This window comes from Cellulophaga sp. BC115SP, from assembly GCF_009905545.1.
In the GTDB taxonomy this organism is placed as follows: Bacteria; Bacteroidota; Bacteroidia; order Cytophagales; family Spirosomataceae; genus Flectobacillus; species Flectobacillus rivi.
Genome location: NZ_JAAALB010000009.1, coordinates 57,672 through 173,014 on the forward strand (window position 1 = coordinate 57,672; position 115,343 = coordinate 173,014).

Annotated in this window: 74 protein-coding genes (1 of these 74 only partly in view); 26 read left to right on the forward strand and 48 right to left on the reverse strand. The window is 38.4% G+C overall.

The window, feature by feature from the left end; all coding sequences use genetic code 11:
* Positions 1 to 289 precede the first annotated feature (289 nt).
* The 3 genes from GVN22_RS09320 to GVN22_RS09330 all read right to left on the reverse strand — a co-directional run bounded on the left by GVN22_RS09320 (position 290) and on the right by GVN22_RS09330 (position 5,535).
* Positions 290 to 1,336, reverse strand: coding sequence for a family 43 glycosylhydrolase (locus tag GVN22_RS09320; RefSeq protein ID WP_370520405.1), 1,047 nt, complete (start codon positions 1,334 to 1,336; stop codon positions 290 to 292).
* A 95-nt stretch (positions 1,337 to 1,431) separates the two neighbouring features.
* On the reverse strand, positions 1,432 to 2,568 hold the full coding sequence (locus GVN22_RS09325) for a cellulase family glycosylhydrolase (RefSeq protein ID WP_166550758.1): 1,137 nt from the start codon (positions 2,566 to 2,568) through the stop codon (positions 1,432 to 1,434).
* A 648-nt stretch (positions 2,569 to 3,216) separates the two neighbouring features.
* Positions 3,217 to 5,535 (reverse strand): DUF5703 domain-containing protein, encoded by a 2,319-nt coding sequence (locus GVN22_RS09330; RefSeq protein WP_240915597.1) that lies wholly within the window; start codon positions 5,533 to 5,535, stop codon positions 3,217 to 3,219.
* Between the two features lie 291 nt (positions 5,536 to 5,826).
* Between GVN22_RS09330 and GVN22_RS09335 the strand changes: the two genes are divergently transcribed.
* From GVN22_RS09335 to GVN22_RS09365, 7 genes are all read left to right on the forward strand, one after another.
* Positions 5,827 to 7,857: a glycoside hydrolase family 127 protein gene (locus GVN22_RS09335; protein WP_166550759.1), complete on the forward strand. Its 2,031-nt coding sequence runs from the start codon at positions 5,827 to 5,829 to the stop codon at positions 7,855 to 7,857.
* Positions 7,858 to 7,958: 101 nt separating this feature from the next.
* Positions 7,959 to 9,203, forward strand: a complete 1,245-nt coding sequence (locus GVN22_RS09340) for a ribulose-bisphosphate carboxylase large subunit family protein (protein WP_166550760.1) — start codon at positions 7,959 to 7,961, stop codon at positions 9,201 to 9,203.
* Positions 9,204 to 9,311: 108 nt separating this feature from the next.
* The gene (locus tag GVN22_RS09345) at positions 9,312 to 11,156 is read left to right on the forward strand and encodes a six-hairpin glycosidase (RefSeq protein ID WP_205690835.1); all 1,845 of its coding nucleotides are present in this window, start codon (positions 9,312 to 9,314) and stop codon (positions 11,154 to 11,156) included.
* Positions 11,157 to 11,177: 21 nt separating this feature from the next.
* On the forward strand, positions 11,178 to 12,089 hold the full coding sequence (locus GVN22_RS09350; protein ID WP_166550761.1) for a glycoside hydrolase family 43 protein: 912 nt from the start codon (positions 11,178 to 11,180) through the stop codon (positions 12,087 to 12,089).
* A gap of 127 nt (positions 12,090 to 12,216) precedes the next feature.
* Complete coding sequence (locus tag GVN22_RS09355) at positions 12,217 to 12,879, forward strand: aspartate/glutamate racemase family protein (RefSeq protein WP_166550762.1); 663 nt, start codon at positions 12,217 to 12,219, stop codon at positions 12,877 to 12,879.
* Between the two features lie 9 nt (positions 12,880 to 12,888).
* Entirely contained in the window at positions 12,889 to 14,151 is a 1,263-nt protein-coding gene (locus tag GVN22_RS09360; RefSeq protein ID WP_166550763.1) for a bile acid:sodium symporter family protein, read from the forward strand.
* A 100-nt stretch (positions 14,152 to 14,251) separates the two neighbouring features.
* Positions 14,252 to 15,283 carry a glycosylase gene (locus tag GVN22_RS09365; RefSeq protein ID WP_240915598.1) on the forward strand — a complete coding sequence of 344 codons (1,032 nt, stop codon included), beginning with the start codon at positions 14,252 to 14,254 and terminating at the stop codon, positions 15,281 to 15,283.
* A gap of 200 nt (positions 15,284 to 15,483) precedes the next feature.
* Here GVN22_RS09365 and GVN22_RS09370 read toward each other — a convergent pair whose 3' ends face one another.
* The gene (locus GVN22_RS09370; RefSeq protein WP_166550765.1) at positions 15,484 to 16,035 is read right to left on the reverse strand and encodes a pyridoxamine 5'-phosphate oxidase family protein; all 552 of its coding nucleotides are present in this window, start codon (positions 16,033 to 16,035) and stop codon (positions 15,484 to 15,486) included.
* 275 nt (positions 16,036 to 16,310) lie between these two features.
* Here GVN22_RS09370 and GVN22_RS09375 point away from each other — a divergent pair, with 275 nt between their 5' ends.
* Positions 16,311 to 17,228: a bestrophin family protein gene (locus GVN22_RS09375; RefSeq protein ID WP_166550766.1), complete on the forward strand. Its 918-nt coding sequence runs from the start codon at positions 16,311 to 16,313 to the stop codon at positions 17,226 to 17,228.
* A 294-nt stretch (positions 17,229 to 17,522) separates the two neighbouring features.
* Here the strand turns inward: GVN22_RS09375 and GVN22_RS09380 are convergent, their stop codons facing one another.
* The 3 genes from GVN22_RS09380 to GVN22_RS09390 all read right to left on the reverse strand — a co-directional run bounded on the left by GVN22_RS09380 (position 17,523) and on the right by GVN22_RS09390 (position 23,461).
* The gene (locus tag GVN22_RS09380; RefSeq protein WP_166550767.1) at positions 17,523 to 19,352 is read right to left on the reverse strand and encodes a RagB/SusD family nutrient uptake outer membrane protein; all 1,830 of its coding nucleotides are present in this window, start codon (positions 19,350 to 19,352) and stop codon (positions 17,523 to 17,525) included.
* A gap of 45 nt (positions 19,353 to 19,397) precedes the next feature.
* Positions 19,398 to 22,670, reverse strand: coding sequence for a TonB-dependent receptor (locus GVN22_RS09385; protein ID WP_166550768.1), 3,273 nt, complete (start codon positions 22,668 to 22,670; stop codon positions 19,398 to 19,400).
* Positions 22,671 to 22,753: 83 nt separating this feature from the next.
* Positions 22,754 to 23,461: a DUF3826 domain-containing protein gene (locus tag GVN22_RS09390; protein ID WP_166550769.1), complete on the reverse strand. Its 708-nt coding sequence runs from the start codon at positions 23,459 to 23,461 to the stop codon at positions 22,754 to 22,756.
* A 577-nt stretch (positions 23,462 to 24,038) separates the two neighbouring features.
* On the opposite strand from GVN22_RS09390, the gene GVN22_RS09395 reads away from it, so the two are divergent.
* A complete protein-coding gene (locus GVN22_RS09395; protein WP_166550770.1) occupies positions 24,039 to 24,908 on the forward strand; it encodes an AraC family transcriptional regulator in 870 nt (289 codons plus the stop codon).
* A 234-nt stretch (positions 24,909 to 25,142) separates the two neighbouring features.
* Here the strand turns inward: GVN22_RS09395 and GVN22_RS09400 are convergent, their stop codons facing one another.
* The 16 genes from GVN22_RS09400 to GVN22_RS09475 all read right to left on the reverse strand — a co-directional run bounded on the left by GVN22_RS09400 (position 25,143) and on the right by GVN22_RS09475 (position 52,053).
* Entirely contained in the window at positions 25,143 to 26,075 is a 933-nt protein-coding gene (locus tag GVN22_RS09400; RefSeq protein ID WP_166550771.1) for a dihydrodipicolinate synthase family protein, read from the reverse strand.
* A gap of 33 nt (positions 26,076 to 26,108) precedes the next feature.
* On the reverse strand, positions 26,109 to 27,671 hold the full coding sequence (locus GVN22_RS09405) for a sodium:solute symporter (protein WP_166550772.1): 1,563 nt from the start codon (positions 27,669 to 27,671) through the stop codon (positions 26,109 to 26,111).
* A 166-nt stretch (positions 27,672 to 27,837) separates the two neighbouring features.
* Entirely contained in the window at positions 27,838 to 31,293 is a 3,456-nt protein-coding gene (locus tag GVN22_RS09410) for a malectin domain-containing carbohydrate-binding protein (protein WP_205690836.1), read from the reverse strand.
* A 575-nt stretch (positions 31,294 to 31,868) separates the two neighbouring features.
* Positions 31,869 to 34,649, reverse strand: coding sequence for a glycoside hydrolase N-terminal domain-containing protein (locus tag GVN22_RS09415; RefSeq protein WP_166550774.1), 2,781 nt, complete (start codon positions 34,647 to 34,649; stop codon positions 31,869 to 31,871).
* A 31-nt stretch (positions 34,650 to 34,680) separates the two neighbouring features.
* Entirely contained in the window at positions 34,681 to 36,231 is a 1,551-nt protein-coding gene (locus GVN22_RS09420; RefSeq protein ID WP_166550775.1) for a sodium:solute symporter, read from the reverse strand.
* 19 nt (positions 36,232 to 36,250) lie between these two features.
* Entirely contained in the window at positions 36,251 to 37,417 is a 1,167-nt protein-coding gene (locus tag GVN22_RS09425) for a four-carbon acid sugar kinase family protein (protein WP_166550776.1), read from the reverse strand.
* Positions 37,418 to 37,649: 232 nt separating this feature from the next.
* Complete coding sequence (pdxA, locus tag GVN22_RS09430; RefSeq protein ID WP_166550777.1) at positions 37,650 to 38,678, reverse strand: 4-hydroxythreonine-4-phosphate dehydrogenase PdxA; 1,029 nt, start codon at positions 38,676 to 38,678, stop codon at positions 37,650 to 37,652.
* Between the two features lie 304 nt (positions 38,679 to 38,982).
* Positions 38,983 to 39,903 (reverse strand): dihydrodipicolinate synthase family protein, encoded by a 921-nt coding sequence (locus tag GVN22_RS09435; RefSeq protein ID WP_166550778.1) that lies wholly within the window; start codon positions 39,901 to 39,903, stop codon positions 38,983 to 38,985.
* 202 nt (positions 39,904 to 40,105) lie between these two features.
* On the reverse strand, positions 40,106 to 41,260 hold the full coding sequence (locus GVN22_RS09440) for an iron-containing alcohol dehydrogenase (RefSeq protein ID WP_166550779.1): 1,155 nt from the start codon (positions 41,258 to 41,260) through the stop codon (positions 40,106 to 40,108).
* 23 nt (positions 41,261 to 41,283) lie between these two features.
* Positions 41,284 to 42,411, reverse strand: a complete 1,128-nt coding sequence (locus tag GVN22_RS09445) for an exo-alpha-sialidase (protein WP_166550780.1) — start codon at positions 42,409 to 42,411, stop codon at positions 41,284 to 41,286.
* Positions 42,412 to 42,575: 164 nt separating this feature from the next.
* Complete coding sequence (locus GVN22_RS09450; protein WP_166550781.1) at positions 42,576 to 45,314, reverse strand: alpha-L-rhamnosidase; 2,739 nt, start codon at positions 45,312 to 45,314, stop codon at positions 42,576 to 42,578.
* A gap of 103 nt (positions 45,315 to 45,417) precedes the next feature.
* The gene (locus GVN22_RS09455) at positions 45,418 to 46,479 is read right to left on the reverse strand and encodes a Gfo/Idh/MocA family protein (RefSeq protein WP_166550782.1); all 1,062 of its coding nucleotides are present in this window, start codon (positions 46,477 to 46,479) and stop codon (positions 45,418 to 45,420) included.
* Between the two features lie 45 nt (positions 46,480 to 46,524).
* Positions 46,525 to 49,050, reverse strand: a complete 2,526-nt coding sequence (locus GVN22_RS09460) for a right-handed parallel beta-helix repeat-containing protein (RefSeq protein WP_166550783.1) — start codon at positions 49,048 to 49,050, stop codon at positions 46,525 to 46,527.
* 292 nt (positions 49,051 to 49,342) lie between these two features.
* Entirely contained in the window at positions 49,343 to 50,824 is a 1,482-nt protein-coding gene (locus GVN22_RS09465; protein ID WP_166550784.1) for a serine hydrolase, read from the reverse strand.
* Between the two features lie 258 nt (positions 50,825 to 51,082).
* Complete coding sequence (locus tag GVN22_RS09470; RefSeq protein WP_166550785.1) at positions 51,083 to 51,553, reverse strand: RES family NAD+ phosphorylase; 471 nt, start codon at positions 51,551 to 51,553, stop codon at positions 51,083 to 51,085.
* Complete coding sequence (locus tag GVN22_RS09475) at positions 51,553 to 52,053, reverse strand: antitoxin Xre/MbcA/ParS toxin-binding domain-containing protein (protein ID WP_166550786.1); 501 nt, start codon at positions 52,051 to 52,053, stop codon at positions 51,553 to 51,555. The genes GVN22_RS09470 and GVN22_RS09475 overlap by 1 nt, the downstream gene beginning before the upstream one ends.
* A 307-nt stretch (positions 52,054 to 52,360) precedes the next feature.
* On the opposite strand from GVN22_RS09475, the gene GVN22_RS09480 reads away from it, so the two are divergent.
* Positions 52,361 to 53,257, forward strand: coding sequence for a M48 family metallopeptidase (locus tag GVN22_RS09480; protein WP_166550787.1), 897 nt, complete (start codon positions 52,361 to 52,363; stop codon positions 53,255 to 53,257).
* Between the two features lie 174 nt (positions 53,258 to 53,431).
* Here the strand turns inward: GVN22_RS09480 and GVN22_RS09485 are convergent, their stop codons facing one another.
* From GVN22_RS09485 to GVN22_RS09550, 14 genes are all read right to left on the reverse strand, one after another.
* Positions 53,432 to 54,982, reverse strand: a complete 1,551-nt coding sequence (locus GVN22_RS09485; protein ID WP_166550788.1) for a glycoside hydrolase family 28 protein — start codon at positions 54,980 to 54,982, stop codon at positions 53,432 to 53,434.
* A gap of 176 nt (positions 54,983 to 55,158) precedes the next feature.
* On the reverse strand, positions 55,159 to 57,927 hold the full coding sequence (locus tag GVN22_RS09490) for a family 78 glycoside hydrolase catalytic domain (protein WP_166550789.1): 2,769 nt from the start codon (positions 57,925 to 57,927) through the stop codon (positions 55,159 to 55,161).
* A 106-nt stretch (positions 57,928 to 58,033) separates the two neighbouring features.
* Positions 58,034 to 60,220 carry an alpha-rhamnosidase gene (locus GVN22_RS09495; protein WP_166550790.1) on the reverse strand — a complete coding sequence of 729 codons (2,187 nt, stop codon included), beginning with the start codon at positions 60,218 to 60,220 and terminating at the stop codon, positions 58,034 to 58,036.
* 49 nt (positions 60,221 to 60,269) lie between these two features.
* The gene (locus GVN22_RS09500; RefSeq protein ID WP_166550791.1) at positions 60,270 to 61,850 is read right to left on the reverse strand and encodes a sodium/solute symporter; all 1,581 of its coding nucleotides are present in this window, start codon (positions 61,848 to 61,850) and stop codon (positions 60,270 to 60,272) included.
* A gap of 164 nt (positions 61,851 to 62,014) precedes the next feature.
* On the reverse strand, positions 62,015 to 63,565 hold the full coding sequence (locus GVN22_RS09505) for a trehalase family glycosidase (protein WP_166550792.1): 1,551 nt from the start codon (positions 63,563 to 63,565) through the stop codon (positions 62,015 to 62,017).
* Positions 63,566 to 63,782: 217 nt separating this feature from the next.
* Entirely contained in the window at positions 63,783 to 66,518 is a 2,736-nt protein-coding gene (locus GVN22_RS09510; protein WP_166550793.1) for a hypothetical protein, read from the reverse strand.
* Positions 66,519 to 66,912: 394 nt separating this feature from the next.
* Entirely contained in the window at positions 66,913 to 67,758 is an 846-nt protein-coding gene (locus GVN22_RS09515; protein ID WP_166550794.1) for a sugar phosphate isomerase/epimerase, read from the reverse strand.
* 78 nt (positions 67,759 to 67,836) lie between these two features.
* Positions 67,837 to 69,216 (reverse strand): CocE/NonD family hydrolase, encoded by a 1,380-nt coding sequence (locus GVN22_RS09520; RefSeq protein WP_166550795.1) that lies wholly within the window; start codon positions 69,214 to 69,216, stop codon positions 67,837 to 67,839.
* Positions 69,217 to 69,291: 75 nt separating this feature from the next.
* Positions 69,292 to 72,066, reverse strand: coding sequence for a glycoside hydrolase family 2 TIM barrel-domain containing protein (locus GVN22_RS09525; RefSeq protein ID WP_166550796.1), 2,775 nt, complete (start codon positions 72,064 to 72,066; stop codon positions 69,292 to 69,294).
* A 99-nt stretch (positions 72,067 to 72,165) separates the two neighbouring features.
* The gene (locus tag GVN22_RS09530) at positions 72,166 to 73,590 is read right to left on the reverse strand and encodes a sialate O-acetylesterase (RefSeq protein WP_166550797.1); all 1,425 of its coding nucleotides are present in this window, start codon (positions 73,588 to 73,590) and stop codon (positions 72,166 to 72,168) included.
* Between the two features lie 177 nt (positions 73,591 to 73,767).
* A complete protein-coding gene (locus tag GVN22_RS09535; RefSeq protein ID WP_166550798.1) occupies positions 73,768 to 75,099 on the reverse strand; it encodes a four-carbon acid sugar kinase family protein in 1,332 nt (443 codons plus the stop codon).
* A gap of 2 nt (positions 75,100 to 75,101) precedes the next feature.
* Entirely contained in the window at positions 75,102 to 76,487 is a 1,386-nt protein-coding gene (locus GVN22_RS09540; RefSeq protein ID WP_166550799.1) for a glycoside hydrolase family 140 protein, read from the reverse strand.
* A 74-nt stretch (positions 76,488 to 76,561) separates the two neighbouring features.
* Entirely contained in the window at positions 76,562 to 79,690 is a 3,129-nt protein-coding gene (locus GVN22_RS09545; protein ID WP_166550800.1) for a DUF6298 domain-containing protein, read from the reverse strand.
* A gap of 128 nt (positions 79,691 to 79,818) precedes the next feature.
* Positions 79,819 to 81,456, reverse strand: coding sequence for a polysaccharide lyase (locus GVN22_RS09550; RefSeq protein ID WP_166550801.1), 1,638 nt, complete (start codon positions 81,454 to 81,456; stop codon positions 79,819 to 79,821).
* Between the two features lie 682 nt (positions 81,457 to 82,138).
* Between GVN22_RS09550 and galB the strand changes: the two genes are divergently transcribed.
* Positions 82,139 to 84,550 (forward strand): beta-galactosidase GalB, encoded by a 2,412-nt coding sequence (galB, locus tag GVN22_RS09555; protein ID WP_166550802.1) that lies wholly within the window; start codon positions 82,139 to 82,141, stop codon positions 84,548 to 84,550.
* A 95-nt stretch (positions 84,551 to 84,645) separates the two neighbouring features.
* Positions 84,646 to 88,023, forward strand: a complete 3,378-nt coding sequence (locus tag GVN22_RS09560; RefSeq protein ID WP_205690837.1) for a glycosyl hydrolase — start codon at positions 84,646 to 84,648, stop codon at positions 88,021 to 88,023.
* A gap of 90 nt (positions 88,024 to 88,113) precedes the next feature.
* On the opposite strand, the gene GVN22_RS09565 is transcribed toward GVN22_RS09560, so the two are convergent.
* The 8 genes from GVN22_RS09565 to GVN22_RS09600 all read right to left on the reverse strand — a co-directional run bounded on the left by GVN22_RS09565 (position 88,114) and on the right by GVN22_RS09600 (position 96,880).
* Positions 88,114 to 88,746 (reverse strand): alpha/beta hydrolase, encoded by a 633-nt coding sequence (locus GVN22_RS09565; RefSeq protein WP_166550803.1) that lies wholly within the window; start codon positions 88,744 to 88,746, stop codon positions 88,114 to 88,116.
* An 80-nt stretch (positions 88,747 to 88,826) separates the two neighbouring features.
* On the reverse strand, positions 88,827 to 89,762 hold the full coding sequence (locus tag GVN22_RS09570; protein WP_166550804.1) for a ring-cleaving dioxygenase: 936 nt from the start codon (positions 89,760 to 89,762) through the stop codon (positions 88,827 to 88,829).
* A gap of 284 nt (positions 89,763 to 90,046) precedes the next feature.
* Entirely contained in the window at positions 90,047 to 90,631 is a 585-nt protein-coding gene (locus GVN22_RS09575; RefSeq protein WP_166550805.1) for a Crp/Fnr family transcriptional regulator, read from the reverse strand.
* Positions 90,632 to 90,773: 142 nt separating this feature from the next.
* A complete protein-coding gene (locus tag GVN22_RS09580; RefSeq protein ID WP_166550806.1) occupies positions 90,774 to 91,694 on the reverse strand; it encodes an alpha/beta hydrolase in 921 nt (306 codons plus the stop codon).
* A 20-nt stretch (positions 91,695 to 91,714) separates the two neighbouring features.
* Entirely contained in the window at positions 91,715 to 92,692 is a 978-nt protein-coding gene (locus tag GVN22_RS09585; RefSeq protein ID WP_166550807.1) for an alpha/beta hydrolase, read from the reverse strand.
* A gap of 27 nt (positions 92,693 to 92,719) precedes the next feature.
* Positions 92,720 to 93,913 carry a glycoside hydrolase family 105 protein gene (locus GVN22_RS09590; protein WP_166550808.1) on the reverse strand — a complete coding sequence of 398 codons (1,194 nt, stop codon included), beginning with the start codon at positions 93,911 to 93,913 and terminating at the stop codon, positions 92,720 to 92,722.
* Positions 93,914 to 93,988: 75 nt separating this feature from the next.
* Positions 93,989 to 95,626: a glycoside hydrolase 43 family protein gene (locus tag GVN22_RS09595; RefSeq protein ID WP_166550809.1), complete on the reverse strand. Its 1,638-nt coding sequence runs from the start codon at positions 95,624 to 95,626 to the stop codon at positions 93,989 to 93,991.
* Positions 95,627 to 95,869: 243 nt separating this feature from the next.
* Complete coding sequence (locus GVN22_RS09600; RefSeq protein WP_166550810.1) at positions 95,870 to 96,880, reverse strand: pectinesterase family protein; 1,011 nt, start codon at positions 96,878 to 96,880, stop codon at positions 95,870 to 95,872.
* 441 nt (positions 96,881 to 97,321) lie between these two features.
* Here GVN22_RS09600 and GVN22_RS09605 point away from each other — a divergent pair, with 441 nt between their 5' ends.
* From GVN22_RS09605 to GVN22_RS09665, 13 genes are all read left to right on the forward strand, one after another.
* Positions 97,322 to 97,909, forward strand: coding sequence for an RNA polymerase sigma factor (locus GVN22_RS09605; protein WP_166550811.1), 588 nt, complete (start codon positions 97,322 to 97,324; stop codon positions 97,907 to 97,909).
* A 198-nt stretch (positions 97,910 to 98,107) separates the two neighbouring features.
* Complete coding sequence (locus tag GVN22_RS28405) at positions 98,108 to 99,220, forward strand: FecR family protein (protein WP_166550812.1); 1,113 nt, start codon at positions 98,108 to 98,110, stop codon at positions 99,218 to 99,220.
* Between the two features lie 195 nt (positions 99,221 to 99,415).
* Positions 99,416 to 102,706 (forward strand): TonB-dependent receptor, encoded by a 3,291-nt coding sequence (locus GVN22_RS09615; protein ID WP_166550813.1) that lies wholly within the window; start codon positions 99,416 to 99,418, stop codon positions 102,704 to 102,706.
* Positions 102,707 to 102,741: 35 nt separating this feature from the next.
* Entirely contained in the window at positions 102,742 to 104,418 is a 1,677-nt protein-coding gene (locus tag GVN22_RS09620; RefSeq protein ID WP_166550814.1) for a RagB/SusD family nutrient uptake outer membrane protein, read from the forward strand.
* Between the two features lie 433 nt (positions 104,419 to 104,851).
* Complete coding sequence (locus tag GVN22_RS09625) at positions 104,852 to 107,323, forward strand: glycoside hydrolase N-terminal domain-containing protein (protein WP_166550815.1); 2,472 nt, start codon at positions 104,852 to 104,854, stop codon at positions 107,321 to 107,323.
* A 156-nt stretch (positions 107,324 to 107,479) separates the two neighbouring features.
* Positions 107,480 to 107,929: a YHS domain-containing (seleno)protein gene (locus GVN22_RS09630; protein WP_166550816.1), complete on the forward strand. Its 450-nt coding sequence runs from the start codon at positions 107,480 to 107,482 to the stop codon at positions 107,927 to 107,929.
* A 5-nt stretch (positions 107,930 to 107,934) separates the two neighbouring features.
* Positions 107,935 to 108,327 carry a DoxX family membrane protein gene (locus GVN22_RS09635; RefSeq protein WP_166550817.1) on the forward strand — a complete coding sequence of 131 codons (393 nt, stop codon included), beginning with the start codon at positions 107,935 to 107,937 and terminating at the stop codon, positions 108,325 to 108,327.
* A gap of 42 nt (positions 108,328 to 108,369) precedes the next feature.
* A complete protein-coding gene (locus GVN22_RS09640; protein WP_166550818.1) occupies positions 108,370 to 109,068 on the forward strand; it encodes a Crp/Fnr family transcriptional regulator in 699 nt (232 codons plus the stop codon).
* Positions 109,069 to 109,104: 36 nt separating this feature from the next.
* Positions 109,105 to 109,560, forward strand: a complete 456-nt coding sequence (locus GVN22_RS09645; RefSeq protein WP_166550819.1) for a DM13 domain-containing protein — start codon at positions 109,105 to 109,107, stop codon at positions 109,558 to 109,560.
* Between the two features lie 8 nt (positions 109,561 to 109,568).
* Complete coding sequence (locus GVN22_RS09650; RefSeq protein ID WP_166550820.1) at positions 109,569 to 110,285, forward strand: hypothetical protein; 717 nt, start codon at positions 109,569 to 109,571, stop codon at positions 110,283 to 110,285.
* Between the two features lie 34 nt (positions 110,286 to 110,319).
* Positions 110,320 to 110,829 carry a YceI family protein gene (locus GVN22_RS09655; RefSeq protein ID WP_166550821.1) on the forward strand — a complete coding sequence of 170 codons (510 nt, stop codon included), beginning with the start codon at positions 110,320 to 110,322 and terminating at the stop codon, positions 110,827 to 110,829.
* Positions 110,826 to 111,332, forward strand: a complete 507-nt coding sequence (locus tag GVN22_RS09660; protein WP_166550822.1) for a DinB family protein — start codon at positions 110,826 to 110,828, stop codon at positions 111,330 to 111,332. Before GVN22_RS09655 ends, GVN22_RS09660 begins: the two co-directional genes overlap by 4 nt.
* Positions 111,333 to 111,530: 198 nt before the next feature.
* A complete protein-coding gene (locus tag GVN22_RS09665) occupies positions 111,531 to 112,256 on the forward strand; it encodes an NRDE family protein (RefSeq protein WP_166550823.1) in 726 nt (241 codons plus the stop codon).
* Positions 112,257 to 112,295: 39 nt separating this feature from the next.
* On the opposite strand, the gene GVN22_RS09670 is transcribed toward GVN22_RS09665, so the two are convergent.
* Positions 112,296 to 112,655 carry a DoxX family protein gene (locus GVN22_RS09670; protein WP_205690838.1) on the reverse strand — a complete coding sequence of 120 codons (360 nt, stop codon included), beginning with the start codon at positions 112,653 to 112,655 and terminating at the stop codon, positions 112,296 to 112,298.
* Between the two features lie 106 nt (positions 112,656 to 112,761).
* On the opposite strand from GVN22_RS09670, the gene GVN22_RS09675 reads away from it, so the two are divergent.
* Entirely contained in the window at positions 112,762 to 113,109 is a 348-nt protein-coding gene (locus GVN22_RS09675) for a helix-turn-helix domain-containing protein (RefSeq protein WP_166550825.1), read from the forward strand.
* Between the two features lie 374 nt (positions 113,110 to 113,483).
* Here the strand turns inward: GVN22_RS09675 and GVN22_RS09680 are convergent, their stop codons facing one another.
* Together GVN22_RS09680 and GVN22_RS09685 are read right to left on the reverse strand one after the other, a co-directional pair.
* Positions 113,484 to 115,010 carry a RagB/SusD family nutrient uptake outer membrane protein gene (locus tag GVN22_RS09680; protein WP_205690839.1) on the reverse strand — a complete coding sequence of 509 codons (1,527 nt, stop codon included), beginning with the start codon at positions 115,008 to 115,010 and terminating at the stop codon, positions 113,484 to 113,486.
* Positions 115,011 to 115,043: 33 nt separating this feature from the next.
* A protein-coding gene (locus tag GVN22_RS09685) for a TonB-dependent receptor (protein ID WP_166550826.1) crosses the window boundary here: on the reverse strand, positions 115,044 to 115,343 show its 3' portion. 3,021 nt of this gene lie beyond the right edge of the window; 300 of the gene's 3,321 nt are visible here — the last part of the coding sequence; the start codon falls outside the window, past its right edge — the gene reads right to left on this strand; the stop codon is at positions 115,044 to 115,046.

The window sequence follows — 115,343 nt, forward strand, 5'->3', positions numbered from 1 at the left end:
ATAGTTATCTAGTATTTGTTTCAGTACCAGTAAATATATTGGATGCAAAATGTTAATCACCAAGGTTTTATAAAACTTGATTTGTACTTTTCTAAATTTTACACTTCTTACCCATCGAGCAGATGGTAATGCTAAGAAAACAGATTAGTAGATAACTTTAAAATAACCCCGAGGGCATGACACCCCCGAGGCGTTCTCATAGAAAATTGGAATAATTTACGATTTGGGTAACCGCAATTGTGCATAAGTCAATTGCACAATTTCAGTGATACTCAAAGTCGCCAAATGCTTACTTTGCAGGTAAGGGCATCTGTGTTTGTGTACTTACTGGTTTTCCAAAGTTGGGAGTACCATCGGAGTTCCAAGTAAACTTTTGAGCTCTTGGCGAACGATGGTTTCCACAACCTTGATTGGGTTCTGGGTTAGCGTGATAAAGTATCCAGTCTTCTTTGCCATTGGCAGATTTGAAGAAAGAGTTATGTCCTGGAGCATATACCTTGTTTTCTGCTGATTGTTTGAAAACAGGTTGAGCCGATTTTTTCCATGAGTTAGGATTCAATAAATCAGCATTTGCATCTGCAGTAAGCATACCCAAGGCATAAAAGTCTGTCCAACAGCCACTTGCTGAATAAATGATAAATGCTTTTTTCCCGTGAGATAAGTATTGAGGTCCTTCGTTTACGTTGACATGAGGTGGATTGGTTGCATCATTCAAATCTCCGTGCTTTTCCCAATCGTAATCAGATCCTGATATTTTAACTCGCTCACCATCGATGGTCCATGGGTTTTTCATTTTAGCTATGTAGATGTTTTGTTGCACATTTACATCAGCTTCCCAACCTGACCATATCATATAGAGCTGATTATTATGGGTAAAAACATCACCATCAATTGCCCATTTGTCATTTTTGTCAGCCACTTTCCCTTTGAAAATCCACTCACCTTCCATAGGGTCAGCAGAGGCATTTTCTAATACATACATTCTATGGTTATCATTTTTGCCATCATCCGCAGCAAAATACATATACCATTTTCCTTGGATAAAATGAATTTCTGGCGCCCAGATTTCTTTAGAATACATCGTTCCAACTGGTGGTGTCCAGATAGTTTTCTTGGGTGCTGTTGCTAGTTCTGCTATGTTTTTCGTTTTCCACAAAACCAAACGGTTGCCCGTCGTATGGGTGTAATAGTAATACCCATCTTTATAAAAACTGTAAGGATCAGCTCCGGAGGGTAACAAGGGGTTCGTGAATGTTTCTTGACTTTGCGCCGAAACATCCATTTGCCCACAAGAGCAAAGTCCCAAAGCAAGGATTATAGTTAATAATTTTTTCACCTTATATTGTTTAGTGTTTGATTATCAGTTATTTAAAATAGGTTTATTAAGGTTTGTTCCGAGCATTTATATGCTCGGAACGAATTATTCAAGGTCTATCTTTTCTGTGTCATAGACTTAATAAAGTCTACTTCATCTTGTTTGTATGGAGTTCCATCTTCTCTGAAAATGTCATGAAACCAAACTGGAGGCTCAGCATTGTATTGTTTAGTCCAACTATCCCAAGGATAAATCGTTTGAGATTTTCCTGAAACAAAGCCCCAGTTGAACATGGCAACTTTGTATTTTTTTGCTATCGGCAATGAACCTTGGAAGGTACTACCATTTGGGCGAGCCATGTATTCGGTACATAACATTGGCTTTCCATAACGACTCAATTCTTTTATTCTATTTTCAAAAATCGTGGGATTATCGTAATTGTGAAACGAAATCACATCTGATTCTTCCAATTGTACTTTTTCTATTGGCTTCAATTTAGCATCTTGTGACCAATCTCCTGCCCAAACACCAGAAGTGAGTGGTTGGGTAGGCTTGGCAGCACGCGCCCAAGTAAAAACTTTAGGGAGCAATTTCGTGATAATATCTACCTTATTTTTAATTTCTAATCTTTCATACGAAGGACCAGTCATATTATCTGGTTCGTTCCAAACATCCCAACCCAAAATTCTTTTATCCTTTGCATAATGACTTACGACAGCTCTAACGTATTTCTCTAAACGTACATACTGACTTTCGTCTTGCAAGGCTTTTTGTCCTGGACTTTGTACCCAACCAGAGTTGTGCACATAAGGCTTTGGTTCATGTTGTTTACCCGTTTGCGGAAATGGATCCCAGCATGAATCAAAAATCACAATCAAAGGACGAATTTTATGCTTCTGGGCGATATTCAAAAATGTATCAATGCGTTTGTAAAATCCTAGCGAATCTGTTTCATAAGCCAAATCATGTAAAAATACACGCATCGTATTCATACCTAGCGACTGAGCATATCCTAACTCCTTATCAATATTCTCTGTATCAAAAGTATCCGCTTGCCACATTTCAAGTTGGTTGATAGCCGATTTTGGAAGGTAGTTTGCACCGACGAGCCAACTTTGTTTTTTATACCATTCATTTGCCTGCTCTTTTGTCCATACCTTGCGCACTTGGGCAGTTGAGTTGTTGGATATAGCACACATCATTAAAGCTGCCAATGAAATGCCTTTGTACCAACCTCCTTTGAACTTCATCATGTTTTCTTTTAATACGTTTAAGTTAATTAATTCGGGAATAATATCGCTAATAGCTTTCGATTCAATTTTTATTGAACTTATTTGATATTTTATTGAAACAAAGTAAGTGGATTCTCTTTGATGTTTCTATTCAAATATTAATCAAAACGTATCAAATTTGCGCTTTTTATTCAAATCATCAATTCAATGAACAATTTAGAAGGGCTATTTTGAGTCATTTTTAGGCAAAACTGTTCTATAGTGTTATAAAATTGTTCATTTCTATGAGACAAATGAGTATTTTGTCTTAGGTCGTTTCGAACGGCTTCATTGGTGTAAATTTGATAAATTCTGACTTCGAAATAGGATTAAAAGGGTTTATTGCATTGCTATTTTTTCTAATAAAATAGGCGTTTTTTAAAATTTAGTGATTTGCGATTGAGTGGATGAGTGATTATTGTCAATATTGTATTCTTGCTGTAGAGACGCAATGATTTGCGTCTTAAGCCATGTCATTAATCATAAAAAGTGGTCGATATTTGTTTTTCGACCGCTTTTCTAGTTCGAGACTTTGTCTCGGACTAGAATTTGCTACAGTTTGTAAACTGTATAAAAAAATAAGTCCAAGACTTAGTCTTGGACTAGAAAGTTCACTAAATATCAAGATATCTATTTCAAATCCCAAGCTTCTACAATGTCTGCTCTTCGGGATTCGGGTATGACGATGAGCTTTTCGAGCTTACCATTTTTCCATTCTACTTCTACGCTCGTCTGGTAGGGTGCTTGAAGTTTGAAATGCACATCCCATTCTTTGGGCCATGCTGGGAGTAGATATATCTTTTGATCTGTGGTTTGTAATAACATTTCTTGTAGTCCAATCATTCCTGAGCCTCCCCAGTTATGATCGGGTGTCCAGTCGTAGCCCGGTCCCCAAAAAGTAGGGAATCGACGGGGAGCATTTTGTAGTTTAAGCGATAGCAACTTTTGGGCTTCTTCTCTTAGCCCAAGGCGTGCCGCAAAAATGACATCTTGTTTCCAACCAATATGGCTTCTAAACTTGATTACATCTGTATCATATAAATAGGTATTGCGTGCAGTGTCCAAGCCCGACTTTCCGACCCCATAGCGATTCCAAGGAAAAACGGGGTAAAGTTGTGGACTTTCTACATTATTGATACGCTCCCAAGTTTTGGCAGGAGCGATGGTTATATGATTTTCAAATTGTCTGAAACTCATTGGAGGAATTTTCAGGAGCATTTCCTCCCAAGTTTTTTTATTTTCAGACGCTAGAGAAGGAGAGGTGAGGAGCTGCTCCAACACCGTTTTTAATCCTGCAATGGTTGAGCTAGGATTATAAGCCATTTTGTAAGTTTCTGCACCAGAACCTGGGTAAATGATTAATTGCTTGTTGCCGTCCAAAGCTTTACTACCTCGTTTTTGGGCTAAATATTGATAATGTTCATTAAAGAACCTTAGGCAACTTTCTATTAATGGAATATATTCTGAAATGTTTTTTCCCGTGAACCGTTCCATTTCTAAAATCATGGAACAAAACTCCAAAGCCGTATCCCATTCGTATTCGAGCCAAGCATTGTATTCCATGCCTTTGTCATAGCCAGCGGGGCGTTTCCAGCCATATTCTGCGGGATTGGGCAAACCAAAATTTTCAATTTGTTCTGTAAAACTAGCTCCCTGATGTCCCCAATAATGTTTAGTTCGTAGTTCTGCATTGAGAAGAATTCTTTTATAAAAATCAAATTGAGGTTTCATCGCTTCAAAGTCACCAGTTTTTAATAATCCCCAATAGACTAAACGCTGATTTTGAGCAGTATGCGTACCACCACCCCAGTTTCTAAAATCTGGAGTGAATTTCATGGTTGTATCTGTATAATAGGGGTCAACTGTGAACAAACCTCCATTGAATTTTGTAGGATATTGTCCAAAATTATTACAAGCTAATTGGTATCTAAAAACCTGATAGTTGCGAGAGAGCTCCCAGCTTTTATTATTTTTTGGGTCAGGAGTAATATGAATAAAGCTTTTGTTCCAAAACTCTTTCCACCAATTTTGTGTAGCCTTTTGAGCCACTAGCATATTCTTTTCTCCCTCTGTTTGTGTATGTAATAAGTGTTTTTCCCAATCCGTAACACTATTTGTCGTTTCGGTATTCAAACTGATCATGAATTGTTGCTGGCGAGATGATTTTATGGTTTTGATTTTCCAAGCTTTAAAATCTGTATCACGATATTTGCCTTGCTCAGTACCGTCTTGTTGCCAGTTATTTCCTGAAATGATACCACCAAAAACTAGATTTTTGATAGGATTGTAAAACTGCTTTTTCAGACTATCTAACCCTTGTTGTTTCATAGCTACGTCAAAAGCTGAGATTTCATCACCATTATCATGATAAAATAGGATTCCTTTAGGGGCAAAGTGGATGCTATCTTTACGAGTAACGACCTGATGGGGTGGTGCCCATTTATAGGAATTTGCATTATTTTCTTTGCCTTTACTCATCAAACGGTCTTGATAGCGCCAGTTTTCATATTGTGCTTTTGCCGAAATGGATTGATTACTATTGACTTCTACATAAATATTGGGATGAAAAACATCAACCCAAATTTTTACCTGTGTTTTGATTTTGCCATTACTTCCTTCTATGATGACATCACCCGAAGATAATCGAAGTATTTGTGTAAAAGTGCTAGGGTTTTCAAAGACGTTTGGAGATACGGTTAAACGCATTCTTCCGAGTTTTAGGACTGCATTATTGTGATCAAATGTACCACTACGAGCGATATAGAAGAAAATATCTCCTTTTTCGACCCATACATTCAAGCCAATATCTCTGCCACCACAAGGCATAGACTCTCCTGCATGCTGACTTGGACTATTCCAAACTACATTGTATTGGTCGATATTGGAAGGGGTATTTTGTGCAAAAAGATGGCATAGACCTATACTCCACATGCAAACTAAAAATAGCATTCTTTTGATCATCTTCATTTCTATCAGATTGTTATAGAGGAAAAACCTTTTATTCTAAATTAATAGGATATTATCATAGCCTTTGAAAAAATCACCTCATTTTTGCACATTTTTTCTTACAACTATGCCAAGATACAATATTGGCTCTTAGTAAGAAAATATTGACTAAATGAAAGGCAATATGGTATAAAACTTTGAGAAAATGGTACAAAAAAACACTTTGACAGCCTAGTACCTTTGTTGACCGATGATAAGATTTTATATATTCCAAAAATATACGTCTTCTAAACTATGTTGAATATCCTACAAAAAGGCTTACTAATTGGATGTTTGGGTTTAATTTCTCAAACGCTTTTTTCACAGACCAAAGGGCTGACTAATACCCAAAATAGTAAGTATGCCAAACTTCAAAGTGTTGACATTGGGTCGGTGTCTTGGACCAAGGGTTTTTGGGCAGATAGATTTGAGGTTTGCAAAAATACGATGGTCCCTACACTCTGGAGTCGCTATAACGATACCATAAGTTGTCATGCCTTTCACAATTTTGAGGTAGCGGCAGGTCTGGCTAAAGGGCGTTTCAGAGGACCTTCTTTTCATGATGGAGATTTTTACAAAACTTTAGAAGCGGTGGCAGCGATGTATGCCTCTACCAAAGATCCTCAGTTGGAAGGATGGCTCGACCATGCGATTGAGGTAATTGGTAAGGCGCAAAAGCCGGATGGATATATCTACACCAAATCGATTATCGAACAAAAAGCTAGTGGAAAAACGCAAATGTTTGATGATAAGCTAAGTTTTGAGGCTTATAATTTTGGACACTTGATGACGGCTGCTTGTATTCATTATCGTGTCACCGGAAAAACAAGCTTATTGAATATTGCCAAAAAAGCGACAGATTTTTTGATTGGTTTTTACAATACTGCTTCTCCTGAACAGGCTCGCAATGCGATTTGTCCATCTCACTATATGGGTATCATCGAGATGTATCGAACTACGAAGGAGCTTCGTTATTTGGCATTAGCCGAAAAACTGATTACGATTCGTGGTGAATCAGAAGGTACTGACGATAATTCTGACCGTGTTCCTTTTCGTAAAATGACGAAAGTAATTGGTCATGCGGTGCGTGCCAACTATTTGTTCGCAGGGGTGGCAGATGTGTATGCCGAAACGGGGGATGCTACTTTACTAGCGCCTCTCAATGCCCTTTGGGACGATGTAATTAATCATAAAATGTATGTGACAGGTGCTTGTGGAGCCTTGTATGATGGTGTTTCTCCTGATGGAACAGCCTATAAACCTGATACTGTACAAAAAGTGCATCAAGCTTACGGGCGTTCTTATCAGCTACCAAATCATACCGCTCACAACGAAACTTGTGCCAATATTGGAAATTTACTCTGGAATTGGCGTATGCTTCAACTTACAGGCGAGGCTAAATATGCCGATATCATGGAACTGGCTTTGTACAATAGTATTCTGTCTGGGGTTAATTTGGAAGGAAATAAGTTCTTCTATACCAATCCCTTGAGTGCCTCCAAAGATTTTCCTTACTTGATGCGCTGGCATGGCGGTCGTTCGCCCTATATCAGTAAATCAAACTGTTGCCCGCCCAATGTGGTGCGTACTGTAGCTGAGGTCAACAATTATGTGTATAGTTTGGCAAAAGATGGTTTGTATATCAACCTATATGGTGGAAGTACGCTTAGAACCTCCTTGGAAAATGGACAAAAATTGTGGATTGAACAACAAACCAATTACCCTTGGGAAGGCAGTATTACTTTAGATTTGAAAGAAATTCCAAGTCAGAATTATACGATTTATTTACGTATTCCAAGCTGGACAACTGGTGCTGAAATTTTTGTTAATGGTAAAAAACTAAATCAAACTATTACGATTGGCGAATATGTTGGAATTAAACAAAATTGGAAAAAAGGCGATAACCTAACATTGCGTTTAGCTATGCCTACCCAGTTGCTAGAGTCCAATCCACTTGTTGAAGAGACTCGAAATCAGGTAGCTGTAAAGCGTGGCCCAATTGTATATTGTTTAGAATCAGCAGATTTGCCTTCAAGCCAAAAACTGTCTTCTATCCTAATTCCAACCACAACTCAGTGGATTCCTAAAAAACAAAAAATTGTAAATACCGAAGTTACAGCATTAGAAGGCTCCGTGAAATTGGTTATAGATAATCAATGGAAAAATTCGTTGTACCGTCCTGTTTCAACCAATACCCAAACAACCAAAGTTTCGTTGATACCATACTTCGCCTGGGCCAACCGTGGCGATACCGAAATGAGTGTGTGGTTGCCAGTGAGTAGATAGAAATAGCTTTAAGCTGTCAGCCGTAGGCTGTAGGCGATAAAAACAAAATATTTTGCTTAGCGCTTATTGCCTAAAGCATACAGCATTACGAAGTATTATCCATGGAAAGAATTTTTGCAACATATTATATCGAAACGCCATTTGCTCCTGAAAAAGCAGCAATGGTATTAGCAGGTGAACAATCTTCTGGAACCTTTGTCGCAGTACCTGGCGAGACAGAAGAGTTGAAAGCTCGTTTTGCAGCGAGAGTAGAAAAGGTAACTTTTCTTGAAACCGTAAATACCCCAGCGATCCCAGGTGCTGAAAGTCCGACAGGGCAATATCATCGTGCGCTGGTTGAGGTGTCTTGGTCAATCGAGAATTTTGGATATAACTTACCTGTCATGATTTCTACTTTGCAAGGAAACTTGTATGAAATTAGACAGTTTACAGGCTTGAAATTGCTATCTCTTGAAGTGCCAGACTCTTTTGCAGATCATTTTGAAGGACCAGCTTTTGGCATAGAAGGGTGTCGTAAATTAACCCAAGTCTATGACCGTCCTTTGATTGGTACGATTATCAAACCAAGTGTAGGATTAAGTCCAGAGGATACCGCCGCAACCGTAAAAGTACTGGTAGAAGCAGGTATTGATTTTGTAAAGGATGATGAATTGATGGGCTCAACAGCCAATTCTCCATTCGAGAAAAGAGTCGATGCCATCATGGATGTAATTAATCGCCATGCTGATAAAACAGGCAAGAAAGTCATGTATGCTTTTAATATCAGCGGTGATATAGACGATATGCTCCGTCGATATGAAAAAATCGTAACATCGGGTGGTACTTGCGCTATGGTGAGTATCAATAGTGTGGGTATTTCTGGTACCAAAAAAATCTGTGACCAACGTGCTTTAGCTATCCATGCACACCGCAATGGTTGGGGAATGATGACACGTCATCCTTTGTTAGGCATAGAATTTACAGCCTATCAAAAATTATGGCGTTTGGCTGGGGTTGACCAATTGCACGTAAATGGTATTCAAAATAAATTTTGGGAATCAGATGATTCGGTCGTGACTTCAATAGAACAGTGTTTAAAACCGATGTTGGGTGGTTATAAGGTATTGCCAGTCGTATCGTCGGGACAATGGGGCGGACAAGCACCTGAAACATATCGTTGTACTCAAACCCTCGATTTGCTGTATATGGCAGGTGGCGGTATTATGGCACATCCTATGGGCGCGAGTGCTGGCGTAACGGCCTTGCAACAAGCTTGGAAAGCGGCAGTTGATGGTTTGTCTGTAGAGGATGCCGCTAAAATATATCCAGAGTTTGCAAAATCTGTTGAGAAATTTGGTAAATCGTAGAGACGTTGCATGCAACGTCTCCATATAGATGTCTAATGGCATCTTTTTAGATTTAAAACATTTGCGTTAGTCGTTGCATGCAACGTCTCTACCAAAAATATTTTGTTTATGTACAAAAAGAATTTCATACATTTTTTGGGAATAGCTTTATTGAGCCTATTTTCTCAAAAAACTATTTGCCAAGATACCGTAAGATATGTTGGCAAAACTTTAGTGAATGTCGATTATCATCACGGGCAGCTGCCTTTGGCAGTTGGTGTTCATAATTACCAAACGTTTAGAGCCAACCGTGAACACCCCGAATGGGCAGGCGGGAGTTCATGGACCTATAACCATGCCCCAATGTTGGCGTATTGGAATAATACCTTTTTCTTGGAGTTTTTGAGCGACCCTGTGGGCGAGCATATTCCTCCTGGACAAACGTTTTTACAAACTTCTTCTAATGGAAAGGACTGGACAAACCCTGTAGTTTTGTTTCCTCCCCATAAAATTCCTGATGGCTGGACGAAGGAGGGATATAAAGGTGTAGCCAAAGATTTATATGCCGTGATGCATCAACGTATGGGTTTTTATGTATCTAAGAAAAACCGTTTATTGGCTTTGGCGTACTACGGAATCGCCCTTGATGCCAAAGATGACCCGAACGACGGAAAAGGAATAGGTCGTGTGGTGCGCGAAATATATAAAGATGGAAGCTTTGGTCCGATTCATTTTATCCGCCCTAATCGCACTTGGGATTTGAAACAATCACCTTATACGATGTTTACGCAAAGTAAAGATAAAGGCTTTATCGAGGCTTGTAACGAATTATTGGCAACTCCATTGATGATGCAACAATGGGTAGAAGAAGCAGATAGAGATGACGAATTAATTCCTTTGAAGAAAGAAGTAAAAGCTTTTAGTTTTTATCATTTACCAAACAAAAATGTGGTTGGTCTGTGGAAACATGCTTTAACTTCCATCAGTAAAGACGAAGGTAAAACTTGGGAATATAGTCCTTTGCGTGCACCAGGGTTTGTTAATAGTAATGCGAAAATTTGGGGTCAAAAATTGCCTAATGGACAATATGCTACTGTTTATAATCCATCAGAATTTCGTTGGCCTTTGGGTATTTCTGTTTCGGATAATGGCTTGGATTACAAGAATTTATTGTTAGTGACGGGAGAAATTTCAACTATGCGCTATGGTGGGAATTATAAATCTTATGGTCCGCAATATGTACGAGGCATTATTGAAGGTAACGGAACACCGCCTGATGGAAATATGTGGTTAACCTACAGCATGAACAAAGAAGATATTTGGGTGAGTAAAGTGCCTGTTCCTGTGGCTAGTGAAGTCTACGGAAGTATCAATGAGACATTTGATAAAATGCCAGAAGGCAAAGAGCTAGAGTTATGGAATATTTATAGTCCTCTTTGGGCAAAAGTAGGTATTGAAAAAGCCCCTGATGGTACCAAAGCTCTGACTTTACATGATAAAGATCCTTTCGACTTTGCCAAAGCGGAACGTGTTATTCCTGAAGCAACTAAGACTACGATTACTTTCACAGTTATTCCTGCTCAAAACAATAAAGGGCTATTACATATTGAATTTCAAGATGAAAAAGGAACGCCTGCCGCTCGTTTGATTTTTGATTCAGATAGTACGCTAAAAGCAAAAGTAGGGTATCGTAACTCAGGTGTTCAGGCGTATGAGACTGGAAAGTCGTATGAAATTCGTGTTGAATTGGATAGATATAAACGTATGTATGACATTTATATCAACGGTCAGAAAAAGGGAACTCGCCTACAATTTGCACCTGTGGCATCTTTCCGTCGTGTGGTTTTCCGTACGGGAGAGGTACGCCGTTTTCCTAACGCTGATACGCCAACCGACCAAGATTTTGACGTGCCTAAAGCAGGAGAGCAGGCACCTGAAGCGATTTTTTATATCAAGAACTTTATTGTTAAATAATAAAGGATAGCCTTTTAGCTCATGAAACGAATTGGAATATTTTTAATGTTAATTGCTTTATTATCAAGTTCTTGTAAAAAAGAAGCCTATATTTTTACTTCTTTTCATGAACCTGCTAATGAAGGTTTGCGAATGCTTTATAGCGAGGATGCTTATCATTGGAAAGACCTCAACAAGGTTTTACTGGCTCCCACAATTGGCAAGCAAAAAGTCATGCGTGACCCGTCTATTGCGCAAGGACCTGATGGCACTTTTCACTTGGTTTGGACCAGTAGCTGGAAAGGCGATTTGGGCTTTGGATACGCATCATCCAAAGATTTGATTCATTGGTCTGAACAGCAATTTATTCCAGTCATGGCAAATGAGCCAAGTACAGTCAACGTTTGGGCACCTGAGATTTTGTATGATAAAGCAACCAAACAATTTGTTATTATTTGGGCTTCCTGCATTCCCAAACGTTTTGAGAAAGGGATAGAAGATGAGGAAAACAACCATCGAATGTATGTGACTACCACAAAGGATTTCAAGACATTCTCGCCAAGTAGATTATTCCTAGATCCTAAATTTAGTGTTATTGATGCAGTAATCGTACCTCGTAAAAAAGACGATTATGTATTGGTATTAAAAGACAATACTCGTCCAAATCGTAACATTAAAGTAGCTTTCGGAAAAAGTGCTACGGGCGAATTCAGTAATGTTTCGGAACCATTTACCAAGAAGTTTACGGAAGGACCTTCGGTAGTCAGAGTAGGAGAGGAGTACCTCATTTACTTTGATTCGTACCAGAGCAAAACCTATGAAGCTATGCGTACCAAAGACTTTAAAACATTTGAGGATGTTTCGAAAATTGTATCTGTTCCGCAAGGGCATAAACATGGGACCATTCTGAAGGTGTCAAAAAAAGTCTTAAAAAACCTTTTGTCGCAACCCTAGTGAAATATATATAAGTAAATGATTTACAGAATTATACGGATTGGTAAATGCAAATCCTGATAGCGCTTGATGAATATCATTTCTTAAACTTATAGATTTTTAACTCACAAAATAACCTTATTACTCAATGAAAAAATTAGCCCTAGTTCATACATCGGCGACTTTAATTCCTGTATTTCAGGAGCTATGTCAAGCTTTTTTGCCTGGCGTACAAGTGTTCAATATTGTAGATGACTTTTTAGTAAAAAATATCATTGCTTCAGGTTCGCTTACTCCTACGATTGCCAAACAAGTCGTGGGCTACGTGGAGTCTGCACAAATGGGCGGTGCTGATCAAGTATTAGTAACTTGTTCTTCGATTGGTCCAGCAGTAGAATTGTCGGAGCATTTAGTGGATATCCCTGTATTGAGAGTTGATCAGCCAATGGCTGATAAGGCTGTCGCTATGGGCACTCGTATAGGTGTGATTGCGACTTTGTCTTCAACGCTTGAACCGACAGCGGATTTGATTTCTCGTCGAGCTGAAGTAGCGAGTAAGAAAATTCAATTAGAGGCTGTTTTGTGCGAAGGTGCATTTGATGCCCTAATGCGTGGCGATGCCGCGACACATGACCAAAAAGTGACGGAGGTACTCAAACAACTAGCTTCTAAGGTAGATGTGATTGTTTTGGCGCAGGCATCAATGGCTCGCGTAGTCGCTAATTTGAACCCAAGCGAAAAGAAAGTACCTATTCTTTCAAGTCCTCAAATTGCGATTGAATATTTGGCTTCTCAACAAGCTTTATCCTAACTCACCACTATGAAAGTTGTCTTCAAAACCTGTTTAATTCTTTCTTTCCTACTGTTAATAACGGGAATAGTCCTTTGGTTTTCAGGAAGCCATGATGCACTTCGTCCTTTGGCGATAGTTACAATTGTGTGTTTTGCTTTGGGAATCAAAGAGGTAGAAGCCCTCAAAAACTACCAATATACTGCTTGGATTATGACAGCAGTATTATTAGGAATGCTTTATCCAGAGTCTTTCAAATCTTGGGGTGGAGTAAATTTACGAGACAAAACTCTCATATTGATTATCATCCAATTTGTGATGTTTGGCATGGGAACGCATATCAAGGTAAAAGATTTTGCAGGAATTGGTTCAACAGGAAAAGGAGTATTAGTAGGTTTATTTTGCCATTTTTCAGTAATGCCTTTGATGGGTTTTTTGTTGACAAGAATTTTTCATTTTGACCCAGAAATTGCCGCTGGCATCATTTTGATTGGCTCGTGCTCTTCTGGTTTAGCGTCGAATGTAATGGTTTATTTGGCAAAAGGAAACCTAGTTTTATCAGTTGTAGTAACGGCTATGGCAACATTGGCAGCGCCATTTTTGACGCCATTACTCATGAAGTTGCTAGCAGGAACACTCATACAGGTGGCTTTTGTAGGTATGATGATGGAAATTATCAAGATAGTTTTGATTCCAATCGGTGCGGCGTTGTTGTATGACTACTTGAAAAATGCGAATACTTTTGTAGTAAACAAGTCACGTATTATTGCACTCGTTTTACTTTTTATCATGATTGGTATTTTTTTGTTGATAAAAAATGGAGCTGTAGAAGGTGCCTTGAAAGAATCATTAGAAATAGTTGGTTTTGTTTTCGGTGCCTATGTTATGGGAGTTTTATATCATGGTGCAACATCATTCGAGCCACGTCTGGATACGTGGATGCCCTATATTTCAATGATGGGAATCATTTATTTTACTACTGTTACTACTGCTGCTGGTCGAGATAACTTGTTGAAAGTAGGTGGTTTACTTTTTGTTGTTTCGGTGATTCACAATGCTAGTGGATATTTTTTTGGGTATTGGTTGGCTCGCCTTTTTGGTATGAGCAAAACCGATGCTCGCACGATTGCTTTTGAAGTTGGCTTACAAAATGGAGGCATGGCTTCTGGACTTGCAGGTACAATGGGTAAGCTCGGAACCGTTGGCTTACCAGCAGCGGTATTTAGTCCTTGGATGAATATTTCGGGTTCTATTCTTGCTAATTTTTGGCGAAAAAGAGCGGTCGATCAATAACATTTTAATGTATAATAGTATGAAAAAGAGTTTGTTAGTCTTACTGTTTTTTTTCGTTTGCTATGCTTCATTTGGGCAAAAAACGATTTCTTCTCAAGAAATGAAAGCCATTTATGAAGAAGTAAAAACACCGTATAAATATGGTTTGGTGCTTGTTCCCGAAGATACAGAACATAAAATGGACTGTCCGACCGTATTTCGAAAGGGAAAAAAATGGTATATGTCCTACTTGATTTATAATGGTCGAGGCTATGAGACTTGGTTGGCAGAAAGTAAAGATTTGTTGAATTGGATTTCTAAAGGAAGATTGATGTCTTTTTCGGATACCACTAAAACAAAGATTTGGGATGCGAATCAAAAAGCGGGTTATATGGTGCTTCAGGATATGACTTGGGGAGGAAGCTATGCACTAAAGCCATATAAAGGAAAATACTGGATGTCCTATTTTGGCGGAAATGCTGCTGGATATGAAGCTGGCGATTTGTCGATTAGTATGGCATACACAAGCGATGACCCAAGTAAGGCACATGAATGGCAAAGGTTAGAAAAACCTGTTTTGACCGCAACAGATAAGGATACTCGTTGGTGGGAAAATCGAAAATTATTCAAAAGCACAGTTATTCAAGATCCACAAAAGCACTTAGGACATGAGTTTGTGATGTACTACAATGCTAATGGTGACTCGGCGGTCAATAACAAAAAGACGCGTTGGTATGAACGCATTGGTATGGCAGTTTCTGATGATATGGTTTCATGGAAGCGGATACAAGAAGAGCCCTTAGTATATCATTCTCAAGGAATTACAGGCGACCCACAAATTCAAAAGATAGGAGATAACTACGTAATGTTCTATTTTGGGGCATTTTGGAAAGATAGAAAAGGTGCTTTCAATCGCTTTGCTGTGTCCAAAGATTTATTGCATTGGACGGATTGGGATGGTGAAAGCCTTGTTCAATCGTCTGAAGCGTATGATGAATTATACGCACATAAATCTTATGTTTTAAAGTATAAAGGTGTGGTGTATCACTTTTATTGTGGAGTGAACAAAGGCGACCAAAGAGGTATTGCTGTTGCGACGTCTAAAGATTTTGGAAAAAGTAAAGTAAAATTCGTTGAGCTTAAAAAGCCATAAATTAGTTTCTTAAGGTTGAATATGTAAGGCATACAAGGATTCTTGTATGCCTTTTTGTTTTCACATTTTGTATTTAACATAAGATAATTTATACAACTTAAGTTAGTGGTCAAGGTTATTGCAATTATACCCGCTTTAAGCGCTAGGCTTTATGCTGTAGGCAAGTATTTCTCATAAAATAATAAGCGTAATTACTATGACTATTTTAAACCTAAACTAGTGGGCAAACCATCTAGACTCACTAAATTATTTTCTTTAACATATTCTTGTAGTCCTTCCTGACCTAATTTATCTGCCCATTTGAAATGAGTATCACGTTCTCCTACATAGTCATACAAAGGTACACCCCAACCGCAAGACGTTTGGACTAAACTGATATCTGCCACAATGAGTTGACGCGTGCTCGGGTGAATGGTAAAATGTGGTGCATATTTATCCCAAAGTTCAGTTTCAGGTAATACAGTTATAGCTTTTCCGTACAGCCTTAATATGCTTGGAGGACCTTTAAAAGAACAAAACATCAACGTGATTCTTCCGTTTTCCAGAATGTGTGCAGATGTCTCATTACCACTACTAATTAAGTCCATGTATCCTACCTTTGTATCAGAGAGAAATCGGAAACAGTCAAGTCCTTTAGGCGATAAGTTGACATGACCCTCAGAATTTAGCGGGGCTGTGCTGACAAAAAACATGTGCTGTTTGTCGACGAATTTTTTGTGAGCAGATGTGATGGTATTTGAAAAAGTACCCATAGTTGTTTAGGATTTAAATATGTAAAGTGTTAAGCTTTGGTGAATTGGTGTAGGTTTTATTTTTCAGAAAAAGTTGGTAATAGCTTCTTACTCATCATATCATCTGATGAATTTGAAAACAATATTACTATTTTATTTCTACCACGATTTGAATTTTCTTTAACAGATGCTCCAAAACTATTGGTATATTCCTTTGAGATTGCTTCTCTTTTTGAATTATTCTATCTTTGGCGCGATTTACACACGAATTTTGAAGATTTCTAAAAATTAAAGTTATGATTCAACGGAAGAAAAAGTCTTGGTTCTATATGCTGTTTATATGGCATGGTTCAGTTTTACCGCAGCTGGTTCCTCGCTTGAGCTTATTGCTGGTTTTCTCTATGATCATCGTTTATTTTAATGGTACCCTATATCATTATAAAGTCCCTTTAAACCCTGCCCCCTTTACTTTATTTGGATTGGCTATTGCCTTGTTTTTGGGTTTTAGAAACAACGCTAGTTATGATAGATTTTGGGAGGGTCGAAAGCTCTGGGGTGCGCTAGTTATTGATTCTCGTTCACTCTTGAGACAAGCGTTGAGTTTAACAACTTACGATAATAAAAGTCCACAAATTAAAGAGTTTGCTAATCTTTTGATAGCATTTTCGTATGCCTTAAAACATCAACTTCGCCATACTAACTCGGATACTGATTTGCAAAAAAGGCTATTTTCGGAGGCTTTTGAAAGAAGTAAAACTATTGGTTTTAAACCAACTTTTCTGCAATATGAATTAGCGAATTGGGTCAAAAAAGCCAAATTAGAAGGCAAAATAGATTCGATAGGACAAATGGCAATAGATGCAAATTTGAATCAGTTATCGGCCATAGTTGGTGGTTGTGAAAGAATTCATTCCACTCCAATACCTTATACTTATGGTGTGCTTTTGCATAGAACCGTCTATTTGTATTGTTTCTTTTTGCCATTTGGGTTAGTGGATAGTTTAGGTTGGCTTACTCCTATTATCACGGTTTTTATTGCTTACACTTTCGTAGCTTTTGAAACCATTGCAGATGAGTTAGAAGAACCATTTGGGACAGAACCAAATGATTTACCACTCAATGCGATGTGTCTTACCATTGAAACAACATTGTCTGAAATGATTGGAGAGCCTGTTCCTTTGCCACCCCAATTGGATGGATATATTTTGGACTAGGAAGATAGTTAATTCCATAAGAATTGTACACAGATTGAGCTTTATCAATAAAATAGCACTGATATAGTTGCAACTCTTGCAGTTGCCATGCTGAGTTGGGTAACCGCAAGGGTTGACGCTACGTTACACTTCAAAAACTGTGAATAAGAACACTTTTTACAAAATAGAATCTTTCGTCCAGTCCTAATTTACGCTAAAAAAAAGCTGTCCTCAAATGAGAACAGCTTTTACTAATTTCAGACGATTATGCTAAAGTAATAATTTATATTATTGGTGATCAAATCACTGATAATTTTATTCTAATGGGTTAAAGGTACCGTTTGTCCAATCATTAGTTTGCTTCAAAAGAGGATTATTGTTCAATGCTTGTGTTGGTAAAGCAAAGAAGTAATACTTTGGAAGGTAATTAATAGCTGGACGGCTCATGAGTCCATTTGGTGTTAATGCAATGGTAAAGTAATTGGTGTAAACATCTTCTAATTTCATTCCATCACGAGTAGTTGCAAAGTCAGCAGGTACACCCGTTGTTTTCAATGAAATAACGGCTTTTGTACCTCTTTTCCCATTTAGAGTAGATTCAAGTAATCTCAAACGTCTAAGATCCCAGAAACGTTTTCCTTCAAAAGCAAACTCCACTTGTCTTTCATCAAGAATAGCCTTTGCCATTTCTGTAGTTGACATGTTTGCTTTTAATCCATATAAATTATCAGAACCAGCCTCTATACCTGCACGTTTACGAACATTGATAACTTGTGTATATGCTTCATCCAATTTTCCAACAGCTGCCGCCGCTTCAGCGTAATTGAGCATTACTTCTGCAAAACGAATTTCAATCCAGTCTGTTCCTGAGAAAATCGTATTAGAAGGGTCAAGTGTTGAACCCGCAACATCGGATGTTTGGAGTGCTTTACGACAATAAAAGCCTGTATTACTTACATTGACACCACCATTTTCTACACTTTTACCTGCAGCTAGATACGTCCAAAGTCTATTATTAGGAATATTACTCATTGGCCAAGTACAACCGTTATAAGCAATAGTTTTTTCGAAGCGAGGGTCACGATCTTTAAAGAATAATAAATCGCTATAGGTATATTTTGATTCACCTGGTTTCTTACCATCTTTCATAGGATAAGCTTTCACCAAATCCCATGAAGGAATATTAGAGCCACCGCCAGAAACAGTAGAATATCTAGGTCGGTTGGCTGCTTCCCAGCCGCTATTACGTTTTTGCTGGTCGCCTACCGAAGTGTTATATCCTGTCACAAAAACGGCCTCTGTGTTACCTACTTCAGTAAACCAGATTTTTCCATAATCTGTGATAAGTTTTGCGCCACTTGCTGTCAAAATATCATAAGCTGCTTTATTGGCATCATAGGCTGCTTGCCATTTGCTAGCCTGATTAGTAGGGTTAAACTGTGGTGAGGCAGCGTATAATAGGATTTTTCCTTTCAAAGCGGCGGCGGCACCTTTAGTAATCCTTCCCCAGTTTGCAGCAGGAGTAATCCAAGTAGAAGGTAGATATTTGACTGCTGAATCAAGATCTGCTGACATTTGCTTGAAACACTCAGTTGTAGTATTTCTTGGAACAAATGCCGCATTGATGGCTTCTGTACCTACAGCATTTTGTGGAGTAGTAATCATTGGAACGCCACCATATAACTTTACAAGTTCAAAGTATCTCCACGCTCTAAAGAATATAGCTTGGGCAATAAGGCGACTTTTCGCTCCTTTGTCCATTAAGTTATCCTTTTCTAAATCAGCGATAAAAGTATTTATCGTTCTGATTTTTCCGTAATTGTTGGTTGCGTTGAGAGCCGTTCCAAAATCAGTTACGTCATTTTCTACTACGGCACCTTCTAGGAATTTATTTTGTCCTGTACCTTGATTATAAGATTCTTCAGTATAAACACTTCCGCCAATACCCGAAACAGCGGTTGGACCTCCCCAATCAGGTAAGTTTTGATTATAAATGTAATTTAGGGCAATATTCGCTAAAACTGAGTCTCCTGCAATAAGCTCGGGGGATGCAGCATTCAAATCGGTTTTATCTAAAACACTTTCACAGCTTGCTAATGAGAGCATAGCGCCCAACGCCGACCATAGGATATATTTCTTTTTCATTTTCTTCAAATTTAAGATTACTTTCTCGTTCTTTATTTCCGCTGATTATAAGTTCAAATTAAGACCAAGAGAGAATGTGCTGAGTGTTGGATAAACATCAAATGTACTTCCCCAGTATTTATAACTATACGGATTGTAAAGGTTTAGTGGGTTAGTGGCAGTTAAGTACACTCTTGCACTATTGATGTTTAGTTTTTGAGCTAATGTTTGAGGAAGTTCATACGACACATTGAGCGTTCTTACTGCTAGAGTAAATGAACTAACAAACCAGAAGTCTGAGTCTAAACCATTTTGTGCTCTGAATGCTGGGGCAGGATATTTTGCGTTAGGGTTGTCTACAGTCCAGTGATCAACAAGGTTGATTGGAAGATTTGTGATTGCAGCTAATTGCGCAGAAGTTCCCCAGCTTCTAGCGCCAGACTCCATAATATCTTGTCCACCAAAAGAACCACCAAGATTGAAAGAGAATGATAGTTTTTTGTAAGTAGTGGCAAAATTTAAACCGAAACCAAAGTGATTATCTTTCTTATTGGTCAAGTATTGCAAATCGTTGTCATCAATTTTGCCATCAGCCTCAGCATAAGAGTAATTTCCGTTTGCATCTGGTGTTGCAGATTTCGCTCCTCGTACATCTTGATAATACACCATACCAACCTGAGGTTTTTGACCGTAAATGGTGTAGGCTGGATTTTTTTCCAAAAGAGCATCCAAGTCAGCTTGAGTACGCAAGATTCCCATTGATTTTAGACCTAAGAAGCCCATATCTGTAGAACGTCCGTTTGGATCACGATAAGTGCCTTTCAAGCCTTGGTCATAGTCAACTTTAATTTGCTTGTTGTCACTCCATGAGAAGAAACCACGTACTTTGTAAGACCAGTCCTTATTAATATGGTCTGTCCATCCTAATGAGATTTCAGTACCAAATGCCGCTACAGTTCCGAAATTTTGTGAAGGAAGAGCTGCTCCTACAGTAAGTGGAACAGATGATGTCAATGTTGTTAACATGTTATAACGATAGTCATAAAAACCATCGAGTGTCAAACTCATGCGATTCTTTAAGAAGGAAGCATCGATACCACCATTTAACTTAGTAGCATCATCCCACTGTAAGTCACGATTAGGCATGGCATTTTTTAATCTGAAAATACCTGCTCTGTCTAAGTTGCCTCCAAATACTGGACCGTTACCTGTTTGAATTAGGTTGTAACTTTGTAACCAGTTGTAAGCTCTTGTATTATCCATACCAGTTAGACCTACCGAAGCACGGAACTTTAATTGATCTACCCAGTGTACGTTGTCCTTAAAGAATGGTTCTTCTGAAATAACCCAACCTAATGAAAGTGAAGGAAAGGTTCCCCAACGATTTTCAGGAGCAAAGTTGGTAGATGCATCACGACGTACTGATACTTCAGCAAGGTACTTATTGGCATAGTTGTAATTTATACGACCTACAAAAGAAAGACGTCCTGACTCTGATTCAGATTCACTAATAGTACCAACACCAGCACCCGAGGCTGTTCCTCCTAAAGCATATCCAGCGTTATCTAGTGCGTTATCTACGAGGTTGTCTAAGTATGAGGTGATACCATCAGAGTAAGCCTCGCCTTGTTCAAATAGTCCCAATACTGAAATGGAGTGCTTTCCGAATGTCTTGTCATAAGTTAAATAGCCATTCAATTGATAGGAATCTCCGTAACTTGGTGCGTAGTAAATACGGTTACTGTTTGATACCGTTGCAATACTTCTCACATCTCCTCCAACAATATGTTTGTTAGCTCCAAGCATCGTAAAGGTATATAGCTTGTAACGTGTACCAAATTCTTTACCAAAAGAATTCTCCATATTTCTGTTGTAGGTAACTCTTGCTTTTAAACCTTTTAAGAATGGTGCGTCGTATTCGAGTGAGGCATTGATATTGAGCCCATTGTCGCGCGACATCAAGTAGTTGTTTGATTTTTGTGCTTCAAAAAAATGGAAGTTTTCGTTTGTATTGGCACCACTACTTAATAAACTTACTGGTAATCCATTGTAATAAGCTGGAGTGAATGGAGCTGCATACAGAAGAGACTGGAAATCTTTTTCATTACTCGTTCCACCTTGTTTCAATAAGTAACGGTCTTTTGTAGAAACATCGCCCGATAGACCTAAACTAGCTTTTACATTTTTCGAGACTTTTACGTCAGCACTGGCACGGAATGACCAACGATCAAAATTGATTTTATCGAAATTTCCGTTTTGTTGATTGTATGCAACACTAGCAAAATAGGTAGCTTTTTCGGTACCCCCACTAACGTTTAATGCATGTCTTGTGGTATACGAGGCTTTCCATGCTTGTTCCAACCATGACTGACTATTGGTTTTAAAATAGTCTAACTCATCTTGGCTATATAACAATGAAGTATTTGTAGTTCCTGCGTTATAATCATTACGATAAGTTGCCAATTGGTATCCATCCATCATTTTGGGTAATTTTGCATCAGAAATACCTATAGAAGTACTATAGGAAAATCTAGGAGCTCCTGTTTTACCTCTTTTTGTAGTAACTACAATAACGCCATTGGCACCACGAGCACCATAAATTGCAGCGGCTGCATCTTTCAGAATAGAAATATTTTCTACTTCAGATTGATCCATCGTATTAAAATCGTCAAATGAACGAATTACGTTATCTATCACGACTAATGGCGACAATGTCCCACCGTCTTTTGAAAACATAGATGGATTACGAATAGTAATGGTTGCAGGATCCCCTGGACGAGCAAAGCCTCCTGATACACCAACACCTGGTTGTTGAGCTACTAAAGCAGCTGACAAGCTACCTACAGGAAGATCCTCGATAGCCTTCATGTCGATTTGAGCAACAGCACCAGTCAAGTGAATTTTCTTCTGCTGACCATATCCCACCACTACTACTTCATCCAAAGAAGAAGTTTCGCTAACTAAAATGACATTAACGATTTTACGATCTGCAACTGAAACTTCCTGTGTTTTATATCCAATCGAGCTAATAATTAGCGTTTCTTTGCCAGTTGGGGCATTAAGTGTAAATGTACCATCAGCTTTAGTGGTTGTACCTGTTTTGCTGTTTTTGATACGAATTGTTACACCTGCCAATGGTGCGCCTTCACTGTCCTTTACAGAACCTGTCACTGTGTGGTCTGCATTACTAGTCTTAACGGCAGAACCCAATGCAGGATTTGAAGCTTGAGCTACCTCCAAAAAAGGAGCTCCCGCAATGAATTGGGCTGCTAATAGCAAAGTACAGGTAAGTTTAGTGCCTTTACGTTTGCCAAATTGTGGTTGTAAATGAAATGTCATATTTTTCCTTACATTAAATTGAGTACTAATAGTGTTTGTACGTTTTCGACTTGCGTTCGAGTTACTTTGAGTTTTCCTAATTATTATTGTCCAGAGGTTTTACTTGCTTCCTTTTTAGCTGATTCGGCAGCTTTGATTTTCTTCTCCCACTCTTGCCCTGCCTTTTTCATATCTACTCCTTGAGCCGAAAGATAATTATTGATTTTGCCTTTGTATTTTCCGAACCAAGCGTGTTTTTTTTCTGATGATTCGGCATCCATTGCATGCTCTCTTGCTTCTGTTAAATAATCCAAAATTTGTTTCTTTTGGTCTTTAGTCAAATCAGGAAGCATTTCTTGATACGCTCTGTAAGTATTGGGTAATACATTGTAAGTCATACCGTCTTTTACTGCTTCTACCTGAGTGTCTGATAATTCCTTTGAAAGAGATTTAAGATACTTTTCATGCAAGGTGTTTTGATCAGCGTCTGTTTTTTGCTCTACTTTTTGAATTTCTGCTGTTAGCTGTTCCTTACTTAAAGAAGTATTGCCTTTGAGCGCTAAGATGCTATTCTTTTTTTGCTCATGGATGTCGTTGAGATTCCGATATTGATTGGCAATTAAGTCTCTTACCTTGAGTGCTTTCTTTTCTTTTTTCACATCAAGCTTCTGTACAATCTTATCAGCTCTTTCTGTAATTGCTTTGGTATATGCGGCTTCTTTTGCAGAAGCATCTTGAATGTTTTGCGCATTTCCAAACAATACAAATCCTAATAGCAAAGAGGTAATCGAGAGAAATCTGAATTGGAACATTATAAGGTACGTTTATCTGTTATGTTGGTATTGAAATTTTTTTTTAACACTTTTCGATAGTCTGTATAATTATGATTTATTAGCAGTGCTTTTTGATAAAATATTGCTATTTTCTAATTTTTTTAGGCTATCTATTGTAGTCTTTTATCATAATATCATGGAATTGCTCTCTACTTGTTCAAAACCTGATTTCTGAGAACTATGATAAGTGTTATTTTGACACATTGATTTACTGGTACTTGTAATTTTTTAGTGGTTAAGTAATTGATTATTAATTTATTATAAGTTTTAATCAAGACAAGTAATGACAACTTTATACTTTTTTTATATTACGTTAGTTATATAATTTGGTAATATTCTTTTATACAAGTAAAATTGTGTTGTTTCTACGATTCAAATTTCACTATATAAAGTCCTATTTTTATGCATTTTTTTACCAACTTAGTGTAGAATATTGTCATATAATAAATTGGAATCATCATATTTGAATATATTGTACAAAATTTTTGATAGTAGAACGTTTTTTAGAGAAAGTAGAAATAAAAGAATAGTCCTATTTTTTTGATAATATTGAGTTATGAAACCACTTTTCCAGAAAGTTCCTGTTAAGCTAGAAAGCTCCTTTAGTGTCAGACACGACGTTCGACCTAACTTTGGAGGCATCTGGCATTATCACCCTGAGCTAGAGTTGCACTATATTATCAGAGGCGAAGGGGTTCGTTTTATTGGTGATAATATCAGCAACTTTTCGCACGGAGAGATTGTGTTGGTGGGCGAAAACTTACCTCATACTTGGCGTTGTAAAGAGGAGTATTTTTATCCTGATAATGACCTCGACGTAGAGGCTGTGGTTATACAATTTTTGCCTGATTGTCTTGGAAAATATTTGCTTGGATTACCTGAGGCATATTTGCTCCCAAAATTGTATGATAAGGCCAAAAGTGGCATGGTCATCATTGGCGAAACCCGAGAACGCCTGACTGAGCTGATGGTAAAAATTGCGCAGGCCAAAAACTTAGAGCGTATATCTTTGCTTATTTCTATTCTGCATCTTTTGGCAGAAAGTGATGAGTTCGAAACCATTGCGGGTGGACAAGCTTTTTACCAGTCGAACGAGTCGGATACACTGCGATTGAATAAGGTGTGTAATTATACTTTGATGAATTATAAAAAGGATATCACTCTTGAAGAAATTGCTGCAATTAGTAACCTGAGCGTCACATCGTTTTGTAGATACTTTAAGCTCATGACTAAGAAGACCTACTATGATTTCTTGATTGAAATCCGTATTTCACACGCCTGTAGGGCTCTGGTAGAAGATAAACTACCCACAGAGGTGATTTGCTTTGACTGTGGATTCAATAATGTATCGAATTTCTATAGACATTTCAAAAAGGTAATGGGTATTACCCCGCTGGAGTATAAGCGGAAATATCATAAGAAATAGCAGTTATCTATCGAACTATTTCAGATTTAGGATTTCTGATTTCGGAAATAAAACAAAATACCTTTGTTTTTCATAAAATATAGAAGATTGTACATCCGAAATCCAACATCCGATATCCAAAATCGGCAGTTTTAGAATCCTTCGTACAGCACTAACTCACAATTATTCAATCCTTATAGCCCAAAAAAATCCCCCGCTAGTAAAACTATTGCGGGGGATTCCATCCCAAATTAATTAACAAACTATCTCCTGTAAAGGTATAGTATCTTGTAAGTCCTTGTATGCCAGATACAAAGTCTCAATATCGTTTGCGACTGAGGGGCTGATTTTCCCTACGTTACGTCGTGTGAATGTCGAAATTTGAAAATTTCTTTTTTGTAAAAATAGTTTAGAAACAGTTGGATAAACCTGATGCATAACATCCATTTGTTTCACTAAAAAGTCTTGTACTTTTTGTATTTCGGCCGAAAGCTCCTCTTTATTATAATTGTCACATAACCAGACGATTAATTCAGGGAAATAATTGCCTTGAATACAAGACAAACCTGCACTTCCTGCTTTTAGAGAATCCACGGCATGAACCATGTATGCATCATAAAGTCCAAAATTTTGCCCCTCTGTGGCTTTAATTTTAGCCTTGATTTGCTCAATATCTAAGCAGGTATCTTTATGGTAAATGACTCTTCCTGTGCGACTTAATCTCGACAAAATGTCTGCTGAAACCAATCGCTTGTAGGGTACTGGACATTCGTAAAGCCCTAGAGGAATGTTTTCAGTTAAGTCTAATAAAGCCATCATTCTGTCTTCAAAAACCTCGTCAGTCTCATGACTTTCGGCAATGGCGTTTGCCAAGGTAATCACTCCATCAGCGCCAGTATCATATACTCTTTTGACAAAATCAGCTTGCTCTTGTAAGCTATTGCCAAAACTTCCTGTGGCTACTACAGGTAATCCTGAAGCACTTTTTATGGTTTGTTTGATTACTTGAAGGCGTTCATTTTCAGTAAGTTCAAACATTTCACTAGACAAACAATTGGCAAATAGACCACTTGCTCCAGCTTCTACATAAAACTCTGTCAGTCGACCAAGACCTTCGAAATCTATCTCGCCATTTTCATGGAATGGCGTTAACATTACTGGAATAAATCCTTTTTTGGTAGTAATCATAACTGTAGAGGAATTGAAAAGCTAATGTATTGATTATGAGTCATTTTTAGCCATTAATTTAGTGACAATCACTCCTGAAATGAATAGGGTAACTGTACCAAGTACAATACTCATATTTTTATGTAAATGACTTTTTAATCCATCATATTCCGCTGGTAAGAGGTCAGAGAATGTAACCCAACAAATAACCACTAATCCTATTAGTGTAGCAATAATGGCTGCCTGATTAGTTGCTTTTTTACTAAATAATCCGAGTAAAAATAAACCTAACATACCTGCGGCAAATAGACCCGATAGTTGCCACCATATATCTAAAATGCTTTTGACGCCAATCATGGCCATACCCGAGGCCAGTCCTAAAAAGCCAAAAATAACCGTTGACGTATGTAATATACGTAAGCTACTTTTGTCGCTTATGTCTTTGACAAAATATCGTTGGTAAATGTCTATTGAAAACACCGTGGCTGAGGCATTCATACCAGAGCTAATGGTACTCATAGCAGCAGACAACAATGCCGAGATAATGAGTCCCATCAATCCAACAGGGATTTTGTGAACCATAAAATGTGGCATTACCTTATCGCCATAATCTTCTACTTTGAGTTGAGCCGCTTGAGCTATTAACTCAGAAGCACTCAGATTGGGAAATTTAGCTTTGACAACTTCCAATTTGAGTTGATTCAATAATTCAGGATGAACCTCATAATAGGCATATAAACTTGAACCAATAATGAAAAAAAGCAAGGATGCTGGAATATACATCCAAACGCACATCCAGAGGGATTTTCGAGCTTCGCTTTCCGAGGTGGTAGTATGATAACGCTGAATGTAGTTTTGGTCCATCCCAAAATTGTTCAGATTTATTAAAAAACCATAAAACAAAACCACCCAGAAAGTTGAACTAGTAAAATCCCAATTCAAAGAACCCAAGCTAAATTTATTTTCTGTTGTGCCGATTTCGATTACTTGTTGTGTCCCCTCGGGCATATCCTTTATGATTAAGTATAGAATCAATAAGGCGCCAAAAGTTTTGATAAATGCCTGCGCTACTTCTGTCCAAATCACAGCCTCGATACCTCCTAACACTGTATATACAATGATGCAAATACCCATCACCCACATAATTGTTTCCATCGAATAGCCTGTAAGTGCTTGTAAACTAAGGGCTATTCCGAAAAAGATAGAACCCATTCGGGCTAGTTGTGTTAGCAAAAAGCACACTACAGCGTACGTTCTTGCCCATGCTCCAAACCTTTTTTCGAGATTGGTATAGGCCGATATTTCACCTGTTCCTCGATAAAATGGTATAAAATATTTGGATGCTACCCAAGCTGCTAAGGGCATAGACAAACTGAATACAAATGCATTCCAATTGCCTGCATAAGCTTTGCCCGGTACGCCTAAAAAGGTATTACTACTCAAAAAAGTGGCATAAATAGAAGCTCCTATTGCCCAGCCAGGGATACTCCCCGATGCCTTAGTAAATTGTTCTGCGTTTTGGTTCTTTTTCGAAAAATGGTATCCTACTGCTATCATTCCCAATAAATAGATGATAATCAGAGAGATATCCACAAGCGGTAAGCTTTGGTGGTTCATAGTGTATTGAGATTATTTTCATAAAGTTAAAAGGTCTCACTATGTCACTAACGCTCCGCCCTACTTTTTCTCTTTCTCCCCTTGGAGGCTGATACAAAATTATAGTACTTTATCTAGTAAAATTTATAGTATTTTTATATTAAATTATACGATATTAGCATATATCTTACTGGATATCCAAGGCATCCAAATGAAGTTCTGTTGCGTCATCCAATTCTAGAACAATATGATATTTTCCTGCATTAATCATTGTGCCTGTTGTGGTGCTTACATAATTCCATTTGCCTGTTTTGGTTGGAACTAGAGCAACCCTTTCATTACTTTTGATCATGGTGCCATCAATCAGACTAATGCTTAGTTTTCCATAAATCGTTTCAGTTGTAGGATTATGGTATTTGATAGTTAATGAATAAGTATCAGCAACGCCAGTAGAAATAGTCCATTGAATCGAATTTTGACCTTTTTTGACAATACTCATGCGTTCTTTGCCCAAGAAAGCTATTTTTTTGATCCCCTCTCCTATTGCTTTGGCTTCGGTAGCCTTGTAGGTTGTAGTAGTTTTTAGGTCAAATGGTGGTTGTAAAGTACTTGCTGGCAAGGCAAAAATGAGTGGTTCAGCATCAATAGTGTTAAAATTTAACTCTACTTCTGTTTTGGCTTGAACTCTTTTCTTAAAAACTCGATATACTTTTTGGGTGCTTTGGATATAACTTTGGGTATTTTCAAATGCCTCTAAAGTCTTTGGTAATGCCTTTGTAGAATCTATTCCGACATAAATATCGCCTATCTCATTCAGAGCAAGTTTGTACAATTTTTCACTTTTTTCAGAAAATAGGTATTCTGCCCCGTATAAAACTGGTGGTAAGCCCATATAACTTTCTTGTGAATCTTTAAAAAGTGGTTTGCCAGTATCTAGCCAAGTTTTGATAGTTTTTGCTGACGAAATCAAAGTATTTGAACTTGTAGAAAAGGTACTTTTCTTCTCAGTACTAGCAATTGCAATAGCCGAAATAATGGCTTGTCCTGAGGCGATTTGTGGGAAAGAAATGTTTAGCTTTCCTCCTTTTACTTGAAATGGAATTGTTTTTTTCAACACTGCATCATGCCCTACTTCTTTCCAAATATCTAAATTTTTGAGAACAGTTTTACCGTTAAAAGCCACGTCGAACAAACGCCAACCTGAATAGTCATAACCACCACCTGTACCATGCCACGGCTCGATAAAATATAATTCTACTTCATAATGACCGTCTGGTAGGGTAAATTGATAGGAAAGTTTATCTCGCCCATATCTAAAACTCTGGAATAATTCATCGTCTGTGGTATTTGTTATTGGGTCAAATGTTCTCCTTTGACTTGCATAAGCTTTAGGAATACCCTCAAAATCATTCGCCCAAGAAATGTATCCCCATTGGTTTTGAGGTGTTTTTGCTTGGTCTGCTAGCCATGAGGATTTGTTTCTGTCTGTATAGGAATCGCCCCCACAATTGACACGGTAGAGATAGTGTTTTTGTGGGTTATGGGTAATAATGCTTTTTGTTAGACTCTTTTGAGCAGACCAAGCAGGAGCTATTGGTAAATGATGCAATTGCACTACATCTTCTGCCACTTTTTTCCCATTTACGTAGCCTTTTGCAATTAGCACATTGTATTGAAGCGCAACATTGTTCCAAGTAAACACGCTCTCTTTACCTCTTTTTTGTTTTCCTAACGAAATATTTAGGTCGTTAAACAATTCGACTTCGTCACAATTGGAATACACTTTTATCCCTGATTTTATGCCTGTTTGAGTCCAACGATCAGGCCAAGTGTGAGAGACAATATAGACCATCGGTTGGGTTTTAGCTGGAGCGTAAGTGGCTCTGAATAGATAGAATATATCGGCTGGCTCTTCCCATGGGGTTAATAAGCCTTTATAATTGACAGGTCCGATTCTGTCTAATTCGCGCAATGCTTCGCCACTTTGAACACGCCCTGGGTTATCGTGAGAGGTCAACAACCAGAAGAAATGGCCTACGGAATTTTGTTTGGCAGCTTCGGCCAAGCGAAGTTTTAGCTGCATTAATTCTCCAATGGCTTCTTCGCTAAATGTTCCTGATACGGGTTTTTCTTGGTGTAAGTCTACCGTTCTCCATGCGCCATATTCTCCAACAAGAACCTGTCTTTCAAGATCTTCTGCATATTTGGCTGGATCTCCACCATAAGTTCCTGTCCAGTTTTGAGGCACATCCCAATCGGTGCCTTTGCCTCCATTACAGGTTGTCACCAATCGTTGGGAAGAAGCTGTTGGGTCAAGTTCACGAATAATTTGGGTACATTCTTTGGCAAAATCTTCGGGAAGGGTACTTTCATTTTCGAGTCCCCAAAGAATAATGGAAGGACTGTTTCTGCGTTCTCTAACCCAATCTTCTAATAGAGCCTTAAAATTTTGTCGAAACGCTGGCGAATCATACCAAATATGAGCTGCCATTTGTGGCCACCATAATATCCCATCTTTATCCCAATAGTCTTGATAACGCAAATTATGAGGTTGATGTGCATCTCTAAAAGCATTGAATCCAGCGGCTTTTACTATGCCAACTCTAGTCTTAACTTGCTCTGCACTAAAGGCATGGCTATTGCCCAAAAGATGCTCGTATTCTGCTATACCATTGATAAAGAATGGTTTACCGTTTACTAATAATTGCTTTTGTCCATTCGGCTTTTTTAACCATGTGATAACTCGGATACCATAAGAGGTCTGTTGGATATCTAATAGTTTTCCATTTTCATAAATTTTCGTCACCATTTGATATAAATGGGGCTGCTCAGGTGACCAAAGTTGAGGATTGGTAATACTTGGCAAAGAAATGGGAATGGTCTCTGTTGTTTTGGCTGAAAGAGAATGAATATTATTGCTGCTGACAATCAGTTGATTATCTTGGTTTCGTAATTCATGAACAATTTTAATGGAAGATTTTTTAGTACTTAGATTTTGTATTTCTACCGAGCCATAGAGTTGCGCTTTTTGTGTTGTGATTGTCGTGTCATTCCAAATATGAATGCCGAAGGGAGCTATTCGAATAGGTTCTGTAATCAATAAATGTACAGGACGAAAAATCCCCATCGGTTGTGAGCCTTCTGAAAAACCTCGTTCGGTACTGCATCCACCACAAACCCAAGGTAAATCTTGAATTTCGGCAGGATGATCGGCGCGTACTGCCAGAATATTTTCTTGATTATTGAGTAAAATATAATTCGTGGCATCGAGTTGGAAGGTAGTACGCCCACCAGCATGTGTGCCTAGTAATTTTCCATTGAGCCAAACAGTTGCATAGGAGCCAACACCTTCAAAATAAAGAAAATAGCGCTTATTTTTATGAGAAGAATTGACGGTGAAACTTTTCCGATACCATGCGTATCCATGTTTATTGCCATGTGTCAAACGGCGATAACCGTCGTATTGATCCCAGTTATGAGGTACTTGTACGGATTTCCAAGATTGAGTTGAAAACGTATTTTTCTCAAATCCATCATACGCACGAATGTTGGATTCATGAATGGTGGTTAGCCAGTTGTCATTGAGGGAAATATCTTGTCTTTGTGCTTTTGCAGAAAATAAGAATCCTAGAAAGAATATCAAGATTGTACAATACCTTCTTCTGGTGAACATAGGTAAATATCGGTAAAATGAATTTTATCAGAATTATTGTACAAAAATAGGTAGGTAAAAGCGACGTTTTCGGTAAGATTTTTTCAAAGTATTGTACAAAATTAACACGAGATACTTTTATGAAAATATATCGTGTTGACAGTAAGTTTCAGAAGTAAGTAATCAAGCAAAATAAGATTTAAGTTATGTGTTTAGGCACAAGGCAACAGGCACAGAGTGTTAAATGTATTTAAAAACCACAGACATACATTTTTCCAAAGCCCATTTACTAGTTCAAGACTTAGTCTTGGACTCATTTTTTTAACAGTTTAAAACTGTTTTAAAAAAATCAGTGAAAAAGTCGATACTTCTGTATCACACTTTCTCATTTTGTCCAGTAATCAGACTATTAACTAATAACGTTTCCCTAAGTAGCAGGAAAGATTAAATCAATAGTATCTCAAAAGTAAAAAATTGAGTGTAACCTTTTGATTATGATTATATTACAATGACAGATATACTGTTAACTAATAACATCTCTTTACTTACTTATTGACTAGAAAAGTTTAAAATTCGATGAGGTAAGGCTTATTAGACTGAAGCTTGAGGGTATGTACAACCTGATTAATTCTTATTTTGCAGGTGGTAGACTCCTTACTTGTAATGCTCAATTCTTTGATTTTACCATTCTTCCAAGCATAACTCAAGATATACCCTCCCCTAGCTTGTATGCCTTTTACTTTCCCTTCTGACCAGTCTTTTGGTAAGGCAGGCAATAACTCAATAATATCTGTTTGGCTTTGGATAAGCATTTCGGCAATACCCGCTGCACCACCAAAATTGCCATCTATTTGGAACGGTGGATGGGCGTCAAATAGGTTTAAGTATGAACCTCCTGCACTTGTGGCCGGTCTGAGTAACATTTTGACTAATTGTAAAGCGTGCTCGCCCTCATGAAATCTTGCCCAGAAATTAATTTTCCAAGCCAAACTCCAACCTGTACCTTCGTCACCACGATAAATAAGTGATTGTCGAGCGGCTTTCATCATCGTCGAATCGATGTCCCAACCAATATCATGTCCTGGGTGTACGCCCCAAAGGTGCGAAACATGACGGTGATTATTTTGTGGGTCATCCAAATCTTGTAACCATTCCTGCAATTGCCCATGCTTACCGATTTGATTGGGCGCTATTTGTTTGTATTGTTGGCTCAGTGTATCAGCAAAGGCATTGTCTAGCCCTAAAATTTGCGAGGCTTTAATCGTATTCTTATATAACTCTCTGATAATCTGATGATCCATGCTTGGTCCAGCTACCAATCCACCTTGTTCTGGTGAATTAGAAGGCGTACTGATAAGCCAACCTGTTTTAGGATCTTTTACCAAAAAATCCACAAAAAATTCTGAAGCCGATTTCATGATAGGATAAGCCGTTTTTCTTAAAAACTCTTTATCCTGCGTGTACTGATAATGTTCCCACAAATGCTGACTCAACCATCCTGCACCACTCACCCAAATACCGTGGTTTGAGGCATTGATTGGGGCTGTTCCTCGCCATAAATCTGTATTGTGATGAACCACCCAACCACGAGCATTATAATAATTTTTTGCGGTAGTTTGACCAGCTTTATACAAATCTGTAATCATTTGTATAAGAGGCTGTTGAGTAGGAATAAGATTCAAAACACCCGTAGGCCAATAGTTCATTTCGGCATTGATATTGGTAGTGTACTTACTTCCCCAAGGTGGAGCCAACAAATCATTCCAAATACCTTGTAAATTAGAAGGTTGTGTTCCTGTACGAGAAGCCGAAATCAATAAATAGCGTCCGTATTGTACATATAATGCTGCGAAAGATGGGTCATTGTCTTTGCCAAAATTCGCCAAACGAACATCCGTAGGTAAATGACTTTTGGCATCCTGACCTAACTCGATGGCAAAACGTTTGTAATATTTTTGATACTCAGCTTGATGTGCCTTTCGAATTTGCTCGTAAGATATTCCTTTTAGTTTGCTAAAAACTTCCTCGCAACGTTTTTGAGGGTTTCCTGAAATATTTTGATAATTGATAAAATTGGTGGCAGCGGTCAAATAAAAAACGACTTCATCTGCTCCTTTAATGACGATTTTACCTGCTTGCTCCTCTACTGAGCCATTTTTTTGCTGGATTTGTAAATAGGCTTTTCCAAATAAGGCGCCATTTCGAACTTTTACAGATAACTCCCACGTATTGTTACCGAGAGGTTTAAAGCTATAGTTTTTGTGTGGACTTGTTAAAAAACTCTCTAAGTTGATTTGATGAGCTTTGTTGGCAGAAAGTCTCACTGCTAGCACCTGATGAGGTTGACTAACTAGATACTCCCTTTTAAAAACGACATTGTCAACAGAATATTCAGTTTGTGATTCGGCAGTTGCTAAATTAAGAGAGCGACGATAATTTTGATATTCTTTTCCATGCAGAAGATTGATATACAAATCACCAAATGGTTGGTAATCTGCTTGATATTTGCCTACTGTTGGCGCTTCATCGCTTTGGATAAAGTATTTCCATTGACCATTCAACGAGATTTTTTTAGCCTCTTGACCCACAGGATATATACCAATATGGCGAGAAGTATCTTTGTAGCCTGCTATACCTCCTTTATCGGAAAAGTTCAATACTTGAATCGCTATCAAGTTTTTTCCTACGTGTAAAGTATTGGCAGGAATCTGATATTTACGCCCTTCTGTATGCTGTGAACTACCAATCAACTTTCCGTTGATATAGGTATAATCATAATCTCGGATGCGATTCAAATCCAATACGAGCGTTTGATTTTCCCAACCTGCTGGAATATCAATCGTTGTTCTAAACCAAACACCTCCGTCGAGCCCCTCATATCCGACCGCTTCCCAACCTTCATAGGATGGCACAGTCATTGTTTTCCATGAAGAGTCATCAAAGTTTATTTGTGAAGGATTTCCAGATATTCCTTTCAAAGCCAACATATCTGCAATCCAAGTTTCTCGCTTGCCTTCATTGCTTTTGAGCCCCATGAACTGCTTTTCTGCTAAAGCCTCTGCTTCTTTTTGTTTTCCTTCTTGTAATAACTGCCGAATTTGCCCCAAATATTGATAGGCATCTTTTCGATTATACTCACGAGGTTCTCCGGTCCAAAGCGTTTCTTCATTGAATTGAATACGCTCTTGGGAAGGATTTGCAAAAACCATTGCTCCAATACGCCCATTACCCAATGGCAAAGCATCTGTCCATTTCTGAGCAGGTTTATCGTACCATAATTGATAATTTTGAGCACTAAGAATATGGGCAAAAAATACACCCAAAAGCAAGAAAGATAGCTTTTTCATAAGCTTTAAGTTCAGAGAATTGATTATGGTATTATTTTTTCTTTCTATCCTCAAACCAACCTTTTAGCAATAAATTTCTATCACAGTTAGGTGCTGGAAAAAATAGACTTGCCACATATCCTACTACAATCACAATCAGGTGACTATAAACGCCCAACATGAGTTTATGGTGTGGGAAATTGTACGCTCCCAAATCTAATAGTAATGATTTCTGGTCACCTAATCCAATTTGAGTAGACGTCAAAAAAGCATAGGCAGTAAAGAGAATACAGACAAAAATACCAATATTTACTCCTTGTGTATTGGCACGACTACTGAGTAAACCTAACAAGAAAATACCAACTATTCCTCCTGAAAATATTGCATAAAGTGTAAACACAATTCCAAGCACGCCTTCGCTACCAGTGCTCAGATATAGAGCGCCAATAAGAAGGGTAATGACTCCTGAAAGAACAACAATCCATTTACTGGCTTTCAGGTAACTTTCATCGCTTTGGTTGGGACGCAATACTTTATAATAATCTTCCACGCCTACCGCAGCCAATGAATTTAGATCAGCACTTAGGCTACAAATCGCCGCTGATATTAGGGCAGAAAGAATAAAGCCTACCACGCCTGTTGGTAATTGAGTCATCATGAAGTAAGGAAAAACGGCATCGGCTTGTACCTTTTCAGGAAGTGGATTTTGTTGGTAAAATACGAAAAGTAGCGTTCCGATAAACATAAACATCATCCAAACAGGTACGGTTAAGAAAATACCCATAAGTGAGGCTCTGATAGCTTGACGGTCTGTTTTGGCGGTTAGATATCGCTGAACAACAGTTTGGTCTGTTCCATATTTTTGAATAGCATAAAAACTTCCATTGATTACCATCACGATAAAAGTCAATTTGCTTAAATCTAGTTCATAAGGTCCAAAGCCTGTATGACCTTTGCTAGAGGCAATCTGCCAAGCTTCTGAAAAACCGCCTTTGATAGAGTATAATAGAACAACTAAACAAGTGATACCACTGGCTAACAGCATAAAACCTTGGAATACATCGAGCCAAATTACGGCCTCGATACCACCTTTGAGATTGACCAAAATGATAATTCCGCCAATCACTAGCATGATTAGTAAAGGAGATTGTCCCGTAAGATTACCCAATGCAATTGCCATCAGGAACAATACCGTTCCCATGCCCGAAAATTGACGAAGGATAAATGAAGAGGAGCTATAGTAACGTGCAAAACGTCCGAAGCGTTTCTCGAAATATTCGTAAGTACTGAGTCCAATGACTTTTCTGAAAATAGGCACGATAAACCATATTGTTCCTAATAAAACAATGGGAACCATCAAGCCTTGTACCAATAAAATCCAGTTGGAAGAATAACCTTCGCCTGGGTATCCCAAAAAAGTTACACTACTGATAAGTGTAGCCAGCAAGGACATACCAATGGCCCAAGAAGGTACTTTACCTTTCGCAAGAAAATAGTTTTGAGTTGTTTTTTGTTTGTTGGCGAAAATAAAACCGAAGTATAACGTCAATCCTAAAAAAAACAAAATAATGCCATAATCAATGGCATGTAATGTATGGTTCATTGGTTGGTGGTAATGTTTTCTACAGTTGAGCATACGTCACAGCTGGTGGCCATGCGTAACTTCCTGGTTTGAGTGTTAAATAGGTACTCGGACGTTCGAGGCTTTGCATACGAATTACTCCTTGAGCAAATTCTTCGGTAGGAAGAAAGTTCTGTAATGGAATCTCTGCCAAAATTGCGGCTGACGTCGCACCTCCTTCGATGAGTATTTCTGCTAAATGTACTTGATTCAATACTTTTTTGACAACTTTCGCCATTAATTTAGCTAATCCAGCAGGAGATATTTTGGTCGTATCCAACTGTTTTTGAATAGCCATAACAACTACCTGATGTTGACTAAAGCATTGAATGATATTGCTTGTCCAACGATTTAGCGATTGGTTAAATTCTTCTGAGTCAACAGGTTGTGTGGTTAGCTCTTTAGGTAAATAGCAAACACCACCTTGTTGATTGGCATGGTTTTGTATTTTTTCAACACTATCACTAAAAGTCGTTCCACTCACATAGAGACATTTCTGGGCAGTATTGTTCTTTGAAAAGACCTTCGAAATAGATTTATACCCTAAATTCGATAGAATTGAGGCGAAAAACTCAGCTCCGCCGACCAACAGGTCAATTTGTGCTGAGTGTGTTGCCCATTTCAATAAATCTTCTTTTTGACTAACCTCAGCAATAATTGTACCTTGTAATGGCAATACAGGTTGGGCTAATATTTGTACCTTATCCCTTGGCTTGGCACGAAGCATATTCATTACATCGCTATCCTGAATCGGAAACTCTGGGTCATGAGCAAACGCTGTTTCATGCGCTAATTTATCACCTATATAATATTTTCCGTCCTGTATTCTCCGTCCCATGGATGGATTGGTAGGGATAATTAAGCAATTTTTTTGACCAAGAGAATGTTGAATCGCCTTAATTTCAGCCAAAACATGACCACGAAGCACTGAATCTATTTTTTTATAAATCAAACTAGGCTTATATTGTTGAGTAGTTTGAATCAAATATTCAATCTTAGTAATTGCTTGATTTTCAGTTAGCGAACGAGTATCTGCTGAAATGACTAACAAATCCTCTGTTGCTTCTTGAATAATTTCTGTACAAACTCTTACTTTGAGCCCATATCTCAATCCAATCCCAGCTATTTCGGCTGCTCCAGTGAGGTCGTCAGCAATGACAAGAATCATAATTAGAAAATTAGAACTGTACGAAGGATTTCTTACTGTTTCAGATTTAGGATTTCTGATTTCGGAAGTAAAGTAAAATACCTTTATTTTTTACAAAAATTAGAAGCTTATACTTCCTAAACCCAACATCCGATATAGATAGTTCTTACAATCTTTTGTACAATACTCTTAGAAAATGAATAAAAGTGGTAAAGGGACAGAGGAAAAACTTTGTGCCTTTGTCCCTTATGTTTTACTTATTCTTACTCAATTGAATAGCACTTTCGATAGCCAAAGTCATAGCGTCAGGACTAGCAATGCCTTTTCCTGCAATTTCAAAAGCTGTTCCGTGGTCAACAGATGTACGGATAATTGGTAAACCCAAGGTAATATTTACCCCTTTTACACTATCCATTTGACCTTTTTCGGCATTCCATCTAAACCCAGTAAGTTTGAAAGGGATATGTCCTTGATCGTGATACATCGCTACTACACCACCGTAATACCCTGTTGCTGCTTTGGCAAATAAGGTATCTGGAGGAACGGGACCTTCTACTTCATAGCCCAAACGCAAAGCTTCCTCGACTGCTGGAGCAATATCCTCTGCTTCTTCGGTACCAAACAAACCAGAATCGCCTGCATGAGGATTTAGACCTGCAATACCGATACGCATATTGGTTTCGCCCAAGCGTTTCATGCCTGTATGTAGCAATTCTGTTACTTGTAGAATGCGTTCTTTTTTCACCAAATCACAAGCTTGACGCAATGATACGTGCGTGGATACGTGTATTACTTTTAGTTTATCTTCAACTAAAAGCATGGCATATTTTTTTGTATTGGTGTAATGCGCATAAATTTCGGTATGTCCCGCAAAATGATGACCAGCTTCGTTGATAGACTTTTTGTTGATAGGGCCAGTAACAGTCGCGTCGATTTCATTGGCTAAGGCTAGTTCAATAACGGTTTTTACAGCTTGGAATGAGGCATCTCCGCACATGGCTGATATTTCGCCAAAACGTAAAGTATCCATATCCACATTGTCCAAGTCATAGACATCAATTTGTCCAAACTGAAACTGCGCATCTTTTACTGATTTAATAGGATTAATCGTGGCTTCGAGACCTAATAAATGAATGATATGGCTAAAAACTTTGGCACTACCCACCAATAGTGGGCGACAAGTTTGATAAATATTTTGATCTAATAAGGCTTTTATGGCGATTTCGGGTCCAATACTGGCTGGATCCCCCATGGTGATTCCGATAATTGGTAATGCTGACATAAGTACTAATGCAGAATTTTTAATGTTGAATTGTGAATGAGTGAATGATGAATTAAAGGTTTTATAATCAATTATTTATATGATAGTTTAATCAAATTCTATTTTTCAAAATAACATGAGTTAATGAGTAAATATGTTTGATTATTCATAAATAAGTGATTAATTATCAATTCATTAAACCTTTAATTTTGCCTGTAACAGGCTCAAAGCCTTATGAAGTAAGCTAAAAGTTGAAAAGTGTTTTACATAAAATAATGTAAACTTTTTTGCCTAAAGCCTACGGCTTACAGCCTAAAGCATGTATCTATTCTGACAATGCTAAACTCTCTAGCGTTTGTGCATAAGCCTCTTGCAATTGCAATAAATCTTCCTGCGACGAACCTTGTAATGGAGGCATCACAATTGGCTGACAAAGCTGATGCGTTGACATTAGGACTTTTAAAGCCCAAAGAGATTCGCCGAGTGTACGACCTTTTTGATACAAACCACCATACAAATCCGAGAGCTCTTGCATTCGTAAAGCTTTGTTGGTATCGTTTTGAAGCACAGCCTCTTGCATTTCGTGATAAATGCTAGGAATGAAATTTCCAGTACTTGGAATAATACCGTCACTTCCTAGGAGCATAGCTTCTGCCGATTTGGCTGCCCATCCCATAAAATGACTGAAGTCTGGTCTATCTCTCCACAAATGAAGAGATTCATGAAGGCGTTCTATATTTCTTTCTGAGTCTTTTAAGCCAATAATATTGCTATGATAGCTCAATTCATCGATAATTTTTAGAGGAACAGAGCTATGCGTAGTGGCAGGAATATTATAAATAATCAATGGCAAAGGAATAGCATCGGCCAATTGCTCAAAATAGCGTTTCATCTGACTTTCGGTCAGCGCGTAGTAAGAGGGTAACGTAGCTGCCACTACATCTACTCCTGCTTGTTCGCTAATTTTAGTAAGCTCTATCGATTCTTCGAGGCAATTAGAGGCAATACCAGCATACAATGTTGTACCTTTTTGCTTATTTTTTCCAGCTTGTCTCACATAATCTGCCTTTAGTTCAAAAGGTAAAGATGCAGACTCGCCAGTAGTTCCAAGAATAAAAGGTAAAACATGGTTGCGATAAAAATTATCGAACATGCTTTCGACTGCACCGTGGTCCAACTGAAAATTTTCAGTTAGAGGCGTTACCGCTGGTACCACTATTCCGCTATATTTTTTTTGAATACTCATGGGGTAGTTTATATCGTGTTCATCGAGAACAGTTGATTTAAGGATTTATGATTGGGAGCTTTTCAAGCTATTGCAGATTTCAGAAATAGAGTAAAATACCTTTATTTTTTACAAAAAAAAGTAGATTACACTTCCGAAATCCAACATCCGATATCCGAAATGGATAGGTATTATCTTCCTTCGTACAGTCCTAATTAGGAGTTTAAAAGGCGGCTTCAAAAATTTGAATAGCGTCAGTCTCTTCTATTGGTCTTGGATTATTCTTTAATAACCGTTGAATTTTTAAGGCATCTTTCGCCATTTGTGGAATTTCTTCACGTGCCACACCAACCTCACGTAAGGTAGCAGGAATCCCACAAGCCTTGATAAGTTCTCGCACTTTGGCTACGCCTGATTTCGCCATTTCGAGGGTGTCGCTAATAGGTTCACATCCAAGAGCTTCTGCCACTTTAGCATATCTTTCGGGAGCTGCCACAAGGTTATATTCCATTACAAAGGGTAGCAAAAGGGCATTTGACAAACCATGTGGTAAGTGATATAAACTTCCCAATGGATAGGACAGCGCATGTACTCCAGCCGTGTTGACAGGACCTAAACAAAAACCTCCTAGCAAACTTCCCATGGCAACCTGTACACGTGCGTGTTCGTTATTGCCATTTTGTACAGCTTCGACAATATGCGCTCCAATCAACTTCATTCCTTCGTAAGCATACATATCGATAAATAAATTGGCAAATTTGTTGGTATAGGCTTCCAAACAATGCGTAAGAGCATCAAGCCCTGTGGCTGCTGTGATACCCGCTGGTACACTTACAGTTAACAAAGGGTCGGCATATACCGCATCAGGAACTAGATAAGGGCTAATAATGCCTTTTTTCTGGTTATCAAGATTATCTACCAAAATTGCATTGGGAGAAACCTCACTTCCAGTTCCTGCGGTCGCTGGCGCACAAATCAACTTTTTGGCTCTTTGTTTTAACAATCCAATACCAACATATTCTCTTAATTCTTGGGGATTGTCAAGCTGAGCAGCTACCAATTTGGCAATATCTAGCACACTTCCACCGCCAATACCAAGTACTACGTCGGGATTGAATAGCTCTACTTTTTTCATTAATGTAAAAAAGTCTTCGAAAGTAGGTTCTTGAATAATGCTAGTATCAATCTGTACTTCGATTTGTCGAGCTTTTATATCTGCTAAAAGCGGTTCTAAGGCTTTTAGAATAGGTTCTATTGTTACTAATAAAACTTTTTGAGCATTATATCCGCTTAATTCTTCGGCGATTTGGTTGATCACACCGCTACCAAATACCAATTTATTCGGAAAATAAATACTTACATGTTGAAGCGTATTCATATTAATTAAGGTATTTCTGAGGATTAGTCTTTTGTAATTTCGCCTCCTTGCGGAGCGGTATAACCTTTTACAATGGGCCACTTGCCCTCAGTAATTTTTATGATTTTAAGTTTTTTGGGGTTTATAACTGCATGTTTAATTTTTTGTCTACGCCATGTGTAAATCACATGCAACAATCCATCTTTGGTTTGAATAATAGATGGATAGGAATATTGACTAATAGGAGAATCTTCGATAATCAAGGCGGCTGACCAATTGATTCCATCTTTTGAAACCGATAAATTCAGGGGTGTTCTTGGTCCTTTTGCCAAATCTCCAGGAGGTAATACGTGATTATAAATCAAATAATGCTTTCCATTTGAGGCTGTTACAGCATCTGTGCCTGAGTTGTTATTGGGCAAATTACTTTTTGCTAAAGGAGTCCAAGTTTCTCCATTGTCATACGACCAAGAGGTCAAAATGGCTCTATTTCTGCTTCGCGCCAAAATTTGTAATGTACCTTTTCCATGATCTAAAATGCTTGGTTGGATTCCTTGTGTATCCTTATCTCCTTGGATAGGTCCGACTTGTCTCCACGTTTTTCCACCATCTTTGGTCACCTCAAAATGCAAACGCCATCCCAGTGAGCCTTCGGTACTGCTTGGGCAAAATAGATTTCCATTAGATAGCAAAACAGGTTTGTTTTTCACAGGTCCGATATATCCTTCTGGTAAAGCTCTTGCCTCTGACCAAGTTTTTCCGCCATCAGCAGAGGTTTTTAGCCAGCCTTTCCATTTAGCAGGACTAGGTCCTATTTTGTAGAAAAGTAAAAGCTCGCCATTGGGAATTTGGTACAAAACAGGATTCCAGCAAGCATAGCGCAGAGTGTCGTTGACGATGCCATTGGCAACGTTTTGTGGCGCTTGCCATTTGCCATTCTCTTGGCGACTCACCCAGATACACACATCTGGATTGCGTTCTTTGGTACCTCCAAACCACGCTGAAACTAACCCTGTGGGTGTTTCAGCAATTGTAGAGGCATGACTTTCGGGAAAAGGTGGATTTTCTACCACAAATTCATCCAACAGAAGCCCTTTTTTCCAAGCTTGAGCTTCCGATGTCAGGGGCAATGCCAGTGTGCATGAGATAAATCCTATGAGTAATTTTTTCATAAATGCTTTTTTGCTAAGGTACAGTTAAGTATGAGTGCTGAATTGTGAGTGATGAGTTTTGAGTGTAATTTTTGATTACTAATATTTTATCTCATTAATTTATTCAACTTAATTTTGCACAAAGTGAAAAATGGAATCTCTACTTTTGTTCTCTATTCCTATATTTAAAATGCGAATGAGTAAGAACCTGAACCAATTTCTAGTATCGTATATTCTCTGCTCAATCCCATAATTTTGATTTCTTTATACTGAGAAATATTTTTGTCTCCTTCTGTAATGTTTTGATAATCAGAAGTTGGTAGATAAATAATGGCTTTACTATTGGCTGGTACGCTCACTTGCCAAGTAGTAGTGTTGCCCTCTTTTTTCCAATGGGATTCAATGGTTCCTCGAATAGACTGATAACTAGCTTGTACTTGATTCAATCCTTTTGGAAAATCTGATTTTAATTCAATGTATTTGTATGCGGTTTCTCTAGAGTTAATTCCTGCCAAATGTTGGTAATACCAAATCAACAAATCGCCAAGCAACATCACATGGTTGGCTGAGTTCATTTCGGGGTTGGCGGTATTGCCATTCCATAATTCCCAAATTGTAGTGGCGCCATTTTCGACCATATAACCCCAACTCGGATAATCTTTTTGTGTCGCAATCGTATAAGCTAAATCCCCTTGACCAATGCTACTTAAGCCTCTCATGAGCCATTGGGTACCAATTACGCCTGTGCTGATATGACTTTTATTTTTCTGAATAATTGTTTGTGTCAATTGCTCAGCTACTTTATTGCGTTCTTCCGTTGGGATGATGCCATAGACCAAGGGCAATAGATTGGCAGTTACGGTGCCATTGCCATAATTTGAAGATTTTAGAAAAGCTTGGTTAAAAGCATTTTTATAGTCGCTTTCCTTTTTTGAAAAAACTTCCAAATCTTTGGTATTATCGGTGATTTGAGCAAATTTTTGCATTAACTGCAACACTCGAATGTAAGTTGCTGTAGCTAGCAATTTACCATCAGTCAATCGGCTCTCATCCTTCGCATGAATCAGCTCTTTTGACTCAGGTGGCACACACCAATCTCCGTATTTATCTTTGGTAATTAATCCATTTTCGGTGTACTTTTCGGCCATGTACATGACCCATTTTTTCATAGAAGGATAATGCTTTTTGATGGGTTCAGCGTCCCCGAACTGCTGGTAAAGCATATCTGCAATCGTGATATAGGTACTAGGCCAAGTAACATTGTCGCCATAGTATCTCCAAAAACTTGGGGCTACGTCTGGGATGCTTCCATCTGCTTTTTGGCTTTGCTCAATATCATCTAACCATTTTGTATAAAGTGTTTGATTATCAAATAAATAACTTTCTCCATAAGCTCCTGTAGTGCGGTCGCCTAACCATGGCTGACGCTCGTTTCGCTGTGGGCAATCTACAGGCATACCTTTATAATTGCTACGAATTCCCCAGTAAGCGTTGGTAAATATTTGATTGAGTGTAGTATTTGAGCTCTGGAATTTGCCCGCATCACTCATCTCATCATATACTACTCTTCCTTCAAATTGCTCAAGCTTTGGCTCGGTAGGAAAACCTGTGATTTCTACATATCTAAAACCATGATAGACAAAACGGGGCTCCCATGTTTCTACGCCTTCTCCTTTGAGCGTGTAGATATCGGTTACTTTGGCATCACGCAGATTTCGTACATACAGACTCCCATCGGGTTGTAGACTTTCGGCAAAGCGAAGGGTAACTTTTTGACCTTTTTTCCCCTGAACACTTAGTCGTAACCAGCCTGCCATGTTTTGACCCATATCCAAAATATAGGTTTGAGCATTGAGTTTTTTAAGAGCAATTGGTTTGATAGTCTGCATAACCTTCATGTTTGCAGTCATTTGCGATTCATAATCTCCACCTGGTTCTTGTACCAATTGAGCCTTCAGCCAAGAAGTGTCTGCGTAACCCGATTGACTCCAATTTCCTAATTCTTTGGTCGCATCGTATTCTTCTCCGTCGTATTCATTGTTGCAACGTATGGGTCCATCGGCTGTCACCTTCCAAGTGTCGTCGCTGACAACGGTCTCGTGGCTTCCATCTTCGTAAACCAATTCGAGATTGAAAAGCATTTTAGGATAACCAAATGTTTTGATTTTATAAGGTTTATAATCTTGGCGCATCGTGTAATAACGACCATTCCCCAGAATTGACCCTACAGCATTGGCTCCTTGTTGCAATAGAGCTGTTACATCGAAAGTATTGTATTTGACGCCTTTGTTATAATCAGTAGGAACAGGTGCTAATACCTGATTCCCAACTTTTTGACCATTGAGATATAACTCATACAGACCCAAACCGATGATATAAGCTGTGGCACTTTTGAGTTTTTTCTTTACGGTAAAATCTTTTCTAAAATAGCGAGCAGATAAGCGTGAAAACTGACCTTCGTTATCCCATGGGAACGAACGATCTGAACCAATCCAGCGTCCTTTCCAATCTACATAATTGAGCAAACCAATACTAAAAGAAGCTGTTTCAGACCAATCCGACTCACCTTTATTTGTCCATATTTTTACCTTCCAAAAACACTTGCTACGACTTTTAAGCACTTTTCCTACATAGCGTACCTGAATGGTCTCGTCTGAATTTATTTTTCCAGAATCCCATAAATCACCTTGGTTTTGTGCCAATAATTCCTTGCTAGAAGCCACCAAAATTTGATAAGCCGTTTGATTTACAGCTCTTAGTTTACTGCTGACTTGCCAGCTCAAACGTGGTTGTACTACGTCGATGCCTTCAGGATTTTGTAAAAATTCACAACGAGCTTTTTCTACAGAAATAGCTTTTTCGTCTTTTCTAAAACTAGAAAAAAGCAATCCCAACAAAGCCAGTAGTAAGCAATAGTGTTTCATGGTTTTACTATTTTGTCAAACGGAGGTAATAATGCATAATTGCGAATCATGAATGTAAGTTTCTGATAATTAAAAACTTATATTCATGATTCTATACTAAGATTTACATGTCAAATTCTGCTAAAAGATCAGCAACTTTTACAGGCTGACCAGTCGACAAAGAACGATCCATTGCTTGTAATAAAGCTACAGTTCCAATTCCTTCTCTTACATCTGGATAAGCAGTTTGTCCGCTTTCTAGACAATCAACAAAGTATTCAAGATAATTTTGATATTCGCCAGCGTGGTGACTTTTACCTTCAAATCTGAAGTAATGTTTTAGTTTATGTTCCCAAGTCTGTACGATTTCTTCGCCTGTATTGGTTGTCACAGCGTATCTCAAATCCATGTAATCAGCTTGACTACAACCCTCTGTTCCTCGCAGAATACAACTCATTTCGCTATCGCGTACTACTGGTTGCACAGGACCTGTATAACAGCCACTTACACGAGCAATACGTCCGTCGGTTGCTTTGAAGATAAAGTGCATAGTGTCAGGATTTTTGAGCCCTCCTTTTAAACCATTGGCACTCAACATTCCATAACCCATCACCTCTTCGATGTTAGGCAAATACCAACGAATAAAGTCTACTGGGTGACTCAATCCGCCATATAACCATTTGAATGCTGATTCCAATGACCAGCCTTTTTCCAAAAACCAACGGTGGTCGGCATGATAATAGCCCTCGATTGTAATAAGATCGCCAATCAGCCCATTTTCGTAATCCGCTCTTTGTTTTTTCATAGGTTCGAAAAAACGAGAGCTTTGACCAACAAATACCTTTTTCCCTGTTTTCTCAGACAACTCGATGAGCTCTTTGGCATCAGCCAAATTGTCGATAAATGGTTTTGTACATACTACATGCTTGCCGTGTAAGAGTGCTTGCTTTACATGCGTTGCATGCCATTTGTCAGGGGTATAAATGGCGATAATATCGATACTTGCGTCGTCGAGTAGTTCTTGGAAATTGGTTGTATAAGCATGAAAATCAAATTCTTTGGCGCGCTGCTGACATAGCTCTAAACGCAAATCACAGATTTTTACTAATTCTAATTTTGAGCTGGCTAATGCAGCAGACATGGTGCTTCGTCCTTCTCCTAGTCCTAAAATGCCGATTCTTAACATGACCTTGACTTTCTATTTTATAACTTTATTCGTTAACAGTATATCTTAAAATTCGAATGATTTGAAAAACTCCCAGGTATCACCTTTCGGAGCATCCTCCAAACCTTCTTGATAATCTTTCATGGCTTTATTCCAGTCGTTTACTCGAGGATTGTTGAGTGTGGTGCGTGGATTCAGTTTTTCGAAATCCGCCTCTGCTGGGATGCTAATCACAAGCATGAGCTGTCGCCCATTTCTAAACAATAAGAGTTGTTGAAAATCTGCATTGCAAAAGCCTTTTGATACTTCTGGCCATTTTTCAAATTGAGTAGCGTGAGCGTCTAAATACGCTTTTTGTTTGTTGGAATCAGCAACCAAATTGGCAGTTAACAAAATATGTTTCCAAGCGCCTTCCTTTTTCTTTTCGCCACATTTTTCACGATTAAATTCATAGAATAAATCATGATAAGTTTTAATTTTTACATCAGGAAAAGCATTTTTGAGGCGATCTTGCAGTAAATACACATCCTGTACCTTGTCGAAAATAACTGTGTGATTTTGCCACTGATAGACCGATGAAGTACTGATTGTACTTTTCCCTAAAATGACTTTTAATTTTTCTTTGTCAAGCGTTTTTCCTTGGGCTGTGACCAACTCGACTATTACTGGTTTTTCAATATTGATGGCGTAACGAGCGTCATACGGATTGGCGAAGCGTAAAAGAGATTGGTATTGTGGCGCTAAACCAGCTTTTTGATAAATACTATCTGCTACGCTAGGACCGTTGTTTTCCCACGTATTAGCAGGTCCATTCGCATTTTGTAGATATTTGGTCGAAGCTGTCCAGTTATCACGAATGGTCATAAATGAAGATCCTTCGTCGGTATAGAGGTAAAACCAGTGACTAGGAATGTGCGCATACGGCGCACGGTAAATGCTATCAATGACATTTTCAATGATTTGCGTATTGGGTTGTGCCGAAAGCGTATAGATACCTGCGACATCATACATATTTTTGCCGTAAAGGCGAATTTTATTAGCCTTTACAAGATTGTTTTTCAAAACAGTTATATGACGTGTCCAGCCCCAACCTACGCTGATACCAGAGTAATGTACGTTTGAAATATCATTGTGCGTAATTTGAATATCATGTGCAAAGCCCACGCCTATTCCCACACTTCCCCAGTCTTCGTTGGTAGCATCGGAAATAAGGTTATTTGAAATTTGGATATGGTGACTGACATCACGAAGGTCTGTTGGGTTGTAAGGTAAATGTATTTCGGTAGCTTCATCAGAAAAATTACCAACCAAAATACCGTTTCCTCCAATGTCTTTGAAAACATTTCCAGTCACCGAACTTTGATGGACACCTTTGTACAAATCCAAGCCAGTAGAGGCTGTATGAGTAAATTGACAGTTTTGAATATGAATATTTTGACTATGGTTGATACTAACCGCAGCTGTTGGACGAATAATCCAAGCCTGATTTTCGAGCGTTTGCTTTTCTGGCGTACCTGCAATTTTCAGTTTGTAGGCGTCCGTCATAGGCATACCCGTTTGGTGCGCCACGTGCCCATGGGTAGCTGGTCGCCAATAAGCAGTATGCTCAAAGTTAATGTTTTGAATATGAAAATGTTGTACAGGTTTTTCGAGAGTTCCTTCTATGCGAACTAAGGTTTCCAAATGAGAAGCAATTACTTCTGTTTGAAGCATGTTCTCGTTTGAGAAAGGGAAATAGTAAATCTTCTGCGCAACAGGATCACAATAATATTCGCCTGCTTCGTCCAAAAACTGTAGAGCATTACACAAATAAAAGGCAGAATTACCCGTCTCTTTTGAAATCCAAGGCGCTGGCCAAGGGTGTTCAGATTGAATACGACTTTCGGGTTGGTAGAAAGTAAGTTTGGCGCTATCTCCTTGCACTTCTATCCTTTTTACCCTCAATTGTGCAACTTCCCACCATTGATGGATAAAAAACTCAAGTCCTTTGGCTTGTTCCAAATGCGCTTCTTTGGGAGCAGGAATCCAACAAGTTTGTTCTTTTTTGTTCCAAGAAAGAATACGTTGCATCTCAATGCCAGCAGTATTCTTGGCACGAGTTGCCTTTTTTCCGTTGACCCACAGCTGACGAACTCCCAATGAAATACCTTCGGGCAAATCGGCAACCCAAATTTTGCCTTTAGCTTTTTGAAGTAAAAACGGGAGGTTTTCTTTTAATAATTTCCAGTTAACAATGGCTTTGCCACCACTAATAAAAACTTGTGCATGAGGGGCTGCTTCGAGGATGGTGGGGTTATTTAATATACCTGAATCTTCGGGTCTAATATGGATAGGTTCTTCTAAAAAATATCTACCCGAGCTAAGATAAATATGTACAGATTTTGAAGGGTCTGTTTGTTGTAATCTTCTCAGCTCACGTACCTTTCTCACTGCCATAGAAGGGCTAGCAAGAGGTTGTTCTTTGGTACCAGTGTTACTGTCCGAACCTGTGGGAGATACCCATACTTCGGATATTTGTCCAAAACAATTTGAACAAAGTACAATAAAAGTACAACAAAAGACCAAAAATATCTTACCAGTGCTATTTTTCATTGGCAATTAGTACGCTGAGGTAATTGAAAAAATGAGAATGATTGAATCACAAAGATAGCCTACAGTGTAGGGTCTTATTTGTATCATTTTCTCAATGTATTATACAATTTTGCCGTAGATATAGATGGTTTTAATTACTTATTTGAAATGTTTGGTCAACTTTGTACAAAAGGCTTGGAAGGTAGTTTTGGGAGTTTTTCTTATTGCGATTCTAGGTGTATTTATCCTAAAAATGAAGGGCAACTTGTAAAATTGTAGAGACCCATTGAATAGAGTCTCTACATGACAAAAATTATTTGGTTTCGATATCAAATATTTTTCTACCTTTTTCTCCTAAATAGTGGAAAAGGATTTTCTCATAAACTTTGTATCCGTCATCGACATTGGTAAAAATGACTAAGCCTTGTTGGGTTTTAGGCAGAATAAACATGATAGTTTGACAACCTTTATCGGCTCCTCCATGCGAAATGGCATATTCTCCGTTGTCTAATTCATAGATTTCCAAACCTAAGCCAAAATGTTTTCCTTTTTTGGTCACAACTTGATTTTTAATCATATCCTCAAAAACAGCCTTGCTTAAGCCCTCTCCTTTCATGATACTCACCATAAATTTACTATAGTCTTCAATCGTTGTAAGTAAATTATCGGCAGCACTAGCAGTGGTATATTTTTCTACAGGATATGCTTCGCCCTCTTTGTTGTAGCCGATAGCATATCTTGAAATATCTATATTGTTGGTCCAAACCAGTTGAGTTTGGGTCATTTGCAAAGGAGTAAAAACGAGTTCTTGCGCTAGTTGCTCCAAGCTTTTATGAAATTTGTGTTCCAAGGCTTTTCTCAAATACTCAAACCCTTCACCCGAATAGTGATATTTAGTACCTGGGGTAAAATCAAAATGAAGTTTATTATCTGGATTAATAAAACGCCAGTTTTTGAATCCGCTTTGATGGCTCAGTAGATGTCTTGTGGTCAAAATTTTGCTATTGGGGTCTTTCGCAACGTCAGGGTCTGTCCAATATTTATAAATGGGTTCGTCCAAATTCCATTTTCCTTGACTTACTAGTTTGAGCGTAACCATTGCAGTGACAGGTTTAGTCAAAGAAGCTACATTGAAAATAGTATTGTATGGCGCAGAAATTCCTTTTTTTAGCTCTCCATACACCTTAATATCCTGAATTTTTCCACCGTTTATCACGCCTATTCCGAGCGTGGGAACTTTGTTTTCTTGTAACCATTTTTCTATATCAGGAATATTGTCAAAAGTAGAGGCAGATTGAAATGGAATATCTTTTTGCTGATGGTCAAAGCTGAGTCCACGAGCTAATTTCCATGCGCCATTTTCGAGTAGCCAAACATGAGTAAACTTAGCGGTACTGGCAAATCGTTCTGCTTTACCAGCTATTTTTTCATAAAACTTATGCACGCCATGTTGAATAGCGCCATACAGAACCTTGTTTTTGTACAATGGGTAAACCTCTGTACTTTCTTCCACCAATGCACGACGAGATTGATAGGTATCTGGAGTTTTACATAATCCATTTTTGATATTTTGTAAAAACTGAGGTTTATACGAAATGCTATCGACGTCATGGAAAAACTCAAATTTGTCACTTAACAAACGCTCAAATTGTGAAATATCGCAGGTATTAAAGCCTACATTAAACAATAGACTGTCTTGTTTCATAATGCTTTTAAATAGCTCAGAACTTTTAGATACTTGTGCAATTGAAGCATTACTTACAAGAATGAATAGGTAAAAAAGGTATTTTTTCATTTCTAAAGAGGGATTAATAAATGATTGAGGCAGGCAAATTGCCTGATTTTTGACCAGCAATAACACAAATAATGATGACTGGTGAGATGAGTGGATAATGGTAGGCTGTGGGGGCATGAGGGACTTTCAGCTATTTCAGATTTTGGATTTTTGATTTCGGAATAAGGAAACATACCTTAATTTTTCATAAAATATGCTTCGAAAGAAGTAGGTCACACATCCGAAATCCAAAATCCGCAATAGTACATTCCTAAGTCACTATTCTCCCCTAAGTCGTTTATCAAAAGTGAGCTTCTGGGTTGAGACAACTTTTATCTTAGCAGCTTCTGGATGATTGGGATTGATAAGGTAATTATACTCTGGTGGCACTATACTGCTTGGTACTTTGAGTACGGCTGCGCTATTACTTCTGACAAAATCGTCGCCTATGTACTGGGTTTCTAACAATGGAGGTTTTGCGTCCCATTGTTCAGGCAAATCTTCATTGGCTAATTCTAAAATAGTTATGTCGTCAGGAATTTCTATTTCTACATAATACCGATCATTGGGTAAATCTTCACTCAAATCGAGGTGAACGGCCACTTCGAGCATTGCCAATGCACGAGTGGCAGCAGTATAAACCAAATAGGTATTTTGACTATTCCAACGAAAACCTTTACTAAGCGCTGCTCCAATCCCCTGTAGCGTGGTGGACAGATACTTTTCTCGTTCGATTCTATAAACTTTCATTAAGCTAAATTCCCGTATTCAAGTCGGTTGAGGCAATTCATTACTTCTTGAATACCTGTGGTAGAGTCTAGTAAACTTTCGGGGGTAACACCGCCAAGCGCAATATTGCTTTTTTTGAGCCAACGCTGAAATTTGTCTTCTTCCTGATTAAATACCTCAATACCATAATCAAGCAGTTCGATAGATAGCAAGACAATCTCGCTATCGCGACCTGTTAGGAGCGCTTGTTCTCTTTTCTTCTTATTATAAGTGGTTTGGGGCATATCTATCAACTGTAAAATATCTTTCACAGACGTATTAATGCGCTGACTCAATACTTCGATTGACTCATAAGGAATTCCTTCACGAAGAATGTTTAAGCGTTCCATGCTTGAGCTCCAAGTGTAGGTATGCGTGGGGGTTACCAATGTTGACCCAAGGGTGACTTTTTTCTGTTCACGAGCACGTTTGATGCTGAGTTTTGGGTCAAAACGTCCTGTTTTTATGCTTGACTTTTCCATAGTTATAACATATTTGTTACTAATGTACAACAATTATGCTATAATGAAAAGTTTCTTTATGCCTAAAAATAAGAGAATTATCTTTATCCAGTAGAGACGTAGCACCGCTACGTCTACTAAGTAAGTTTATACCTTGACAATCATTTGTAGACGTAACATGTTACGTTTCTACGGGAAGGATTGGAATCCAGCACCAGCAAATAAATCAGCACCAGCGAGAAATAAAATTTATTGGAGATTAAATAGAAGAGTTTTCAGAAATAATTTATACATTTCTTCACAAAATGATTTTTAACACTTATTTAAAATGAAAACACTACTATCTGCCCTAGAGCTCACACTTGGTTTGGCCCTCATTCAGTTGTTTGTCACCCTGTTGCCCTATCTTTTCCTGCGCAAGAAGCAATTAAACATTATTCGAAAATTACTATTTTTTACTTTTCGAGATTATTTATTTGCAACAATTTATCTATTTGTATTCACCTATTTAGCAAAACTATTTGAGTGGTTTGAGGGAGATTGGACTATTCAAAATGCTCCTCTATTTATCATTGCTGTACTTATCATGAATGGATACTTTTTTCTTGTACATCCATTCGTTCTTAAATACGATAAGCGTAGGCTAACATTTAGTCCCGAATATTCAGCAACGTTATCTGAGAATCTCCAGAAAAAAGTCTCGGTATATATCACCAATAATGATACTATCAATGCCTTTGCTACAGGCTTCTTGCCACAAAATAGAGTGATAGTCATGGGACGAGGTTTGATGGAAAAGCTAACACAAGAAGAACGAGAAGCAATCTTGTATCATGAGGTGGGGCATCATAAACACTACGATTTGATCAAGTTTTATTTTGTGGTGGTTTTGCAATTTATCCTTTTTGTGTGTTTCAGACAACCTTTCTTCGATTTGGTGCATCAATTTTATCCTTCATTCAATGATGGAAATCTTGTCTTTTGGTACGGAGGTTTAATAGGCTTGGTTTATGCAATTATATTCTCCAAAATAAGTCATTATGCAGAATATCAAGCTGATCAATATGGAGCAGAACATACTTCAAATCAGGCGATGGGAAATGCTCTTCTAAAACTCTCTGAATTGACAGAACATATTGTAGATGAAGGAAGTATGACGCATCCCAGCATCGAAAAACGATTGGCTAATATTCAGTTTCAAGTCCTGCCAGCACCAGCGTCGTAGAGACGTAGCACAGCTACGTCTAGTAATCAGATTTCTATTTTGACAATCATCAGGAGACGTAACATGTTACGTCTCTACAGCAAGGATTGGAATCCATAGAAAAAATAGGTGCTGGATAGGAATCCAGCACTAGCAAATGAGACGTTACATGTAACGTCTCTACAATGTGAATTTTTACTGATTAAATCCTACGGGAACTTCTGGGCTTGTTTGGATGGGTATTTTAACATTTTTGAAATTGTTATCTCCCATCAAATAATTAGCTGACTTTTCTCCTGAGACCTTTAAATATATATCAGACGGCACTAATGGGATATTTCCTTGGATGGAAACTTGTTGTAAGTTGCTGAAATCCAAGATAGGAACTCCCACATGAGGCTTATTCGTCAATACTTGTTTGATGCTGATTTGCTGACTATTTTCGGCTTTAATGACCGCTCCTCTTTCAGTATTGACACGCACATTGTCGAACTGGATATTTTTGGAGTTTTTAATGACAAAACCTGATTGAGTATCAAAATTTAGGTCTTGAAAACTGATGTCTTCAATAGGTAGTTCTTCAAGTCCATTTAGATAACCAGCTTGATTTCCTTGTGCGGTAATATTGCTAAAATGAATATTGCGGAAAATAGGTGTACGTTCAGAAATGGACTCAACCGTCGTTTTAGCATATTGCATATCAAGCACAATAGCTTGTTCTTTGATATTTTTCATCACGATATTGTCCACACGAATATCCTCGACCACGCCCCCACGACCGCGTGCCGTTTTGATACGAATACCTCTGTCGGTACCATCGAAAATACAGTTAGAAATCACAATTTTTTTCACACCACCCGACATTTCACTACCAATTACAACACCTCCATGTCCCGACAGCATCGTGCAGTTAGTAATGGTATAATTTTCGGCAGGGATATCTCTTTTTCGTCCCGAACGGTCTTTTCCAGATTTGATGGTAATGCAGTCATCCCCAACACTAATATGACAATTGGAAATATGTACATTGCTACAAGATTCGGGGTTTATACCGTCTGTATTGGGAGAATGTGGGTTTTCGATGGTCACACCATGAATGGTTACATTGTCACAAAACTCAGGGTTGACTGTCCAGAAAGGAGAATTTCGTATCGTGATACCTTCAATTTGGATATTTTTGCAAAACATGGGTTGAATGAAAGGAGGACGTAAAAAACCTTTTTCTATCCAACCCGGAAGGTCTGGCGCCAATACATCTTTGTTAAGTCTTTTAAACTCCTCTTGCCATTTAGAAGTGGGAATGTTTTTGACATGTACTTCTGAGTAAGCCCACCATTTTTTGCCATGACCATCTATCAACCCTCTACCCTTGATGGCAATATTTTCGGCTTTGTAAGCGTAAAAGAGTGGTGAAAAATTAATGACATCTGTCCCTTCCCATCGAGAAGGAACCATAGGAAGGTACGCGTCAAAATCATCGGTAAAATGCAATTCAGCACCAGCATCGATGAAGATGGTAATATTACTTTTGAGTTCGATAGGACCAGTTTTATATTTTCCAGCAGGAAAATAGATAGTTCCTCCCCCTTGCTTGACCGCAGTGGCAATTGCTTTTTTGATGCCTTCTGTAGCAAGTTTAGAACTATCATTTTTGACCCCAAATTTCAATACATTCAAATATACCTGCGCTTGTGCGCTGATACCTAGCGCCAATAAGAGAAGGGTAAGACTGATATTTTTTCTCATGTTTTTCAAAAATAAGTTATTTGTTAATAGTATATCTGTTATAAGATTGCACTCATTATCAGATGGATACTATCAAAAAAAGCTACAGAAATATTGTTAAAAGAACCTTTTCTATTATTCGTAGATATAATATTTGTTAAAACTCCAATGCCTTGCATCTCTACGGATAAAAAGGACTAATACAATTCGAAAAGGTAATTTCCTGAGCCTACTGGAATCAGATATTTATTGCCCTGCTTTTCGGCTGGAATGATTTTACCATTTTGCTTAATAGTTTTTCCTAAATTCTGATCTATTAGAATCTTGGCATTTGTATTGACAGGAACGCTTACGTTTAGGGTAAAGCGTTTGCTTGTTTTTTTCCAAAGGGTACTTATTTTTCCGTAAGGAGATTCATAATTTCCCTCGGCTTGTGTAAGGTTTCCTACCACTTCTGGTGCGATGATGATTTCCTTAAAAGCTACATCTCTTTCACTTTGACGGATTCCTGCTAAACCGCTATACAACCACTCCATTAAATGTCCAAGCATAAAATGGTTATGAGAATTACCACCAGCTTGCCAAGATTCGGTAAGGGCAGTAGCACCTTTTTTGAGCTGATAGCCATAACCTGGCACATCCGAGCGATTATTCATCGCAAAAATGATGTCAGAGCGTCCTTCTGATTCTAATACTCTTAGAACATATCGATAGCCAATATCCCCTGCTGTTAGGGCATAGTTACGATTTTGAATATCATCAATCAAATGTTGTAAAACAGCTTTACGATTTTCTGGCTCAACCAAATTCATGAACAGTGCCATGGCATTTGCGGTTTGACTACCCGAAGCATACTGTTTGGTGTCAGGGTTAAAGAAAGTCTGATTAAATGCTTTTTTGACTTCTTCAGCTATATCAGCATATTCCTGCGCATCGTCGCCATGCCCTAAGATTTTGGCAATTTTCTCAGCGATTTGTAAATCATAATAGTAAATCGCTGTACCTGTTACGCCCATAGGGGTAAGTTGTGATACGCCAGGAGGTTTGGGTCCTAAATCATACCAATCTCCCAAACCTTGTGAAAGAATATGGTTTTGAGCTTTGCTGGCAAGGTATTTCAAATAGCGCTGCATCATGGGATAGGCCTCGTCTAGTACGCGGGTATCGCCATACCAGAGGTACATATAGTAGGGAACAATAATGCTGCTACTGCCCCACTCTGGCGAGTCTCGGAACATGTCGCCACCCCATTCAAATTTGACATATTCAGGCGCAATCTCAGGAACCAAACCGTTTGGAAGTTGCGAGAGCTGCATATCTTTAACTGCCTTTTTGAACATTGGAGCCACGTCGTAACGATAGCGAACCGAAGAGCCCATCAAATGAACTTGTTCTAGCCAACCTAATTTTTCACGGTGTGGACAATCGGTGAACACCGAGGTCATATTGCTTTTAATCGCCCAGTCAATAAGCTGATGCGTCTGGTTAAAAAGTGTATCTGAGCTAGCAAACTGCCCAATCGTTGAGGCAGAATTACGAATATGCAATCCTTTTATGCTGATTAACTGTGTTTTAGCATTAGTCTCTGGCTTGGCTCCTTTTACTTGTAAATATCGAAAACCATAATAGCTAAAGCGCGGTTGCCATGTTTCGACGCCTTCTCCTTTGAGTACATAACTAAAAATATAGGGACTTCCAGAAGCCTTTTGGTTGACAGTACCATCGGCATTGAGTAATTCCGAAGGGCGAACCCATACCGTATCGCCTTTATTACCTTTTACTTTTAATTCGATAATACCAGAAGCATTTTGTCCTAAATCAAATACCCAATCGCCTGAGGCAACTTGTTTTTGCTGAATTGGCTGAAAAGACTCCATGATTTTAACAGGTTCTATCAGCTGAGGACTCAAACGAGTATGACCTTCCACCACGATGGCATTTCGCCATAAACTCTCATCGAAGTTGGGCATATCCCAGCCTTTTTGTTCCAGATTAGCATTGTAGTCTTCACCTCCATAAATACTTGAAAAAGTTATTGGGCTAGGGGCAGTTTTCCACGAATTATCACTGTAGAGGTTTTGTTCAGAACCATCTTGGAATTCCACTTTTAGTCGACAAATCATTTTGGGTAAACCAAACATCCCTTTGAGTTTGCGATAGCGTCCTTTTACAGGAGGTATATAGTAAAAGCCGTTTCCAAGCATTACCCCAAAGGTATTTTTACCTTCTTCCAAGGATTTTGTTATGTCAAAACCTACATAAAGTGCTTGTTTATCGTATTTTGTCCATCCTGCATCCAGAAAATTATCGCCAATTTTTTTACCATTCAAACTCAACTCAAAATGCCCTAAGCCTGAGATAAAGACAGTAGCACGTTTCACTTTTTTCTTTACCGAAAAATCTTTACGAAACATCGGTAAAATATTGTTCTTGAAAACCTTATCTTTTTGTCCATCGGTTGGTAAAATATTTACCAAACTGTCAGCCAAGCGTTCGTAAGCAATCCATTGGGCATTGCGCCAATCCCCAGCAGAGAAAAGCCCCATTTGCCAAGTAGCTACTTCACTCCAAGCCGACGAGCGCCCCTGATTATCCCAGATTTTAACTTTCCAGTAATAAACTTGAGTGGCTTCCAGCGTTTTACCATCAAATTCTACTTGGATAGACTGGTCAGAGGTAATTTTGCCAGAATCCCAAATATTGGCTTTGTTAGGTTGTAGCAACTCAGGTGAATCTGCTACTAAAATTTGATAGGAAGTTTGCTTAACATTATATCCCCCCGACTGAATTTTCCAACTCAAGCGTGGTTTGCGAATATCTATGCCAATTGGGTTTTTGAGATATTCACAACGCAAATCATAAAGCGACAAATTTTGTGCATTCCCAAGAAAGCTCAAGCACAAAATTTGAAGTAAGCATAAAAAGAAGAATTTTAGTTTTTTGTAGTTTAATTGAGGGTTTTTCATAAAAAATTGAATCTGAAGTTATAGAGGGAACAGGCACAAAGGCGCAAAGTGTAAATTGAATCTGAAAATACTATGTGCCTTTGTGCCTGTTCCCTTTGTCACTTTTCTACTGCTGATACTTCACCTCGATGGTTTGTCCTTTAGGAATACTTAGCTCATACCATTGATTTCCAATAGATTGAATCGTTCCTTGTGTACAAGTTGGAGAGGTTTGACTTTTAAATTTAAGTTTTCCAACACCATCATTGGTACCAGTTATTTTGATAGATTCTTTGCTACAATACAATTTGACATCACCTTTTGGGGTTGGGACGCTTCCTTCCATCCAAGCCAAACCACCAAGCTCAGGAGTAATCTCATATTGCTCATAAGCTGGACTTGTTGGTTTTACCCCTAAATAGTATTTTCCTAATAAATAAATAGGACTTGCTCCCCAAGCATGACAAAGACTTTTTCCGAACGGACGACCATACATGGCATAATGCTCAGCTCCTGATTTTGTTGGATTATATTCTTCCCAGAAAGAGGTCGCTCCAAGTTTGAGCATACCGCCCCAATAGGATTTCATTTCGTCTAAAACGAATTTTTGTTCACCTAAAGCACACAACGCTTCCAATTCGTAAAAACGCATATATGGCGTAGTGATTTTTTGAATTTTATCATTTAACAAAACATGATTTTTGATTCCTTGTTTTTTGGCATCATCCAAATAATTGAAGAAAATCGCAAACATATTGCTGTATCTGGTTACGTTATCGGTCTGTTTTCCATCTACTTGACTATGTACAAAAGCATGCTTGTTGTCATTCCAATAAGTTGAGAAAAATTTAGATTTCAATTCTTCTCCAATTTGTTTGTATCGAATAGCCCCTTTGGTATCATTGGCGATATTAGCACATAAGGTCATGGTTTCGAGACTACGAGTAAGCAATAGTTGTTCAAAGCTTACAGCTCCTTTTTTGCTCAAACCTTCTGCCCAGTCGATAAATACCCAGTCACCCGAAAGCCCTTCCATCATACCATCTTTGTTACGACGACTCAAGCAATACTCCATGAGCGTTTGCATACGAGGATAAAATTGTTGGATAAAAGTCTTATCTCCCGTGTATAAATAATAGTCGTAAATTCCTAAAAACCAATAGAATGTATAGTCCATAATGGTATTGATATGGCTAGTAACAGGATCTTTGCCACGCAAAGCCAAGAGCGTTCGAGTAACAGCAGGCGAATCAAAGAAGGAATAGTAGTTCATCAAATAACTTTGGTAGGCATCGCCCGACCAAATCCAACGGTCACGTTTGATACCATCTATGAAAAACTCGCGGGTATTGAGCTGAAATGTGTATTTTGCCACATCATAAATCTGATTGATTTGCTCGTCTGAACAACGGAAATTACCACGCTCTTTCTCAGGCATATACTCATACAACATGGATACCTCTTTGAAGGATACGGCAGGAGATTTTTTGATAAAAATATATCGAAAAGCCTTTGTCAATTCCATTGTCGAATCTTTGGCAATCGACTGATTGATGGTGAGTTGATCAAGTGTTTCGCAGTGTTCAGTATCCATGGCTTCTTCTTTAGATTCACCATAAAAAATCTCAACTTTTCCTTTCCCTTTCAATCCTTTGAGTTGAACAAAACCAAATGTTTCTTTCCCAAAATCTATCATTGTACCCTCTTTTAGTATTTCCACTTTTACAGGTTTTTGTGATTTGGTTGCCAGGCTAAATTTGGAAGGAGCTTGTGCTGGCGAATTAAAATTCCAAGAACCAGCATTGAGCCAAGTTGTGCCCGATTGGTCAGAAGCTTTTCCTGTTTCGTCAATCCACTCTTTATCTTCAAAAGTCACTAACCAAGAGTTGTCAGAAACAACATTTTTTCCTTGAATAAAAATAGCAGGAACTCGGTCTTGGCAAAATACCTTCAGACTTAACTTATGTTTTCCTGCGGGCATCGTGATTTTTTTAGGATAGCCCATAATGGCTTTTCCATCAATCTTAACATTGTATTGTCCTTCTACAAAAATCGAGACTTCTTCTGGGGCATTGAGCGTGAATGATTTATGAAAATCAATCAAGTTATAATGACTGTCCAATTTCCAGAAAGGTGGGAAAAACACACCACGTTCGGTACGGCGGTTTTGCATTTTGTTACCCAGCCAAATTTCGAAATCTCCTGGATACCAAATCCAAGTAGCTTGTTGCGCAAGACTTAGCCCTGCACTAAACAACCAAAGTCCCAAAATGAGCTGGGACTGTAAAAGGCTTTTGTAGAAAAAACGTTTCATGTATGTATTGAGGTTTGGGGCGAAAATTCTCGCTTTTGAAATGGTTGTTTTAACTAAAAAACAGATATAAAGAAACCATCACAACCACTAAGGCTGTCCAAAGGGTGATTACTTTGGTACTTGGTTTAAATTCTTGACTAGATTCTTCTTTTTCAGAAAGATAGATAACTGGGTTTTTGTCAGTAATAGAGATAATCACTGCGACAAATGCCAAAAAGGCAAAAATGAAAAAGGATAACAAGAGATAATGCGGCCAAAAACTGTATTTGTCAGGAGTAAATACCCATAAGTACAATATGCCAACTCCGAGACTAAAGGCTGAGCCAAAAGATAGAATGGCGTTTACGGCCTTTTGTGTCATGGCTTTCCAGAAAACAGTTAATAAGAAAACTACAGAAAGTGGTGGTGCAATAAAGCCTAAGACCGACTGAAAGACATCAAATAAATTAAGCCCTTTGATAGAATCTATAGCCAATGCCATCAATACCGCAAATACGCAACCTGCCAGTACTGTCATGCGACCGACTTTGATAATTTGTTCGTTACTAGCACTTGGATTGATTTTTTTGACATAGACATCCATCGTAAAAACGGTACTCAGAGAGTTGAGTGACGAACCAATCGTTCCGACTAATACCGCAATCAACACAACAATGACCAAACCATTTAATCCAGCAGGGAATAAGTTGGTTACCATCGTCATGTATGCCATAGATGGGTCAGTAAGGTTAGGGAAAAGAATATGACAAATGACACCTGTCAAGATAAATAGCGGCAGAGATAGGATTTTTAACCAAGCGATAAAGTTTACCCCTAATTGACCCTGTTCAAGAGTTCTCGCTCCTAAAACCGATTGTACCATAGCTTGATCAGTACAGAAAAATGCAATAGCTGATACAGGATAGCCCAACAAAATAGCAGGCCAAGGGTATTTGGTATCGTTGGCAGGGTGAATTAATGTCCAGAAGTCTGCTGGGACTTGATGATACATCGTCGAAATACCACCCACTTTTTGTAAGCCCAAAATCGTTAGAGTAGTAGATACCGCAATCAATAAAATCATTTGAAAAACATTCACCTTTGCGATGGCTTTGAGTCCGCCCATATAGGCAAATAGCCCTGCAAAAAGCACCAAGACAATTACCGCAGGAGCCATTGGAATGCCTAAGATTTGTCTTACTAAAAAACCACCTGAAAAAAGACCTAGCGATAACCAAGAAATCAAAATCTTAATGAGCGCATACCATGCTAAGATATTTTGGGTAGAATCGCCATAACGCTTACCCATAAACTCTGGCATGGTGGATACTTTTGAGGCGATGTATTTGGGAGCAAAAACTATGGCTAACAAAAACAAGAATACAAAGGCATACCACTCGAAGTTAACCGCCACAATTCCAGTGCTATAGCCAATGCTAGCAAATGCCAAAAGCATCGAAGGTCCCACATTTGTTCCCCACATATTAAAACCGATACTATACCAATCCAGTGATTTATTGGCTAGAAATAGTGTTTCGTCAGTATTTTTTTTGCGACTTGCACGATAGCCAATGACCAACAATATAATTAGATATATGCCCACAATGGTATAATCAAGCCAAGTGAGTTTTTCTGCTAGAGGTGAAAGCATAGTTAGGGTTGAGGATTTTGTAATAAAATGAGGGGAAATAAGTTATTTTTGCATGCCTTAGGCTTTAAGCTTTATGCCATAGGCTAAAAGTGCAATCCGAGTCGAATGGGACACTGACCGAGGATGCATTTTGCCTAATGCCTATTGCTTAAAGCCTACAGCTTCTAGATATTAAATCTTACTTTTTTGAGTTTTTTTGACTTGCCAATGAGTTTGCCGTCAGCAAAGACTTGTAGGCCTTTGCCTTTGTTGTATTTTTTACCAGTTTCGTCCCAAAGGATTGTAATGAGTTTTCCATGATAAGAAATGTTTTCTAGACAAAACCAAGCCCATTGTTTGCTTGAAATCAAAGGACTAATTTCTAATACTTGGTCTTCACGAGGTTTGAGTCCTATTAAATCGCTGATAATCAGGTCTGCATAAGCAGAGTGATTGTAGAACTTACTTCTTGGATTGTCGCCTTTGAGCCATTCTCCATTTTTCTCATCCTGATACTCGCCTAAGTAAAGTTTACCATTCATTTGATGAGAAAAGGCATATTTTTGTAGTTCATCATAGAAAACCTGAGGGGTCATATCGCCTTTATGCTTGTAATTATTGAGCAAATTGGACAAAGCCTTAAGTGTTTGAGTGGTGGCATACGGCCAAAGTGGTCCATCCCATTCGCAACCATGTCCTGAGCCATGTGTACGGAACAAGGGGTGGCGACGCTCGGCAGTGGTAATACCCCATTTTGCTTTAAAGCCTAAAGTGTCGGTAAGTTGACTCCATTGTTTGGCATAGTTAGCCTTATCTTCTGGCAAATTAAAATACCAAGGAATAAAACCAATAGCCTCGCGAGCGTCTGAGAAAGCTTTTGTTTTCTCTAATTTTACCTTAAAAAAAGAGGCCTTATTATCCCAAAGCGTATCTTCAACGGCTTTTCTAAGGAAGTTCGCTTTATCTGTAAAAATCTCTTGCGTGTTTGCATCGCCCAGTAATTCTGCCATTCTGGCTAAAGATTTAGCATTGGCATACATATAACTATTGATAGTCGGACGAATATTTTTATCTTTTCTGCCCCCACTAATAGACTCCTCCATAGCGTCTTTTACGTCAAACTGGTAGAACATCCCGTTGGGTAATTGGCGTTCTTCTTCCCATTTTTTATAATCTGCTACAAGTGTCTGAAGGTTTTTTTCTAAAAAAGATTTATCCAAATTGACTAAATAACGTTGATACACAGCGTCATCAATCCAGCTACTAAAGGCGTGAAAACGTTGTACATTGTGTTTGGGATCGACATAAAGCCAAAAGCGAATATAATCGTCTGTGTACTGTTGATTGCGGAGCCAACGAGTTTCATAAATATGATGTCCCAAAGCACTACTGATGGCATTGTGCTTACCAGCGTGATTTACTTTGGTGATAAATTCAGTAAAAATAAAGCCATCGGGCGTTTGCTTGAGGTGCTTGCGTAATGCCCACCAACGATAATAGTATATCTCCTGAATCAGAGAGTCGGGGCAATCCAATAAAGGAATATTTTGCGCTAACCAATTATATGATTGTGCATTCGGAATAAAATTAATAACAGCTTCTTCCTTATCAAGCGCATTGTAGCGCTCAACTGCCGAGGCTAAGGTTTTGGTTCCAACAAAATCGGTCTTCTGAGCCACACTCCCATACCCCAGAAGAATACAGCCCCAAAGGCTTAATATTTTTTTAATGTACATGATTTCTTAATTGTGAATGATGAGTTAGGAGTTTAGTACTGTACGAAGGATTTCCAACAATTTCGGATTTGGGATTGCGGATTTCGGAAATAAGGTTAAATACTTATTTTTTAAAGAAATGTAAAAGATTACACTTCCGAAATCCAACATCCGATATCCGAAATAAACAGTTTTAGAATCCTTCGTACACTCTTGACTCACAACTCATCATTCATCACTATTCAACTGTCCAGTCTATATTTTTTTGATTACCTGCAAAACCTGCGTCGAAGATTTTTATCTCTTGTGTGCCATCTACAAAGCCTAGTACTAAACACGTTCCTTTGGCAAGACTTAGTGTATGCGTTCCTGCTTCGAATGAAAAAGTATGGATATTCACAGGAGGCCAGTCGCCTAGCAACAGGGCATTGGTAATCTTACTTTCTGCTTGTCCGAAGTTATTGGCACTGGCATCAATTTCAAGTTGTGGTTTTGGCAGAAAATCACTTTTCTTGGCATCATAAATCCCTATCTTCTCATTGAAATAGCCCACTAATACTTTCACAGGTTTGTCCGTTTTAAAAGTTATTTGAGTGCCCTTAGTAATCTGTGTTTTTTTAGATAAAACAATACCAGAAAGGTTTTTTAGTTCAGGTGCTATGCCTTGAATCACAATGCTGGTATCGCTAAAAACTTTTTGATTGCTCGCTAAAGGATAGCTTGTTAAGCTGGCATCATCAAGTTGAACCTGAGCGGGCTTGAGATATTGAATAGCTTTTACGCCCTTACCTGAACTTTGCTTCAACGAATCAATAACAGTATGTAATCTCGTTACTTCTTTTTGAAAAACGGGTAGCATTTCTTTCCAATGAATGAAAGTCGCATCGACACCACGCATCGGGATTTTGCGCTGTTTGGTTTGCATACTGTTGGCGTACAAATAGGTATCTTTTGTCAATTCAACCAGTTTGCTATAGTGCTCAACGCTACGTTCTAAGTGTGGTAATGCTTTTTCCAAATCACTAATTTGATTTGAATATTTGTAACGCACTAAGTCCAGAGCGGCATATACCTTTTCAGAGAAGAACTGTGCCATTGCATTGTAGCAATGAACATCATTTTGTAAACGCTTAAATTCAGCCGTATTTTTAGTGACGCTTAGTGCTATTTTGTCAATGGCTTCCTGCGCTTTTTTTCCATGAACTACTACTTCATCGGCCACCTGCACAGGCGTTTCTCCGATGTGTTTTTGTCCTTTCCATGCCTTTTCTGCATATTCAATAATCATCTCACCTTCAGGTGCTTCTGATTCATATAGCATCGTGAACAGCCCATAACGATAAGGATTAATCAATTGTGTCATCAACATCCCCAAGGTCAAAGTCTGACGGTTACCGTCGGTGATACCGTATCTACGCAAAAGCTTAGGTGCAATTTCTCCCGTTTCGTTGTAGGCATCTAAGATTCCTTGTGCTTGATTTGACGCTAGTCCATATTCTTTTCCAAGATAGGATTTCCAAAACTGCTGTTCTTCTGTAGCAGGGCGGTTTGCACGCCAAGCGTATCTTGCCCATGTTTTGTACCACATGGCATCTCGGTCGATTTGCAAAAGTCTTTCGGACGTTTTGTCTGCGGTATATGGCCAATCCCAGTAAGAAGCTTGAGGGTATAAATGCAGTCCATTAGCGCCATAAACGCTGTGCATGGCTTGTACACACTTCTGGATAAAGTCAGGCGAACTGTATCTAAATGGTTCGAGATTTGACAAAAGATGCACATTTTCGATATGTACCGTACCAATTTGGCTTAATTTGCGATGTAATTCTGCCCATGAACCCCTTGGTGTATAAGTCGTTAAAGCCTCTCCATTGTATTTTGCCATCGTGTACAAATTTTTGTACAACGGTAAAGCCTCTTTCATGACTCTTGGTGCATCTGTATCATGCGCACGAAGCACAATGGGAGGTTCTGTTGTTTTACCCAAAGCTTTTAGACCATCTTGTACCCCTGGAATAATGGTTTTGGTAAACCAATCCACATCATCTTGGCCTGCTCCTTCCATGGCTTCGCCCAAGGTGATTAATAAACCAACATTAGGATATTTTTCTACAAATGCCGCAATAGACTTACGTGTATAATCTGCAATGACTGGAATAATTGGGCGATTACGGTCTTGTGTTTTGATTTTATGATGTTCGGCAAAAGGTTTGGAAACAATGATGTTATAAAACATCTGAATTACCCAAATACCTCTTTTATCCGCTTCTTCAGTCAAGAAACGGTACATTTCTTCGTTTTTCTTAAAAGTGGCATCGTCAACCTCTACGGCATAAGGGTATTCTTTTACCCGAACCAAGGATGCAAAAGGGTGTCCGTTCCAGATGTAGAGTGAGTTATAACGGTTTTCGACCATCATATCTAAGTATCTAATCCAGAGTTTTTTATCGTAAAACCAAGGGAAATCTTTTTCTGTATAAGGATATTCATATACCTCTCTGTCAGGCAAAAGTGTGGGTTTTTGCATACCTACACAAGTACCACGAAGTACCATTTCGGGTTGGTCTTGATAGACCAGAGACTGCGGGATAGTCTTCTGCTGTTTGATTCTTTCTGCTAATTCCAAACAACCATATAAGACACCCGACTCATCAAAACCAATGACCTGCAAAGGAGTTTGAGCAGATTTAAATAGACGAAAACTTTCCTTTTTGGATAAGGTATTGCTATTATTTAGCGATTGTTGAGTGCCAATCCAAATAGTTGAGGTCGTAGATTTTGAGGTGGTAGAAACCTTATATCCAACAGATTCTAAAGCAAGTTTGAGTTTACTAACACCGTAAGCAATACGAGGTTGTGATGGTTGGGAAACTTGTAAATAGATCGTCTTTGCTCCATCCTCATTGCTCGTGATACTAGCAAAAGAATGAGATATGTTTAAGAAGAGGTAACAGAGTATGAGTGAAATTTTGTACATAACTTATAGTCCTGAATCTGAGAGCTTATGATTAATCCGAAAGGTATTTTGATATGATATTGGCCTGCTGCTCAATGAATCTTGTATTTTTTTCGGAATAAATCAGATTTAACACATACAAAGGTATATGCTTAGGAGGGTCAGACTATCTACCATTTTCTCTGAAAACTATAGGATATTTGCATAGGGGGAGTTCTTGCTAAATTAGCAAAAGGATACGAGCTATCCTTTATTTAGTGATTGAGCAATTGAGTGATTTAGTGATTATTTTCAAAATGATTTTTACCCAAAAAACCGAAATATCCTGACTGAAATTTCGTGAGAAGCAGAATATTGTCAAAAAAAATAATCATTCATCCACTCAATCACAAATCACTAAATAACTCGTGTCATTTTATTGAAATATCTTTTTCAAATAGGCTGTATTGGCGCTATAATTTCCTTTGACATCTTTAGGCTTGCTGGCATCCCTCGAACGTTCGATGATTAGCCAGCCTGACCATTTCATTTTATCTAAAGTTTTTTTTACCTTAAGCATATCTATTTCAGGGTCTTTCTCTAGCCAAACACCATCTTTATTGGTGGCATGAATCATACAGATACGGTTTTTACCTAGAATTTTTAATTCTTTATATAAATCACGACCTTCTTTGAGAGGGTTAGAAAAGTTAAAATAAATCTGGATGGCTGGAGAACCGATTTCTTTGAGTAAAGCCACTTCCTCTTTGGCACTTAATGCTGTTTCGATGCCGATTACCACGCCTGCTTCTTCTGCCATTTTTCCAGCAACTTTTAATCTGCTAACAACCGAATCTCGGATGGATGGGTCTTTCTTTAAGTCGCATTGTACACCAAGCGGTAAAAAAGCCACTTTTACATTCATAGCTTTCATGGTTTTTATACAATCTCGAATTGACTGTTGATACTCCTCTCGACCGCAAAATGATTGAGCATAATAGCCTGTCATTGCTAAGGAACATATTTCAAGTTTTAATTCTTTGGCCATATCCATAAAAACCTGACGAATAGAATCATTGGCAAGTTGGTTTTCAAAAGTGGGTCTTTTCCCTAAACCTCCCATATCCAATTCAAGTCCGTCGGCGCCAATTTGTTGAGTGAGCGTAATGGCTCCCAATTTTTGTCGTTTCAACAACATGAGGTCAATCAAACCTACTTTGTAACGAGTCGTTTGTGCCAGTCCTTGACTAGCTATCATTAACAAAATCAATAAAAAACGCATTTCTTTGAGGGGTTAGTAGTCAGGCACAAGGCAAGAGTAAATAAAAAACTCTTGCCTTGTGCCTCTTTGCCTGTGCCACTATTTCGAAAACATCTTCTCAATTATTTCAAAATCTTTGATGGCATTGGAAGGTAGCTTTTCGCCTTTTTCACCAAAAACATATAAGGCTGGGAAAGGCTCAATCGTAATACCTGTTTCAGTGATATTACCAGAAGTATCCTGAATCTTTTGAAGATCTAAGCCTAATTCTTTTGCCATAAAGCCATACATGGCTTTACGTTTGTTAGCTCCATAGTCATGTCCTTCGCTTGGAAAGTGGGCATTCTGAACTTTATTAGAAGCATGGTATAAATCATAAATTCGTTGTACAAATGGAAATTCGGTTTGTGGGACAAACTGTGTCCAATCTTTTCCATCCGATATAATCATTTGTGCTCTTGGAGCTGCCATGGAGGCTATTTCTACGTTGTTAGTACCTTCTCCGCACAAATGCACACCCATACCACTTTCGCAAGGACAACCCCCACTGTGATACGAGGACATCATGGCTACGGGAACACTTACTTTGATACGGTCGTCGATAGCAGTTAACAACATCGTTTGACTACCCCCGCCAGAAGCGCCCGTAATGCCTACACGCGTAGGATCGGCATCTTTGAGGCTTAGTAACCAATCCAGAATACGCATTCCATTGAGCATTTGAATCGTTTGAGCATGGCTACGACGGTGGTCTTCAGATTTGAACTGTAAGGTAGATTCGCCCCAAGCAAAAAGGTCGTAACTAAAAGCCATAGCGCCCATTTTGGCTAAAGCCGCACATCTATACTGACAATCGGCACGATAACGACCCTCCCCAAAATGCCCGTCTGGATTCAGAATAACGGGAATTTTACCTTTCGATTTTAAAGGACGATATAAAGACCCACTCACATAAACACCAGGCAAAGTTTCGATAGCTACATTTTCAACCGAGTAGCCATCCATGATTCGTTTTTGTGTAATGATGGGTTGAGACTGCGGTTTAGCTGGCGCTTTTGGCATATCTAGTGCTTGCCAAATGCAGTTTTTCAAATTGGCTTTACGCAATTCCCAAGAAGTAATATCTGGTGAAAGCGTAGACAAATAGTTTAATTGCTGTTTGCCTTCCTCGGGAGTTTTGAGGTGATATTGAAAAGCTTGTAATTTATATTTTCCCTCTCCTTCTTTGGTAAAAGTAATATCCTGCGAATCCATGATATGATGGAGCGTTGTTTCTAAATCAGGTCTAAAACGCCATTCGGCATAAGTAACCTGTTTATCAGCCACCAAGGCTTCAGGATAGCGTATTTTCACCTTAAAACGAGATTCAATCGTCGATATAACCTCTTTTAAAGGTTTTTTAAACGCCTGATCTGCCGTCTGTGCTTGTATAAAAAAGCAAGAAGTTAGTAAAGTGATAGTGATGAGGATATTTTTCATAAGTTTTTAGGGGTCAGGGAATAGGCACAAGGGGTAAGTGTTTTTACTTTTTGCCTAACCCCTAATGCCTATCTCCTATTTTAAAAAATCAAAATACAAAACCATTTCAACAGCTCTTTTAGGCTCTTTTTCGTAGTCATAAAAGACGTGTTTCATACTCATAGGACCTGTGTTGTCAGCTCTGTTAGTTTTAGAACCAATGGCCGAAATACCTTGCATAAAGGAAATATCGCCACTTGGGAAATTAATCACATAGTTTTGATATGAATCTGTTTTGAAGGCTGGACTAAACAACCTGAAAAATACATCTTCTGTCTCAGTGACTACGGTAAAAGACTGACCTTTGGTTATAAACTTACACCAATACATATTGGCATGGTATCCTTTGAATTCTGGATAAACAAATGGTATTTCACCTGTTTCGGTAGTATTATAATCTTTCTGCCAAATACCAAATTGATTTCCTTTCAAACGATTTTTCCATACTCGGTATGGACCATTTCCTAAATACTCTACACCTTTAATTTCAGATTCTGGAAAAGAAAAGTTAAGTCCAAAATAATTCGTTAAATAAGCCGCTGGGAAATATTTAACTTTCAATTTTACCCAACCCGATGGATAAATGATCCATTGCAGTGTGTTGAATGCCTCTTTTTTGTCGTAAGTTGATTCAATCACTACATTTTCACCATCAAAACGGGTAGTAATATTTTTAAAATTGGTACTTCCTTCTTGTACTATTGGGCCGTTGTTGAATGGAATACTTCCTTTTTCCGTTTGTACTGATTTTAGCAAACCTGATTTTTTAGAAAAACTAATCGTCAAACCATTCGCCTTGACTACATACAACGAATCTTGTTCTTGAAGCGTAGGTTTGGTACTTCCCGAAGTTTTCACCATTGCCTGTGCCATCGTTTTTGGCAAGGTAATTTTAAAACTCCAAGTAAAAATTTCTTTCCCAAAAGGGTCAAAAGCGCTTAGATACAAACCGTCATATTCTTGCCAATTTTGTGGTAGTTGCTGGCATGACACTGTTCCCTTTTCCAAGGGTTTCAAATTGGGCGAAAGGGCTTTACCTGAAAGTTCGGGCAACTGATGTAACCCTAAAGATTTGAGTTTCCAAGTAAAACGACATTGATTGGTATTGGTAAAATGATAGCGGTTTTCGATAGTAAATTTTCCATCAAAATCGGAAGTAATTTCTTTTGCCTCAAACTTGATTGGACTCCACACTTCTTTGATGGTAAAATAGCTTCCTTCTTTTTCACGATAAGGACCTACGATGCCGTCCGCGGCACGATTGCCATCAGTATCTAGGATGCCATTTTTATCGGTTCTAACTATACCTTGGTCAACAAAATCCCAAAGGAAGCCACCTGCGCAAAGTGGTGTTGTCCATATATGCTCCCAGTAATCTTCCAGACCAGCTCCATGGCCGCCATCATACATTCCATGCAAAAACTCGGTTGGCATGACAATGCTATGTCCGTGGTCATAATTACCAATACCGTAGTTATAATCGCGATAATGCTGTGTGTCGAACCCTGCAAAATCTTCCCATGCGTGAATCACAGGACGTCTTTGTAAATCTTTTTGAGGAAAAATAGGGTCTAATTCGTAATTGTGACCACCTTCATTTCCGTTAATCCAAAAAATTACAGAAGGGTGATTTTCATCGTGTTCCATCAACTCTTCAAGACGTTTGGTACCTGTAGGCGTATCATAATTGCCATGCCAACCCGCCAATTCATCCATTACAAACAAACCCAAAGAGTCACAAGTATCCAGAAAATGATCATCGGGAGGGTAATGCGACATACGAACGGCGTTCATGTTCATATCTTTCATTAATTGCACGTCGAGTAAGCTTACTGCCTTTGAAGTAGTACGTCCTGAAGTTGGCCAAAACGAGTGACGATTTACCCCTTTGAACTTTATTTTAGTCCCATTGACATATACGCCATCACGCAATTTTACTTCGACGGTACGGAAACCAATTTTCTTTTCAACCACGTGAACCGCTTTCCCATTCTGTAATAAACTTACCATCAATTTGTAGCGATTAGGTGTTTCGGATGTCCAAAGTTGAATGTTTTGATAAAGCTTTTCAAGGGTTAGTTCAGACTGACCAGCTTTGAGATTTGCTTGAATAGGAGTACCAACCTTTTGACCATTTAAGGTATGTAATTGTGCTGATAAAGTAAGATTTGTATTACTTGAAGTAGTACGAATCACTGCCTTTAGATTCCCATTAGCCTTGGCATCAATAGAAACACGAGTAATATGCTGAGTAGGCAAAACCTCTAAATAAACTGGACGGAAAATTCCACCAAAAATCCAAAAATCCCCTTTACGCTCAGCCTCATTAACCGACTGATTTGCAGAGTGCTTACTTACTGTTACTTCCAATAGATTTTCAGCGCCGTAGTTGAGTAATTGTGCAATAGGATATTTGAAAGCATAATAGGCTCCTTGATGAATTTCACCAGCAGACTTTCCATTGATTTTTACTTCAGCATCGGTCATAACTCCTTCAAAAACAAGATTTAATGCTTTGCCTTGCCATGACTTGGGAGCTTGAAAATGATATTTGTAAAGTCCTTTTTCCTTACCTCTTGAGCTATCTTTGGCGAAGCCATAGTTGTATTTGCCAAATCCCTGCAATTCCCAGTTGGATGGAACAGGAATGCTTGTCCATTTGCCAGCATTACGACCTTCAGTACAGAAAAAATCCCATGGAACGGTTTGGTCATGCCCTTTTCCAGAAAGATAAACTTTTTGGGTTTCTTGCGCATAGAGAGCCTTAAAACTCAGTACTAAGAAGAGAAAAAGTAAAATTCTTTTATTCATGATTGTTTTTGATGAGGGATAAGGGACAAAGGCACATAGAAAAATGAGATAACGTTTCAAATTTTTGCTCCCGTTATGCCCTATACCTGTTCATTGATATTACTTTTTACTGGTAAATGGTCGTGCAGGGAGTCCCTCTTTGTTGAAAAAATTAGGTTCTGCATCCTCTTGCCATGCAAATCGGATTGTTTTGGGTTCTGGAACTTTTTCGGAAAAAACTTCCACTTGGGTGCCTACAACAATGGCTTTTGCTTCGTGAAATTTTCCGTCAGCACCTGCTAGACTAAAATAGTTGAGGTCTTTTCCATCTTTACTCATCAAACCCCCACCCATAGAATCAAAGGATAAAATAGCTTTATCATTTCTGATTTTCATTTTTTTGAAAATGGGTCCAGAGGCAACTAAACCTTTTTTCCCGTAATCATGCTTCAGAGCTAAAAGTGCCAAACGTTTCCCGATTTCCCATTTGTACCAAGGATGAATATTGGTCAAAGTATCTGCCAAATCGGTCGTAGTTACGAAGTCAGTGTACTTTACTCTTTGAGTTACATTGGCTTGCGCTTGCCAAAAAGTAGGAAGAGTTTCCTTTTCCAAAACTACCTTACCTGTACTTTTTGAGTAGAGATAAGGGACTAATTGCACATAGTAAAAAGGCATTTTATTGTCTTTCCAAGCTTTTCTCCAACTACTAATCAGCGTTTCCATCTTGTTGGTATATTGTACCGAATCTTTCAAGAAACAATTACTTTCGCCCTGATACCACAAAAATCCTTTCATGACAAATGACTCTAAAGGACGAATCATAGGATTATAAAACTTTGCAGGCTCACCTTCTACTTTTTGTCCTTTGAAATAAGGAGAACCAGCAAAAGCTTCTTCCGAAATCCAAGGTTCTATTCTACTGCCTGGGATAGCCGACGAAATCATACCGATGGGCACGCCTGTCTGCTGGTGAACTTCTTTAGCAAAAAAGTAAGCAACAGCCGAAAAAGAACGCAAGGCGGAGTCTTGTGCTATACTCCACCCTTTGTGTTGTGGATCAGGTTTTATTAATTCTTTTCTGTTGACTAAAAAAATACGAATCAGTGGATTTTTGGCCACTTCCAACTCATCAACAGGATTGGGATCTGGGAGATTGGGACGTTTTACCTTACTGTTTTTTCGCATGGTATATTCCATATTCGACTGACCAGAGCATAGCCATACTTCTCCTATTAGGATATTTTTAAGCGTAATAACTTCCTTTCCTTCAATTCTTAACTCTTGAGGAATGCTTGTGGCTGGTAGTGCCTTGAGCCATACTTGCCAATTTCCTTCAGAATCTGCTGTTGTTTTGGCGGATTGTCCTGAAAATTGGACATTGATTTGCTCCCCAACAGAGGCTTTTCCCCAAATATGAATAGGTTTTTTTTGTTGAAAAACCATATTATGCCCCAAAATTCGAGGTAAGACAATTTGTGCTTTTACCGAAAAAATCGAGCAAAAACTAAGTATTAACAGAATATATGATTTGATTTTTTTCATAAAAACTTCAATAGTTTTAAGCTAAATCCCCTCTAACTAATCCAAAATAGTTTGCTGCGCCCACTTGAGCTCACTAGTTCAAGACTTAGTCTTGGACTTATCTTTTTATACAGTTTATAAATTGAAACAAAAGCTAGTCCGAGACTAAGTTTCGAACTAGGGAAATTACCTTATTACTTAAGCTAAATCCCCTCTAACTAATCCAAAATAATTTGCAGCGCCCACTTGACCACCTTTGACATTAACTTCCAGGCCATTGATGGTTTTGTTGGAAGAATATACCCGACAAAGTGGTGCCCCTTTTACCACAGGTGCAATCATCTCTAATGCCTCTATTTCAAGTGCACGCGCTGCATAACTCGACGTATCGCCTCCTGCAATCAGCAAACGGGTAAGATGCGTTGATTCGATGACTTTTTTAGCAATCAATCCCAAGGCAGTTCCCAGTTTTTCGGATGACAGAGGAATACTTTCTTGTGAGCCTCCTTGGGTATGAATCATAACAGATTTCCCGTTTTCGATATAACTAATAGCTTGATTAATATAGGATTGTAAGATATTCTCAGATAACTCTTCCTGTGCAATTAGTGGCGCATCAATGATGATTTCGATAAAATCATGTTGCTTTGCCCAATCAATTTGAGCGCTTGTTACAGGCGAGCAACTTCCTGAAATCACCAACAAAGCATCTACTTTTGCGAGTGGTTGCCAAGTATTTTTAGGTGAAAAAACACCTTGCTGGTTCCAGTAGGAACCCAATGCCATTTCGATACCTGATGAGCCAATTGAAAATAAGATGTTAGGCTGTTCTTGCGCTTTTTCCTCTAAAAATTCTCCAATTGTTAGTAAATGATCTTCATTGATGGCATCCATAAACAACGCCTTTTTGCCTGATGAAACTTGTTCGTTATGTGCTTTTGCTAAGTTGTTAGCTTCTACCTGCAAAATATCGAGTAAACCAATTTCTACAGAAGTTTGTCTACCCAAATGCAAACGTAAATCGGCTTCGTCGGCGGGTGTTACGGGATGCTTGCTCATAGATGGATGGCGATCGAGACGATAGATTTGTCCATCGCTACCGATTCCCATACGAGCAAAGAGATTTCCAAAAACAGAGTACCGACCCAAAGATGGTGCTGCTACCAAAATAGGTGTCCATTGATTTTTGAATTGAGCCAAGCCCAATTCAAGCACCAAGCCGATGTTTCCTATTGCTGGAGAAGAATCGAATGTTGAACAAACCTTATAATGCACATGCTTAAGAGGTAGTTGAGCAAGCGCCTCAAAAGCAGGTGCTAACTCCTTTTGCATAGCCTCTACACCCAAAGCACGAGTTCGCCCTGCAATACCAATGGCTTGTAATTGAGGATATTGCTGTAGTTTTTCAACTGAGGGAACCTCAAAAAACAAAATGGTATTTAGTCCAGCTCTTGATAAAAACTCCAAGGCATCGGTCGAACCCGTAAAATCATCGCCATAATAGGCAATAGACAACTGTGGTATTTGCATACTTATTTACTTTCTAATACTAATACCCAATCATTTCCATCTTTAGGCTCAAGTGGAGCATCGAATGTTTTAATTCCTGAGTTTTCTATCTCTCCAATTGCTTGATAGTTACCAGTACGAGGGTCAAACCATTGAGCTTTTACTGTTTTTCCTGCAATTTTACCCATATTCACTTTGAAAGTACGTCCTGTATAAGTGTACAAAAACGCATAGTTTTTGCCACGAGTAGCTACTACATACTCATATTTTTGTCCATTATCTACTATCAAACTTTGATCTGGAATTCTTTCAAAAAATGGCTTAGATAGTAACAGAGCCTTCAAGTGTTTCATCTGAAAAGAACCAGGTTTTGCCATTCCCTCATACCAATATTCTTGAGGACCGAATGAAGTATCATTGTATTTGGGACGGTGCATTTGCATGACCGAATTTTGTCCATAAGTATAACCAAAAGCCCCTGCAAAAACAGACCAATATCCATAACGACGCACATCAGCATCTGTCCAGCGTGGTTGGTTTACATCATGCAAGCCGTAAGGGATACCCTCATAAGAAGGCTCACCGTCGATAACGGGTTTGGTTGGTTTGAGTTGATAATCCGCTTGGATATAGCGCCAATTGTCTTCGCCATAATGCCACTTTTCTTTAGCTGAAGTATCCTGTGCATACGTGCGGTGACCTGATTGCACCATGTTGAAATCCAACCATGTATCCTTATGAAACCATTCTGAAGACGAAGTACGTCCACGTGGATGATAGGTAATCAAATGATTTTTATCGATGGCACGAATGGTTTTCCCGAAAACATCCCATACTTTTTTACCTGTACTACCTTGAATATCGCCACCATTTAACCAAATGATATTAGAATAATTTTTGTAACGATTGGCTAAAAATGTTGCATAGATAATAGCACGTTCTGGCGTTACTTTTTTGTCTTTCACATTGCCTCCCCATAAAGGTACAAAGCCAATATAAATGCCCTTTTTCTCGGCGGTACGTACTACAAAGTCGACATGATCCCAAAAGTCATAAGCTTCATTATCAGCTACATCCAAACCTTTGGTTACTTTTGGTTTTGCAATATTGCCTCCCACTAATGCCGAATCACCATATATGTTGACCACATTGAGCGTGTGTAATCCCATTGCTTGAATCACATTGAATCCCTTTTGGCGACGATCTTCCAAGTAAGTTTCTACTTCTTCACGTGTAAGTTTTGAAAACAATAGCCATCCCGTATCGCCAAGCCAAAAGAACGGTTTCCCATCTTTGGTAGAAAGATATCTTTTGTTATCAGAGACTTTTAAAGCGGGCACTTGTGCCTTAGTGATATTTCCTGTGATGAGAAGTAAGCCTATTAGAAAGGCTAAAAATCCTTTTTTCATGGATGTCAGATTGTTTTAATTAGGTTTATGTGGCAACATTTTCGTGGACTATGAGAGTTTTTCAGGTTAAAACCTTACTTTTTCTTTATCCAAATCGCTATACTACCATTGGTGGGATTTTTTAGTTGGTAGCTTTTCCCGCTCTCTAAGATTTCAGTATTAGATAAGAAATTGCCGTCTTTAGGAGAAAGAAATTTTACTTCAAATGTTCCTTTTTCTTTACTTAAATCTGCGGTAATTTCTGTTGAACTTTCGCTGTAAATAAAATATCCTTGTCCTAGCTGACCCAAAACCCATTGCGTAGTTGCTTGGCTCGCCCACTGAATCGGTTGCATACCAATGAGTTGAGTGGAAATCTCTTGAGGTAAATCAAAGCTCAGGCTAGGAATTGAGCCTCCTGCCATTAAAGCTGCCCAGCCATTTGCATCAAAACTATCGCCATTATAAACTACTGCTTTTGTAGGGTACTTCATGCGATATTCGTTCACGGCACGATATACCTGCTCAGACGAAGAACGTTTCGGGTTCAACAAACGAGCATGTTGGCGTGGAGCTAAGTTTTGTCCACCTTTAGGTTCATACGTTTGTCCGTTGAATTGATAATGCCAATAACGAATATCTATGATATCGACCACCGCCGAACGTTTTTTGTCTGCTAATATCGCATCTTGAACGTCTTTGGTTGTGCTTAATGCCACTAAGACGTCTTTGTGTTTTTCCTTTTGCCATTCGTCGATGACATCCAACCAAAATTCAACAAAATGAAGTGGACCTGTGTATTCGGCACTAATCAATTGTACGACTCCTGTGTTTCCCGTAAAATTATCTAGACATTGACGGATATAGGCGCGATGCAATTTGCGACGAACTGGATGGTTAATGTCATAAAACTGTTCTGCCATAAAAATGCGCTTATCGCCAGCATAAGGCACTGGTTCAGGGAATCCTGTTTGATTGATATTATTGGCTGGACGCCATGGAAAATCAGCATAATGAGCGCCTGCTTCTATGATATTATGTTGAAAATAATTTTGATGAAAAAGTACCAAGGATTTCTGGTCAGCCAAATCAGCAAACTGTTTCAAGCGACTCCAATACCATTGGTTGTATTGTGTTAAATCATATTTACTCAAACCATCCCACGCAGTTTCTTTACCGCTTCGGGCGAATGGTAATTCATAGAATGGAGGCCAAACTTCGCCATCCATACGACGAATACGTTCATGGTCGTCACGACGACGCTCGTACCAAAGCCCATAATTATGATCCATCACTTTTACATGACTTTCTTGCATCCAGTCGCTTAATTCAACTAAATCGTCAGTTAGTCCTTTACCCGTTTGTCCAGGGACAAATCGAGTAATATGTGGTTTGCTAGTCGCTAATCCATGCGGTCGGGATACGCCTGACCACCAAGGAACTTCTTGTCTTTTGCCTGTTTGTAAAGATTTCCCACGTACTAACCAGCCATTTTGCACTTGCAAATCAGGTGCTTTATTTGGGGTAATAATTTTAGGAATGCCGATTTGCTCTATACTTTGAAGTTTTTCTGCTATGTTTAGAGATAATCTCTGGGAAGCCTTTTCGATAAACTCTTTGAGTGTTCGGGCAGGTTCAACAGAAGCTTTGGTCAATGCCATAGCCACTTCTACTTTTGGACTACTTGATGCCTCTGTTTCTGTCGGCATCAAGAAAGTTCTTGCTTGAACTTCTGTGCCTAAGCGATTTTGAAGTTGTGCATAAAACAAACTTCTTGGTTTGATATGCTCGTTGGACATATCCCAATAGCCGTCTCCATCGAATTGAGCCCAAGTACCAAATGCCCAGTTTTGTGCGGTAGGTGGTTTTTGACATTCGACACGAGAGGCAGAACATTGCCAAAAAACACTATTGGCAGCCGACCAACCAGCTCCTTGTCCATCCTGACCCAAATTTGAAAAGCGTAGTGCATTACCATCCACATTGACAATATCAAATAAAACACCCGAAGCCCAAGAATCTACTGTACCGCTAAAACTATACGGAAGTTTGGATTCACATTGAACAAAAGCGTTTGGACCAGCGGCGCAATAGCCTACTGCAAAATCGTGATAGCCCTCTTCGGCATAAATTCTTTGAAAAAGCGTTTGTTGACCATTGGTAAAAAACGTATAGCGTCGTTGTCCGCCGATTTCAGAAATAGGCTGGGTAGAAATACAATCTTCGACGGTCACACAGCGAGCGGAAGCTTGTACATATACGGCAGAACCTGCAAAATGCTTGAAATCAACCTGACGAACCCATGCGTCACTTACGTTTTCTAATCCAATTGCCATCCAAAGATGGTTTTCGTCTTTGGGATTTTTGGTATCATAACTCGATTCTAGCGAAAGGTTTTCGATACCTATTTGATTGACACGTCCATTCCATTGAAATTTAACCACAGTTCCCGCTCCATAACTAGAATCAAGCGCAGTAGTCAGAGGAATATCTAAACAAATCCCTTTGGCTGTAATTTGAGTAATCGTTCTTTCCCAAGTAATATCTCTTTGATTGGGTTTCCAGCCAAGAGCAGTAACTCCCCCACCAAAATGGTCAGTTTTCAAAGTTTGAATCCATTCTTTGGTAGAAGGACGTTGTATCAAAATACGCTCACCAACTTTATATTTCTCAGGACTATTTACACTTAAACAAGCTTGTCCAACAGGGACATAAGTGTCCAATACTTTCTCGGAACTCTCAATTTTTTTATCATCTTTTCCTCGAATACTAATCAAAGTCTCTCTTGAAATGCCTATTCCTTTTAGAATGGTTTGTCCACGACCAGCACCACGAATCACAATGCCTGAAGCTTTGATAAGCAGATTTCCTTTTATTTCGAAAATACCTTTTCCTAATACGACTGCACCTCTAAAGCCTTTGGCGTCTACTGGTAATCCTGCCACATAGTCGATGGCAGCCTGAATACGAGTCGTTGCATCGCCATTTGCTGCCTCTACTTTCACTTTTCCTGCTATAAATGGAATTACTTCTTCGCTTGCTTTGTAGCCACAAAAAGAAAAATCAGGAATTCTATCTCCTTTACTTTCAGGGGTATATGCCAGCTTTCCTGCATCATCCAGATATACAGGAGGTTTGGGTGGAGCAACTTTTGGCTTTTGCCCTAATACTGAAAAAACACTCAGACCCAAGGAAAGAGATAAGATTATGGAGAAACGAGACATACGATAAATTGAGTGATTCGGTGATTGAGTGATTGGTGATTTTTTAAATGAAATATAATTGGGTCAATGAGCGATTTAATGATTAAAGAAAAAATCACTAAATCACTCATTGACTCAATCAAAAATATTTATGGTTTCACGTTCTTCACGCTCACAACACTGTTCAAATACTCTTCGATGTTGGTATAGCCATCTTTGTTGCGGTCTTTGCTTGCGTCGTTGGCATCTTTAGGGTTCAAACCATTTTTGATTTCCCACGCGTCAGGCATACCGTCATTGTCTGAATCTTTGTAAGGAGTACCTTTGTATTCTGGATAACCACCTACTTGACTAATATCTGTGATGATACCATTTTTGTAAGAATCAATTGGCAAACGACGGTGTTTGAATTGTGTTTCTGGCAATTTTACATTTGGCACAACGGTAATCTTACCAGTTCTTACTTGTTCGATTACACGAGCATCTACAGCATCACGCTTTGGAAGCGTCGCACCTGCATTGGCTAAGACATAATCATGAGCAGTTTTGGTTGGCAAAATCGTCAATTTTGGCATTGGTAAAGGCTTATTCCAACGAATAGAATCTGTGTATTTACCTGCATTTGGTAAATCTTCTACTTGTACCCCACCATCCCAGTTATTTTTAGTTACTCGCTCATTACCTTCCATGATGTTGCCGTCTACATACGCACGACCAAACGTAAGGTATTTCAACTTACTTCTACCCGATTCTGGTTTTAAGATACGATATCCAATAGAGGTGTTTTTAGGTGTTTCAGGACCAGGTTTGAAATAGTTGTTGATAATATTGTACATAGCACGATAATCACCACCATCAATCGAACGGTGTACCCAGTTGAATACTACATTGTTCACAAAGTTAAAAATACCAAACCAACCAATCGAAGGGTTACGTCCTGCATTATCTGCCCAAAGGTTACGCATGAAAGTACAGTTTTCGCCACCAAGAGTACTACCAAAAGCATGATTCCAAGTATCTAGTGCCTCAGAGAAAATAGAGTTTTGGATTGTGATATTTACCGTAGGTAATTTATCTTCAATTTTACCTGTACTATCGTTATACATGTGACGGTACATCGACATATTTTCGTCCAAGCCCCAACTCGCTGATACGTGGTCAATCATAATGTTACCAATCGGGTTACCTCCGATAGAGTCATCACGACGACCCACATTTGTTTCGCCACGACGGAAACGCATATAACGAATCACCACATCGTGTGTATTAATCCAAACCGACTCGCCTGCTACACAAACCCCGTCGCCAGGTGCAGTTTGACCCGCAATCGTGATATAAGGAGCACGGATAATCAAAGGTCTTTTCAAGCGAATAATACCCGAAACGTTGAAAACAACCATTCTGGCACCACCTTGCTCACACGCCCAACGCAATGAACCAACACCATCATCTTCAAGACTTGTCACTACATATACTTTTCCGCCACGACCACCAAATGAATAAGCACCACCACCTTCAGCGCCAGGAAAGGCAGGAATATCAGCTTGTGGTAAGTCAATCGGGCGTGCAGCCCACGGAATGTAGGGTTTACCAGCTTTTGCTTCTTTCTGAATAATAGGCAATGCTTTTTGCCAAGCAATATCAGACAAACGTGTTGTCTCTTTCATCAACTCATCACTCTCCTTTTTAATATCGTCAGGAATCGATGGATATTGAGCCATCGATGTTTCTTGTTGCAATACCACAAGACCTAGCGCAATTAGTGCGTTTAACAGCAGTTTTTTCATGTATCAGTTTTTATTATGCTTATTGTTGGTAGATTTTGGTTGTTTCATTTCAAGAAATAAGTACCTCCCAAAACCTGAGGTCTTTCTTTAGTCCTTCTCTAACTAAATAAAACCCTACTCGATGAGCCAAAATTACAAGGATTCCCTAGGGTCATGATATACAATTTTCTCAATAAATTATAGGATTTTATCTTTGTACTTTTTCAAGAATGTTTATGCAGATTTAAACCTAAGTTTATACAATAATTTGAATACTTTTTACGCTATATCCAAATTTATATTGTATCATTTTGACAGCGACTATTACCCTACAGACCCTCACAGACTCATTTGAAGGATTTCTGATGAAAAGTTATTTATATGAATTTTAAGAAAAAACTAGGAATAAATCGGCAATGTAATACTGTTTTGGTTCAATTTTATTACGTAGTAGCTACATTCAAAGAATCTACAATTCAAACTAGAAATTCATTACCTAAGATAAAAACCTATATAAATAGCCTATTGCCTCTATTAGAGAAATAACTAACGAAAGCTCAATATTTGTCGATATATACCCAGATAAAATGGTATAAAAGTTGGGAAAAATGGTACATAAAAATGGAGATATATGCCAATACCTTTGTATTGGATAGTAATATCCTATAAGGAATCCCCATTTTAATTCAGCAAATTGACTGACATGTACAAAATTTTTTCTGTTTGCTTTTTCATAGTTAACCTCTATGCAAACTGTTTTTCTCAAAATACAGGTCGAACTGTTTTTAACTTTAACGATAACTGGAAGTTTGTACAGGCTGACTTAAAAGATGCTCAAAGCATTTCTTTCGATGACCGAACGTGGAGAGTATTACAGCTACCACACGATTGGAGTATTGAAGGTCCTTTTGGGGCTAATCATCTAACGACCAACCAAGGAGGAGCATTACCCACTGGTATCGGTTGGTATCGCAAAACTTTTAATCTTCCATCGGCTACCAAAGACAAAAAAGTATATATAGAATTTGATGGTATTTATAGAAATAGCCAAGTATGGATTAATGGGCATTATTTAGGTAAAAGACCATTTGGCTATAATGCTTTTCGGTATGAGTTAACGCCCTTTTTATGGACGAAGAATAATATCATTGCGGTAAAAGTAGATAATAGCGAACAGCCTAATACTCGTTGGTATTCAGGGTCAGGCATTTATCGAAATGTTAGATTGGTCATCACTGGGACGGTGGCGATAGATTATCACGGTGTTTTTGTGAGTACGCCCAAGGTGACAGAAAACTTGGCGGAAGTAAAAGTACAGACGACGCTTCGTAATACAACATATCAACAATCTGATTTGGCTATTCGTCAGAGTATTGTTGATAATACTGGAAAAATACTGATTTCGAAACAAGAGAGCATTTCTCTTTTAAAAGATTCATTACAAAATTTTACTCAAAATCTGACCTTAAACCAACCACGACTTTGGACGCTCGATAAGCCTTATTTATACCAAGTTAAAACAGAGGTTCTTCAAAAAAATCAAGTGGTTGACAAGCAACTTAGTCCTTTAGGGATACGTACTTTTAAGTTTGATCCAGCTACAGGATTTTACTTAAATGGCGTTCCTACCAAAATACTGGGCGTTTGCCAGCATCATGATTTAGGTGCTTTGGGTGCGGCTGTCAATGTGCGTGCGATGGAGCGTCAGCTTGAAATTCTAAAAGCGATGGGCTGTAATGGCATTCGTATGTCTCATAACCCTCCTGCGTCTGAACTTTTAGATTTATGTGATAAATTGGGCTTTATTGTTATGGATGAGGCTTTTGACATGTGGAAAAAGAAGAAATCTAAAAAAGATTACGGACAATATTTTGAAGAATGGCACGCTCGTGATTTGGAAGCGATGGTTAAGCGTGACCGTAATCACCCTTCGATTTTTGTATGGAGTATTGGCAACGAAATTAGAGAACAGTTTGATAGCACTGGCAGAACTTACGCAAAGGAATTAGCAGGAATTGTTAAAAAATTTGATACGACCAGACCCATTACTTCAGCGCTTACCGAAAATGAACCAGATAAGAACCATATTTTCCAATCAGGAGCTTTGGATGTTCTTGGTTTTAATTATAAACATGAAGCCTATACGGAATTTCCGAAACGTTTTCCGAACCACAGCATCATCGCTACCGAAACGGCATCGGCATTAGAGACCAGAGGACAATACGATACACCAAAAGCTGCAGTTCAACTTTGGCCAAAAGATAGTAAAAGTCCATTAGTAGAAGGTAATGCCGACTGGACAGCCCCAGCCTATGACTTTGCGGCTGCCTATTGGGGCACGACACACGAGGAGTCTTGGAAAGCCGTAAAAAATGCGCCTCACGTAGCAGGTTTATATGTGTGGACAGGATTTGACTATCTTGGCGAACCACATCCTTACAGCTATCCAGCCCGAAGTTCATACTTCGGAATTATCGATTTGGCTGGTTTTCCGAAGGACGTGTACTATATGTATCAAAGCGAGTGGACTCAAAAGCCTGTGCTTCATCTTTTGCCTCATTGGAATTGGAAGGCTGGACAAACCGTAGAAGTATGGGCGTATTACAACCAAGCAGATGAGGTTGAGTTATTTGTAAATAATAAATCTCAAGGAATCCGTAAAAAAGGGAAAGATGAGTTTCATGTTTCATGGAAAGTACCTTTTGAAGAAGGCGTACTGAAAATTATTTCTAGAAAAGCGGGTAAGGAAGTTCTTAGTAAAGAAGTATTTACAGCAGGAAAAGCACAAAGAATTCGTTTGATAACTGACCGAAAAGCTATTTCAGCAGACGGTTTGGACTTATCTTTTGTAACCGTAGAAATCACTGATGAAAAAGGAAATATCGTACCAGATGCCAATCATTTAGTACAATTTTCTGTAGAAGGAAAAGGCAATTTGGTAGGCGTAGACAATGGTTATCAAGCAAGTCTTGAGTCGTTCAAAGCTCCTTATCGCAGTGCGTACCATGGCAAATGTTTGGCTATACTTCAAGCTACTAAGGAAGTAGGCAAAATCAAATTGAAAGCCAGTGCAGAAGGTTTGGAGTCTTCTGAAATTGAGATTGTTACCAAATAAAATGCTTTAGGCAATAAGTCGTAGGCATTAGGCTTAAAGCGGGTAAAACGAATTCAATTTTGCCCACTAACTTTTAGATTATCATCAAAAAATATATGTTTAAAAGGCTTATTCTGATAGTATTAGGTTTTGTTTTTTTCAAAACTACGGCACAAAGCTCTTATCAAGTCATTCCTTCACAAAATGCCAAACCATGGGTATTTTGGTATTGGATGCAAGGTGGCGTTTCGAAAGCTGGTATAACTGCCGATCTTGAAGCGATGAAGGAGGTTGGTATTGGCGGAGCCTATCTCATGCCCATCAAAGGTCCTGCGAATCCACCTGTATATACACCTGCGGTACAACAGCTCACGCCTGAATGGTGGGAAATGGTTCGTTTTTCGATGTCCGAAGCCAAGCGATTAGGCTTGCAAATGGGTATGCACGTTAGCGATGGATTTGCTTTGGCAGGTGGTCCATGGATTCGTCCTGAGCAATCTATGCAAAAAGTGGTATCTGCCTCTGTGCATGTATCAGGGGGAAAAACGATTCAACAAAAATTGCCATTACCTCCTACCAAAGAAAACTATTATGAAGATATTGCTGTGTTGGCGTATCCACGTTTGGCAGAAGATACACTTTCTACATTATCTGTTAAGCCCTCAATAACAAGTAGTTTGCCTAATATTTCTGGACAGCAATTAATTAAAGTTGGCAATAAAGAGAGTTTTAAAACAGATACAAAAGCGTGGTTTCAATATGCCTTTGACAAGCCTTTCACTTGTCGCTCTATCTATATTCGAACAGGTGGTAATACTTATCAGGCGCATCGTTTGGCTGTTGAGGTAAGCAATGATGGGATTAATTTTAGAAAAGTTACCCAATTAGAGCCCCCTCGACATGGTTGGCAAGATACCGACTCGGATGTAACACATGCGATACCCACTACCACAGCAAAATATTTTCGTTTTGTTTATGATAAAAATGGCTCAGAACCTGGCGCTGAGGACTTGGATGCTGCCAAATGGAAACCTTCTTTGAAATTATTGGAACTTCAACTTTTTGCAAAACCTCAAATTCATCAATACGAAAGTAAAACAGGTGAAATTTGGAGAATGAGTAAACAAAGTTCTTCTGAACAGTTGGCAGATAATCTGTGTGTTCCGAGTAATAAGATTATTGATATCAGTCGCTTTGTTGACAAGGAAGGGAATCTCACATGGAAGGCACCTAAAGGTCTTTGGGCGATTGTAAGAATTGGACATACTTCTACGGGACATACCAATGCAACTGCTGGGGCGGGAAAGGGACTTGAATGTGATAAATTTAGTGAAGAAGCCGTAAAAATTCAGTTTGATAACTGGTTTGGAGAAGCTCAAAAGCAAATTGGACCAGTGTTGAGCAAGGAGGTTTTACGATATTTCCACGTAGATAGTTGGGAATGCGGGAGTCAAAATTGGTCAAAGAATTTTGCTCAAGAATTCTCAAAGCGTCGTGGCTATTCTTTAATGCCTTATTTGTTGGTTTATACTGGAACTCCCGTACAAAGTCGTCGTATATCCGAGCAAGTTTTATTTGACATTCGTCAAACGATTGTGGATTTGGTTTTGGAAAAATTCTATGGAACCTTACGTAAAATCACTGCCGAAAAAGGCTTGATTTTCACCGCAGAAAGTATTGCACCAACCATGATGAGCGACGGACTGGCACATTACAAGTTGGTAGATATTCCGATGGGCGAATTTTGGCTCAATAGCCCTACTCACGATAAGCCCAACGATATGTTGGATGCTATTTCAGCAGCCCATATTTACGGAAAAAACATCATTCAGGCAGAGGGTTTTACGACAGTTCGTATGGCTTGGAATGAACACCCTGCCATGTTGAAAACGCTACAGGATAGAAATTATGCGCTAGGAATCAACAAATTAGTGTATCATGTCTTTTCTCATAATCCATGGATTGACAAACAGCCAGGGATGACTTTAGATGGTGTTGGCTTGTATTTTCAACGAAATCAAACCTGGTGGAAGCCCGCAAAAGCTTGGGTAGATTATGCCACTCGTTGTCAGGAATTATTGCAACAAGGTAAACCCGTAGCAGATATAGCCGTATTTACTGGTGATGATTTACCAAGACGCTCAGTATTACCAGATAGATTAGTGGGTACTTTGACTGGCTTATTCGGTTCGGAAAAAGTCACTCAAGAACAAAAACGTCTTGCCAATGAGGGTCAACCTATGCGTCAGATGCCTGCGGGAGTGGGTAATTCTGCTAACATGGCCGATGCCGATCAGTGGGTCAATCCATTGCGAGGGTATGCTTACGACTCATTTAGCCCTGATGCTTTAAAAACTGCAAAGGTAGTCGACAGGAAAGTGAGTTTCTCTGATGGGAATAGCTATGCTTTATTGGTATTGCCAAGAGCGTTAAAATTGAGTCCAAATACGAATGCTACTTCAGAGGCTACTTTACAAAAATTGCTTCAATTGATTCAAGCAGGCGCAAATGTAGTAATCAGCGAAAGACCAGCAGTGAGTTTGAGTAAAAGTAATTCTCCCAATTTACCTTCATTAATCGAACAGATTTGGGGAGGTAGCTTTCAAGAAAATGATGGTTTTCAGGTAAAAAAATTAGGAAAAGGGAAAATCATTCTTTCGCCCATAATTCCAGAGGATTTGCAAGGATTAGGTATTAAACGAGATGTAGAAGTAGTGGAATCTTCAGGGAAATATGCGACAGATATTGCTTGGATACATCGCAAAGAGGTTGATAAAGAAATCTATTTCATTGCCAATCAGCACAATAAAGCACGAACGCTGACTTATCACTTGCGTATGGAAATGCCATTTGTTCAAAGCTATAATCCTGTGACAGATACTTGGAATACTTTAGAAGCGAAAAAGCAAAATGGAATTAGCACCTTGACTTTTACGTTACCTGCCAATGGTTCTATTTTTGTGATTGGTAGCAAAGAATCGTTGACAACAACAAAACCTGTTGGAGATGTACAAAAAATACAAAGTCTTGAAGGTTCGTGGCAGGTAAATTTTGAAAAAGAAAAAGGAGGCCCGAGTACGACTCAGCTATTTAATACGTTGACAGATTGGAGTGTAAATGGCGATTCACTTATTAAATATTACTCAGGGACAGCCACTTATACCAAAAGCTTTGACTGGAATGGAAACAATTCCGCCACCTATTGGTTAGATTTAGGTGAGGTAGCTAACATTGCTTCTGTAAAACTCAACGGAAAAGATTGTGGAGTCGCTTGGACAGCACCATTTAGAGTTGATATATCGAAGGCATTGGTGAAGGGGAAAAATACAGTTGAAATTGAGGTAAGCAATACGTGGCATAACCGACTGATTGGCGATAATCGTTTACCACAAAATCAACGTGTAACTTTTACCACAGCGCCATTCAGATTAGAGGGTAGACCTTTAGAAAAAGCTGGACTTCTAGGTCCTGTTGTAATTCTTTCAGAGAAATAAAAAGAGATTCAAATAGACAAAAAATTCATTAAATTAATTTGGGGATAGTTAGATTTAGGCGTTGCATTGCAACGCCTAAAATTTTGCTATCTAGTTGATGGGGAAATACTTTTCCAACCATATTTTAGCTAGTTCAACATCATTGTATGTCAAATTATGGCTAGTTGGCAAAGCATGATGTTCCACTTCAAACCCTTGTTCTTTTAAGATTTCCAAATAAGTTGTGGTATCCTTGGGCGGAACAGTTGGGTCGTTTTTTCCATTCGAGAAAAATACTGGGACTTGCTGTGCTTTTTCGTTTAACTCTGGTGCTTGAAAAGGCAACATAGGTCTAAACAAGATAGCTCCAGCCAAAAAGTTTGGATATTTTAGGAGTGTTGCTCCTGCAATATTGGCACCATTTGAATAGCCTAAAGCGACAATTTTGGCATTTTCTAAATGGTTTTCTTGTAAGACTTTTTCTATAAACACCTTCATTTCATCAGTACGAAAAGCCAAATCTTTTTCATCAAAAACGCCCATTCTGATTCTTCTGAAAAAACGGGGCATACCACCTTCATTTACATTTCCTCTTAAACTTAATAAATGAAAATCTTTGGTTATATCCTTTGCCAAAGGTATTAAATCTTGTTCGTCGCCACCCGTTCCGTGCAAGAGGACAAGCACGGGAGCATTAGGTTTTTTTGACAACTCAAGAATATATTTTAAGGGTTGAAAGTCCATGATAAATCGTGTTTAAATGTTAGAATAAACTATGGGCTCTTCTGCGAAACCCTTTGCTCAAAAGCCCATAGTCCAAATCCTTACGCTAATACTGGCAAGGCTTTTTCGATACGTTCACGTTGAGCTTCATATCTTGAAGGCAACATCAAATGCTGTCCTAATTCTGATTCATCCTCATCGATGTCAAAACCTGGGTTATCAGTTGCTATTTCGAATAAAACACCTCCTGGTTCTCTGAAATACAAAGAGTGGAAATATTGGCGATCTATTTGCTCGGTGATATTCAAGCTTAAGGCTACGATTTTTTCACGCATTTTCATTAAATCAGTATCGTTACTTACTCTGAAAGCTACGTGGTGAATGATACCGCCAGCCACTATACCTCTCGATTCGTTTGGTAATTCAACTAAGTCAACTTTAGAAGTCAAGCCATCTTTTGTCATGGTGTAACGAGTACGATTACCTTCTTTTTTCTCCAATTCATAACCAAAAACATCTGTCAAAATAGAAGCGGTTGGGGCTATGTTGTTGAGTGTAAGCGTCACAGCATAAATGCTATTAAGCGCATATTCAGGTTTTACACCATACACTTCTGGCAAAGTATCCTGAGGAGTATCTGTTTCAATCAATTCTATTTTCAAACCATCTGGGTCAAGAAAAGCGATATATCTTTCACCAAATTTCAAAGTAGGTTTGCTGTAAAAGACATTGTTGTCGTCCAATCTTTTTACCCAAAAATCTAAGCTTCCTTTTGGTACAGAATAGCTTACTTCTGTCGCCATACCTGCTCCTTTAAGACCTCTTTTTACTCGATCTCCCCAAGGGAAGAATGTCAATACTGAGCCTAAATCTGCATTTGCATTGGCAAAGTAAAAATGATAAGTATGAGGGTCATCGAAGTTGACAGTCTTTTTGATAAGACGTAATCCTAATACTTCTGTATAAAAATGAAGATTGCGTTTTGCATCACCCGCGATAGCTGTTACATGGTGCATGCCTTTGATGTATGATTCCATAATGAATAAGTCGTTTAGTAATTGTTGTTGTTTGATGAGTCAAAATTACTAGCTTATTCAGGGCTGTGCATTGATGTATGATAAGTAATGATAGGAGAGGGGTCAGGGTTGAGGGATTAGTGAAAGTTTAAGTATAAAATATAGTTATGAGTTAAGACTGTACGAAGAAGGCTTTCTATTTTGTTCAAAAGTATTCTTACTGATTAGTATTTTTTGATGTAGTGGCAACCGCAAGGGTTGCCACTACATCAATTTTATTTTTAAATCTTCAAATCACCAAATTTTCAAATTCCCTTAGTTGCCAATACTTTTCGGACACGGCTGAGGGACTCGGGCGTGATGCCAAGATAAGATGCTATCATCGTTTGTGGAATACGGTGAACGAGATTAGGATACATTTTGATAAAATCCAAATAGCGAGTTTCGGCTTGTGCTGCTAGTAGTAGATTGATGCGCTTTTGCATAAATCTGATGGAATTATGTAAAATCTTAGTTTGCCAAGGAGCAAACTCTGGAATCAAAATGGCAGCTTTATCATAGAATTTTCGAGAAATCTGTACCAAGTCTGTGTCTTCTAAGGTTTCTACATAGAATAGGGAAGGTTCACAAAAGTAAAAGCTATTTTTATCGTTGACCCACCAATGTTCTGGCGCAAAAAATATCGCGTGCTCTTTGCCCTGATGGTCGATGGTATAAGCACGAATCAAGCCATTACAGACAAAAAAAGTAGAATCATCAATGGTATCTTGCTCTATGAGAATCGTATTTTTCTTAACGTGTTTGATAGTCAATTCTGAAGAAAGCTGGTCGAATTGTTCATCGGTAGTGGGAATATACTTTTGTAAGTATTCTTTAAATATATCTTTCATAAAAGTTTTGGATCAATATGGCTTGAAGAGATAAGTTAAGTAATACACAAAAATACATCTTAATGACTTTTGAAATAAAAAAAGGCGGATAAATCCGCCTAAAAACGCATAAAAGAATTTTGTAGCTTACTTAAATTAAGAATTATCGAACTAGAATTCCTATTTCAGAAAGCCATTTCTCACAAATCTCTGTCCATATTTCTGCCGAACCAGGGTTATTTCTTAGTGCAATAGCGTGCGCGCCTTGTGGAAAAATATGTAACGCGCTACTTACTTTGTTTTCTAAAAGAGACTGATACAGCATCAAGCTATTATGTGCATCAACGGCGTTGTCATTAAAAGCACAAACAATGAAAGCCGGACAAGCTTTTGGCGTTACCTGATGCTGAATTGAGTATTGTTTTACTAATTCCTGAGAGGGATTTTCGCCTAAAAGGTTTTTTCTACTGCCTTTATGAGCATATTTGTCCAAATCCACGACGGGTGAAACCAAAATCATAAAGTCGGGATGTGCTGAAAATTTGTCGAGCGAATCGCCAACCGAAGCAATATCTTTTGTAGTTACTCCTGCCAAACTAGCCAAATGTCCGCCTGCCGAAGAGCCCTGAATACCTACTTTATCGGGTTTGATTCCCCATTTGCTAGCGTTTCTACGAATATATTTGAGGGCTCGCTGGGCATCTTGCAAAGGACCAATCTCTCGGTTGATTAAATCAGGACTATTAGGTAAGCGGTAATTGAGCACAAAAGCCGAAACTCCCATGGTATTAAACCATTTCGCCAACTGAAACCCTGAGATAACATAAGCCAAACGCTCATATCCACCGCCGGGACAAATCACGACAGCGGCGCCTTTATTTTCTTGATTTGATGGAAAAAAGGCATACATCCCTGGAGTACCAACACGATATACCCGTTCATTAGCGATGCTGTCTTTGATACTTAAGCCTTTGGAATTGGGCATTTTACCTTTTTCCCATAAAGGAATAAACTCTTGAGCTAATAACGTTTGGCTCGATGCCCAACAGAGAAATGAACATAGTAACGCTTTTAAGATTTTCATCAGAACAAAAATTAGAAATGTTAAAGTACTTTTTTCAAGAAATCAGCCATATATTGAGCTGACTCGTCGGCCCAAGGATGAAATAGCCAAAATGGATGTACCTTCACATTGAACTGATGAACTTCTTGGTAAATACCCCACTCCTTATATTGACCAATTAGTTCATCTTGTCCTGCATGAAAACGAGAATAGCCACTATTCAAGAACAGCATCGGAACAGACTTTTCGGTAATCCAGTATGCAGGTGATGCCTCTTTCCAAACTAAAGGTTTTTCTGAAAATACACCGCCCAGCCAAGCTGCGTCTGGAGAATCACTTTTGCGCTCAAGATTGAGGGACGATGGCGCCAAAAAATTAATTACACCATCAATATCTACGATTGCCTGAAGCTTGGTGGATATGCCCAAATGATTTCCCATTGTACCTTCAAATTGAGGTACACCACCTGTTAATCCTACCAATGATGCCAAATGTCCACCAGCCGAACAACCTGAAATCGCCATCTTGGTAGTGTCGATATCAAATTCTTGCGCATGAGCTTTTACCCAACGAATAGCGGCTTTGATATTGTGGACAGCCGCAGGGTAAGGTGCTTCGAGCGATAATTGGTATTCAACAGGAATGGTCACAAATCCTTTATTGGCAATTAATTGTGCCAAAGGAACTTGCATGGATTTTTCTCCAGAACGCCATCCCCCACCATGAATCATCAATAGCGCAGGGTATTTTCCTTTCTTTTTGGGTCTAAAAATATCCAGATGTAAATCTCTTGGACCAAAAGGAGTTTGTGGTAAATGTGCATAAATCAAGTCCCTTGCCTCAGTCACATTTGCTGGTGTCTGATCGGGTACTGGAATTGCATAGGGGTAATCTCTCTTGATTTGGCTATGCACTTTCCTGATATTATAAGTAGTATCTCTTGGAATTGGCTTGTATTGTGCTATTGATATTTTACCAGAAAATGACAATAGAAATATGAGTAATAATTTGATTTTCATTTCATTATGTTTTATAGTCAATTCGTACTAACTTCTTTTCTCAAACTCAATAGCTAATAGAATAAATGGACCAACGGCTTTAGGATCGTTGTCTCTTTTGGCTTCTTTACAATAATATTCATAAGTTCCATCGCGATAGGGATTGCCTCCCAAACCTGCTCCTGCGCAAGTCTCGGCAATGGTAATTCCTCCATCGGGTTGTTCTTTAATAAAATGTTTCAGAATACCTTGGTAGCCTTTTTGAGCTATGGATAAATACTTTTTGTCAATCACTCCCAAACGTATTCCTTTCATGAGAGTATAGACAAACATCGTCGAAGCCGATGCTTCTACGTAATTACCCTCCTTTGCTCCTACGTCCATCACCTGATACCAAAGTCCCGTTGAAGTGTCTTGATATTTTTGTAAAGTCTTAGCTACTTGATGAGTTATGGCTAAAATAGCTTTATACTGAGGGTGGTTTTTGGGGAAAAATTCTAATGTATCTACCAAGGTCATGGCATACCATCCCATACCACGCCCCCATGTATGAGCAGATTTGCCTGTTTCTTTATCAGCCCATTTTTCTTGTTTACTTTCATCCCAACCATGGCTATACAAACCTGTGACTTGATTCTTATTGTGTCGATCAATCAGTAGAATTTGCTTGGCAACATCATCAAAAAGCGTAGGTTCTTGAAAAACTTTGGCATATTGAGCCAGAAAAGGTGTTGCCATATAAAGTCCATCAAGCCACATTTGATGTTGATAGTGTTTTTTGTGCCAAAAACCTCCTTCAGTGGTTCGAGGATGCGAACGCATTTGATCTCGTAAAGTGTCTAATGCTTTTTTATACTTCGCTTCCTTTGTCTTTTCATAAATGGCAAATAGGATTTTTCCTGAGTTTACAGCATCAATATTATACTTTTCTTTATCATAAGTGGTAATTGTGCCATCTGCCAAAATCAAATCATCAGCATATTTTTTGACATATTCATAGTATTTGATGTCGCCATTGTATTCCCAAAGTTTTTGTAGTGAAAGACAAACTAATCCTTGACAATAGCCCCAAAAAGGCTTTTTGGCAAAGTCTAACATCCAAGCCTCAGGATTCCGTTTTATATCTGAATCGGCCATACGAACCGACCAAGCTGTTTTTGATTTATCTCGTGCCATGGCTGGGTACAATACCGATGTACCAGAATACGCCAAGGCCATCTGTAAAAGTGTTCTTCGTTGCATAGGAAATATAGGGTTGAGGCAAGGAGGGATGAGGCATCAGTTTTTTACTAATGCCTTATCCCTGACAACTAGTGCCTATTTTTCAATTCTAAACCAATCTACATCGGCGTAACCTGAGTCGTTGATTTGCGTGGTTCTTGTGCAGAATAAGCCGATTTTAGCGCCAATCCAATGTCCAACAATTGCTTGAAATGGTTCTCCCATATTTTTAAAAGTTTGTCCATCAAGACTATAGCTAAATTGACAACGGGCTTTATCTAAAACCTTAACTCTTAAATAAACTGGCGTATTAGCAGGGATAGGAGTCTCTGTTATAGTTTCAACTTCGGGCTTACCTTCAGATGCCTTTTGAGATTCTCCATAAATTAAAAAGATTCCCTCTTTACCTTTACTTTTCAGTCCAATATGTGCGTAGCTTTTCCCTAAAATAATTAATCCTACCTTCTCATTTTCAAGCTTTTGATTAGGTGTAAAGATTAACTTCGTTGTAGCCGTAAATTTCTCAGTTGGGAATTTCTGTAATAAAATATTAGGTACTTCCCAGTTGTTTTTGGCATTATCAGGGACTTTTTGAGAGTACAAACGTAAGCTTCCTTTGTTGGTCAGACTATGCCAAATTCCTTTCGGATTTGCCTGCCATTGCCACTGCAAACCAAGAGTATTGCCCTCAAACTCATCCGATTCGGCTGGTGTAACAATTGGATACGTTTTACCTACATTCGGTTTAAGATAAGTCATCACAGGTTCGCCGATGCCATCACCATCGGGGTCATTGCCAATGACTGGCCAATCTTTTACCCATTTCATGGGTTGCAAATGTACCACACGACCATATACATCTTTGTCTTGAAAATGTAAAAACCAATCTTCTCCCGTTGGAGTATCTACCCACGCTCCTTGGTGAGGACCATTGACAGGGCTATTTCCTTGATTCATGACTACTTTTCTTTCGTAAGGACCATATACATTTTTGGAACGAAGCACCAATTGCCAACCCGTAGAAACTCCACCAGCAGGAGCAAAAATATAGTAGTAACCATTACGCTTATAAAACTTGGGGCCTTCCACCGTCGGGTCAGTTTCATGACCGTCAAAAATTATTTTGCCTTCGTCAACAACTTTGGTTCCTTCGGTATTCATCTTCTTGATAGTCAGCACGCTTTTAATTCCAGCACGACTGCCAGCCCAACCATGAACCAGATAAACTTGTCCGTCTGTATCCCAAAGAGGACATGGGTCTATTAACCCTTTTCCTTCTTCCACCAAAATAGGTTCAGACCAAGGACCAGTAGGATTTTTAGCTTTGGTCAAATAAATACCAAAATCAGGATCAGGATAATAAATCCAAAACTCCCCAGCATGATAGCGAATCGCAGGAGCCCAAACGCCATTGCCATGTTGAGTTTTTGAAAAATGCTCAAAAGGAGGTTGACGCTTTAGCGCATGACCAATGATAGTCCAGTTGACCAAGTCTTTTGAATGTAGAATAGGTAAACCTGGAACTGCATCGAAACTGGATGCTATCATATAAAAATCATTACCCACACGACAAGCATCTGGATCAGAATAGTCGGCATCGAGGACAGGATTTTTGTACTGTCCATTACCTAAATCTGAAACCCAAACTTTAGAAATTGTTGGGCTATTTTGTGCCAATGTACCTAATGAAAACCCTAATGCACAGAGAGTTAATAATTTGCCAAATGATTTCATAAATGTCTAATTATGAGGAAAATGTAAAGTCTTAAGTATCATGAAAAAGTGATTAAGATGTCTGGACTTTGTAACTGATTTTTGCAAAACAGTTTTAGACTGCCTAAAAAAGCTAGTCCAAGACTAAGTCTTGAACTAGGAACTTCAATTTTGTCCAGTAATGAGAGGCGATTACATTTATTTAACAGCATACGATTTTGAATATATTCCATTAAACACTCCGCATTCATCACTCCAAACTCATCACTCACCTCCGTTCCACCAGTTTGTAATTTGTTCTTTTGTACCAAAAATCTTTTCCAATGTATAATTACGTAGTTCTTTTTTACTCAACTGACGACTCCAAGTAGCTCTTTTGGTAGGGTTTGCACCTTCGCCCGTAGATTGATATTCAGCATATAATACTGTTTTTTCATTTGCTGGATTACCCCAATTATTCCAACCAATAGACAAAATATGACTACCCATTTCGGTACGTATAAAAACTGTTTTACAAGCTGGTCGCCACGGACGACCTAAAAATACTTTTTTGGCAGTGGAGTCAGCTGTGAGTTTACAGTCAAAAAATACAAATCCATAAGGCTGGTAATCAGGCGTCGCTGCTGCCGTGATGTAAGAATCTGAAAGACTTTTTAGGGTACATGACTGAAAAACAACGATAGCTTTGCCAAACAAATAATCAGTAGTCCCTTCAATTTGACAATTGACATAATACTGGCGAGTGCCCTCTCTGGCAGCATAAAGCGTGTCTTGATTTCCCAAGAGAGTGCAATTTTTACAAACAAACCTATCTCCTTCCACATGCAATGCTACTGCTTGCCCTACTCTTCCAGCACTGTTAACAATCGTGAGGTTTTCGAGAATTATATCTGGCGCATCAACCAAAAGTGTGTACGAATTATAGGTGCTAAACTGCGTTTTGCCTACAGCATCTTTTTGCCCGTTGGAATAGGTTTTGCCAGAATAGTCACCATTGGTAATTACCACACCTTCGCGACTTTCACCGATAAGATGTAGGTTGGGTTTATTGGCTGGAATGGTCACTTTTTCGTGATAATTACCATTTTTAATAAACAAAGTAACTCGTTGTTGTGAATGATCTCGAAAAGCCATAATCGCCTCTTGGATACTTTTGAAGTCCCCCGAGCCGTCTAAGGCAACCGTAAATTTGGTCGGATAAGTCGTAGTCTTTTGAGCTATCGCCACCGATAAACTCAAAAAAAACAATAACATTGAAATAAGACTTTTTTTCATTTTTTAGGAAAATATTAAATACATAATTCCATCTCAACTAGCTGGAAATGATATTTTATTCTTTGAATAGGCTATAAATAACCCACACATAATCATCTGATTAAGTAGAATTTTGAGGAATACAAATTGACCTAATGCGTACCTCTATTTTTTCGGAGAAATAGAAAATGCTATGGAAGAATTACAAGTTTTTTTGTAATTATAAATAGGTTTACGGTTCGAAATTCAGATATAAGTTTGGTGCACACAAATAATATTTTTGATTTTTTTACGCAATCGTTGCCGGCAACGTTGCCAAACGTTTGACCTATTGATTTGAAAATGCAATCGGTTTAATTTTTATCAAAATGTATGTTTTTCTATAAGTATATTTTTAAATTGCCTTACTTTTAAGATAAATCTAAGTTAATTTTGTACCTTTCTAATTCAAATTTTTCATTCATGCTCGATGAATCCGCATACTTGCAGCTTTGGCAAAAGATTATCAAAGGAGATAGAAAAGCCTTTGAGAAGCTGTTTGATGCCCTTGGTAAAGAGTTAGTTAGCTATGCTTATAAAATTTCGCTAGACCGAGCTTTGGCAAAAGATGCGGTGCAAGATGTCTTTGTAGATTTGTGGTTGTATCGAAGCAATTTGAATGAAGACGTTCAGGTAAAATTTTACCTCTATCGTTGTGTACGGAGAGCCACGACCAAACTTCTTAAAAGAGATAATCAGGAAAATACTGAAGTACAATGGTATCCTATGGACTTTGAAGCTGATGAATTATCCCCAGAAATGTTGTTGTGTAGAATCGAATCGGAAAGTTTTCAAGAAGCACAAATTGAAAAATCTTTAAAAATTCTTTCAGAACGAGAAAGAGAGATCATTACGCTCAAATACTACTCTAATCTTAAGCTCAGAGAAATTGCTAACTTATTAGAAATCAAGGAGCAAACTGTAGCTAATATCCTTCAAAAAGCCTTAACCAAACTACGTCAACAATTGTCCTATTTAATCTCGATAGTGCTATTTTTCATCTTTGGTTAAAAAAAATCAAAAAAAAATTACATTTCTTGTGGTAGTAAAATTCAAAACGCTTCTCTGTATTTGTAAAGGGATAATACTTTCAAACAGTGAGCCGTGATAATGACATAAATTCACAAAGTGTTTTGATACTATTTCTTCAATCACTTTATGCCTTTGCCACGTTTAAATTTCCCTATTAACAACCAAACTAACGTTGATGTGAACAATTATGTATCATATACGCCCGAAGAATTAGCTCAGGATCAGTATTTTATCCAGTGGGTTAATGCTACCGATTTGGCAGCAGAAAACTTTTGGCAAAATTGGCTCGAAACCTATCCCTTTAAAAGAAAAGATATTGAAATAGCTCGACAAATTGTGCTTTTAACAAACCAAATGGCTGATTCTGACTTTTCAGATGATGAGATGGTGGAGTTGAAAAGTGCTATTTTCGTACAAATTGCGCAATATGAAACTCCTTCTATTTGGGGTCGTTTCCGTCAAAACTGGGCATGGGTAGCGGTGGCAGCCTCATTAGCTCTGGGAATAGGTTTGTGGTGGCAAAAATCGCAATTGGTTTCTGACAATACCTATTTGGCACAAGTAAATATGGCCAAAAAGAAATACGAAATTATTGAATCATTGAACCTAAACGAAGAACAAAAAGTAGTAAGTCTTCCTGATGGTAGTTCAATTATGTTAAAAAAAGGAGCACGTATTTCGTATCCTGAATCCTTTGAAGGAGATAAACGTGAAGTGTATTTGACGGGCGAAGCCTTTTTTGAAGTAGCAAAAGATGCTACTAAGCCATTTTTTGTTCACGCCAATCAAGTTATTACCAAAGTATTAGGCACAAGCTTTACGATACGAGCCGTTGCAGATGCTCCGACCGTAACAGTAAATGTCAAAACTGGGCGAGTTGCTGTCTTTCTAGCCAATAGTCAAGAGGAAACCCAACAAGCTCAAACCAAAAAGTTAGAAGGATTGGTACTTTCACCAGGCGAAAGGGTCGTCGTCGAAGAAAATAATATTGGCGCCGTCCAAGCTCCAAAGCCGTTTTCAGAGACTGTTAGTCCAAATACCTCTCAGTCGATCGAGCATATTTCATTTGAATTTAATGAAACTCCTTTAAAAGACGTTTTTGCTCGAATCGAACAGGTTTATCACTTAAAAGTTGAGTACAATGAGCATTTGATGGGCAATTGCCCTGTCACAGCGTCATTGACCGACGAGCCTTTGAATCAAAAGCTACACCTTATTTGTAAAGCAGTAAGAGCTAACTATGTCCTGTCGGAGGGGAAAGTGGTAGTATCTGGTGCTGGATGTGAATAAAACAAATGCTATGAAAGAAAATCTATTTAACTCAAAATCCTTAGTGCCTATGTAATACAGTCGATTACGTCCTGTTTTTTATCTCAAAAAAAAGAGCCGATAAAGTGCAATTTATCGACCCTTTAGCCACCAATCCTTGCAGGGATTGCAGCTATTCTTTTGTCAAAATCGTCCAAATTTTAACAATCTAAAGTTATGAAAAAAATTCAACAGAATTATCATTTTGTTTGGCAAATCATGAAACTAACCTTTTACCAGCTTTGCTTGATGGCAGCATTTTTCAACCTTTCGCTTGCTTTACCTAGCAAGGGACAAGAGGTGCTGCGTCAGCCTTTATCTATCAAGGCTAGTAATCAAAGCATAAAAGAAATCTTGCATACCATTGAAAAAAATAGTGATGTCCGCTTTGTATATAGCTCACGTATAATCAACAGCGAACGCAAAGTTTCTGTGACACTCAACAATACTACTTTAGGACAAGTATTGAATAAATTATTGCTGCCTTTGCAAATCAAGTATGAGATTTCGGGCAGACAAATCGTGTTGGATGTCGCCGAACCCATTGAAGAAACAACGCAAGTAGTTGAGGAGATGATACCCGCTGATATTTCTGTTTCGGGGAAGATTACCGACGAAAGTGGTAGCGCCTTAGCAGGCGTAAACATCATTATTAAAGGTACTCGAACAGGTACAACTTCTGACGATAAAGGTTTTTATAAAATTGCCGTTCCTAAAAAAACTAATTCATTGGTTTATAGTTTTGTAGGATATAAATCTGCGGAAAAACTTGTAGGCGAACAGACTATTATCAATGTACAGCTTCAGCCAGAAAATAATGCCCTCGACGAAGTTGTAGTGGTTGGTTATGGTCAAGTACAAAAGCGTGATTTGACGGGTTCGGTTGTTTCAATCAAAGAAACACAAATTACCTCAACTCCCGTTACTAACGTTCTTGAGACCCTTCAAGGAAAAGTTGCTGGGATGGATCTGACTCGTAGCAGTGGCGAAAGTGGGGCATCTTTGAACTTTTCGATTCGTGGTAACCGCTCTTTGAATGCTTCGAACCAACCTTTGATTTTGGTAGATGGTGTCCAATATGGTTCTTATATTGACATCAACCCGAACGACGTAGCATCAATCGAAGTGCTAAAAGATGCCTCTTCAACAGCTATTTATGGTTCGAGAGGTGCCAATGGTGTTATTTTGATTACTACAAAAAATGGAAAAGCTGGCAAAACTAAAGTCGAGTTTAACAACTACTATGGTCTTAATTTGTTATCAGATTATCAGCAAGTAACTAATTCACAGCAATTTGTAGCAATGCAGCGTGAAGCCTATCGTGCCGCAGGTCAGTGGAGTAGTACAGCAGATGATGCCAAGATTTTCAATGTGTTATTACCCAATATTCAAAAAGGCGTTAATACCAATTGGGCAGATTTGATGTTACATAATGGTAGTGTTCAAAACAACCATTTGGCTATTTCAGGAGGTAATGAAAAGACCAAATTCAGATTATCTTCTGAGTTTTTTGACGAAAGAGGTTTATTAAAATATGATGAACTCAAGCGTTTTGTACAACACTTAAACCTTGACCATCAGATTTTTAGCAACCTGAAAGTAGGAATGGTGTTAAACTTCAATAGCTCAACGCAACAACGTAGAAATACCAGTTTTTGGAATCTAATCAAAAACTCTCCACTGGGCGAGCCCTACGAAGCAGACGGGTCTATCAAAACATATCCTTTCCCGGGTAATCTGACTTATAATCCTTTACTAGACGAAGATCCTGCCAACTATAATAACGAAACCAGTAGCAGCCGAATATTTATGTTGGGTTACGCTGATTGGAATATTTTGAAGGATTTATCGTTGCGTTCTAGTTTCAACGTTGATATGTTTAATAGTCAACAAGGTATTTTTGAAGGAAAAAATACCACCTTGGCTGGTGTCAATAGTGGCTACTCTCGTTCGGCATTAATAGACCAACGCAATCGTAATTGGACTTGGGAAAATGTATTGAACTATAACAAAACTTTCAAAGACCATACGCTCAATACCATGGTTGGAACGAGTATGATTAGTTATCGTACCGTAAACTTTTCTGCCGAAGGTAAAGACCAACCATTCTCATCTGCTCTATTTTATAATTTAGGTACCAATACTCGCGACATCATTACCAACAGTAGCTTGACAGAAAGCTCATTAGCTTCATTTTTTGGACGTATCAATTACAAGTACAAAGATCGTTATTTTGTAACTGGTTCAGTTCGTTTTGATGGTGCTTCGGTATTGGCTCCCGGCAAAAAGTGGGCATCTTTCCCTTCTTTAGCTTTAGCATGGCGTCCATTGGCTGAGTCTTTCTTGGCTAATAGTAATATTCAGAATACACTTTCCGAATTCAAAGTAAGAGCAAGTTATGGAGTTTCGGGCAATAGCGCTATTTCACCATATCAAACACAAGGAGGCTTGAGTCGAGTAGCTTTTTCATTTGATGAAAATCCTGCCTTTGGATACTGGCCGAAATTACTAGCAAATCAAGATTTGGGATGGGAAAAAACAGCTACCCTTAACTTTGGATTAGACTTTGGTATTTTGAAAAACAGAATTACAGGTACCATCGACTACTATACCACCAACACCAGTGATTTGTTGATGGATAGAATTCTACCAAGTTTGACAGGATACAGCACAACAGTTGCAAACGTGGGTAAAACTAAAACTCGTGGTTTGGATGTAGTTATTTCAACGCATAATGTTCATACAAAGAAGTTTAGCTGGTCAACAGACCTCAATTTCGCCACTTTCAAAGAAGAGATTGTTCAATTAAGTGTAGGTGGAGATGACGTAGCCAAAGCATGGTTTGTTGGTAAGCCATTGAGAGTATTTTATGATTATGAAAAAGCAGGTATTTGGCAAACTTCAGAAAAAGATGAAGCAGCCAAATATGGTAAAACCCCAGGTGAAATCAAGGTAAAAGATCAAAATGGAGATGGTAAAATTACTGCTAGTGATGACCGTGTGGTATTGGGGCAAGCTTCACCAAAATGGTCGGGTGGTATTACTAACTATTTTACTTATGGAGATTTATCCTTGTCAGTATTGGTATATGCACGTGTAGGACAAACCATTGCCAGTGATTACTTGGGTTATTACTATCCAGGGGGAACGACTGCTGTAGTGGACTATTGGACACCAAGCAATCCAACTAACTCATATCCACAACCATATTTGAATCGCACAGACCAGTATATCTCTACGCTCAAATACATTGATGGGTCATTCTGGAAAATCAAGGATATTCGTTTGAGCTATAATTTACCAAAATCATTATTGAAAAAGACTCCTTTGAGTAATGTCACCATTTATTCGACAGCCAAAAACTTCTTCACTTTCAGCAAGATAGCAAACTATGACCCTGAGCGTGGCGGTTCGGTCGACTTTCCGCTTACCAAACAATTGGTATTTGGTTTAAATGCTAGTTTTTAAGAAAGTACTTGGTAAAACTTCAAACATGATTCATTATGAAAAAGATTTTTAGATATATAATTGCTTCAATCGGTTTGACAGGAACATTAGGGCTCAATTCCTGCTCTGATTTTTTGGAAGAAACCAATAAAAATACGGTTACTTCAGACCAATTTTACAAAACTGCCGAAGGAATGGAAGGGCTCGTTAATTCATGCTATGCCCCAACACGTATTTGGTATGGAAAAGTAATTGGTCATCTTTTGACCGAAGCAGGAACAGACGAAATGCTTCCAGGTGGATTTACAGGTTATACCTATTTCCATGATTATAGCTCCACTTTACAAGCAACAGAAACGGGCTTTTTATTTGTTTGGAAAAGCTTTTATAGAGGTATCAATGCTTGTAATACAGCGCTGGAATATCTTCCGACATCGCCTCTTTCAGCTAGTCAGAAAGCCGTTCGTGAGGGAGAAATCCGCTTTCTTAGAGCTTTTTATTACTATCATTTGACAGAGACATTTGGAGACATTCCGCTTCGGACTAAATCGACGATAGCGCCAGAAACAACGGCACTCAGAAACTCCAAAGATGACATTTATAAATTGATTTTCAGCGATTTAGAAACTGCTCTAACTCAGTTAAAAGGTGTAGTAACTCCACAGGGAGGGCGTATTACCGAACCAGCAGTAGCGGCACTTTTGGCACGTTTGTATTTGACGCGTGACAAAAACACCGAAGCCTTAACAATGGCCGACCGAGTGATTAACAATTATAGTTATAAGCTCATGAGCGACTACAAAGCCCTTTGGAATATCAACAACAGCGACGGTAGCAAAAACTCTGAAGTAGTATGGTTTGTAAATTATTCCGAAAACAACAACCTCAATGACTATGGTCGTTATGATGACCTAGGATATTATTGGTTATGGGAAGGCGGAAATCATGCTCACGTATTGTACTTGCCGTATTTTGGTGGAGATAAAGGTTGGACTTATGATGTAGAAACAGGGCGCCCATTAGTGCAATATATGCCTTCAAAGTATCTATTAAATATATTTGATGAAACAAAAGATGCTCGCTGGGCAGGCTCATTCCGTATGGTGTGGTATGCCAATGACCCTACTTCTCTTGCTTCGGGAATGAAACTTGGCGACACATCTGTAGTAATATCAAAAACGCCAGTAAGTGCCGAATACCGTAAATCAAAACCTTATGTGATTTATGATGTAAACGATATTTACCAAGCAGATGGCTTACCCACGATTCCCCGCTGGCACTTCCCTGCACTTATCAAATTTGCAGACCCAACTCGTTCGGCAAGAGATGTAATTAACAGTAAGCGTGATGCTTTTGTATTTAGGTTATCCGAAATGTATTTAATTGCAGCAGAAGCAAGTATGAAACTTGGTGATAATACAAAAGCTGCCAGTTATGTCAATGTTGTTCGTTCAAGAGCAGCACTTCCGGGACAAGCATCCGCTATGCAAGTAAAAGCAAGTGATATGACTTTAGATTTTATTCTTGATGAAAGAGCCAGAGAATTTGTTGGAGAACAACTTCGTTGGTTTGACCTAAAACGTACAGGCAAACTAATCGAACGTGCGACCAAATACAATCCTTTTGCTGCACCAAACATCAAAGCGTACCATACTTTACGCCCTATTCCTCGTGTGGAAATAGATGTATTGCAGAACAAAAATGAGTTTTTGCAAAACCCAGGGTATAATTAAGGAATAAGGTAGAATTGTGAGTTACGATTGTAATCAATGGGTACGCTAAAAAATTCAAGTGCTTGTATGGTACATTTACCCTGATAAAGATTAAACATGAGTTATCCTGAATTTTTCGGGATTGGGATTATGCTCTAAGTTTTTATCAAAAAAGTGGTCGAAAAATATTTTTCGACCACTTTTTTGATGCTATTATGCTAGATATGACTTGGTTTAAGACGCAATCATTGCGTCTCTACTGATGGAATACAAATTTTAAATTAATTAATCGCTCGCTCACTCAATCTCTAAATCGCTAAATTCGAGATGACTCATACTTTTCTATGAGTACAATTACGTAAAATATTACTTATGTGTAAGATGGTATTAATGACTTTTTTAAACAACAAAATCTAGCATCTAGTACTATCATTTACTTCTAAACAATCCAATTATGAATTTAAAAACAATAGCCGTCAAAGCTCTTTTTTTAAGTACATCTAGCTTATTAGCTTTTTCACAAAGTCCTCAACAAGATTACAAACTTTGGTACAAAAAACCTGCCTCTTCGTGGAATGAAGCGCTACCAATTGGGAATGGGAGACTTGCTGCCATGGTTTTCGGAAACCCTGCGATAGAACACCTCCAGCTCAATGAAGAAACGGTTTGGTCTGGACAGCCTCATAATAATGTGGTTGAAAGTCAAGGAGCAACAATCCCTTTATTGAGAAAACTTCTTTTTGAGAAAAAGTACGCTGAGGCACAGGAGCTATCCAAACAGAAGATGGTTGCACCTCAAAACGGTATGAGTTATCAGCCTTCTGGTGATGTATATCTTCGTTTCAAAGGGCATGATAATCCACAAAATTATTATCGTGACCTCAATATCAGTAAGGCTACCTCTACAGTAAGCTATGAGATCGATGGCGTTAAATATAAGAGAACAGCAATAGCCACATTAGGAGACAATGTGATTGCGGTAAAATGTGAAGCGAGCAAAGCAAAAGCGCTTAATTTTTCGGTTGGCATCAATTCTGCTCACCAAGAAAAACATATTTATGTAAAAAATGGACTATTAACCCTAACAGGCACACCAGCTGCGCAAGAAAATTTAGCCTCCAAAATCAATTATGAAGTGGATGTAAAAGTCCTCTCAAAAGATGGTAAGGTAAGTACCAACGATTCAAGTATTGTCATCAACGACGCTACCGAAGCTACCATTTATATTAGCATTGGTACTAATTTTAAAAACTATAGAGACCTTTCTGCTGATGCTCACGCAAATGCAATGAGCCTTTTGAATAAAGGTTTGAAGAAGAGCTTTTCTCAATTACTCCAAGAGCATATTAAAAATTATCAGCAATATTTTAATCGTGTTTCTCTAGATTTAGGAAAAAGCAGTTCAGTCAATTTACCTACCGATGAGCGTTTACAGCAATTCAATTCGCAGTTTGACCCTGAATTTATTGCCCTTTATTTCCAATTTGGCAGATATTTGATGATTGCTGGTTCACAACCCAATGGGCAGCCTACCAACTTACAAGGCAAATGGAATGACCGAGTAAAACCCGCTTGGGACAGCAAATACACTATTAATATCAATACCGAAATGAATTATTGGCCAAGCGAACCAACCAATTTATCCGAATTGGGTGATCCCTTGTTCAAGATGTTAAAGGAGTTAGCCGTGACTGGTCAGGAAAGTGCAAAAAAGCTTTACAATGCTCGTGGCTGGATGGCACATCATAATACGGATATTTGGCGTATTACAGGACCAGTCGATGGAGGTTTTTATGGCATGTGGCCAATGGGTGGTGCTTGGCTGAGTCGTCATTTGTGGGAGCATTATTTGTATACAGGTGACAAAAAATTTTTGCAAGAAATATATCCTATCCTCAAAGGTGCATCAACCTTTTATGTAGATGCCATGCAAAAAGAGCCAGAACATGGTTGGTTGGTAGTCAGTCCGTCGATGAGTCCTGAAAATACGTACAAAGACCCTATCGGTGGTAGTGCAGGTTTGAGCTATGGCACAACAATGGACAATCAGATTGTTTTTGAGCTATTGACGCATACCATACAGGCTAGTAAGGCTTTGAAACAAGATCAAATGTTTGCGGATACCTTAGATAATATACGTAAGCAAATTCCGCCAATGCAAATTGGACAATTTGGTCAGTTACAAGAGTGGATTAAAGACTGGGATAGACCTGACGACAAACATCGTCATATCTCACATTTGTATGGTTTATATCCTGCCAATCAAATTTCTCCTTATCGCAATCCAGAGTTGTTTTCGGCAGCAAATCAGACCCTTATTTCTCGTGGCGATATTTCGACAGGCTGGAGTATGGGTTGGAAAGTGAATTTTTGGGCAAGAATGAAAGATGGAAATCATGCTTATACTTTGATTAAAAATCAGTTGACGCTTGTTTCTCCAAAAGTACAAAGCGGACAAGGTGGTGGTACCTATCCGAATTTATTTGACGCACACCCACCCTTCCAAATTGATGGAAATTTTGGTTGTACTGCTGGCGTAGCCGAAATGCTTTTACAAAACCATGATGGTAGTATTGAAGTATTACCAGCTTTACCAAGTGAATGGAAAGATGGTAGTATCAAAGGCTTAAAAGCAAGAGGGGGATTCACCGTTGATATTTCTTGGAAAAACCAAAAAGTAACGAAATTAGTCATTCACTCTCAATTGGGAGGCAATTGTCGTTTGAGACTAGCATCAGAGACAAAACCAAACAATACCGCTCTGATACAAGCACAAGGCGAAAATCAAAATCCATTTTATCAGGTGGAAAAAGTGGCAACGCCGTTAGTAAACCCTAATGCTAAGATAAATCCGCCTGTTTTGAAGGCAACACAATTATGGGATTTAAGTACGCAGGCAGGTAAAACTTATGTGCTGAATTTTTAAAAGATTAAATTATAATTTATGCAAGGAGATGATTATCGCAATCATCTCCTTTTTTATTTTAACTATTCTCAAATTCCTTCCCTCTTTGTCACCTAGCCGACAAATGGCTTCTGGGTTTTTATTCAACTTTGTATCATAAACAAACAGAGAACACAAATGAAAAACATATTATGCATAGCATTGCTACTATTCTCAATCGTAGTTAATGCACAGAATACCAGACAAAAACATTTTTTACTTGAAAAAAATACAGCAATCAGTGGCTATGATCCTGTTAGCTATTTTTCAAATAAGCCTCTAAAAGGAAAAATAAATTTGACGTACAACTATGAAGGTATTAATTACCGATTTGCTAATCCCAATAATTTGGAAACCTTCAAAAAAACACCTGAAAAATATGAGCCTGCTTACGGAGGATGGTGCGCTTATGCAATGGGAGCTAAAGGCGAAAAAGTTGAAGTAGACCCAGAAAACTATCGTATTTATGAAGGAAAATTATACTTGTTCTACAAGAATTTTTTCTCAAATACTTTAGACGACTGGAAAAAAGAGGAAGTGAAGCTAAAGAAACAAGCAGATACAAATTGGAACAAAATTTTTAAATAGACCTTATGAAAACCTTCAACCTTCTGGTAAGACTAATTCCAGCCATTATTATGCTTCAGACCTTATTCTTTAAGTTTTCAGGAGCAGCCGAAAGCGTGTATATTTTTAGTAGTATTGGTATTGAACCTTGGGGTAGAATTGGCACAGGTATTTTAGAATTAGTTGCCTCTCTTCTTTTGTTGCTTGATCGTCAGACGCTTTGGGGTGCTCTATTAGGCATAGGATTGATGTTTGGGGCTGTTGTTACTCATCTCTTCTTGCTCGGAATCGAGATTATGGGCGATGGTGGGCAGTTATTCTTCATGGCACTTGCCACCTTAATTTGCTGTACATGGTTAGTATATCAGCGAAGAGAGCAGTTGAGAGTAATTCTGAATACAGCTCTCAAAACAATTTAAGCATTTTTGTATATTTGGGAATCATCAATCCCCCAAATACCTATGAATTTAGACACAAAATATTGGTATTTAAGAGACCACAGACTTTTTAGTGTGCTTTCTTCTTCCGAGTTAAAATCAATTTGTATGATTACCAACTTCAAAACGGCGAAGAAAGGTGAAATTATTTTGTTCTCGCATGATGAAGCTGTAAGAGTATATTTCTTGAAAAAAGGTACACTGAAAATTGTGGAAGTAGATGATAGAGGCAACGAAATCGTTAAAGATATTATTCAAAAAGGTGATATTTTTGGAGAGTTTACCCTCACCGAATCTGACACCGATGAATATGCAGTAGCGGTATCAGATAATGTGATTTGTTGTAGCTTTAAAATGGAGGATTTCGAAAAGCTCCTTGAGCAAAACCCTCAATTAGGGCTATCTTATACAAAATGGATAGGTTTTAGATTTAAAAGGTTACAAAATAGATATACCAATTTGATGTTCAAGGATGTTCGTACTAGATTTATGAGTTTTATGAACGAATGGGCCTCTAAAGAAGGTACACAACAAAATGAAGATATCGTTCTTCATAATTATCTTACACATCAAGACATAGCAAGCTTGATTTGTAGCACTCGCCAAACTGTTACTCAGCTATTCAATGAGTTTAAAGAAAAGGGAGTTCTAGACTATTCTCGAACTGAAATTATTCTCAAAAAGACAACCATAACCGCTAATTATATAGGTGTAAAAAGCTAGTATCTAACTTAATCTTCTTTCTCTATTGATTTTTTTATGATAAGATATTTAGTCCTCTGGCTATGCGTTGGAGGTGGGTTGACTGCGTGTACCCAAGAAATTACCCCTGCGGTAAATACTCCTGTTTCAGTACCTAAAACACTCGATAGCATGAGCACAAAAAACTATACTACAGGCAAGAAATTAATTGCGATGGGTAGTTTTCAAAATGCTGTTCATCAGACTACAGGAATTGCTAAAGTTTATGCTGACTCAGTACAGAGGAGTTACACATTAGTACTCGAAAATTTTAAAACTGATGCAGGACCAGACCTAAGAGTTTATCTAGCAGAAGATCGAGCTGTGACGAACTTTATTCAAATCTCTGATAAAGTTCAGAATGGAAATGTCGTATATGACATTCCGAGTGATATAGATTTGAAGAAAAGAAACCACGTTTTAATCTGGTGCAAAAGCTTTTCGGTGCTATTCGGAGCTGCTGAACTCAAATAAGATAACTTATGAAAAAAGTACTTTTGCTGTTGTTGATGCTATGCTCAATAACAACCTTCGGTCAATATGCCAAAACTCAAGAAGATATCGATTTGTCAATTGCCTTTGGTCAGTCATTTGCACCCTCTCTTTCCTATCAAAAACTCTATGGATTGGGGAAAAACAAGCGATTTAAAATTGGATGGGGCTTACGAGCCAATGGGCTCTTTAGTGGAGAAAAAACCTATCGAACCGCTCCCGCAAGATTAACCTCAGGACAATATAGCATTTTTGCCTTGTTCTCCGACGACATCGTGAGTAATATCGATACTCTACGTTTATCAAAAACGGCATTGGGTTCATTTAACGCCAAAATAGTGTTACAATATAGTTTCAGGAAATTTGATATTGGCTTTAATATCGATGCGATTGGGGTAAGTTTTGGAGGGAATCAAACTGGAAAATTTGTCTCTGCTGAATCTGCCTCTCTCAACAATACCACGCAAGTAGCTAAACCTAGTATATTCAATCTACTACTGATTAGCGATAGCGATTTAGGAAGTCTGAATTCTGAACTTTATGCCTCCTATCACCTCAACACCAAATGGAGTTTACGTTCAGGAGTAAGTTTTCAGTTTTTAGAATATAAAACAGACCGTTTATTAACCTTTGAAAATGACCGTTTTAGACACAAAATCTTGCAACCATTTTTGGCAATATCTTACCAAATTGGTCATAAAAAATAAGCTATATTACAAAAGTATTTTTACAGGAAGACTAATGATTTTTAGTCATCTAGCCTTTTCTCAAAACTGGAAAGTTGTTTCTAATTCAATTACTTTTAAAATCAAACATGCTTTTGGCGCCACAGCCGAAGGAAATATTGGAGGCTTTAGTGGTTCGATATATTTTGACACCAATCAATTATCTAAGACAAATATGAATGCCAGTCTTGAAGCCCGAACAATAGACACAGGTTTGGGCTTACGGGACAAAACACTCAAGGGAAGCAAGTATTTTGAGATAGAAAAATTCCCCAAAATATCAATTACCAGCACTAAAATCGAGCATGGAGCTAAGGAAAATGAGTACATAGGAAGTTTTGATTTGACACTTAAAAGCAAGACAAAAAATATCAAAATTCCATTTAATTTCATTAAAACCACAAACTCAGGGCAATTTAAAGCCAGTTTTCAAATTAATAGGCTAGATTTTGACATCGGTGAATCAAGTGCATTACTTGGTGATATAGTTACAATTTTTGTTACCATAAATACTGTTCCATTATGAGAAGCAAAGGCGTTTCACTACAGATTATCAGACAGTTAGAGAATGTGCTGTCTAGCATAGATGTAACACAGTACACCCAACCTTTAGCTGTTTTTAATGGTAGTAGTTTGGGACAACATGTACGTCATACAATCGAGTTTTTCCAATGCTTTATAGAGGGTCTTGAAAATGATGTTATTGACTACGATGCTCGAAAAAGAGATATACAAATTGAAAACGATTTAGCCTATACGCTCGACTGTTTGAGAAATATCTCAGCAAGGATTCTTGAAATTTCAAATACAGAGAAGCCATTATTTATCGCCACTTATTATGATGACGCCATTCCAGAAATGGTCGTTTCTAATGTGCAACGAGAGTTGGTGTATTTGATAGAGCACTCTATCCACCATTTTGCATTGGTTCGCATTGGAGTTCAAGAAAATTTCCCAGAGATTTCTCTTCCATTTAGTTTTGGCATAGCGTATTCTACTATTAAATACCGAGAAAGTGTTTCGGTGTAAGTAGCATTTTTTTTCATTCATTAGCCTTTGTTGGAGTTTTCTCCAACAAACTGGCGACAGCAACAAACCAGCTAAATCATGATCCTCGGCACTTAATTTGTTGCTTACGCTAGAATCGTTGGAGATAACTCCAACGATGGCAAAAAGTGTTTCGATGTAAGTAGCATTTTTTTACATTCACATTCTGCATTAATACACATGTGCGTACTGACTTATATTCCAACTGAAAATCAAGGATTTATATTGACATCCAATAGAGACGAAGCCGTCTCAAGAGTTTTGGCTATACCACCCAAAAAATATCAGCTTGGAGGGCAATATGTGTTTTTCCCAAAAGATCCCCAAGGAGACGGAACTTGGATTGGAAGTTGTGGAAACTTCACACTTTGTTTGCTGAATGGGGGCGTTGAAAAACATACCCCCCAACCTCCTTATCGGCAAAGTCGTGGCAAAGTAATCTTAGATTTTTTTGAATATTATTCAGTTCAATTTTTCCTTCAATCCTACTACTTCAATGGAATAGAACCTTTTACTTTAGTAATTATCGAAAGTCAAAAAGAACGAATTTTGCATGAAATCAAATGGACTGGTGAGGAAATTTTGTATCAAGAAAAAGAAGCCAACCTTGCACATATATGGTCATCTGTTACCCTTTACTCGCCAGCAATAATTCAGCAACGAGAGAATTGGTTTAAGGATTTTTTACAAGAAATACCCAATAAAGAATCTTTATTAGACTTTCACCATTTTGGAGGAAAGGGTCATGCTAAAAGTAATCTAAAGGTCAATTTTGAAAACCAATTAAAAACCGTTTCTATAACTCAATATACCATTACCAGAAATGAATTTACTATTCATTACGAAGATTTAATTCAAGATAAAACTTATGATTATCGGGTTTTTATGGAACATGAAGTACAATAGTGATAAAAATTATGGTGGAGAATGTTTCTCCACCAACCCTTAAGCAGCAGTATTAAATAGACGGTCTTTTACTTCTGGAAATCTTACCGCAGTTGCAATCCAAATCAATACCTCAATAGCTACAGGAATAGCAACAGGCTGATTACTCACAAAGTGAACTGCAATGGCTCCGCTCATGTAAGTCATGGCTAATAATGCGCCTACAACGCTAGTTCTTGGAATAAACCAAAGAACAACAATGACTAACTCTAAAATTCCAAGAAAGGTTAGATGCGCTTGTCCTCCCAAAGTTTTGGCCATTTCGGCAGTTCCTTCACCACCCAAAAGTTTGAATAATCCACTTCCAGTAAATACAAATGCTACTAAAATAGTTAAGCCCCAAATAATAATTTTATTCATCGTCGAGTTCATAATTTTGTTTATTTTTTTACAAAATTATGACTAGATGCTATACTTTTGTTATTAGTTACATAAAGGATAGTAGTATCAAAAACAATAGTATTAGATGGAAGAGATTCGTACCGCTAAATCTTGCAAACAAGCAAGACTAGCTATTCAAGATACCCTAGATGTTGTTGGAGGAAAATGGAAATTAGTCTTGATTTCAGTCTTGAGACATGGTCCTCGAAAGTTTAATGAGCTCTCTCGGGAAATACATATTAGCCCTAGAATTTTATCGAAAGAATTACAGGAACTAGAAAGTCATGGATTGGTATCCAGAACAGTGTGTAATACCAAACCCGTCACAGTAGAATACGCCTTGACAGAATACAGCGAAACGCTTTCAGAAGTAGTTATGTCCATGCACCAATGGGGTGTCAAACACCGTCAGCGTGTAATGGAGTTGGTCTAAATCCTAAATTTAGTGATTTAGTAATTGAGTGTTTGAGTGATTATTTTTTCAATCAGTTTAAATACTTTAGCTATATGAGTCATCCCGAATTTTGGAATAACTTAAAATAGAGACCTCTTGTTTGTGTTTATTGGGATTCAACAAGGTGAACGATTGTACTGTTTATGCAAAAAGGCGGTCGAAAAACTCATTTCGACCGCCTTTTTGCATACTATATTCCAACATGACATCTCTTTAGACGCAAAGCATTGCGTCTCTACTAGTAACATCTAGATTAAAAATAATCACTCATGCGCTCAATCACTAAATTTAGGATGACTCATGATTAGACAAGGACAAAATATAATTCACAATTCACCACTCACAATTAACAACTAGTATCCTGCGTTTTGGTACATTTTTACAGGATCTAATTTGTATTCATCAAATGGAATTGGGAAGTAATAGTCCTTTGTACCAAAGTTAGAAACTTTGGCTGTTCCATAATCTGATTGCGATTTGGATTTCATGTAGTTAACTAACTCTGTAGCATTGAAGAATCTCAATAAATCGAACCAACGGTGGTGTTCGAATGCCAACTCGACACGACGCTCATGCAAGATAGCCAACTTCAAGGTTGGGAATTTCTGACTGTATGTTGGGTCTAATTTCGAAACCTCGTAGGTCGGTAATTTAGCACGCTCACGTACTTGGTTGAGATACATAATCGCGTTAGCCTCTTCGCCCAAATACAAACTTACTTCCGACAACATCAAAATCACATCGGCGTAACGAATTAAAGGCCAGTCGTTTCCACCATAACCATTTGCACCTGCGGCTGAACTTACATCTCTAAATTTGGTGATATACCAATCTTTCACTGTGGCATCGTTGGCATATTTGATAGAAAAATCTTTACGCAAATCAGTCGATTCGTATTCTTTTACTAAATCCGCCTTTACGTTACCTCCTACACCACTACTTGGCTTAAGAGAAATTAGTGTTTCGCCTTTTGCTTGGTTATTGGCTGCGATTGAAGACGAATACGTTGGATCACCTTGTTTGCTAACAATCTGGAAAATGATTTCAGGGTTTGTAGTTTTCTTGGCTACATCAAACACATCTGCATAAGGAATATCCTTCAATGAAGTAAATGCCTTCATATTGTAGGCTGCCAACAAATAAGTTTTAGCATTTCCTAGGTTTGTTCCACGGTTCGCCTGATCTAAGGTCGTTGCCATAGTCAAATACACCTGACCAAGCAAGGCATTAGCAGCAGCTTTTGACACACGACCCTTGTCAGATGCAGGCTGGTGGTTAGGTAGGTTAGAATTGACAGCTTCTTTCAAATCAGCTACGATTTGATCATATACTTTTTCTTTCTTTTCACGGAAAGTGCTGTTTTTGACGTCAGTTGTCGTGTTTAATTGCTGAGTAACCAAAGGTACATCACCCCATTTGCGAACCAAATGAAAATAGATTAAAGCACGAAGAAACTTCGCCTCAGCATTGTAGATATCTCTATTAGCTGCTGTAGTGTATGTTACCTTGTCAATATTAGAAATCACCTGATTGGCACGAGAAACAGTCTGATAAAGTGCTAACCAGTGACTTTTCAAGTAAGTATTACTTGGTAAAATTGAAAAGTCATTAAACTGAAATGGCTCTCCTGCATTTGATTGGTTATCATTACGACCAGCATCGTCTGAGCGTTCGTCGGTATATAAACCACTATTTTCACCAATGTTATTTGAACTTCTCAAAGACTGATATACGCCGTTGACCGCTTGTAAAACGTCGTTTTCGGTTTTAAAAAAGTCTGTAGCATTTACGGCATTCGGGTCGTTTTGCATTACAAAATCGTCCGAACAAGCACTTAAGCTGAGCGCTACAAGTGCCAAAATTGATATTTTCTTAATCATTTTTCTCTTTTTAAAATAGTTTTCTACAAAAGACTAGAAAGTCAACTTAGCTCCTAAAGTATAGGCTCTTACAAGCGGATACTTTCCATAATCAACGCCTGGAGTAAGGTTTGCGCCGTTGTTGTAGTCTACTTCTGGATTATAACCTCTGTAATTGGTCAACGTAAAGGCGTTGTCTACTGCCAGATAAATACGTGCACCACTCAAGCCTTTTTGTCCTTTCAACCAATTGTCAGGAATTGTAAATCCTAAGGTCATATTGGTACATCTCAAAAATGAACCATCTTGTAAATAGAAGGTCGACAAACGAGTACTGTTACTTTGTGTACCACC

What these genes read in the sequence shown, in the direction of transcription:
- GVN22_RS09480 (WP_166550787.1), top strand. Translation starts at nt 52,361, where the DNA reads ATGAAAACACTACTATCTGCCCTAGAGCTCACACTTGGTTTGGCCCTC.
- GVN22_RS09585 (WP_166550807.1), bottom strand. Translation starts at nt 92,692, where the DNA reads ATGAAAATCAAATTATTACTCATATTTCTATTGTCATTTTCTGGTAAA.
- GVN22_RS09345 (WP_205690835.1), top strand. Translation starts at nt 9,312, where the DNA reads ATGTACAAAAAGAATTTCATACATTTTTTGGGAATAGCTTTATTGAGC.
- GVN22_RS09455 (WP_166550782.1), bottom strand. Translation starts at nt 46,479, where the DNA reads ATGTTAAGAATCGGCATTTTAGGACTAGGAGAAGGACGAAGCACCATG.
- GVN22_RS09515 (WP_166550794.1), bottom strand. Translation starts at nt 67,758, where the DNA reads ATGCGTTTTTTATTGATTTTGTTAATGATAGCTAGTCAAGGACTGGCA.
- GVN22_RS09485 (WP_166550788.1), bottom strand. Translation starts at nt 54,982, where the DNA reads ATGAGAAAAAATATCAGTCTTACCCTTCTCTTATTGGCGCTAGGTATC.
- GVN22_RS09675 (WP_166550825.1), top strand. Translation starts at nt 112,762, where the DNA reads ATGGAAGAGATTCGTACCGCTAAATCTTGCAAACAAGCAAGACTAGCT.
- pdxA (WP_166550777.1), bottom strand. Translation starts at nt 38,678, where the DNA reads ATGTCAGCATTACCAATTATCGGAATCACCATGGGGGATCCAGCCAGT.
- GVN22_RS09625 (WP_166550815.1), top strand. Translation starts at nt 104,852, where the DNA reads ATGAATTTAAAAACAATAGCCGTCAAAGCTCTTTTTTTAAGTACATCT.
- GVN22_RS09335 (WP_166550759.1), top strand. Translation starts at nt 5,827, where the DNA reads ATGTTGAATATCCTACAAAAAGGCTTACTAATTGGATGTTTGGGTTTA.
- GVN22_RS09420 (WP_166550775.1), bottom strand. Translation starts at nt 36,231, where the DNA reads ATGAACCATACATTACATGCCATTGATTATGGCATTATTTTGTTTTTT.
- GVN22_RS09670 (WP_205690838.1), bottom strand. Translation starts at nt 112,655, where the DNA reads ATGAATAAAATTATTATTTGGGGCTTAACTATTTTAGTAGCATTTGTA.
- GVN22_RS09350 (WP_166550761.1), top strand. Translation starts at nt 11,178, where the DNA reads ATGAAACGAATTGGAATATTTTTAATGTTAATTGCTTTATTATCAAGT.
- GVN22_RS09475 (WP_166550786.1), bottom strand. Translation starts at nt 52,053, where the DNA reads ATGGAAAAGTCAAGCATAAAAACAGGACGTTTTGACCCAAAACTCAGC.
- GVN22_RS09550 (WP_166550801.1), bottom strand. Translation starts at nt 81,456, where the DNA reads ATGAAAAAACTGCTGTTAAACGCACTAATTGCGCTAGGTCTTGTGGTA.
- GVN22_RS09325 (WP_166550758.1), bottom strand. Translation starts at nt 2,568, where the DNA reads ATGATGAAGTTCAAAGGAGGTTGGTACAAAGGCATTTCATTGGCAGCT.
- GVN22_RS09490 (WP_166550789.1), bottom strand. Translation starts at nt 57,927, where the DNA reads ATGAAAAACCCTCAATTAAACTACAAAAAACTAAAATTCTTCTTTTTA.
- GVN22_RS09425 (WP_166550776.1), bottom strand. Translation starts at nt 37,417, where the DNA reads ATGATTCTTGTCATTGCTGACGACCTCACTGGAGCAGCCGAAATAGCT.
- GVN22_RS09360 (WP_166550763.1), top strand. Translation starts at nt 12,889, where the DNA reads ATGAAAGTTGTCTTCAAAACCTGTTTAATTCTTTCTTTCCTACTGTTA.
- GVN22_RS09440 (WP_166550779.1), bottom strand. Translation starts at nt 41,260, where the DNA reads ATGAATACGCTTCAACATGTAAGTATTTATTTTCCGAATAAATTGGTA.
- GVN22_RS09435 (WP_166550778.1), bottom strand. Translation starts at nt 39,903, where the DNA reads ATGAGTATTCAAAAAAAATATAGCGGAATAGTGGTACCAGCGGTAACG.
- GVN22_RS09530 (WP_166550797.1), bottom strand. Translation starts at nt 73,590, where the DNA reads ATGAAAAAAATCAAATCATATATTCTGTTAATACTTAGTTTTTGCTCG.
- GVN22_RS09560 (WP_205690837.1), top strand. Translation starts at nt 84,646, where the DNA reads ATGTTTAAAAGGCTTATTCTGATAGTATTAGGTTTTGTTTTTTTCAAA.
- galB (WP_166550802.1), top strand. Translation starts at nt 82,139, where the DNA reads ATGTACAAAATTTTTTCTGTTTGCTTTTTCATAGTTAACCTCTATGCA.
- GVN22_RS09605 (WP_166550811.1), top strand. Translation starts at nt 97,322, where the DNA reads ATGCTCGATGAATCCGCATACTTGCAGCTTTGGCAAAAGATTATCAAA.
- GVN22_RS09565 (WP_166550803.1), bottom strand. Translation starts at nt 88,746, where the DNA reads ATGGACTTTCAACCCTTAAAATATATTCTTGAGTTGTCAAAAAAACCT.
- GVN22_RS09660 (WP_166550822.1), top strand. Translation starts at nt 110,826, where the DNA reads ATGAGAAGCAAAGGCGTTTCACTACAGATTATCAGACAGTTAGAGAAT.
- GVN22_RS09400 (WP_166550771.1), bottom strand. Translation starts at nt 26,075, where the DNA reads ATGATTACTACCAAAAAAGGATTTATTCCAGTAATGTTAACGCCATTC.
- GVN22_RS09580 (WP_166550806.1), bottom strand. Translation starts at nt 91,694, where the DNA reads ATGAAAATCTTAAAAGCGTTACTATGTTCATTTCTCTGTTGGGCATCG.
- GVN22_RS09380 (WP_166550767.1), bottom strand. Translation starts at nt 19,352, where the DNA reads ATGAAAAAGAAATATATCCTATGGTCGGCGTTGGGCGCTATGCTCTCA.
- GVN22_RS09635 (WP_166550817.1), top strand. Translation starts at nt 107,935, where the DNA reads ATGAAAACCTTCAACCTTCTGGTAAGACTAATTCCAGCCATTATTATG.
- GVN22_RS09630 (WP_166550816.1), top strand. Translation starts at nt 107,480, where the DNA reads ATGAAAAACATATTATGCATAGCATTGCTACTATTCTCAATCGTAGTT.
- GVN22_RS09540 (WP_166550799.1), bottom strand. Translation starts at nt 76,487, where the DNA reads ATGAAAAAAGGATTTTTAGCCTTTCTAATAGGCTTACTTCTCATCACA.
- GVN22_RS09525 (WP_166550796.1), bottom strand. Translation starts at nt 72,066, where the DNA reads ATGAATAAAAGAATTTTACTTTTTCTCTTCTTAGTACTGAGTTTTAAG.
- GVN22_RS09330 (WP_240915597.1), bottom strand. Translation starts at nt 5,535, where the DNA reads ATGCTATTTTTAGTTTGCATGTGGAGTATAGGTCTATGCCATCTTTTT.
- GVN22_RS09595 (WP_166550809.1), bottom strand. Translation starts at nt 95,626, where the DNA reads ATGAAATCATTTGGCAAATTATTAACTCTCTGTGCATTAGGGTTTTCA.
- GVN22_RS09645 (WP_166550819.1), top strand. Translation starts at nt 109,105, where the DNA reads ATGATAAGATATTTAGTCCTCTGGCTATGCGTTGGAGGTGGGTTGACT.
- GVN22_RS09385 (WP_166550768.1), bottom strand. Translation starts at nt 22,670, where the DNA reads ATGACATTTCATTTACAACCACAATTTGGCAAACGTAAAGGCACTAAA.
- GVN22_RS09620 (WP_166550814.1), top strand. Translation starts at nt 102,742, where the DNA reads ATGAAAAAGATTTTTAGATATATAATTGCTTCAATCGGTTTGACAGGA.
- GVN22_RS09640 (WP_166550818.1), top strand. Translation starts at nt 108,370, where the DNA reads ATGAATTTAGACACAAAATATTGGTATTTAAGAGACCACAGACTTTTT.
- GVN22_RS09450 (WP_166550781.1), bottom strand. Translation starts at nt 45,314, where the DNA reads ATGAAACACTATTGCTTACTACTGGCTTTGTTGGGATTGCTTTTTTCT.
- GVN22_RS09495 (WP_166550790.1), bottom strand. Translation starts at nt 60,220, where the DNA reads ATGAAACGTTTTTTCTACAAAAGCCTTTTACAGTCCCAGCTCATTTTG.
- GVN22_RS09355 (WP_166550762.1), top strand. Translation starts at nt 12,217, where the DNA reads ATGAAAAAATTAGCCCTAGTTCATACATCGGCGACTTTAATTCCTGTA.
- GVN22_RS09510 (WP_166550793.1), bottom strand. Translation starts at nt 66,518, where the DNA reads ATGTACAAAATTTCACTCATACTCTGTTACCTCTTCTTAAACATATCT.
- GVN22_RS09655 (WP_166550821.1), top strand. Translation starts at nt 110,320, where the DNA reads ATGATTTTTAGTCATCTAGCCTTTTCTCAAAACTGGAAAGTTGTTTCT.
- GVN22_RS09680 (WP_205690839.1), bottom strand. Translation starts at nt 115,010, where the DNA reads ATGATTAAGAAAATATCAATTTTGGCACTTGTAGCGCTCAGCTTAAGT.
- GVN22_RS09545 (WP_166550800.1), bottom strand. Translation starts at nt 79,690, where the DNA reads ATGTCTCGTTTCTCCATAATCTTATCTCTTTCCTTGGGTCTGAGTGTT.
- GVN22_RS09340 (WP_166550760.1), top strand. Translation starts at nt 7,959, where the DNA reads ATGGAAAGAATTTTTGCAACATATTATATCGAAACGCCATTTGCTCCT.
- GVN22_RS09460 (WP_166550783.1), bottom strand. Translation starts at nt 49,050, where the DNA reads ATGAAAAATAGCACTGGTAAGATATTTTTGGTCTTTTGTTGTACTTTT.
- GVN22_RS09395 (WP_166550770.1), top strand. Translation starts at nt 24,039, where the DNA reads ATGAAACCACTTTTCCAGAAAGTTCCTGTTAAGCTAGAAAGCTCCTTT.
- GVN22_RS09500 (WP_166550791.1), bottom strand. Translation starts at nt 61,850, where the DNA reads ATGCTTTCACCTCTAGCAGAAAAACTCACTTGGCTTGATTATACCATT.
- GVN22_RS09575 (WP_166550805.1), bottom strand. Translation starts at nt 90,631, where the DNA reads ATGAAAGATATATTTAAAGAATACTTACAAAAGTATATTCCCACTACC.
- GVN22_RS09590 (WP_166550808.1), bottom strand. Translation starts at nt 93,913, where the DNA reads ATGCAACGAAGAACACTTTTACAGATGGCCTTGGCGTATTCTGGTACA.
- GVN22_RS09650 (WP_166550820.1), top strand. Translation starts at nt 109,569, where the DNA reads ATGAAAAAAGTACTTTTGCTGTTGTTGATGCTATGCTCAATAACAACC.
- GVN22_RS09375 (WP_166550766.1), top strand. Translation starts at nt 16,311, where the DNA reads ATGATTCAACGGAAGAAAAAGTCTTGGTTCTATATGCTGTTTATATGG.
- GVN22_RS09615 (WP_166550813.1), top strand. Translation starts at nt 99,416, where the DNA reads ATGAAAAAAATTCAACAGAATTATCATTTTGTTTGGCAAATCATGAAA.
- GVN22_RS09570 (WP_166550804.1), bottom strand. Translation starts at nt 89,762, where the DNA reads ATGGAATCATACATCAAAGGCATGCACCATGTAACAGCTATCGCGGGT.
- GVN22_RS09390 (WP_166550769.1), bottom strand. Translation starts at nt 23,461, where the DNA reads ATGTTCCAATTCAGATTTCTCTCGATTACCTCTTTGCTATTAGGATTT.
- GVN22_RS09535 (WP_166550798.1), bottom strand. Translation starts at nt 75,099, where the DNA reads ATGCAAATACCACAGTTGTCTATTGCCTATTATGGCGATGATTTTACG.
- GVN22_RS09520 (WP_166550795.1), bottom strand. Translation starts at nt 69,216, where the DNA reads ATGAAAAATATCCTCATCACTATCACTTTACTAACTTCTTGCTTTTTT.
- GVN22_RS09505 (WP_166550792.1), bottom strand. Translation starts at nt 63,565, where the DNA reads ATGTACATTAAAAAAATATTAAGCCTTTGGGGCTGTATTCTTCTGGGG.
- GVN22_RS09665 (WP_166550823.1), top strand. Translation starts at nt 111,531, where the DNA reads ATGTGCGTACTGACTTATATTCCAACTGAAAATCAAGGATTTATATTG.
- GVN22_RS09415 (WP_166550774.1), bottom strand. Translation starts at nt 34,649, where the DNA reads ATGAAAAAGCTATCTTTCTTGCTTTTGGGTGTATTTTTTGCCCATATT.
- GVN22_RS09470 (WP_166550785.1), bottom strand. Translation starts at nt 51,553, where the DNA reads ATGAAAGTTTATAGAATCGAACGAGAAAAGTATCTGTCCACCACGCTA.
- GVN22_RS09370 (WP_166550765.1), bottom strand. Translation starts at nt 16,035, where the DNA reads ATGGGTACTTTTTCAAATACCATCACATCTGCTCACAAAAAATTCGTC.
- GVN22_RS09465 (WP_166550784.1), bottom strand. Translation starts at nt 50,824, where the DNA reads ATGAAAAAATACCTTTTTTACCTATTCATTCTTGTAAGTAATGCTTCA.
- GVN22_RS09445 (WP_166550780.1), bottom strand. Translation starts at nt 42,411, where the DNA reads ATGAAAAAATTACTCATAGGATTTATCTCATGCACACTGGCATTGCCC.
- GVN22_RS09365 (WP_240915598.1), top strand. Translation starts at nt 14,252, where the DNA reads ATGAAAGCCATTTATGAAGAAGTAAAAACACCGTATAAATATGGTTTG.
- GVN22_RS09600 (WP_166550810.1), bottom strand. Translation starts at nt 96,880, where the DNA reads ATGAAAAAAAGTCTTATTTCAATGTTATTGTTTTTTTTGAGTTTATCG.
- GVN22_RS09405 (WP_166550772.1), bottom strand. Translation starts at nt 27,671, where the DNA reads ATGAACCACCAAAGCTTACCGCTTGTGGATATCTCTCTGATTATCATC.